This is a genomic window from Paraburkholderia sp. MM5496-R1 (assembly GCF_050436205.1).
Lineage (GTDB): Bacteria > Pseudomonadota > Gammaproteobacteria > Burkholderiales > Burkholderiaceae > Paraburkholderia > Paraburkholderia tuberum.
Genome location: NZ_JBNDLT010000003.1, coordinates 227407 through 342749 on the forward strand (window position 1 = coordinate 227407; position 115343 = coordinate 342749).

The 115343-nt window shown below is 62.6% G+C and carries 93 protein-coding genes and 16 pseudogenes (2 of these 109 only partly in view); 62 read left to right on the forward strand and 47 right to left on the reverse strand.

The genetic code is table 11. From position 1 onward, the window contains the following. The 5 genes from OKW38_RS27230 to OKW38_RS27250 all read right to left on the reverse strand — a co-directional run. Nucleotides 1-756: the 5' portion of a DEAD/DEAH box helicase gene (locus tag OKW38_RS27230; RefSeq protein WP_429364037.1), read on the reverse strand. 1923 nt of this gene lie to the left of the window's left edge; the window shows 756 of its 2679 coding nt (coding positions 1-756); its start codon is at nt 754-756; its stop codon lies off the left edge, out of view. 20 nt (nt 757-776) lie between these two features. Next, complete coding sequence (locus tag OKW38_RS27235) at nt 777-2498, reverse strand: phage integrase family protein (RefSeq protein ID WP_429364039.1); 1722 nt, start codon at nt 2496-2498, stop codon at nt 777-779. Nucleotides 2499-2701: 203 nt separating this feature from the next. Then, nucleotides 2702-3883, reverse strand: a complete 1182-nt coding sequence (locus tag OKW38_RS27240; protein WP_429364041.1) for an isovaleryl-CoA dehydrogenase — start codon at nt 3881-3883, stop codon at nt 2702-2704. Nucleotides 3884-3960: 77 nt separating this feature from the next. Further along, a complete protein-coding gene (locus OKW38_RS27245; protein WP_429364043.1) occupies nt 3961-4806 on the reverse strand; it encodes a DUF6537 domain-containing protein in 846 nt (281 codons plus the stop codon). Continuing rightward, entirely contained in the window at nt 4749-5672 is a 924-nt protein-coding gene (locus OKW38_RS27250; RefSeq protein WP_429364045.1) for a 2-oxoacid:acceptor oxidoreductase family protein, read from the reverse strand. The genes OKW38_RS27245 and OKW38_RS27250 overlap by 58 nt, the downstream gene beginning before the upstream one ends. A gap of 252 nt (nt 5673-5924) precedes the next feature. Here OKW38_RS27250 and OKW38_RS27255 point away from each other — a divergent pair, with 252 nt between their 5' ends. The 9 genes and pseudogenes from OKW38_RS27255 to OKW38_RS27295 all read left to right on the forward strand — a co-directional run. Then, complete coding sequence (locus OKW38_RS27255; RefSeq protein WP_429333625.1) at nt 5925-6728, forward strand: DUF72 domain-containing protein; 804 nt, start codon at nt 5925-5927, stop codon at nt 6726-6728. 1308 nt (nt 6729-8036) lie between these two features. Further along, nucleotides 8037-8915: a sap1 transcriptional regulator SapR gene (gene sapR / locus OKW38_RS27260; protein ID WP_090806728.1), complete on the forward strand. Its 879-nt coding sequence runs from the start codon at nt 8037-8039 to the stop codon at nt 8913-8915. A gap of 34 nt (nt 8916-8949) precedes the next feature. Beyond that, nucleotides 8950-9513, forward strand: coding sequence for a D-alanyl-D-alanine dipeptidase (gene ddpX, locus OKW38_RS27265; protein WP_090806730.1), 564 nt, complete (start codon nt 8950-8952; stop codon nt 9511-9513). A gap of 64 nt (nt 9514-9577) precedes the next feature. Beyond that, the gene (locus OKW38_RS27270) at nt 9578-11185 is read left to right on the forward strand and encodes an ABC transporter substrate-binding protein (RefSeq protein ID WP_429364047.1); all 1608 of its coding nucleotides are present in this window, start codon (nt 9578-9580) and stop codon (nt 11183-11185) included. Nucleotides 11186-11240: 55 nt separating this feature from the next. Beyond that, complete coding sequence (locus tag OKW38_RS27275; RefSeq protein WP_090806734.1) at nt 11241-12311, forward strand: ABC transporter permease; 1071 nt, start codon at nt 11241-11243, stop codon at nt 12309-12311. Between the two features lie 64 nt (nt 12312-12375). Next, nucleotides 12376-13290: a nickel transporter permease gene (gene nikC / locus OKW38_RS27280; RefSeq protein WP_429364049.1), complete on the forward strand. Its 915-nt coding sequence runs from the start codon at nt 12376-12378 to the stop codon at nt 13288-13290. A 1-nt stretch (nt 13291) separates the two neighbouring features. Then, a complete protein-coding gene (locus tag OKW38_RS27285; RefSeq protein ID WP_429364051.1) occupies nt 13292-14170 on the forward strand; it encodes an ABC transporter ATP-binding protein in 879 nt (292 codons plus the stop codon). Continuing rightward, the gene (locus OKW38_RS27290; RefSeq protein ID WP_429333620.1) at nt 14167-14949 is read left to right on the forward strand and encodes an ABC transporter ATP-binding protein; all 783 of its coding nucleotides are present in this window, start codon (nt 14167-14169) and stop codon (nt 14947-14949) included. The genes OKW38_RS27285 and OKW38_RS27290 overlap by 4 nt, the downstream gene beginning before the upstream one ends. 305 nt (nt 14950-15254) lie before the next feature. Beyond that, nucleotides 15255-15876: pseudogene (locus OKW38_RS27295) on the forward strand (IS6 family transposase); the annotation flags it as partial. A gap of 15 nt (nt 15877-15891) precedes the next feature. On the opposite strand, the pseudogene OKW38_RS27300 reads toward OKW38_RS27295, so the two are convergent. The 3 pseudogenes from OKW38_RS27300 to OKW38_RS27310 form a co-directional block, all read right to left on the reverse strand. Further along, nucleotides 15892-16277 (reverse strand): annotated as a pseudogene (locus OKW38_RS27300) (family 1 encapsulin nanocompartment shell protein); the annotation flags it as partial. Further along, a pseudogene (locus tag OKW38_RS27305) lies at nt 16270-17326 on the reverse strand (Dyp-type peroxidase). The pseudogenes OKW38_RS27300 and OKW38_RS27305, both read right to left, overlap by 8 nt. Nucleotides 17327-17763: 437 nt before the next feature. Next, nucleotides 17764-18251: pseudogene (locus OKW38_RS27310) on the reverse strand (transposase); the annotation flags it as partial. Nucleotides 18252-18566: 315 nt separating this feature from the next. On the opposite strand from OKW38_RS27310, the gene OKW38_RS27315 reads away from it, so the two are divergent. Continuing rightward, nucleotides 18567-21890, forward strand: coding sequence for an AAA family ATPase (locus OKW38_RS27315; RefSeq protein ID WP_429364053.1), 3324 nt, complete (start codon nt 18567-18569; stop codon nt 21888-21890). A gap of 79 nt (nt 21891-21969) precedes the next feature. Here the strand turns inward: OKW38_RS27315 and OKW38_RS27320 are convergent, their stop codons facing one another. Then, nucleotides 21970-23220 (reverse strand): ABC transporter substrate-binding protein, encoded by a 1251-nt coding sequence (locus OKW38_RS27320; protein ID WP_429333618.1) that lies wholly within the window; start codon nt 23218-23220, stop codon nt 21970-21972. A 521-nt stretch (nt 23221-23741) separates the two neighbouring features. Beyond that, complete coding sequence (locus OKW38_RS27325) at nt 23742-23960, reverse strand: hypothetical protein (RefSeq protein WP_429364055.1); 219 nt, start codon at nt 23958-23960, stop codon at nt 23742-23744. A gap of 467 nt (nt 23961-24427) precedes the next feature. Here OKW38_RS27325 and OKW38_RS27330 point away from each other — a divergent pair, with 467 nt between their 5' ends. Continuing rightward, nucleotides 24428-25483, forward strand: a complete 1056-nt coding sequence (locus OKW38_RS27330) for a LuxR C-terminal-related transcriptional regulator (protein ID WP_429364057.1) — start codon at nt 24428-24430, stop codon at nt 25481-25483. Here the strand turns inward: OKW38_RS27330 and OKW38_RS27335 are convergent. The 3 genes from OKW38_RS27335 to OKW38_RS27345 form a co-directional block, all read right to left on the reverse strand. Next, nucleotides 25416-25736, reverse strand: coding sequence for a hypothetical protein (locus OKW38_RS27335; protein ID WP_429364059.1), 321 nt, complete (start codon nt 25734-25736; stop codon nt 25416-25418). The two genes, OKW38_RS27330 and OKW38_RS27335, sit on opposite strands and share 68 nt — an antisense overlap. Before the next feature lie 52 nt (nt 25737-25788). After that, the gene (locus OKW38_RS27340) at nt 25789-26058 is read right to left on the reverse strand and encodes a hypothetical protein (RefSeq protein WP_090806748.1); all 270 of its coding nucleotides are present in this window, start codon (nt 26056-26058) and stop codon (nt 25789-25791) included. A 774-nt stretch (nt 26059-26832) separates the two neighbouring features. Then, complete coding sequence (locus tag OKW38_RS27345) at nt 26833-28452, reverse strand: methyl-accepting chemotaxis protein (RefSeq protein ID WP_429364061.1); 1620 nt, start codon at nt 28450-28452, stop codon at nt 26833-26835. A gap of 277 nt (nt 28453-28729) precedes the next feature. Between OKW38_RS27345 and OKW38_RS27350 the strand changes: the two genes are divergently transcribed. From OKW38_RS27350 to OKW38_RS27375, 6 genes and pseudogenes are all read left to right on the forward strand, one after another. Then, on the forward strand, nt 28730-29332 hold the full coding sequence (locus tag OKW38_RS27350) for a GNAT family N-acetyltransferase (RefSeq protein WP_429364062.1): 603 nt from the start codon (nt 28730-28732) through the stop codon (nt 29330-29332). A 100-nt stretch (nt 29333-29432) separates the two neighbouring features. Then, complete coding sequence (locus OKW38_RS27355; protein ID WP_429364064.1) at nt 29433-29942, forward strand: GNAT family N-acetyltransferase; 510 nt, start codon at nt 29433-29435, stop codon at nt 29940-29942. A gap of 240 nt (nt 29943-30182) precedes the next feature. Continuing rightward, nucleotides 30183-30692, forward strand: a complete 510-nt coding sequence (locus tag OKW38_RS27360) for a GNAT family N-acetyltransferase (protein ID WP_187619027.1) — start codon at nt 30183-30185, stop codon at nt 30690-30692. A gap of 128 nt (nt 30693-30820) precedes the next feature. Beyond that, the gene (locus OKW38_RS27365; RefSeq protein ID WP_429364066.1) at nt 30821-31441 is read left to right on the forward strand and encodes a VOC family protein; all 621 of its coding nucleotides are present in this window, start codon (nt 30821-30823) and stop codon (nt 31439-31441) included. 96 nt (nt 31442-31537) lie between these two features. Then, a pseudogene (locus OKW38_RS27370) lies at nt 31538-32209 on the forward strand (DUF72 domain-containing protein); the annotation flags it as partial. A 263-nt stretch (nt 32210-32472) separates the two neighbouring features. Beyond that, entirely contained in the window at nt 32473-33591 is a 1119-nt protein-coding gene (locus OKW38_RS27375) for a 3-deoxy-7-phosphoheptulonate synthase (protein WP_311539229.1), read from the forward strand. Between the two features lie 244 nt (nt 33592-33835). On the opposite strand, the gene OKW38_RS27380 is transcribed toward OKW38_RS27375, so the two are convergent. Next, nucleotides 33836-34114 carry an HU family DNA-binding protein gene (locus OKW38_RS27380; protein ID WP_013092091.1) on the reverse strand — a complete coding sequence of 93 codons (279 nt, stop codon included), beginning with the start codon at nt 34112-34114 and terminating at the stop codon, nt 33836-33838. A gap of 349 nt (nt 34115-34463) precedes the next feature. Between OKW38_RS27380 and OKW38_RS27385 the strand changes: the two genes are divergently transcribed. Both OKW38_RS27385 and OKW38_RS27390 read left to right on the forward strand, forming a co-directional pair. After that, nucleotides 34464-34847, forward strand: a complete 384-nt coding sequence (locus tag OKW38_RS27385; RefSeq protein ID WP_176078989.1) for a hypothetical protein — start codon at nt 34464-34466, stop codon at nt 34845-34847. 241 nt (nt 34848-35088) lie between these two features. Further along, nucleotides 35089-37062 (forward strand): putative bifunctional diguanylate cyclase/phosphodiesterase, encoded by a 1974-nt coding sequence (locus tag OKW38_RS27390; protein WP_429364068.1) that lies wholly within the window; start codon nt 35089-35091, stop codon nt 37060-37062. Between the two features lie 27 nt (nt 37063-37089). Here OKW38_RS27390 and OKW38_RS27395 read toward each other — a convergent pair. Together OKW38_RS27395 and OKW38_RS27400 are read right to left on the reverse strand one after the other, a co-directional pair. Then, nucleotides 37090-37453: pseudogene (locus tag OKW38_RS27395) on the reverse strand (DUF899 family protein); the annotation flags it as partial. Nucleotides 37454-38599: 1146 nt separating this feature from the next. Then, on the reverse strand, nt 38600-38806 hold the full coding sequence (locus OKW38_RS27400; protein ID WP_143037202.1) for a hypothetical protein: 207 nt from the start codon (nt 38804-38806) through the stop codon (nt 38600-38602). Between the two features lie 87 nt (nt 38807-38893). On the opposite strand from OKW38_RS27400, the gene OKW38_RS27405 reads away from it, so the two are divergent. Beyond that, nucleotides 38894-40351, forward strand: coding sequence for an NCS1 family nucleobase:cation symporter-1 (locus tag OKW38_RS27405; protein WP_429364070.1), 1458 nt, complete (start codon nt 38894-38896; stop codon nt 40349-40351). A gap of 504 nt (nt 40352-40855) precedes the next feature. Here the strand turns inward: OKW38_RS27405 and OKW38_RS27410 are convergent. Together OKW38_RS27410 and OKW38_RS27415 are read right to left on the reverse strand one after the other, a co-directional pair. Continuing rightward, nucleotides 40856-41056 carry a DUF2905 domain-containing protein gene (locus tag OKW38_RS27410; RefSeq protein ID WP_090806773.1) on the reverse strand — a complete coding sequence of 67 codons (201 nt, stop codon included), beginning with the start codon at nt 41054-41056 and terminating at the stop codon, nt 40856-40858. Nucleotides 41057-41292: 236 nt separating this feature from the next. Next, a complete protein-coding gene (locus tag OKW38_RS27415; RefSeq protein ID WP_143037203.1) occupies nt 41293-41496 on the reverse strand; it encodes a GNAT family N-acetyltransferase in 204 nt (67 codons plus the stop codon). 444 nt (nt 41497-41940) lie between these two features. Here OKW38_RS27415 and OKW38_RS27420 point away from each other — a divergent pair, with 444 nt between their 5' ends. The 4 genes from OKW38_RS27420 (at nt 41941) to OKW38_RS27435 (ending at nt 45244) form a co-directional block, all read left to right on the forward strand. Further along, nucleotides 41941-42204, forward strand: a complete 264-nt coding sequence (locus tag OKW38_RS27420) for a hypothetical protein (protein ID WP_090806775.1) — start codon at nt 41941-41943, stop codon at nt 42202-42204. Between the two features lie 180 nt (nt 42205-42384). Beyond that, on the forward strand, nt 42385-43512 hold the full coding sequence (locus OKW38_RS27425; protein WP_429364072.1) for a C1 family peptidase: 1128 nt from the start codon (nt 42385-42387) through the stop codon (nt 43510-43512). 84 nt (nt 43513-43596) lie between these two features. Continuing rightward, nucleotides 43597-44019 carry a PRC-barrel domain-containing protein gene (locus tag OKW38_RS27430; protein ID WP_090806779.1) on the forward strand — a complete coding sequence of 141 codons (423 nt, stop codon included), beginning with the start codon at nt 43597-43599 and terminating at the stop codon, nt 44017-44019. Nucleotides 44020-44329: 310 nt separating this feature from the next. Continuing rightward, nucleotides 44330-45244, forward strand: a complete 915-nt coding sequence (locus tag OKW38_RS27435; RefSeq protein WP_429364074.1) for a hypothetical protein — start codon at nt 44330-44332, stop codon at nt 45242-45244. A 524-nt stretch (nt 45245-45768) separates the two neighbouring features. On the opposite strand, the pseudogene OKW38_RS27440 reads toward OKW38_RS27435, so the two are convergent. Continuing rightward, nucleotides 45769-45963 (reverse strand): annotated as a pseudogene (locus OKW38_RS27440) (integrase core domain-containing protein); the annotation flags it as partial. Between the two features lie 89 nt (nt 45964-46052). On the opposite strand from OKW38_RS27440, the pseudogene OKW38_RS27445 reads away from it, so the two are divergent. Continuing rightward, nucleotides 46053-46360 (forward strand): annotated as a pseudogene (locus OKW38_RS27445) (DUF2182 domain-containing protein). 289 nt (nt 46361-46649) lie between these two features. Here the strand turns inward: OKW38_RS27445 and OKW38_RS27450 are convergent. The 5 genes from OKW38_RS27450 to OKW38_RS27470 all read right to left on the reverse strand — a co-directional run bounded on the left by OKW38_RS27450 (nt 46650) and on the right by OKW38_RS27470 (nt 51389). Continuing rightward, nucleotides 46650-47615 carry a branched-chain amino acid ABC transporter permease gene (locus OKW38_RS27450; protein ID WP_090806783.1) on the reverse strand — a complete coding sequence of 322 codons (966 nt, stop codon included), beginning with the start codon at nt 47613-47615 and terminating at the stop codon, nt 46650-46652. Beyond that, a complete protein-coding gene (locus tag OKW38_RS27455; RefSeq protein WP_090806785.1) occupies nt 47612-48505 on the reverse strand; it encodes a branched-chain amino acid ABC transporter permease in 894 nt (297 codons plus the stop codon). The genes OKW38_RS27450 and OKW38_RS27455 overlap by 4 nt, the downstream gene beginning before the upstream one ends. Further along, a complete protein-coding gene (locus OKW38_RS27460; RefSeq protein WP_090806787.1) occupies nt 48502-49236 on the reverse strand; it encodes an ABC transporter ATP-binding protein in 735 nt (244 codons plus the stop codon). Before OKW38_RS27460 ends, OKW38_RS27455 begins: the two co-directional genes overlap by 4 nt. Next, a complete protein-coding gene (locus OKW38_RS27465; RefSeq protein ID WP_429364076.1) occupies nt 49233-49991 on the reverse strand; it encodes an ABC transporter ATP-binding protein in 759 nt (252 codons plus the stop codon). Before OKW38_RS27465 ends, OKW38_RS27460 begins: the two co-directional genes overlap by 4 nt. A gap of 138 nt (nt 49992-50129) precedes the next feature. Then, nucleotides 50130-51389 (reverse strand): ABC transporter substrate-binding protein, encoded by a 1260-nt coding sequence (locus tag OKW38_RS27470; protein ID WP_143037205.1) that lies wholly within the window; start codon nt 51387-51389, stop codon nt 50130-50132. A 519-nt stretch (nt 51390-51908) separates the two neighbouring features. Between OKW38_RS27470 and OKW38_RS27475 the strand changes: the two genes are divergently transcribed. From OKW38_RS27475 to OKW38_RS27490, 4 genes are all read left to right on the forward strand, one after another. Then, complete coding sequence (locus OKW38_RS27475) at nt 51909-52364, forward strand: DDE-type integrase/transposase/recombinase (protein ID WP_090810181.1); 456 nt, start codon at nt 51909-51911, stop codon at nt 52362-52364. Nucleotides 52365-52600: 236 nt separating this feature from the next. Beyond that, a complete protein-coding gene (locus OKW38_RS27480) occupies nt 52601-53239 on the forward strand; it encodes a DUF1614 domain-containing protein (protein WP_429364078.1) in 639 nt (212 codons plus the stop codon). 296 nt (nt 53240-53535) lie between these two features. Further along, nucleotides 53536-55326 carry an ATP-dependent zinc metalloprotease FtsH gene (gene ftsH, locus OKW38_RS27485; protein WP_429364080.1) on the forward strand — a complete coding sequence of 597 codons (1791 nt, stop codon included), beginning with the start codon at nt 53536-53538 and terminating at the stop codon, nt 55324-55326. Nucleotides 55327-55783: 457 nt separating this feature from the next. Then, nucleotides 55784-56164, forward strand: coding sequence for a response regulator transcription factor (locus OKW38_RS27490; protein WP_429364082.1), 381 nt, complete (start codon nt 55784-55786; stop codon nt 56162-56164). Between the two features lie 33 nt (nt 56165-56197). Here the strand turns inward: OKW38_RS27490 and OKW38_RS27495 are convergent, their stop codons facing one another. Further along, nucleotides 56198-56578, reverse strand: coding sequence for a hypothetical protein (locus tag OKW38_RS27495; protein ID WP_429364084.1), 381 nt, complete (start codon nt 56576-56578; stop codon nt 56198-56200). Then, on the reverse strand, nt 56575-58701 hold the full coding sequence (locus OKW38_RS27500; protein WP_429333599.1) for an aconitate hydratase: 2127 nt from the start codon (nt 58699-58701) through the stop codon (nt 56575-56577). The genes OKW38_RS27495 and OKW38_RS27500 overlap by 4 nt, the downstream gene beginning before the upstream one ends. A gap of 359 nt (nt 58702-59060) precedes the next feature. Between OKW38_RS27500 and tcuA the strand changes: the two genes are divergently transcribed. The 4 genes from tcuA (at nt 59061) to OKW38_RS27520 (ending at nt 64512) form a co-directional block, all read left to right on the forward strand. After that, the gene (tcuA, locus tag OKW38_RS27505; RefSeq protein ID WP_429364086.1) at nt 59061-60464 is read left to right on the forward strand and encodes an FAD-dependent tricarballylate dehydrogenase TcuA; all 1404 of its coding nucleotides are present in this window, start codon (nt 59061-59063) and stop codon (nt 60462-60464) included. Next, nucleotides 60451-61620, forward strand: coding sequence for a tricarballylate utilization 4Fe-4S protein TcuB (tcuB, locus tag OKW38_RS27510; RefSeq protein WP_429364088.1), 1170 nt, complete (start codon nt 60451-60453; stop codon nt 61618-61620). The genes tcuA and tcuB overlap by 14 nt, the downstream gene beginning before the upstream one ends. Nucleotides 61621-61751: 131 nt before the next feature. Continuing rightward, a complete protein-coding gene (locus OKW38_RS27515) occupies nt 61752-63065 on the forward strand; it encodes an MFS transporter (protein WP_429364090.1) in 1314 nt (437 codons plus the stop codon). Nucleotides 63066-63084: 19 nt separating this feature from the next. Beyond that, nucleotides 63085-64512: a CoA transferase gene (locus OKW38_RS27520; protein WP_429364092.1), complete on the forward strand. Its 1428-nt coding sequence runs from the start codon at nt 63085-63087 to the stop codon at nt 64510-64512. 292 nt (nt 64513-64804) lie between these two features. On the opposite strand, the pseudogene OKW38_RS27525 reads toward OKW38_RS27520, so the two are convergent. Beyond that, nucleotides 64805-64954, reverse strand: a pseudogene (locus OKW38_RS27525) (DDE-type integrase/transposase/recombinase); the annotation flags it as partial. Between the two features lie 254 nt (nt 64955-65208). Here OKW38_RS27525 and OKW38_RS27530 point away from each other — a divergent pair. The 3 genes and pseudogenes from OKW38_RS27530 to OKW38_RS27540 all read left to right on the forward strand — a co-directional run bounded on the left by OKW38_RS27530 (nt 65209) and on the right by OKW38_RS27540 (nt 69415). Then, nucleotides 65209-67704, forward strand: coding sequence for a filamentous hemagglutinin N-terminal domain-containing protein (locus OKW38_RS27530; protein WP_429364094.1), 2496 nt, complete (start codon nt 65209-65211; stop codon nt 67702-67704). A gap of 154 nt (nt 67705-67858) precedes the next feature. Continuing rightward, nucleotides 67859-68053 (forward strand): annotated as a pseudogene (locus OKW38_RS27535) (transcriptional regulator); the annotation flags it as partial. An 82-nt stretch (nt 68054-68135) separates the two neighbouring features. Next, nucleotides 68136-69415: pseudogene (locus OKW38_RS27540) on the forward strand (MFS transporter). A gap of 42 nt (nt 69416-69457) precedes the next feature. On the opposite strand, the gene OKW38_RS27545 reads toward OKW38_RS27540, so the two are convergent. Next, nucleotides 69458-70063: a peroxidase-related enzyme gene (locus OKW38_RS27545; protein WP_090806810.1), complete on the reverse strand. Its 606-nt coding sequence runs from the start codon at nt 70061-70063 to the stop codon at nt 69458-69460. 177 nt (nt 70064-70240) lie between these two features. Here OKW38_RS27545 and OKW38_RS27550 point away from each other — a divergent pair, with 177 nt between their 5' ends. The 4 genes from OKW38_RS27550 (at nt 70241) to OKW38_RS27565 (ending at nt 74505) form a co-directional block, all read left to right on the forward strand. Beyond that, complete coding sequence (locus tag OKW38_RS27550) at nt 70241-70657, forward strand: cupin domain-containing protein (protein ID WP_429333593.1); 417 nt, start codon at nt 70241-70243, stop codon at nt 70655-70657. 477 nt (nt 70658-71134) lie between these two features. Continuing rightward, a complete protein-coding gene (locus OKW38_RS27555; RefSeq protein WP_026226309.1) occupies nt 71135-71356 on the forward strand; it encodes a hypothetical protein in 222 nt (73 codons plus the stop codon). Between the two features lie 309 nt (nt 71357-71665). Beyond that, nucleotides 71666-73000, forward strand: a complete 1335-nt coding sequence (locus OKW38_RS27560) for a glutamine synthetase family protein (protein ID WP_187610714.1) — start codon at nt 71666-71668, stop codon at nt 72998-73000. A gap of 50 nt (nt 73001-73050) precedes the next feature. After that, a complete protein-coding gene (locus OKW38_RS27565; protein WP_429364096.1) occupies nt 73051-74505 on the forward strand; it encodes an aspartate aminotransferase family protein in 1455 nt (484 codons plus the stop codon). A 456-nt stretch (nt 74506-74961) separates the two neighbouring features. Here OKW38_RS27565 and OKW38_RS27570 read toward each other — a convergent pair. Then, nucleotides 74962-76145 (reverse strand): IS3 family transposase gene (locus tag OKW38_RS27570; protein WP_429361858.1). Its coding sequence is split into 2 segments (ribosomal slippage): nt 74962-75875 and nt 75875-76145, totalling 1185 coding nucleotides; the frame shifts between segments, so codons are not numbered across the junction. Nucleotides 76146-76375: 230 nt separating this feature from the next. On the opposite strand from OKW38_RS27570, the gene OKW38_RS27575 reads away from it, so the two are divergent. After that, nucleotides 76376-77107, forward strand: a complete 732-nt coding sequence (locus tag OKW38_RS27575; protein WP_429364097.1) for a DUF2278 family protein — start codon at nt 76376-76378, stop codon at nt 77105-77107. A gap of 132 nt (nt 77108-77239) precedes the next feature. On the opposite strand, the gene OKW38_RS27580 is transcribed toward OKW38_RS27575, so the two are convergent. The 4 genes and pseudogenes from OKW38_RS27580 to mdlC all read right to left on the reverse strand — a co-directional run bounded on the left by OKW38_RS27580 (nt 77240) and on the right by mdlC (nt 81141). Continuing rightward, complete coding sequence (locus OKW38_RS27580) at nt 77240-78658, reverse strand: MFS transporter (protein WP_429333589.1); 1419 nt, start codon at nt 78656-78658, stop codon at nt 77240-77242. A gap of 130 nt (nt 78659-78788) precedes the next feature. Further along, nucleotides 78789-79145 (reverse strand): annotated as a pseudogene (locus tag OKW38_RS27585) (aldehyde dehydrogenase family protein); the annotation flags it as partial. An 18-nt stretch (nt 79146-79163) separates the two neighbouring features. Then, nucleotides 79164-79460, reverse strand: a pseudogene (locus OKW38_RS27590) (aldehyde dehydrogenase family protein); the annotation flags it as partial. A gap of 37 nt (nt 79461-79497) precedes the next feature. Beyond that, nucleotides 79498-81141: a benzoylformate decarboxylase gene (gene mdlC, locus OKW38_RS27595; protein ID WP_429364099.1), complete on the reverse strand. Its 1644-nt coding sequence runs from the start codon at nt 81139-81141 to the stop codon at nt 79498-79500. A gap of 104 nt (nt 81142-81245) precedes the next feature. Here mdlC and OKW38_RS27600 point away from each other — a divergent pair, with 104 nt between their 5' ends. The 6 genes and pseudogenes from OKW38_RS27600 to OKW38_RS27625 all read left to right on the forward strand — a co-directional run bounded on the left by OKW38_RS27600 (nt 81246) and on the right by OKW38_RS27625 (nt 87141). Next, on the forward strand, nt 81246-82163 hold the full coding sequence (locus OKW38_RS27600) for a LysR family transcriptional regulator (RefSeq protein ID WP_184054335.1): 918 nt from the start codon (nt 81246-81248) through the stop codon (nt 82161-82163). A 129-nt stretch (nt 82164-82292) separates the two neighbouring features. Continuing rightward, nucleotides 82293-82490, forward strand: a complete 198-nt coding sequence (locus OKW38_RS27605) for a 5-oxoproline transporter, DUF969 family subunit (RefSeq protein WP_425199361.1) — start codon at nt 82293-82295, stop codon at nt 82488-82490. Between the two features lie 34 nt (nt 82491-82524). Continuing rightward, a pseudogene (locus OKW38_RS27610) lies at nt 82525-82698 on the forward strand (5-oxoproline transporter, DUF979 family subunit); the annotation flags it as partial. 10 nt (nt 82699-82708) lie between these two features. Next, nucleotides 82709-83719 carry a DUF2891 domain-containing protein gene (locus OKW38_RS27615; RefSeq protein WP_090806833.1) on the forward strand — a complete coding sequence of 337 codons (1011 nt, stop codon included), beginning with the start codon at nt 82709-82711 and terminating at the stop codon, nt 83717-83719. Between the two features lie 155 nt (nt 83720-83874). Beyond that, nucleotides 83875-86277, forward strand: coding sequence for a DNA polymerase II (locus OKW38_RS27620; RefSeq protein ID WP_429364101.1), 2403 nt, complete (start codon nt 83875-83877; stop codon nt 86275-86277). 492 nt (nt 86278-86769) lie between these two features. Further along, entirely contained in the window at nt 86770-87141 is a 372-nt protein-coding gene (locus tag OKW38_RS27625; protein WP_429333584.1) for a BON domain-containing protein, read from the forward strand. Between the two features lie 111 nt (nt 87142-87252). Here OKW38_RS27625 and OKW38_RS27630 read toward each other — a convergent pair whose 3' ends face one another. The 4 genes from OKW38_RS27630 to OKW38_RS27645 all read right to left on the reverse strand — a co-directional run bounded on the left by OKW38_RS27630 (nt 87253) and on the right by OKW38_RS27645 (nt 92702). Continuing rightward, nucleotides 87253-88743, reverse strand: coding sequence for an MFS transporter (locus OKW38_RS27630; RefSeq protein WP_429364103.1), 1491 nt, complete (start codon nt 88741-88743; stop codon nt 87253-87255). Between the two features lie 134 nt (nt 88744-88877). Further along, entirely contained in the window at nt 88878-90833 is a 1956-nt protein-coding gene (locus tag OKW38_RS27635; protein WP_429364105.1) for an aconitase family protein, read from the reverse strand. Between the two features lie 133 nt (nt 90834-90966). Next, nucleotides 90967-91869, reverse strand: coding sequence for a LysR family transcriptional regulator (locus OKW38_RS27640; protein ID WP_090806843.1), 903 nt, complete (start codon nt 91867-91869; stop codon nt 90967-90969). Between the two features lie 104 nt (nt 91870-91973). Then, the gene (locus OKW38_RS27645) at nt 91974-92702 is read right to left on the reverse strand and encodes a 2OG-Fe(II) oxygenase (RefSeq protein ID WP_429364107.1); all 729 of its coding nucleotides are present in this window, start codon (nt 92700-92702) and stop codon (nt 91974-91976) included. Nucleotides 92703-92915: 213 nt separating this feature from the next. On the opposite strand from OKW38_RS27645, the gene OKW38_RS27650 reads away from it, so the two are divergent. Further along, on the forward strand, nt 92916-93563 hold the full coding sequence (locus OKW38_RS27650) for a DsbA family oxidoreductase (protein ID WP_429333581.1): 648 nt from the start codon (nt 92916-92918) through the stop codon (nt 93561-93563). Nucleotides 93564-93751: 188 nt separating this feature from the next. On the opposite strand, the gene OKW38_RS27655 is transcribed toward OKW38_RS27650, so the two are convergent. Next, nucleotides 93752-94072 carry a pyrimidine/purine nucleoside phosphorylase gene (locus OKW38_RS27655; RefSeq protein WP_429364109.1) on the reverse strand — a complete coding sequence of 107 codons (321 nt, stop codon included), beginning with the start codon at nt 94070-94072 and terminating at the stop codon, nt 93752-93754. Nucleotides 94073-94269: 197 nt separating this feature from the next. On the opposite strand from OKW38_RS27655, the gene OKW38_RS27660 reads away from it, so the two are divergent. After that, complete coding sequence (locus OKW38_RS27660) at nt 94270-94845, forward strand: cysteine hydrolase family protein (protein WP_090806850.1); 576 nt, start codon at nt 94270-94272, stop codon at nt 94843-94845. Between the two features lie 55 nt (nt 94846-94900). Next, complete coding sequence (locus tag OKW38_RS27665; protein WP_090806852.1) at nt 94901-95287, forward strand: BON domain-containing protein; 387 nt, start codon at nt 94901-94903, stop codon at nt 95285-95287. Nucleotides 95288-95429: 142 nt separating this feature from the next. On the opposite strand, the gene OKW38_RS27670 is transcribed toward OKW38_RS27665, so the two are convergent. Continuing rightward, the gene (locus OKW38_RS27670; protein ID WP_429333579.1) at nt 95430-96206 is read right to left on the reverse strand and encodes a hypothetical protein; all 777 of its coding nucleotides are present in this window, start codon (nt 96204-96206) and stop codon (nt 95430-95432) included. A 518-nt stretch (nt 96207-96724) separates the two neighbouring features. On the opposite strand from OKW38_RS27670, the gene OKW38_RS27675 reads away from it, so the two are divergent. From OKW38_RS27675 to OKW38_RS27690, 4 genes are all read left to right on the forward strand, one after another. Next, nucleotides 96725-97915 (forward strand): L-dopachrome tautomerase-related protein, encoded by a 1191-nt coding sequence (locus tag OKW38_RS27675; RefSeq protein WP_429364111.1) that lies wholly within the window; start codon nt 96725-96727, stop codon nt 97913-97915. A gap of 214 nt (nt 97916-98129) precedes the next feature. Beyond that, the gene (locus tag OKW38_RS27680; protein WP_429364113.1) at nt 98130-99335 is read left to right on the forward strand and encodes a paraquat-inducible protein A; all 1206 of its coding nucleotides are present in this window, start codon (nt 98130-98132) and stop codon (nt 99333-99335) included. Beyond that, entirely contained in the window at nt 99332-100627 is a 1296-nt protein-coding gene (locus OKW38_RS27685) for an MlaD family protein (protein WP_429364115.1), read from the forward strand. Before OKW38_RS27680 ends, OKW38_RS27685 begins: the two co-directional genes overlap by 4 nt. Continuing rightward, complete coding sequence (locus tag OKW38_RS27690) at nt 100624-101259, forward strand: PqiC family protein (RefSeq protein ID WP_429364117.1); 636 nt, start codon at nt 100624-100626, stop codon at nt 101257-101259. The genes OKW38_RS27685 and OKW38_RS27690 overlap by 4 nt, the downstream gene beginning before the upstream one ends. A gap of 30 nt (nt 101260-101289) precedes the next feature. Here the strand turns inward: OKW38_RS27690 and OKW38_RS27695 are convergent. The 3 genes and pseudogenes from OKW38_RS27695 to OKW38_RS27705 all read right to left on the reverse strand — a co-directional run. Beyond that, a pseudogene (locus tag OKW38_RS27695) lies at nt 101290-101643 on the reverse strand (GNAT family N-acetyltransferase); the annotation flags it as partial. Nucleotides 101644-101804: 161 nt separating this feature from the next. Continuing rightward, nucleotides 101805-102164, reverse strand: a complete 360-nt coding sequence (locus tag OKW38_RS27700; RefSeq protein WP_090806862.1) for a protocatechuate 3,4-dioxygenase — start codon at nt 102162-102164, stop codon at nt 101805-101807. After that, the gene (locus OKW38_RS27705) at nt 102164-103006 is read right to left on the reverse strand and encodes a gallate dioxygenase (RefSeq protein ID WP_429364118.1); all 843 of its coding nucleotides are present in this window, start codon (nt 103004-103006) and stop codon (nt 102164-102166) included. The genes OKW38_RS27700 and OKW38_RS27705 overlap by 1 nt, the downstream gene beginning before the upstream one ends. Before the next feature lie 391 nt (nt 103007-103397). Between OKW38_RS27705 and OKW38_RS27710 the strand changes: the two genes are divergently transcribed. The 3 genes from OKW38_RS27710 to OKW38_RS27720 all read left to right on the forward strand — a co-directional run bounded on the left by OKW38_RS27710 (nt 103398) and on the right by OKW38_RS27720 (nt 106290). Next, nucleotides 103398-104099 (forward strand): GntR family transcriptional regulator, encoded by a 702-nt coding sequence (locus OKW38_RS27710; protein WP_429364120.1) that lies wholly within the window; start codon nt 103398-103400, stop codon nt 104097-104099. After that, the gene (locus tag OKW38_RS27715; protein WP_429364122.1) at nt 104096-105403 is read left to right on the forward strand and encodes a LysR family transcriptional regulator; all 1308 of its coding nucleotides are present in this window, start codon (nt 104096-104098) and stop codon (nt 105401-105403) included. The genes OKW38_RS27710 and OKW38_RS27715 overlap by 4 nt, the downstream gene beginning before the upstream one ends. 290 nt (nt 105404-105693) lie before the next feature. Next, nucleotides 105694-106290, forward strand: a complete 597-nt coding sequence (locus OKW38_RS27720) for a molybdopterin-dependent oxidoreductase (RefSeq protein ID WP_429364124.1) — start codon at nt 105694-105696, stop codon at nt 106288-106290. On the opposite strand, the gene OKW38_RS27725 is transcribed toward OKW38_RS27720, so the two are convergent. After that, nucleotides 106285-106485, reverse strand: coding sequence for a hypothetical protein (locus tag OKW38_RS27725; RefSeq protein WP_184064755.1), 201 nt, complete (start codon nt 106483-106485; stop codon nt 106285-106287). The two genes, OKW38_RS27720 and OKW38_RS27725, sit on opposite strands and share 6 nt — an antisense overlap. A 139-nt stretch (nt 106486-106624) precedes the next feature. Between OKW38_RS27725 and OKW38_RS27730 the strand changes: the two genes are divergently transcribed. The 5 genes from OKW38_RS27730 to OKW38_RS27750 all read left to right on the forward strand — a co-directional run bounded on the left by OKW38_RS27730 (nt 106625) and on the right by OKW38_RS27750 (nt 113108). Next, nucleotides 106625-107035: a DUF2946 domain-containing protein gene (locus OKW38_RS27730; protein WP_429364126.1), complete on the forward strand. Its 411-nt coding sequence runs from the start codon at nt 106625-106627 to the stop codon at nt 107033-107035. 184 nt (nt 107036-107219) lie between these two features. After that, on the forward strand, nt 107220-109499 hold the full coding sequence (locus OKW38_RS27735) for a TonB-dependent receptor (RefSeq protein ID WP_429364127.1): 2280 nt from the start codon (nt 107220-107222) through the stop codon (nt 109497-109499). 70 nt (nt 109500-109569) lie between these two features. Continuing rightward, nucleotides 109570-111072 carry a PepSY-associated TM helix domain-containing protein gene (locus OKW38_RS27740; protein WP_429364129.1) on the forward strand — a complete coding sequence of 501 codons (1503 nt, stop codon included), beginning with the start codon at nt 109570-109572 and terminating at the stop codon, nt 111070-111072. 99 nt (nt 111073-111171) lie between these two features. Further along, nucleotides 111172-111966, forward strand: a complete 795-nt coding sequence (locus tag OKW38_RS27745; protein ID WP_429364131.1) for a DeoR/GlpR family DNA-binding transcription regulator — start codon at nt 111172-111174, stop codon at nt 111964-111966. Then, nucleotides 111963-113108 carry an MFS transporter gene (locus OKW38_RS27750; protein ID WP_429364133.1) on the forward strand — a complete coding sequence of 382 codons (1146 nt, stop codon included), beginning with the start codon at nt 111963-111965 and terminating at the stop codon, nt 113106-113108. Before OKW38_RS27745 ends, OKW38_RS27750 begins: the two co-directional genes overlap by 4 nt. 183 nt (nt 113109-113291) lie before the next feature. On the opposite strand, the pseudogene OKW38_RS27755 reads toward OKW38_RS27750, so the two are convergent. The 4 genes and pseudogenes from OKW38_RS27755 to OKW38_RS27770 form a co-directional block, all read right to left on the reverse strand. Next, nucleotides 113292-114011 (reverse strand): annotated as a pseudogene (locus tag OKW38_RS27755) (sterol desaturase family protein); the annotation flags it as partial. A gap of 618 nt (nt 114012-114629) precedes the next feature. After that, nucleotides 114630-114851, reverse strand: coding sequence for a hypothetical protein (locus OKW38_RS27760; RefSeq protein WP_429364134.1), 222 nt, complete (start codon nt 114849-114851; stop codon nt 114630-114632). A 26-nt stretch (nt 114852-114877) separates the two neighbouring features. Next, complete coding sequence (locus OKW38_RS27765; protein WP_429333565.1) at nt 114878-115105, reverse strand: hypothetical protein; 228 nt, start codon at nt 115103-115105, stop codon at nt 114878-114880. A 97-nt stretch (nt 115106-115202) separates the two neighbouring features. Next, nucleotides 115203-115343 carry the 3' portion of a hypothetical protein gene (locus tag OKW38_RS27770; RefSeq protein WP_167368704.1) on the reverse strand. Its footprint extends 3 nt past the window's final position, so the window shows 141 of its 144 coding nt (coding positions 4-144); its start codon lies beyond the right edge, outside the window; the stop codon is at nt 115203-115205.

The window sequence follows — 115343 nt, forward strand, 5'->3', positions numbered from 1 at the left end:
ATCCTGGAGCAGGTGCCAGGCCTCGGTGGGCGTCCAGCGCAGCGGATGATAGATCTCGCGCGACTCAAGCATGGAGCGCACCCAGTCGCAACACTCGGCCGCCCGCTGAACGGGGAGCAGCAGCGAAAGAAGCTGCGCCTTGTTGCGCGTGCCGGAAAATTCCTCGAGCGAGCGCGACAGGGGCTGATGCTGGGTCTTGCCATGCGCGGAGACGCGCGCCGTATAAGTGGCCAGAAAAGCGAAGGGGGCCTCAGGGTCTTTCCGGTTCTCGGCAAGATTGAAGTGGACCCGGCCCACCAGATTCCAGGTGGGGTGACGCGACCTGAGAAATGCCTGAAGCGAGCCGCCCGTGCTGGCCAGCTCCTGGCGCAGGGCGCTGCCGATCTCGCCCCACAGTGTCGCGAGCACTTGCGGCGTGAGATATTCGACGCCCGTCATGGGTGGGGCATCGTCGATCAGCCTCCCGATGTCCCGGGCGTCCGGTTCGGCGACTGCGATGTCCCCGTCTGTGGCCGTCGTGCACAACGCGGTGACGTAACGCATGGCGAAGTCGCGCCACCAGCCCCAGGCGGGGGGCAGTGCCCGTCCGATTACCGTGCTGCCGAGATAGAGCAGACCGTGGCCTGCGCCGGCCTGAAAAGCGCGGTCGAGCGCGATGTCTTCCGGCACAGGGGAAGCATCGGTTTTCGGCACCGCAAGAAGATGACCCGTCGGCGTGATGTTGGGCGCAAGATGATCCGTATTGATCGAAGGCATGATGGTCGAAGGCGCTGATTTCACTGCAAGTCAGACGGTGTACGCTGTTTCCTGATGCGACGTCCAAAGGCCTCAGCGAACTGCCGGGCACGCTTGAGGTCGTCTCCGCGCAGGTACATTGAGGTCGTTGAGATGGACGAGTGGCGCAGGTTGTCGCGTACGCTCGTCAGTTCCGCGCCGCGCGCGAGTGCATGACTGGCGTGGGAGTGCCGCATCCAGTGCGGGCTCGCGCGGCACAGTTTTTCCGCCAGCAGCGGATGATCACCCTCCAGCACGCCAGCGGCTTCCACGAAGAACCGGCGCATGACGCGCCACAGGTGCGCGCCCGTAATACCCGCGCCCTCATTCTCGCCGAGGCTGGCGAGGATTGGCGTCGCCGGGCTCCAGCGCTCCCGTGAGACCGGCAGCCGTCGTTCAAGCAGATATTGATCAAGCGCATCGGTTGCCAGCGGGGGTAACGCCACCCTGCCGGGTTTGCTGCCTTTGCCAATGAGGTGAAGCCACGACTCGCCGTGCCCGTCAGCACGGATGTCGCGCAGCACGGCGCCCACGAGTTCGCTCGCGCGCAGGCCCGTCGCGTAGCCGAAGTCGAGCAGGAAGCGCAGCCGCTGTGCGGCCGGTCCGGACCAGCCGTACGACCACTCGAGACCGTCCGCAAAGGCCCGCAGCAGCAGCCACTCGCCCTCGGTGAAGCCGCGCGTCGTGTCGAGTTCGGGGCGCAGCGCCGCGCCGCGAACCTTGACGCCGGCAAAGGGGTTGGCCAGCACGTAGCGCTGCTCGATGAGCCATCGATACAGCGCCGAGAGGACCGTCAATGCGTAGGCAGTCGAGCGCGCCGACAGGCCGCCTGTGAAGGGGCGCCATTCGACAGAATCACGCGGTCGCGGGGGACCGACCCAGCGTTCACGGGGCGAGGGACGGCGTACAAACCTCCGGTATGCAATCGCGTCGTCGGTCGTCAGCGACGAGAACGCGCGGCCTCGCTCGACGATGGCCCAGAGGATCAGCCGCTCGGCTTCCTTGCGGTAGGCGCGCTGCGTCGTGACTGTTTCGTGCAGCGCGAGCCACGCCTGCACGGCCTCGTAGTCGTTCGTGGCATTGAGCGTGCAGGTCTCGCGCGGGGCGCGCAACGTACCCTGCGAACCGTCGACTTCATGCGGCAGCCGTAGCTGCTCCCACGGCACGATACCGGCCGGCTGCGTGAGCGTGATCAAGGCACGGGCACGCTCGGTCAAGGCAGGGTGCGCGGCGAAGAACGCTTCGATGGCGTGCGCGCCGGTCGCCCCGAGCCCCTTGATCCGGGTCCACCACTGGCGCCGGCGCGGAATGCGTACCGTCAGATCCGTGAGCGTACGAATGCCGTGCGCATGCAGCGCCCGCACTGTGCGCGGCGCGAACCACAGCGCGACGTCGTCGGTCACCTGCGGTTGTGGTACGGGCAACGATCCAAGCGTCCTGATCGTGCGCTCGACCGTGCCCGCCCGTGCGTGCCGTTGCGTGGGTGTATGTTCGAAGACTGCCGCCAGATCGGGCCGATGCCGGCTATGCGCAAAGGCGATCAGTTGCCTGCGGATGTCTCCGATGAGACCCCGCGAGGAAACGCCTGCCGCCCTGCGCCCGCCCAGGTAGCGGGCCACGGCTGCGCGCGAGGACAGGCCCGCATACCAGCTGCGCAGGGCGGCAAGCGAGTCGGCATTGGGGAAACCCTGCCCGGCGGGCTCCTGGGTCTGACGCGTTTCCATGGTGCCAACTTTTCATGTGCGAAATGAATGACGCGATAATATAAATTATCTCACTGCTTCGAATTTGTAAAATTTTTCTCGAGCGCAAAAGACTGTGACGAGCGCTTCGAGCGCCGCCGCGTTCGCGCGGAAGTCGTCCGAGCGGGGGTTCAGCTTTGATTCGATGAAGGGCATCGTTTTAGTCTCCTTTTTCCCGCGCGCGCTTAAATCGTTTCCGCGAACAGTTCGCGGCCAATCAACATGCGGCGAATCTCGCTCGTGCCCGCGCCAATTTCATAGAGCTTCGCATCGCGCCACAAACGACCGACCGGATACTCGTTGATATAGCCATTGCCGCCGAGAATCTGGATCGCCTCGCCAGCCATCCAGGTCGCCTTTTCGGCCGTGTACAGAATCACGCCCGCGCAGTCCTTGCGGACCTGGCGCACATGGTCGTTGCCGAGCGTGTCGAGTTGGCGGCCCACCGCGTACAGATACGCGCGGCATGCCTGCAGCGTCGTGTACAGATCGGCGACTTTGCCCTGGATCAGCTGGAATTCGCCGATCGACTGGCCGAACTGCTTGCGGTCGTGGATATACGGCACGACCGCGTCCATCACCGCGACCATGATGCCGGTCGGGCCGCCCGCGAGCACCGCGCGTTCGTAGTCGAGACCGCTCATCAGCACCTTCACGCCGCCGTTAAACTCGCCGAGGATGTTTTCCTCCGGCACCTCGACGTCCTGGAACACCAGTTCGCCGGTGTGTGAACCGCGCATGCCGAGCTTGTCGAGTTTCTGCGCGACCGAGAAGCCCTTCATGCCCTTCTCGACGATGAACGCGGTGATACCGCGCGCATTCGCTTCGGGATCGGTCTTCGCGTAGACGACCAGCGTGTCGCAATCGGGGCCGTTGGTGATCCACATCTTGGTGCCGTTGAGCACGTAGCGGTCGCCCTTCTTGTCCGCGCGCAGCTTCATGCTGACGACGTCCGAGCCCGCGTTCGGCTCGCTCATCGCGAGCGCGCCGACGTGCTCGCCCGACACGAGCTTCGGCAGATACTTGCGCTTTTGCGCCTCGCTGCCGTTGCGATGAATCTGGTTCACGCACAGGTTCGAATGCGCGCCATACGAGAGGCCGACCGAGGCCGAGGCGCGCGAGATTTCCTCCATCGCGACCATGTGCGCGGTGTAGCCCATGTTCGCGCCGCCGTACTCTTCGGAGACCGTCATGCCGAGCACGCCGAGATCGCCGAACTTGCGCCACAGGTCCATCGGAAACTGATCGGTGCGATCGATTTCCCCCGCGCGCGGCGCGATTTCCTTGGCGGCGAACGATCCAATGCTGTCGCGCAGCATTTCGATCTCTTCGCCGAGCGGGAATTTGAGTCCAGGAATTTGTACCATTGCATGTCTCCTGTATAGGAAACGTTGATTTCAGTTCGTCGCCGGGCGGCTATGCCATGCGACCGCAAGGTTCGGTGTTACGCCGCTACTTTTGGTGTTGCCTGTCTCGCGGTCTCACCGTTTGCCAACAACGCCGCGGCGGTCTTCGCAGCGGCGGCCGCATTGCGCTCCCTGATATGTCCGAATCCACGAACCGTCTGCGGCAACTTCGCAAGCTCAATCCGTGTCGTCATATGCGCTTCGTCAAGACTTTCGACAAGACGTTTCACGAGCTTCTGGTAGTCTCCGATCGCAGCACGCTCGTCCCGCCGTTCCGCCGTGTAGCCGAACGGATCAAGCACGGTGCCGCGCAGAAATTTCGCTCTCGCGAGCAGGCGAAACGCAGGGACGACCCAGCCGCCGTACTGCTTCTTGATGAGGTGGCCTTTCTCGTCCTTCTTCGCCAGCAGGGGCGGCGCAAGATGGAAGCGAAGCTTGAAATCCCCTTCGAATTGTCCACGGAGCCGTGTGAGGAAGCTTGTCTCCGTAAAAAGGCGAGCGACCTCATACTCGTCCTTGTAGGACATCAGCTTGTACAGACTGATCGCCACCTCGCGAGTAAATCGGTCACCACCCACACGGCTCGATTCAAGCGACGCGATTTGTTGGACGAAATCCTCGTACCGCTTCGCGTAGGCCGCATTCTGATACGCCGTCAATCTACCCACGCGATCTGCGACAATCTGTTGAAGAGACGCTTTGCGCTGAGGCATCGCGATGATGCTTACTTTTTCCAGACCTGCTGCCGCGCGAGCGATGGAAAGGTCCAGCGCGGCCTGTCGCCCCCATGCAAAGGCCGACTTGTTCATCTCCACTGCCGCGCCATTCAGTTCGATCGTCTGTAGCAGGGAGCGCTCCTCGAGAGATTCAAACCCTTCTGCCACGCGTATCCCAACAGAAAAACGTTCGTCGCTACAGCATCGCCCATCAGCGCTGTAGCGATCCGCGACGCCTCCAGCGCCTCGGTCACTTGCGTATTCGCCTTGACCTGGCTCAGCAGTCCTGCAGGCGCTGCCTGCCAGTCGGGGTCCCGCGCAAAAGTCCCGGTCGGGGCAACGTCGAGGTTGACGACCGCAAGCGTGCGCAGCGGGCTACTTAACGTCTTCGCGTCTTTGCTCGCAGCAACCATCATGTCGCAGCCGAGCAGAAGGTCAGCTTTGCCCGACGCCACTCGCGCCGCGTGCAATGCGTCCGGGGTCTGAGCGATGCGGATATGCGACATGACTGCGCCACCCTTTTGCGCCATGCCTGCCATGTCGAGAACCAGAACTCCTTTGCCTTCGATATGTGCAGCCATCCCCATCAGAGCACCGAGCGTGACCACACCAGTTCCTCCAACGCCCGTGACTACGACGTTGTAGGGACGTGACAGCCCCGCGATTTTCGGCGCGGGCAACCCCGTTGGAACCGCAACACGCGCCTTTGCGGCTTTACGCAACTGACCGCCCTCGACGGTAACGAAGCTTGGGCAAAATCCCTTCACGCAGGAGAAATCCTTGTTGCAGGAGCTTTGATCGATAGTCCGCTTTTGGCCGAGATCGGTTTCTAACGGCATCACGGAGACGCAATTCGACTGCACGCCGCAATCGCCACAGCCTTCGCAAACTTCTTCGTTGATGACCACGCGGCGCGCAGGATCAACCAGCTTTTTCTGCTTTCTGCGGCGCCGCTTTTCCGCCGCGCAAGTCTGCGCATAGACAATCGCGGTCACGCCCTCGACGTCCCGCAGTTCCTTCTGCAATGCGTCCATCTGGTCGCGATGCAGCAACCGTGTGCCCGGCGGCAGTGTTGCGCCGTTGAACTGCTGCGGCTCGTCACTGACCAGGTGAACCTGCTTAGGCTGCTACTAGCAGACAGGCGTGGGTGTTGTCCGCTACCATTGGCGAGACAGTTGTAATAACGACCCGCAGGTCATGCCTGCATGGACGCACGGTACAGCTATTGAGTTGGAATCGACACCTGAGCGCCCCGAGGCAACCCGGAGCTACGAGGAAAACCGCATATGGCGACACGCACGAAACCGCGAATCCGGGTTGGCGTTGGAGGCTGGACCTATGGCCCATGGCGCGGGGTGTTTTATCCGCCGGATCTGACGCAAAAACGCGAGCTCGAATACGCGAGCCGCCAGCTGACGACCATCGAAATTAATGGGACATTCTATGGCTTGCAGAAACCCGAGAGCTATATGAAGTGGCGCGACGAGACGCCTGACGATTTTGTATTTGCACTCAAGGCGCCGCGCTACGCGACCAACCGGCGTGTGCTGGCCGAGGCCGGCGACAATATCGAACGCTTCTTCGGCAGTGGCCTCGTGCATCTGAAACAAAAACTCGGTCCGATCAACTGGCAGTTCGCCACAACCAAGCAATTCGACGCAGACGACTTCGAAGCGTTTCTCGCGTTGCTGCCCAGGAAGCTCGACGGACTCACGCTAAGGCATGCCGTCGAAGTTCGACACGAGAGTTTCCGCAACGAAGCCTTTGTCGCGCTGGCGCGCAAATATGGCGTGGCGATCGTACTCGCAGGCGATAGCCATTATCCTCAGATCGCCAGTCTCACCGCACCCTTTGTGTATGCGCGCATCATGGGGACGTCCGAAAAGCAGGCCCAAGGTTATTCGAAGAAGGCGCTCGATGCGTGGGCCGAGCGCGCACGCCAGCTTGCCGCAGGCACCATTCCTGAAGATATCGAACCCGTCGAGGCCAAGGCAGCCGCAAAAAGCGCGCGCGATGTTTACCTTTACGTGATCAGCGGCTTCAAGGAACGCAATCCGGACGCGGCAAAAGCCATCATCGAGCGCCTGTGACAGGCTAAAGTTGAGCGATATGCGTACGCGTTGATCGTATTGCGAGCAGAACCCGAGGCGCACGCAACGAAAAAGTGCGAAGCCCGCAAAGGCTTCGCTCTCAAGCTGGCGCGTCACAGCATTAGCAACTTCGGTCCAGCAGCCAATTTTTCCTCCAATGGCTGCTTCGAGTAAACCCAAACAACGCTTTCGGTTCGGACTTATGTATTCATCCAAGTGGGTAGCGAACTTCCACCGTTGCCTTCGGTGAATGGCCGAACTAAAACAGTGTCCCGTCGTACCCATCCTGGTCGACGAGCGTCCGTCCTGTCCGAACTTCAGTCGTTGTGCGCGCAATTACCACTGCCTGCTACTCTGCCATTGCAGACGCTCAGCTACCGACCCTCACCGGGCGGCTGCACGGTGCTAACCGGCCGTTCGCCCGAGCCGGCTCCGGAGCGACGACTCTCACATCGGCGAACGCGTACTTACGGTAGAGTCATGCCCTGAGTGGGTCTGTCAAGTTTTTTGTTCGACATCTACGTCTTGCTATGACGATCATCCCGCGCCCGCCCGTGGACAACGACGCTGCCCACAGCACGAGGCTGTGGACAGCTGCCTGACGGCGGTTCCCTCGTTGCCCACCGTCTCCCCGCGAGCTTCGCCTTCGGCCTGACGCGCCGCTGCGCGGCTTGCCCCGACCAGATAAAAGAGCAGGACCCGGCCTTGACCGCTTTCAGGCGCAGCTATCGATCGAGGCGTCGCCGCGTCGAAGGGGGCTCGCTCCTCATTAGTTGACGTTCGCGAACAGATCGTGACGGGCCGTTTCTGGCCGATCGCGGACTAACAACAGTATCAGTTCGGCGCCGGCATCCGTGGCGCCCAATAGGAAAGAAGTTTGCGAAGCAGCGTGACCGGACGTCGCGCCGCACACTCCGGCGAAATGTGCAGTTTGCCTCGATACCGGATTTATTGCGACGGCTCCGCGATGGCCCCGGACATAATGAGCAAGCGTACGTGAGGTCGAGCGCCTGGCGGTCCGCTACCAGACATCGGATGCTATGGTCCCTTGCTTGGGTTGACGCAATCCGCCAAATTCAGGGTGCTAGCTGTGCCCCATCAATCAATGAGGCCCTCCATAATTGTCCCACCACCGTAACGGCGAACCGAAGTGAATTTCCTTCAAGTGCGAGACCAGGTCTGACAAAAGCTATGAGACAGTCGCAGCCAATTGAATTTTTAAGCTGGCGCTGAGTTTATTGGTTTTGTTAGATGCATGTCATTGATTGAGAAAACGACAGGCAATTAACCAAACCCACATGCACTGACATGCCGACCGCTTTCGCACAAACCGTCGAAGCCCACTTTACCGAGCTTACCCCCACGGCCAAGCGCATCGCCAGTTACATGCTGGCGAATCTCGAACGACTCGGACTCGAGACCGCTGATCAAATTGCGCAGCAGACGGCCACGAGCGGAATTTCTGTGGGGCGTTTTCTGCGCAGCGTCGGCTATCGCAACCTCGACGACCTCAAGCGCGAGCTGCGCGGCGCACAAGCGCGCCCGTGGATGATTACCGACCGGCTCGACGAATACCGGCGTGTGTCCGGACAGTCCGGCAACACCGCGCATAACGGCGAGAACGGCGCCCTGACCCGCTCGCTAGAACTCGAAATCGACGCGATCCGGCATGTGTACCAGTTGGCGCAATCGCCCATGTTCGCCCGCATCGCGGAGCGCATCTCCAATGCGGATGCCGTGTATATCCTCGGCATCCAGTCGACGCGCGGCATCAGCAACGCGTTCTACAGCTACCTCGAATACATCCGTGCGCGCGTGTTCTACTCCGACGGTATGTCCGGCTCATATGTCGATTCGCTGAACTCGGAGTTTGCCTCACCGTACCTCGTCATTACCGATACGCGCGCCTACTCGATGATCGCGCGCCCCTACTGTGAAGCCGCGACACGTCGTGGCGTGCCGTTCACGCTGGTCACCGACATCTATTGTCCCTGGGCTCGCGAATTCGCCTGCGACCTGTTGCAGGTCAAAACCGACGTCGGCCAGTTCTGGGACTCTCTGGCGCCGCTCACCTGCCTGTTCAACCTGCTGATTACCGCGATCGTCGCGCAACTGGGGGCCGCCATCGACGAACGCGTCGCGCGCAATCGCGAGCTGCAAGGCGAATTTAACCAGTTCGATCTCTGAACCCTCTCATATCCGGCATCGTACCGCGCCCTCCATGACAAGACCGCGACTCATCGAAATTACCGCCGCCACGCATGGCGTGGACATCGACCTCGTCTATGCCACCGAGCGCAACCTGACCGGTAAGCCCATCTACAAGATGGCTCACTGCCTGCTGCTCGAACCCGCCGAAGCCGGTTTGCGCAAGGGAGTTGAAATTGCCCGCGGCGCCGGCCTGACAGTGCGGATTTTCGACGCCTACCGTCCGCCCCAGGCGCAACAGGTGCTGTGGGATTTCCTGCCCGATCCCACCTACATCGCTGAGCTTGGCCGTGGTTCGAACCATAGCCGCGGCACGGCGATCGACCTGACGCTGCTGGATGCCAGCGGCAATGAACTCGACATGGGCACGGCCTTCGACGCCATGACGATCGAGTCCGAACACTTCCATACGGGCCTGCCCGAGCACGTGCAGCGCAACCGCCTGTTACTGCTCGGCATCATGCACGGCGCCGGTTTTGCGCACATCAAGAGCGAATGGTGGCATTACGAGCTGCCAGGCTCCCGTGCGCTGCCGCTGATCGACAACAGCGAAAGCGGTCCGTTGCATCTCATGTAGTGGCGTTCGATCTCTCCATCCGTTGTTCCCTGACAGGCTCTACCCCATTCCTTATGGAGCGGCAATGAAACTGGTATCGCGCAATGCACTGACGGCGGCAGCGATCGCCTCCGCCTTGACCTTGTCGTTCACAGCGGCCAGCCCCGCTGCGGCGGCGACGCCGAAAGACATGTTCGTCATGGCCACGCTCCTCGACGAATTCACCACGCTCGATCCAGGCGAAGTCTACGAGCTGGTGCCGGAAGAATATGTGGCGAATACGTATGACCGGCTGGTGCGGGTCGATCTGAAAGACCCGTCGAAGTTCAACGGCGATGTCGCACAATCATGGACCGTGAGCCCCGACGGCCTGACCTTCACGTTCAAGATCCGTTCGGGTCTAAAGTTCCACTCGGGCAATCCGTTGACCGCCGACGACGTCGCGTGGTCGATCCAGCGCACCGTCCTGCTCGACAAAGGCGCGGCGGCCGTGCTGCAAGGCATCGGCCTGACCAGGGACAATGTGCTTAACAACGTAAAGAAGGTTGACGACACAACCGTCAGTGTGACGACAGACCAGAAATACGCGCCGACGTTTGTCCTGAACGTACTCGGCGCGTGGCCTGCATCGGTGGTGGACAAGCAGTTGCTGCTCACGCACCAGAAAGGCAATGATTTCGGCAACGACTGGCTGCGCACCAACGAGGCCGGCTCCGGCGCCTACAAGCTCGTCAAATGGACCGCCAACGACAGCATCGTACTGCAGCGCTTCGACGGTTATCGCTTACCGCTCGCGATGAAGCGTATCGTGTTGCGTCACGTGCCGGAAGCATCGAGCCAACGCCTGCTGATCGAGAACGGCGACGTCGATGTGGCGCGCAACCTGAGTCCGGACGATCTCGTCGCACTGACCAAGTCCGGCAAGGCGCATGTGACCGCGGTGCCGCAAGCGACGCTTCTGTACCTCGGCCTGAACGTCAAGAATCCGAACCTGGCAAAACCGGCAGTCCAGGAAGCGATGAAGTGGCTGATCGACTATAACGGTATCCAGAGCAACGTCGCTAAAACCACCTACAAAGTGCACGAAACGTTCCTTCCGGAAGGCTTTCTCGGCGCGCTGAACACGAACCCTTACCAGCAGAACGTCACGAAGGCCAAGGCGCTGCTGGCAAAAGCCGGGCTTCCGAATGGCTTTTCCGTGACGATGGACGTGCGTAACGGCTACCCGTACAGCGAAATCGCCGAAGCCGTGCAGGCCAATCTTGCGCAAGGCGGCATCAAGGTTCAGATCATCCCCGGGGACAACAAGCAGACGCTTGCAAAGTACCGCTCGCGCTCGCACGACATCTATATCGGTGAATGGTCCGCTGACTACATCGACCCGCACAGCAACGCCCAGGGCTTCACCTGGAATCCGGACAATTCCGACAAGTCGGCCTACAAGATGCTCGCCTGGCGCAACTCGTGGGACATTCCTGGCCTGACGAAGGAGACCAACGCCGCGCTCGCCGAATCGTCGACAGCGAAGCGCGCCGAGTTGTACCAGACGATGCAGAAGCAGATGCTCGCGAACTCACCCTTCGTGATCATGTTCCAGCAGGTCTCGCAAGTGGCCGCGCGACCGGGCGTGACGGGACTCGAGGTGGGTCCGATCAACGACCTCGTGTCGTATCGTGATCTGAAGAAGCAGTAACGTTTGCGGCGAAGGCGATACTGTCCAGGCTTCGCCTTCGACCGAGGAACTCATCATGTCGACTCCCTTCACGACTTTCGAGCGCATGCGCGCGCTTTCAGCTGAAAGCGCCAGCGTGCGCTGGACCTTGCGCCTCGTGCGCTGGATCATCACGCTCGTGATCACCTTCACCGGGTTGCTGGCGGTCACGTTCGTGATTGGCCGTAAAATTCCGATTGATCCGGTGCTGGCGATTCTCGGCGATCGCGCGTCGGCGACGGCCTACGCGGCGGCGCGTCTCCAGCTCGGGCTGGACAAGCCGCTCGCCGTGCAGTTCCTGATCTATGTGCGCGATGTGCTGCATGGCAACTTCGGCATGTCGCTACTGACCGCGCATCCTGTTATCGAAGACATCCAGCGTGTGTTTCCCGCGACGCTCGAACTCGCGACCCTGTCGACCATCATTGGCGTACTGATCGGTGTGCCGCTCGGGGTGATTGCCGCCGTGCGCCACAACCGCTGGATCGATCACGTCGCGCGCTTTGTCGGCCTCGTCGGCAGTTCGGTACCGGTGTTCTGGCTCGGGCTGATGGGCCTGCTGCTGTTCTACGCGAAGCTGCACTGGGTAGCGGGTCCGGGTCGCGTCGATCCGGTATTCGACGGGATGGTCGATACGCACACAGGCAGCCTGCTCATCGATTCTCTCATGGCGGGCGAATGGGACGTGTTCTTCAATGCGTTCTCGCATATTGCCCTGCCTGCTGCCATTCTCGGCTACTACTCGGTCGCCTATCTGAGCCGCATGACGCGTTCGTTCATGCTCGAGCAACTCAGTCAGGAGTACATCACCACGGCACGCGCGAAAGGCTTGCCCGAGCGCCGGGTGATCTGGCGTCACGCCTTCGGCAATATCGCCGTGCCGCTCCTGACCGTGATCGCACTCACGTACAGCTATCTGCTCGAAGGCTCGGTGCTGACCGAAATCGTCTTCGCCTGGCCCGGTATCGGTTCGTATCTGACGGGTGCCCTGCTGAACGCCGATATGAACGCCGTGCTTGGCAGCACGCTCGTGATCGGCGTCACGTTCATCGCGCTCAACCTGTTGACCGATGCGCTTTATCGCGTGTTCGATCCGCGCGCCCGCTGATGTTCCGGAGATTTCCCTCGTGCTTCCCCCAACCGATCAATCTATGCAAATGCAGGACTGGCCGATGAATGCCGTGCCCCGACGATGGAAAGACTGGCTGCTGAGTGACACGCCCGCGTCACGCAAGCAGGCCGCACTCGGCCTCGCTTACCGGCGCTGGCGACGCTTCGCGGGCAACCCGCTGTCGGTCTTCGGCTTGGTGATTCTGGCCTTGCTGATCATCATCGCGGCAATCGGGCCGCTGATCGCACCGCACGATCCGCTGCAGCAAGTCCTCTCCGACCGCCTGCTGCCGCCGGGTTCGCCATCGCACTGGTTCGGCACCGACCAGCTTGGCCGGGACATCCTCTCGCGTCTTGTCTACGGCTCACGGCTCACGCTTTCGATTGCGATTCTCGTCGTGGTGATCGTGGTTCCTGTGGGCCTTTTGATCGGCACCACTGCTGGCTTCTTTGGCGGCTGGGTGGACAACGTGCTGATGCGGATCACCGACGTGGCGCTCGCGTTTCCGAAGATCGTGCTCGCGCTCGCTTTCGCGGCCGCGCTGGGATCCGGTGTCATCAACGCGGTGATCGCCATTTCGATTACGGCCTGGCCGGCCTATGCACGCCTCGCGCGGGCGGAAACGCTGCGGCTCGTGCAAGCCGATTTCATTCACGTCGCGCGCTTGCAGGGCGCGTCGCGGATGCGCATCCTCCTGCGCTATATCATGCCGCTCTGCTCGTCGTCGGTGATCGTGCGCGCGACGCTCGATATGGCCGGCATCATTCTCACTGTCGCGGGTCTTGGGTTCCTTGGCCTCGGCGCGCAACCGCCGAGCCCCGAGTGGGGTTTCATGGTCGCGTCGGGCCGCAACGTGCTGCTCGATTCGTGGTGGGTGGCCACCATTCCGGGCTTTGCCATTCTGCTGGTGAGCCTCGCCTTCAACCTGCTCGGCGACGGTCTGCGAGACGTCTTCGATCCGCGCCATGGAGGCTGACATGCCAGCCGTTACGACCCAACCCCTGTGTGAAATCGACGACCTGCGAATTGGCTTTCGCGGTCATGGCGGCGAATTGACCGAAGCCGTGCGTGGCCTTTCGCTGACGCTGCAGCGCGGCGAGCGGCTTGGCATCGTCGGCGAATCCGGTTCTGGCAAATCGCTCACCGGGCGTGCGCTACTCGGCCTGCTGCCGCCTGCGGCGCAATGCCATGCGAAGGCGATGAAGTTCGACGGTCAGGATCTGCTGGCAATGTCGGTGCGAAAGCGCCGGCAACTGTGCGGCCAGCAGATGGGCATGATCCTGCAAGATCCGAAATACTCGCTCAACCCGGTGATGACCATCGCGCAACAGATGCGCGAAGCGTTCGAACTGCACGGTTCGAAGTTCAGCCGTCGCGAGATGCGCGAGAAGATCATCGAGGCGCTGGCAGCGGTGCATATCCGCAATCCGGAGCGTGTCGCCGATGCCTACCCGCATGAGTTGTCGGGTGGCATGGGGCAGCGCGTGATGATCGCCATGATGGTGTCGTCCGGACCGCGTCTGCTCATCGCCGACGAGCCGACCAGCGCGCTCGACGTGCTCGTCTCGATGCAGGTGCTCGGGATTCTCGACGCGATGATCGAAAAGCACGACACAGGCCTGATCTTGATCAGCCACGATCTGCCCCTTGTAATGTCGTTCTGCGACCGCGTCGTCGTGATGTTTGCGGGACGTGTGGTGGAAACCTGCGCGGCGCGCGATCTCGTCCACGCCCAGCATCCCTATACGCGCGCCCTGCTCGCGGCGAATCCACCGCTCATCAATCCGCCCGATGAACTGCCCGTGCTGAAGCGGGACGCAGCATGGCTCACGCAATCGGCAGGAGAATCAGCATGATTGATGTTAACGCCCTGACGGTCCGCTTCAGGACCAAAACCGGTAACTTCGACGCAGTGCGCCAGGCCAGCTTTCATGTCGACGAAGGAGAAGTGTTCGGGCTGGTCGGCGAATCGGGTTCCGGCAAGTCGACGATCCTGCGCGCGTTGACGGGCCTCGCGCCCGTCGCTGGCGGCCATATGAAGATCGGCTCGCACGTGCACGGAGAGAAGATCGACCGCTCCTTTCGACGCGACGTACAGATGGTTTTTCAGGATCCGTACGGCTCACTGCATCCGCGTTTCACAGTCGATCAGACCTTGCGCGAGCCCCTGACCATCAACGGCATCGGCCGGCAGGAAGAACGCATTGTCGATGCGCTGCGCGAAGTCGGGTTGGGTCCGGCGTATCGTTTCCGCTATCCGCATCAGTTGTCGGGGGGGCAGCGGCAGCGCGTCGCGATTGCACGGGCGCTGATTGTCGAACCGCGCGTGCTGCTGCTCGATGAGCCGACGTCCGCGCTCGATGTGTCCGTGCAGGCCGAAATCCTCAACCTGCTGCGACGGCTTCATCGCGAACGCAATCTCACAATGATGCTCGTGAGCCACAACCTGGCGGTGGTCGGCTTTCTCTGCTTGCGCGTCGCGGTCATGCGTAATGGCGAGATTGTCGAGCAGCGCGATATCGCTTCCATTCGAGCGCAGCAGGTCGAGCACGAGTACACGCGCAGCCTGCTGCTCGCGACCACGGGCTACCGGCGCAAGTCGGCCCGGGTAACTGGAGCGGACACGCTGTTATAAAAGCCAGTAGCGGCGAGGAGTTGTCACCGATCCTGCCCGTCGTCCTGCCTTGTGATTGGTTCAAGGCAGGCGCGTCCGGCATTTCCACTCGTCTGAACGAAACAGTCCAGAAGCAATCTCAAATGAGGCGACCATTAAGCTCAGCATGTGAGCTTCCAGAGGATCTTGTCCGGTTGAGGAAAGTGTCAGGCGTGTCGGACGCGTGTCGCCTGACAGCGTCCTCATGCTCGCATGGGCCCGGTCTGGTTCTGTCCCAACAAGGCGTTGAGGTAAAATTTGGCGGACGGAAATTGCTGACGACCACGATGGCCAAGACGACGAAGACGCCGCGCAAGACGTTGCTCCCTGGCATCGCCAAGGTGCTGAAGCGACTGCACTATCCACTGGATGTGATGCTGTTGTGCGTGCGGTGGTACGTGGCATACTCGCTGAGCCTGCGAAACCTTGAGGAAATGATGGCAGAACGCGGTGTCGAGGTGGACCATTCGACGGTACACCGCTGTCATCAAGCTCGTGCCGTTATTCGAAAAAGCGTTTCGCCAACATAAGCGACCGGTCGGCAAGAGCTGGAGGATGGATGAGTCCTATATCAAAGTGAGCGGCCAGTGGAAGTATCTGTACCGCGCGGTGGACAAGGCCGGCAATACCGTCGATTTCCTACTTCGAGCCCATTGCGACAAGGCTGCCGCCCATCGCTGTTTCGAGAAGGCCATCGAGCGGAACGGGGAGCCGCAGACCATCACCGCGGATAAGAGCGGTGCCAATCTGCCCGCCCTGCAAGCCATCAACGCCGACCGGCAAACGCCCACCAAAATCCGGCAGAACAAGTATCTCAACAACATTGTCGAGCAGGACCATCGCGCCATCAAACGTATCATCAAGCCCACGATGGGCTTCAAGGATTTTCGCTGCGCCCGCCTCGTCCTGCCATTCTTATCGCGACACAACCCGCCCGCGAGCCGCAGCTTCGAAGACTACGCTGTCCTCGACGAGTGCCGGCTCGCTCGCGGCGGTCTTCGCGGGCTGCCAGTCGCCGTCGTTCGAGCCGCGCTCCACGCTATCGTCGCCTCGCGCTGCAGCGTGAACGGCATGCTCAGCTGCACCAATTGCTTGACGTCGCAGAGCTTCGCCGACACGCCTTTCCTCGGCGCCGCGACGCTCGTCTGGTGCCCCGTTCCGATGGCCGCCGGGGCCCTGCCGCCCGGGCTTTTCACGTCCACGACGCGCCGCCCCGCGACGGAGCGCTTGAAGGTGCGCGCCACTTCGGCTTCCATCTGTTCCCATGCGTCCTCGGAAATCAGCGCAAGCTCGCGATGCAGGTTATTCATATTGTGAAGTTCCTTTAAGTGAGCCGATGTTCAATGTTCCCCTGCGGCTTGTTTCATTTGATGGCGGTGCTGGACGGCTGAGATGACGTCGACGCCGCCGCAGAGCCTCTGCCCGGGAGCGCGTCGAGCAGATCGGCGGACGGCACGAAGAAGAGACCGCCCGTCACTGCGCGGCTGTAGTCGAGCAATCGGTCGTAATTGCCCGGCGGGCGACCGACGAACATGTTTTCCATCATCTGTTCGATCGGCGCGGGCGTGCGCGCATAGCCGATGAAGTATGTCCCAAACTCCTTTGCGCCAGGACGGCCGAAGGCCATGTTGTGCCGCAGGATCTTGATCTCCTGGCCGTTCTCATCGATGGTCGTGAGCGAGCTATGCGAGCACGAGGGCTTCACAGCCGCGTCTAGTTCGACGTCGGACAGCTTCTTGCGCCCGATGATCTTTTCCTGTTGCTCCACCGTCAGGCCATCCCATGCATCCATATTGTGAAAGTACTTCTGCACAATCACATAGCTGCCGCCCGCGAATTCCGAATCCTCCTCGCCGATGATCGTGTGGTTCGGGGCGCTTCTCCCTGAAGGGTTCTCCGTGCCGTCGACGAAGCCCACCATGTCGCGCAGGTCGAAGTAGCGAAAACCTTGCACCTCGTCGACGACCGTGACGGCGTCGCCCAGTTTGATGAGCAACTGTGACGCGAGCTCGAAGCATAGATCCATGTGATCCGCGCGGATATGCAGCAGGATGTCTCCGGGTGTGGCAATGGCGCGGCGCTCGCCCGATCCGACCTCGATGAAAGGATGCAGCGACGCGGGACGCGGCGCGCCGAAAAGAAAATTCCACGCTTCGGAACCGAAGCCGCACACGCAAGAAAGGTTAGCGGTAGGCGCGCGCGTGCCGACCGCGCGGACCAGCGCGGCAATGTCGCCGCACCATTCACGCACGGTGTCGGCTGGGCCTTCGCCGCGCGCTACCGTGAGTGTGAGGAAGATCGCACTTCGGGAAATCGGATCACAGACGGCTTGTGGTTCGGGAGTGTCGTTGTTGGGCATCTGAAATTTATTTGATTACGCCAAGGACTCGCTCACCCGAGGAGTCACGACGGCATTCATGCAACGGCGGACCGCGATGGACTCGAAATAATGCTGGATTTCGTCACCCAAGCAAGCCTCGCCCCGTGCGCACATGGCCGACCTAAAGCAAGAACGTTGGAATATCTCGTTCATTAAAACCGGGACGACCCGAAGCGGCAAAACCGGCGCACGCGCTTCCGACAGATTCTATTGCTTTCACCGCGGCCATGGGTCACCCGGTAGAAAATTAGCAGGCACGACACCATTAGCAGGCTGTTGAAATATCCGTCGTTGATGCACTCAGGTGCATTGCGACGGATGCTGAGTTCGCACTTCTGAAACGCGGAACGCGTTTCCGGGCGTTCGAGGCTGCTAACGGTTTCACCATATCGATGTTATCCACTGCATCCCGGCCCTCAACGGGCAAGTGTACGCATACGCGTCAGGTTGTAGCCGACCTGCGTCAGCACGAAGAGCTGGTCCACGCGTTCAAGTCCTCGATACATCGCCTGTCGAATTCGTCCGACTGTCTTGCCCCATCCGAACACCTGCTCAATCCGCTTACGTTTTTGCTGGCTGACCGCGTAACCCGGCCAACGCGTGGTTCGCTCGTCAATCGCTGAGCCTCCTGGACGCCCACCGTTTTGCGCGACATGAGGCGTGACGCGATTTGCTCGACAGGTGGCAACAAAGCCGGCCGTGTCGTAGTTCTTGTCTGCCCGACCGTAATGCCGCCCGGGGCCACCTTCGCGGCGTCAGCAAGCATTTGCGCGGCGCAGTCGCGCTCGGCGGTGCCCGTCGCCAGCGTCACCTGCGCGTTGACTACCAGGCCGTGCCGATTGTCAGTCAGTACATGGCCCATGTAGCAAAGCATCGCACCGGTTCCTTTGCTCTTGCGAAACAGCTAGATATCGGCCCCTCGCGCTGGGACACGGTCGAGCGCCCACGCGAACGCGAACCTGCGATCCATCCCGGACGTCCCGCGCCCCAGCCGCCGCTTGAAGATCTGACACGCAGGCTTGGGCACGGTCCACGGAAACGATCTTACCGCCGGTTCTGGATTCGTCAGAAGCCGAATAAATCGTGCGTCAATCGCACCGGACGACAAGTTGAATCAATACTGTCTGGTTGCAGCCGGCCGGCCCCCTGATTGTCGACAAGCGCGGAACAAATATTTTTCCTACCCTTGCATGAGGCAGCCGTCTTCAGGAGACAAACGGTGGGAAGCATTGAAGAGTGGCTGGCATCACTCGGCTTGTCCGAGTATGTCCATAGCTTTGCCGAGAATGGTATCGATCCCTCGGTCCTCCGCGATCTGACGGACCAGGATCTCAAGGATCTTGGCGTCTTGCTTGGCCATCGCCGCAAAATGTTGCGTGCAATTAACCAGCTTGGCGACAGCGCCGCTGCAATATCTCCAACCGTGGCCACGCCCTTGCCACGAGATGACGCGGACCGACGCCAACTCACCGTCGTGTTTTGCGATCTCGTCGGCTCGACTGCCCTCTCGAAGCGGCTCGATCCTGAAGACATGCGGAAGATCCTCGCCGCTTATTACCGGGGTTGCGCGGATGTAGTTACCAAGGCCGGTGGCGTCATTGCCCAGTACATGGGTGACGGTGTGCTGGCCTATTTTGGTTATCCTCAAGCGCATGAGGACGATGCCGAGCGGGCTGTACGTGCTGGGCTGGCGCTGGTGCGAACCATCGGCAATCTCGATTTCGGGATCGACGAAAGTTTGCGGGTGCGGATCGGGATTGCCACCGGCGTAGTGGTAGTCGGTGATCTGACGGGTGAGGGCGAAGCCCAGGAGCCTGGCGTCGTCGGTGAGACACCCAATCTCGCTGCCCGGCTGCAGACGTTGGCCGAAGCCGGAACAGTGGTGATTTCTACGAGCACGCAGCGGCTGACGGCTGGGCTGTTTGACTACCGCGACATGGGCCTCGTGACCGTGAAGGGTTTTGACGAATCGGTGCGGGTTTGGCAAGTACTCGGCCCCAGCGGGGTCGAAAGCCGCTTCGAGGCGCTGCACGCGACCACGTTGACGCCGATCGTCGGACGCGACGAAGAAATCGAGTTGTTGCTTCGCCGATGGCAGCGGGCGAAGAATGGTGAGCGGCAGGTTGTGCTGCTTGCAGGCGAGCCGGGTATCGGAAAGTCGCGGCTGACCACCTCTCTTGAAGAGCGGCTTCAATTCGAGCCGCACGACCGCTTGCGGTATTTCTGCTCGCGCCGCCATCAGGAAAGCGCCTTTTACCCGTTTATTTCCCAGCTCGAACGTGCGGCCGGTCTGCGGCGCGACGATACGGCTGAACAACGCCTCGATAAACTGGAGGCGGCGCTCGCGTTCGCAGGCGACAATCTGGGCGAAGCTGTTCCGCTGGTGGCGGCGTTGCTATCGATTCCGACGGAAGATCGATATCCAACACTGAATCTTACGCCGCAGCAGTACAAAGATAGGACCCTTAGCACGATTGTTGCGCAGATCAAGGGCCTGGCAATGCGCCACCCGCTGCTGATTTTGTTCGAAGATGTGCATTGGGCCGATCCCAGCTCGCTCGAAGCGCTGGACCATCTTGTCGATCGTATTGCAACCCTGCCTGTCCTGCTGATTGTCACGTTCCGGCCTGAGTTCGTATCTCGGTGGATCGGCCGCTCAGAGGTGACGCTCCTTACTCTCAATCGTCTGCACCCTCGGCAGCAAGCCGAGATGATCGAGCGGATAACCCTTGGCAAGGCACTGCCGAAAGAGATTACAGACCGGATCATCGAGCATACGGATGGAATACCGCTATTTGTCGAAGAACTGACCAAGACAGTGCTCGAGAGCGGCGTACTGCGCGAGCAGAACGGGCGCTACGTCCTCGATCGTCCGCTGCCGCCACTGGCGATCCCGATGACGCTGCACGCTTCGCTGATGGCGCGGCTCGATCGCCTGGCCCCGGTGCGGGATGTAGCACAAATCGGCGCTGCAATTGGCCGGCAATTTTCCTATGAGCTCATCAGCGCGGTCGCGTCGATGCCCACGGAGCGCCTGGACGACGCATTGGACCATCTCGTCGGTGCCGAACTGGTGTTGCGGCACGGGGCACCACCGGATGCGGAATACACCTTCAAGCACGCCCTGGTGCAAGATGCCGCGTACAGCTCCCTGCTGCGGGACCGGCGACAGCAACTGCATGCCCGCATCGCAATGGAGCTCGAGAATCATTTTTCTGACGTAGCGGAGCAACAACCGGAAATCCTGGCTGAACACTGCGCCCAGGCCGGATTGACTGAAAAGGCAGCCCGGCTGTGGCTGCGTGCCGGTCACAATGCTGCAAAACGCGCCGCACATCGGGAGGCGTCGGTCTTGTTCGAGAAAGCCCTGACTTCCCTTGCGGTCCTGCCGTCCTCGGCCGACGCACTCGGAGAAATCATCGACATCCGATGGGATCTTAGCCACTCCCTGCATGCGCTCGGAGAAGTGACACGGAACCGCGCGAATCTGGAGAACGCGAAAGATCTTGCCGAAGGGCTTGGTGACGAGGTACGCCTATCGCGTGTTCTATCAAGGCTGGCTTTCGCGCTCGGTTCGCTAGGCGATTCGGTCGGCGCCGTCGAGGCAGGGGAACGCGCCCTCGCGTTGACGGAGCGGCGAAGCGACCCCGATGCGAAGGCTTGGGCGACCATGATGCTGGCACGATCACGGTATGGCTGCGGAAACTATGAGCGCGCGATGGTGCATGCTCGGCAGGCGCTGGCACTCCTACATGAAGGCCATGGCCACGGCCTCGGACCCGATGAGACTTACGTGAAATACACGCGCGTCAACGCTCGTATCTGGCTGGTGCTGTGTCTTGCCGAACTTGGCCGGTTCGACGAGGCTGCTGCCCTTGGACAGGAGGCGATGGACATGGCCCGAGGGATAAATGAGCCAGAGCAACTGATCTTTGCTGGCCACGGTGTCGGACGGATGCACCTTGTTCAAGGCAATCTCGACGTTGCTGTCGAGACACTTGAGCCCGCATTGGCCATGTGCAAGGCTGAGTTTCCATACTACGTTCCCCGAATAGCCTCCTGTCTGGGGGCGGCGTATGGCTCGCTGGGCCGGACCAAGGAGGCACTGGTTCTTCTGAAAGAGGCAGTTCGCCAGGCAGCGGCGAGCAATTTAACGTTCGGACATTCGCTCGTGCTCTCGATTTTCGGTCGAGTGTGCCAGCTCGCTGGTCGAGAGGATGAAGCCCTTGCTCATGCACATCATGCCATTGACCTGGCACGAGCCTCCGGCGAACGAGGCAACGAGGCCTGGGCCGGGTGCCTGTTGGGCGATCTTGTCTCGGATGGCAACGCTACCGCACCTCGGATTGAGGAAGCTCACAATCACTATCGCATGGCGTTGATGATCGCCCACGACCTCGGAATGCGTCCTTTGCAAGCACAGTGCCTATATGGCCTGTCTTGGCTGCAAAAGATGGGCGGAGATAAAGCATTGGGCGAGAGAAGTGCAGCAGACGCCGCATCGCTTTGCCGGGAAATGGGCATCAAACGATTGACTGGCTGAACATCGTCTCACCTCGCCCCGGTTTGCCGAGAGCCGCTTGCGCGCCGGTCTGCATCAGATCTCAATTACCCCAGTCGCCTTACTTACCCAGCGACCGGTTTGCCTTTTCGGCTGCCGCATTCAATGCCGCGGCGGGTTGAGCTTTTCCCAGGTAGACGGACTGCATGGCATCCGACACGACTTTCGCGGTGTATTCCCACCCAGTGACAGTCGGTGCGAACCGTGCGTTCGGCAACAGTGCGATGAACGCCTTGGTGTCTGGGCCATTGAGTGCCGGATCGCTTGCTTCGGCCTTCGTCGTGGGCAGGAAGCCTTCCGTCTTCGAGAATTCGACGCGCGGGCTCTTTGTGAAGAGGAAGTCGAGAAACTTCCAGGCGCTCTTCTTGACCTTGGAGTTCTTGAACATCATGATCGAATCTGTCACCGCATAAGTGGCCTGCGTCGTTCCCATCGGAATGGGACCAATGCCGTACTTGAGATTTGGCACCTCCTTCGCGATTTGTTTCGACAGGAAAGGCAAGGAGATAACCATCGCCACACGGCCCTGCTTGAACAGGTTCTGAACGCCTTCACGGTTATAGCCGGTGACTCCCGGTTCGGTCAGACCGTCGTCTATCATCGTTTTGTACAGCGTTGCGGCTTTCACACCAGCCTGCGAATTGAAAGCAGCCTTGCCGTCCTTGCCGATCACATCTCCGCCGTAACTCCAGAGTCCATAGTAGAAGTAGACATCTGTCTCGATCTCTTTGCCTTGAAGACCAAAGCCGGCGATATGCATCGCTTTCAGCTTCTTCGACGCATCGATTACGTCGTTCCAGGTCTTCGGGCCATTCGGATAGCCAGCTTTCGCGAGCAGATCCTTGTTGTAGTACAGCGCGCGTGTTGAAGCAGCGAGCGGCAAGCCATACACCTTGCCTTTGATTTCGCCCGGCGCCAGGATCTGGCCAATGAAGCGATCCCTGAAGCTGGCGTCCATGTAGCCATCAAGGGGCTCAGCGACGTCGTCGTGAACGAAATCCAGCAACCAACGGGTAGCGACAATCGCGAGGTCCGAGTTCGCGCCGCCCATGATGTCGGTCTGGAGCTTCTGTTGCAGCGCATCCCAGTTTACTTCTTCGATCTTGATTGTCGTACCAGGGGTAGCTTTCTCGAACTCGTGAGCCATCTTGTTGAAGTATGGGCCAGTCGCGTCACTGTAGTGCGAGACGGTAATCCGAACCGTGTCGGCGTGCGCCGTTACTGCAATACCTGAAAACGCAAACGCTACGATGATCGTGGGTAGCGCGAAAGACACAAGGACTTGCTTGCGCCGGAGATTCACCCTGCTCATGGATTCGCTCCCGCTCGCGCGCCCTTGCCCGACAGGCGGGAGCGCTCCTTCCATAGAATAGGCCGAGCCAGCACGCGGCGTCCGCCATTTTCCCGCGTGGGACAAAACGGCAAGGAACACCGGCAGACGTGCGACACGTCGCCGCTTTGGTCGCGCGGAGTCGGACGACAGCAAGGGGGCGGGACATGACACGTTCGCCTACGTGTCAAAGCGGCGCCCCTTATATTGAGCGTTTGTTGGTCGTTTACGTATGTCGCCTTTCATTCACTGAGCAGGAAGGCGCTCACGATGCGCAAACCGTTCACAACGCCGCACGCAATGCCTCATCAACGCGAAGGCAAGTCGAGCAGCGATGATCTTGACGAAAAACCGATGAACCCGTTGCGCGGCCGGACCGACCGTCCATCATCGACCGGCAGCATGCTCAACCCGCTGGTCGTGAAATGCCGCGCGAGCATCGCGCGAAAGTCGTAGCCGTGCCCTGTCGCACGCGAGTTCGCCGAGCGCAACTCGTCTTCGACCTACTCCAGACCCACGTCGAGCGAATCGAATTCACGAATCCGGAGCTTAAGTGTCCCGGTTTTCGTGAGCAGGTCGCGTGAACGCGGCGTCAGCGCAGTCGGCACCAGGTCCGCATTCTTCGCTGCGCTTAGCTGACTTAGCTTGACGAAGCTGATCGATATCCACGCGTCCATGCCCTGAGTCGATGCAAAATCGAGCACGATGAAACGGACCGGCACCGAATGACTCGCGGCGAGCCGCTCACGCAGGCTCTGGAGAATCGAATTGGCCCGCGAAGCGCGAACGGAGCGGGATATCGGAGACGGTCTGGCCCGGCTTCACATGAATTCCGCGAAGAAAGCGAGGGAGAGGTGGGACGCGCTGCCCAGTACCCGTCGTGACCCGAAACGCCGTCGAACATCATGCGCCGTGCGAGTTGTACGCCTACACTGGGTATTCATCGGCCCGGTTCAGTGCCAAGCTGGGGCCGATTGCATTGGCGAGCGGTGCGCCCGATTTTCGTCTGACGTTTGCGAATCGCATCGCGTCGCGCCGGAGCCAAACCGGTGCGGCAAGCTCGCGCGTGCCGGCTGGCATCGAATGCAGGCCACGAATATGGACATCGCGCAATGGCTCCAGCGTCTCGGACTCGAGCAGTACGCGCTCGCATTCGCGGCGAACGATATCGACGCAAGAAGTGACGCATATGCATATCATCCTCATCGCACCGACCGGTTTGTTCCGCGAGGGCGTTGCACGCCTAGTCCGCGACTTGGAAGAGTGTATCGAGGTGACATGTGCGGACTATCGGATCACCGCTTTCGAAGACTGGACCCGCGCAGACCTGCTGATACTGGATGGCGACCATCAAAACGAAGCACTCGATGTGCTGAACGCATTGCGGCGCGTCTTCCCGCATTTGCCAGCGCTCGCATTGCTGAGCGAGATCGGTCAGCAGACTATCGACTCCTTCATGGCTGCCGGTGTGGCGCGCTGCCTGAGCAAGTCGCAGTCCGCGCAAGCGTTGTGCGACGCGCTACAGGTGGTGCTGGCTGGCGCGGCATACCTGCCGGCAACGTTCTCTGCAATAGAGCACACGCAAGCTTCGCGTGGCGCAACCACGGATTCGCGCGTGGTTCCCGACCCTGCGATGAACAACCGCATGCTGACGCCACGCCAGATCGAAGTACTGGCCCTCGCGGCGCGCGGCGAGTCGAACAAGTCGATCGCGAGGCAACTCAATATCGCGGAAGGGACAGTAAAAGTGCATCTCTATACGGTGTATAAAGCGCTCAAGGTCGAGAGTCGCAGGCAGGCCAGCATCGCGGCCGCGCGGCTCGATCAGGTCGGCGATGCACAGCTTCATCAGGCGCTCGATGCGCAGCTCGCCATCAAGCGGCTCCTCTCTGACTTGCCTCCCCGTCGCTTCAAACGCGGAGACGTGCTGTTTCGCAAGGATGCGCCAAGCGACGCGCTCTACTATGTGTTGCGCGGGACGGTCAGCCTTCAGGAGATCGGAGTCGATATTGGCGCTGGCACGATCCTCGGAGAGATCGGACTTTTCTCGCCGGACCATCGCCGCACCTGGACGGCCTGTTGCAAGAGTGAATGCGAGTTGCTGACGGTTTCCGCGGCCGATGCAATGCGGATGTATTATCAGGATCCCGAGTTTGCGACTTACCTGATCCATCTAGTCACGCGCAGACTGGAGGCCGACAAACTACGCTCGAAGCAGGACAATGCGCGACGCTCCCTTGATTGATTTTCACGCGGCCGACCCTGTCCGCCAGCCAGCCTGCGACGACGATGAAAACGCCAGAAAAGTGGGCGGTGATGCTGACGGCGATGTCACTGAGGCCGTCGTCGATTTGCAGATCCGCCCACATGGACTGCAGCACGTTCAAGGTCGTCTGGGCGAACAGCCAGAACGTGACGACGGCGAGCACGATGCCGGCAATCAGCTTCTCCCCGCGGTTGTATTCGGAGAGAATCGACGGTTCGTCGAAAGACGCCATTTTGGTTTTCCCTCCTTTCTCCGGAGCCGCAGTTTGCCCGCTCCAGGCAGGCTCACTTGCCACTACCTTTGAAGAGTTCCTGCAACCGCGCTGCCTCGCCGTTCTGCTGCGAGTGCACGAGGTCTTGATAGACTTCGGCGCGGGTCTTTCCGTCACCCACGCTATGTCCGCCGGACATCGAGCTTCCCGAAGGGTCGGGACCTTCCGAATTCATCGCGTCAGGCTGTGCTGCGGTCGTTGGATTTGCAGTGATGTTTTGCGCGCTGGCGTGCCAGGCGCACGCGCACAATAGCCCACCCGCGACGAGTAACACTGTTTTCATAGGAGTCTCCGTCAAAAAAGAATGTGGACGCAACGCGCCGTCGCGACGTGTAGAGGCGAGCGCCGGCGCTGCCCCTTGCAGGGGCTACCGGCCGCACTTGCTTGCAAGCTGGAAAAACATCGGAAACTGTGCAGCGAGCTCGTGTGTGCGGCAGGTCGGAGCCAGTATGATTTCCGAGCCTCGCTGCCGCTATATCACTTTGGTAATAGGCGGCAATGGAGAAACTGGCGCGGTGGTGCGCGAGTGTGTCGCAACTGCTCTCATCAAAGCCAGTCGAACGCCGCTGCCGCCCTACGCGAGCCTTGGCAACTCGACCCGGCAGCTGCTTTGCGGTACGAAATACGCTGTCGGGCGGTCCGGAGGTTCCACCATCGGCCGTGATGTCGGCGATGCATCCATACTCACCCGACGCACGCCCCTAGGCGCCCGCTGAAGGACCGGCGATTGCCGGTGTGAAAGGCTCTCCCGCGATCACCGTTCTGCCGTTGCGATTACCGTCGTGCTCGCGGCCCACGCGATCGGATCGTGTTCTCGCGATATGTGGTCACGTATGCGATGCCTACGGCTGGGTTGATCGGGAAGTCGTCCCACTGTCGGCCGCCGGTGATGTTGCACGCGCAAACCTGGCGATACGGCGGGCAGTTGCACCCCGGAAGCAGTCATTGAAGTTGCGCCAATCCGAACGGCCGCTCCGGGTGGCAAGATGACGGTCCAAAAAAACGCGCAGACGTGCCATGAAACGCGAGGTTCGCCGCGAGATTGCGGTGCGCGTCCTTACGCGAACACTGCGCGGTGCTGCGCCGAAGCCGGCGCGAGCTGTGCACCACCGTTAGCGTCAGCGTCGCCCACCTGAAACGCCGCGGCCGCGCGTTGCAGACTCATCGCCTGCTCCTTCAGCGACTGTGCCGCGGCCGCCGCCTGCTCGACGAGCGCCGCGTTCTGCTGCGTCATGCTGTCCATCTGCGTGACCGCGAGATTCACCTGGTCGATGCCAGCGCTCTGTTCCGCCGCGGCCGCAGCGATTTCCTGCACGACACCGGTCACACGCATGATCGCGTCGCGCGCTTCGTCAATCGTCGAGCCGGTGTTTTCGACCAGCGTTGCACCACTGCCGACGCTGCCCACCGCATGACTGATCAGCTCGCGAATTTCCTTCGCCGCGGTCGCGCTACGCTGCGCGAGGCTGCGCACCTCGCTCGCGACGACTGCGAAGCCGCGGCCTTGCTCGCCCGCGCGTGCTGCCTCAACCGCAGCATTCAGCGCGAGGATGTTGGTCTGGAATGCGATGCCCTCGATCGTCGCGATGATCTCGACCATGCGACCCGATTCGTTCGAGATCCCCTTCATCGCCGCGACGGCCTGCGTGACCATGTCGCCGCCGCGGGTCGCGATTTTCGCGGCGCCGGCCGCAAGCTCGCTGGCAGTGCGCGCGTTGTCTGCAGTCTGGCGGACCATCGCCGTCATCTGCTCCATGCTCGACGCCGTTTCCTGCAACGACGCCGCCTGGCTCTCGGTGCGCGACGACAGGTCCGCGTTGCCGTTCGCGATCTCGTTCGCGCCGCACGCGACGTTGTCGGACGCATGCTTGATCTGGCAGATGGTACCCGTCAGCGCGTCGCGCATCCGCTGCATTACGTGTAGGAGGCTCGACGTGTCGCCGTTGCGCGTGCGGATCGCCACCGTCAGGTCGCCCGATGCGATCGCGTCCGCCACGTTCGCCGCATAGGCCGGATCGCCGCCGACCATGCGCGCGATGCTGCGGTTCGTCACCGCGACGAGCGTCACGAGGACCGCGGACACAACCACGAAGATCGCGCCGATCAGCCACAACGACGCCATGAACGCAGAGTCGATGTCGTCAACATAGGCGCCGGTTGCGATGATCCAATCCCACGGCGCATACCGCACCACGTAGCCGATCTTGCCGACCGCCTGTGTCGAAGCTGCGCCCGGATGCGGGAACACGTAGTCGACGAAGCCGCCGTCCGGCGCCTGTGCGGTCGACGCGAACGTCACGTAATGGTGACGGCCGTCCGCATCGGCGCTGTCCGCGAGATCCCTGCCTTCGAGTGCCGGCTTGATTGGATGCATCACCATCTGCGGCTTCGAATTGATCACGAGGAAGTAGCCGTCTTCGCCGTAGCGGACGCCGCGCAGGCGTTCGAGTGCCTGCTTGCGGGCATCCGCCTCCAGCAACGCGCCGCTTTGCGCCAGCGCCGCATACTCCGCCACGATGCCGAGTCCGACGTGCGCGATGTTCGTGAGGTCGTGCTTACGTTCTTCGATGCGCGTCTCGCGCGACTGCCACGCCGCGGATACGGAGACGGCGAGCAACGCGACGAGGCTGATGATCAACGGCAGCCAAAGCTTCTGCGTAAAACTGAGCTTGTGCATCCTGAGTCCTCGTGCAAATGAATGGAAACCGCGCAGGGCTGCCGTGCGAAGTGGCATGTGTATGGGCGCGTCGTGTGGCGCCGGCGGACTGTCCGGGGGCCATCCAGGTGGTTCCTGCTCGAGTTATCGGCGGATACGAGCGAAAGTTTCATCCCGTGAAACCCTCGGTTACCACCTTGCCAAGGCGTATCGGAGGGCCCTTGTGCGTCGGCTCCCACGGAGCGTCATCAGGCACCAGCCGGCCACTTTGAGACACTCGACGCCGCCGCTTAAACTGTTGTCAATCATTCCTCCTGAGGCGAAGAAAATCACAACTGAGATCGAACTCTTGAGGCCTACGACTGCGTTGCTGGCAAGCTACGTTTCGGCCCTTGAGGCGGGATGGTCACCTGACAATGTTCGTAAGGAGGTCGCTGCGCGCGAACAGTTGAATGCCATCGAGTTGAACGCAGAGGCATTCGTCGACGGGCTGGATGATCCGACAGCATCAGGCGGCCCGATTCCTTTGCCCGATGGCTCGACCGTTGCCCGTCTTCCAAGCATCATCCGATGGATTTGGGACGGCGATGTTAGCGGTGCGATCGGATTTCGTTGGCAGGCTGCATCTGCCGAATTGCCGCCGTATGTGCTCGGACATATCGGCTTCTCAGTCGTGCCGTGGAAGCGAGGCAACGGCTACGCCAAGCAGGCGCTCAATTTGATGCTTGGCGAAGCGAGGCTGCAAGGCTTGCCCTACGTGGAACTAACGGTTGATCCTGAAAATATAGCCTCACAGCGGGTGATCGCAGCATGCAGTGGTGTCCTGACTGACCGGTTCAAAAAGACCGCCGCCTATGGATTCGCGGAAACTCTTCGTTATCGCATTGAGCTAGACGACTGAGAAACGTGTCGGACCCTGTTCGGCCAACTCTGGAGATTGATCCATCTCTGTTGGATCGGCGACAATTCAAGCCCTGCACACGCCTATACGATGGAGCATCATGAGTGGCATTCAGCTAAGCCGAGTGATCCGTGCCGACGCCGCCGATTTGATCGCCGCAAACTCAGCAAGTCAGGACTATCACCTGCCTTGGGTCACATCCTTTACCGATCAAACGGGCTTCGATAACTGGTTTTCAGGTGGTCTCACCGGGTCGAACGTCGGCCTCATTGCGCGTGAAGTGGCATCGATTCAAATTGCCGGTGTGGTGAACATTAACGAAATAGTAATGGGCGCTTTTCGCAGCGCCTATCTCGGGTATTACGGAATGTCGAACTTCGCCCGGGCACGGTTGATGACGGACGCGGTACGGGCAGCTGTGATCTATGCTTTCAGCGAACTTAAATTGCATCGGGTGGAGGCAAATATTCAACCAGGGAATATCGCGTCGATCGCACTTGTGCGGCGGTTGGGTTTTAAACAGGAAGGTTTTTCTCCTCGCTATCTCCACATAAATGGCGAATGGCGCGACCACGAGCGATGGGCGTTGCTGGCCGATATGCCCGGTTAGACACAGCCTCCACTCAAAAAAATAATGTGCCGCGCAGAAGTTGTTTTTGTGCCAATATTGACAGCATGGAACTTCGTAACGTCCCGAGCAAGGCTCACCACCATCATCACGGTCGCTATCCGCTGCGCCGTGGGTCGTTACGTCCATAGCAAGGAATTCGACCTCACAGTCCATTCCATGTGCAAACGACCAAGGCGCTTAAGGCGCCTTTTTTTAATTTCCCACCATCAAGAGCTGAAGATGACCGACTCGATAAGCTATCGCCGCGCAACCGTGGACGACATTTTGAAAATTTGCGAGTTGGGTCAAATCTTGAACGCGATCCACCATCAGGCACGCCCTGACGTCTATGCAAACGCCACTGAAGAGTTCGCTCGAGACAAGCCGCACTGGCTATCTAGCCTTCAGGGAGAAGATCGAGCCATGTTTCTCGCCGAGCATGGCAGCACGGCGGTCGGCTTTATCACCGTTCAAGTGATGCAGCCGACAAGTCCACTGTTGCAACCGTTGACCGTTGGCCGCATTGGCTCAGTCGCTGTTTTGGAACGACTGCGGGGACGCGGCGTCGGGAGCACGCTGATGAAACTTGCTGAAGAGTGGGCACGAAAAAACGGTGCCAACGACATGAGGCTGACCGTTTGGGCGTTTAATGAACAGGCGGTCGATTTGTATCAGGAACTTGGCTACGAGCTTCGTGCGTTCGAGATGGGAAAGCAACTGCCTATTGCTGGGGATATGCCAGTCGCATGAGGCGATGCTCGGCCACGAACGGTCAGTCTATATTCGTGCATAGATCGTGGACAATTAATTGTTTACGTGAAACTTTTGAAACCTCTATTATCTGTTGCGTCTTTCCGAAAACGTTCTTGGAGCATTCAATGCGGATTAGAACCACCTATTTGAAAGTGTCGGACATGGAACGCAGTTCTGCTTTCTGGGAAAACCTGTTGGAACGCGCGCCGAACCGCAGGTCGGATAAGTGGACCGAATTCTCGCTCGGTGAAGTCCGCTTCGGGTTGCTGCTAAATGATTTTGGCGATGAGTTCGTCGGGAGCGGATGCGTTCCTGTGTTCGAATTTGACGTATCCGCCTTGCATATATTTCTGGATCGCGCCAAGGCTTTTGGGGCAACAGTCGCTCTCGACGGGCTAAACAATGAAGCCATGAAGAGCATTGTGTTGGTTAGCCCTGATGGCCACGAGTTCGAACTTTGCTGCCGAAGTCGCAACAGGGACGCGCGAAGGCAGACCTGCAGGCGATCTGGATGGCCGCTACGCGTGCGGACGCGTACGCTGCGTTCGAGCGGCGAGTCATCCTTCTGGAAATACCGCTTGATCACCCACGGACCGCGCGTGTGCAGTTCGCCGAACGCGACGTCCGACCGACGACCGGCGGCATTGGCCGATGACGCGACCTCCGTCCCAGCGATTTCAATCCTCTCCCCTCAATCTTTATCGGCCTCCGGTGCAGTCTGCAGCGACGTACGGTATGGCTGTTGAGACTGGAATCGGCGCTGGAACGCAGCTGGGTAGCCAAGTGGGTAGCCGCACTGCTAGCTCTGCGATACCAGCCTTAACTGGCAAGCCTTACAAGATTCCCCCGAGATCAACGGCACGTTCTACGGTTTGCAGAAACCGGCCAGCTATGAGAAGTGGTATCAGGAGACGCCCGACGACTTCGTGTTCTCGCTAAAGGCGCCGCGTTACGCGACCAACCGCAAGGTGCTCGCCGAAGCCGGCGACACGATCGAGCGATTCTTCGCAAGCGGCGTGCTGCTGCTCAGGCAGAAGCTCGGTCCCATCAACTGGCAGTTCGCGCCGACCAAAAAATTCGACGCCGACGATTTCGAGGCCTTTCTGAAGCTGCTGCCCGCGAGCATCGAAGGACAGAAGCTGCGGCACGCGGTCGAGGTTCGTCACGATTCGTTCAGGACACCGGAACTCATCGCGCTGGCGCGCAAGTACAAGGTCGCGGTCGTGCTCGCGGCCGACAGCGAGTATCCGCAGATCGCCGACATCACCGCGCCGTTCGTCTACGCGCGCATCATGGGCACGAGCGAAAAGCAAGCCAAAGGCTATTCGACGAAAGCGCTCGACGCATGGGCCGAACGCGCGCGCCAGCTCGCCGCGGGCATCACGCCCGACGATCTCGAGACCTGCGCGGAGCCGCCCGCGAAAGCCGCCACGCGCGACGTCTATCTATATGTGATCAGCGGCTTCAAGGAGCGCAATCCGGCCGCCGCGATGGCGTTGCTCAAGAAGCTCTGAATCCGCCGCGCCGCCTGCCCGCCGGTCCGCCTGCCATGAGGCCGGCGCGGGTGTCATAATCGCGCCAGCGCATCCGTGCGCGGTCGCGTCGGCTTCGCGTCAAGCCCGACGCAAGACCTTGCGTCAAACCTCGCCCGAGGCACGCAGTAACCCAACCCGCACGGTCCACGTCAAACCCACGCGGCGCCCGCACGCCCTCATCGCGGCGGCGCTCGCATAATCAGGCGGCAAGGCCGCCTCATCAACCGATTGCGGAGAACATCTTGAGCGCCCTCGACAATCCCCTGCACGATCAGGAAGTCGGCTCGGCCGACGCCACCCAGGACACCACGCGCATCGACGACGTGCGCATCGGCGCGGTTCGTCCGCTGATTTCCCCCGCGCTGCTGCAGGACGAACTGCCGGTGCCGCCCGCGGTGCAGTCGCTGGTCGAGAAGACTCGCGTCGAAATCGCCGACATTCTGCACAGCCGCGACGACCGGCTCGTGCTGATCGTCGGCCCCTGTTCGATTCACGACCACGACCAGGCGATCGAATACGCTCGCAAGCTGAAGGCCGCCGCCGATCACTACCGGGACGATCTGCTGATCGTGATGCGCGTGTACTTCGAGAAACCGCGCACGACGGTGGGCTGGAAAGGCTACATCAACGATCCGCGTCTGGACGGCAGCTTCCGCATCAACGAAGGCCTGCGTCTCGCCCGGCAATTGCTGCTCGACATCAACGGTCTGGGCCTGCCCACGGCGACCGAGTTTCTCGACCTGTTGAGCCCGCAATACATCGCCGATCTGATCGCGTGGGGTGCGATCGGCGCGCGCACGACCGAGAGCCAGAGTCATCGTCAGCTCGCGTCGGGACTGAGCTGCCCGATCGGCTTCAAGAACGGCACCGACGGCGGCGTGCAGATCGCCGCCGACGCGATCGTCGCGGCGCGTGCGAGCCACGCGTTCATGGGCATGACGAAAATGGGCATGGCCGCGATCTTCGAAACGCGCGGCAACGACGACGCGCACGTGATCCTGCGCGGCGGCAAGAAAGGGCCGAACTATGACAGCGCGTCGGTGCAGGCGACCTGTGAAGCGCTGAGTTCAGCGGGTCTGCGCGAGCAGGTGATGATCGACTGCTCGCATGCGAACTCGAACAAATCGCACTTGCGGCAGATCGAGGTCGCGGACGATATCGCGCGGCAACTGTCGGAGCGCGAGCGCCGCATCATCGGTGTGATGCTCGAAAGTCATCTGGAAGAAGGCCGTCAGGACCTGAAGGCCGGCGTGCCGTTGCGTTACGGCGTGTCGATCACGGATGCCTGCGTGAGCTGGGCGCAGACCGAACCGGTGCTCGCCACGCTCGCCGAGGCAACCCGCAAGCGTCGCGCGGGCTGACTGGGCAACGCACGGACCGCCCGATCGCGATGGCCGCGGCGGGTCCGCTTTAGACTCGATCGAAGCCGGTCGAGCCCACGAACGTCTGGCTCAAGGAGCCAGACACACGCGCCGCACCAGTTGCCGGCGAGTCGCCTGGCCGGGCTGGGCAGCGCGTGATCCTCACGCCCGACGCATCACTCACGCGCGCCTCACAGCGGGGCTGCGGCGCGCATCGCGAATGCTCCGGCGTGAAGCGCGTTGCTTACGACGCGTTGACGGCTTCCTTGAACGCCTTGCCTGCGGTGAACTTAACCGTCTTGGCCGCGGCGATCTGGATCTCTTCGCCCGTCGACGGATTGCGGCCCACGCGTGCCGCGCGCGCGCCGGTCGAGAACGAACCGAAACCGACCAGTTGCACCGTATCGCCGCTCACCACGGCCTTGGTCACTGCCTCGACGATCGCGTCGATGGTCTGGCCGGTTGCCGCTTTGCTTTCGCCCGTCGCTGCGGCGACTGCATCAATCAGTTCCTGTTTGTTCATAGCACTTCCCGTATGGTAATCATGGAACCGGCGCCCTCTGAGGCGCCGGGACCGACACACTAACGCATAGGCGCACCTTCGCGCAAACCCTTGGTGTAAGGCTTGTATCAAGGCAAAGCCGCCGGTTTGACGTTTTTGCGCCCCAAACTGCCATAAGAATCGCGAGCTTATGCGCGCGCGCCGCCTCATGAGCGTTCGCCGCGCATCACAATCCGTTGCAATTTCAGTACTTTAGGTCGCGTTACGCGATCCCGCGCCGGCTTCCCGATGACGATAGCCCTTTTCGCGATGCGCGGGCGCGCCATTTGCGAGACATGTCACAAGTTAACTATCGGCAAGACATAAAGAAGTGAGAATTCGCCACTTTGCAACATGCGCGCTGCTCGCCGCGTTGTCGTCGGCGGCGGCCGCGGCCGACGACAACGCGTGCGCGACCCTCGTCGGTGCGACGAACTCCAGCGCCGCGCAGAGCTTTTCGCTACGCGACGGCGAACCGGTCGACTTCGTTGGCGGCGGAAAAACCGTGCACGGCAAGCTGCTCGTGTTCAGCGACGGCGACGTGTTTCGCGCGTACTGGCAGCCGGATGACAGCCCGGAAAAATACGTGCTCGCGAATGCTGGCGCCGACGCCGTCCGGCTCGTCTCGGCCGCGCCGCGTGGCACGCCCGCGCCGGCCGGCCAGCCCGGCACCGCCATGCGGCCGCAGCGGGTGCTGTCGTGCCCCACGCTTTGAGCATGCGCGAAGGCCGCCTTTGGCTCGAGTCTCGCGATCGGCATCCGGCACAAACGTCTGGTTCCAGCGCCGCCAACATGCGCCGCCAGGTAGTACTTACCGCCCGACTATCCGTAAGCGCGCAGCCGGGTTCACGGACCCTTGACTGCGATGCTCCGTTACCCCTTTGAGCGCTCAAGTTAATCAGCCTCGCGCCGATATAAACAGCTGCGTTTAGCGCGCAAACGTTAAAGGGATGGCGATGGCTTGGCTTGCGAGATTGAAGAAGGTACTGTCGGTCGCCGAGGGTGACCGGGAGCTGATGCGTGCGCAGTTGCACGCGTTCCGCCGCCAGGTACCGCTTCTCTACTTCATCCTGCTCGTCAACACGGCGGCGGTGGCGGCGACGCATCTGGACAGCGCGCCGGCCTGGCTGTCGATGTATGTGCCCGGCACGCTCGGCGCGCTGTGTGTGTTTCGCTGCGTGCGCTGGTGGCGCAAACGCAAGCATAAGATGACGGACGCTCAGGCGGTCCGCGAATTGCGCAGCGTGACATGGATCGTCGGCGTGTTCGGCGTCGCGTTCAGCGGCTGGTCGGTGCTGCTGTTTCCGTACGGCACCGCCTACCAGCAGGGGCAGGTCGCGTTCTATATGGCGACGACGCTGGTCGGCAGCATGTTCTGCCTGATCCATCTGCGCAAGCCCGCGCTTCTGCTGCTTTGCATCGTCATCCTGAGTTTCTCCGGCTTCCTCGTGTCGAGCGGCTCGCCGGTGTTCTTCGCGATGGCGGTCGACATGGCGCTAGTCGGCGTCGCGCTCGCGGCGGTCATCCAGCTTTACTGGCGCACGTTTGCAGACGCGGTGCACGCGCAACGCGAACTGCAGGCAAGCCAGCACAACACCCAACGGCTCAGCGACGACAACTACCGGCTCGCCAGCATCGACAGTCTGACCGGCCTGCCGAACCGGCGCAGTTTCTTCGCGGCGCTGAGCGCGATATCGGAGCAGGCGCTCGAAACCGGTGGCGGCTTCAACGTCGGCCTCATCGATCTGGACGGCTTCAAGCAGGTCAACGACATTTACGGTCACGCGAGCGGCGACCTCGTGCTGCAGGAAGTCGGCACGCGGCTCGTGTCGATCGGCGAAACGGGCCTGATGTTCGCGCGTCTGGGCGGCGATGAATTCGGCGTGCTCGTGCGCCACAAGGTGTCGAACGAAGCGCTGGTCGAGTTGGGACAGCGTATCTGCGATGCGCTCAGCCAGCCTTATCAAGTCGCCGACAATGTCGCGGAGCTGTCGGGCACGATCGGCTGGGCCGCGTTTCCAGACGCGGGCTCGACGGTCGCGCAGGTGTTCGAACGCGCCGACGCCGCGCTCTATGTCGGCAAGGAAAACCGCCGCGGCATGCCGGTGATTTTCTCGACCGAACACGAAACGCAGATGCGGCGTCTAAGCCTCGTCACGCAGGAGCTGCGCCATGCGGACCTCGAAGCGGAACTGTTCCTCGAGTTCCAGCCGATCTACGATCTGCTCACGCGCCGGCCGATCGGCCTCGAAGCGCTCGGTCGATGGCACAACGCGCGGCTCGGCATGGTCAGGCCGGAGGAATTCATTCGGATTGCAGAGCGGACCGAGCTGATCCTCGGCATCACCGACGTGCTGCTGCTCCAGGCGCTCGCCGAGGTCGCGCACTGGCCCGCCGATCTGTATCTGTCGTTCAACCTGTCCGCGATCGATATCTCGACGTCGGCGCGCGCGCGCCGCCTGATCGACATTGTCGCGGCAAGCGGCGTGTCGCCGCATCGCGTGACGTTCGAAATGACCGAAACCGCGTTGACGCGCGATTTCGAGCAGGCGCACAGCGCGATGACGATGCTGAAGCAGGCCGGCTGCCGGCTGTCGCTCGACGATTTCGGCACCGGCTATTCGAGCCTCAGCTACGTGCATCGGCTGCCATTCGACGCGATCAAGATCGACCGCAGCTTCGTGAGCGACGTCGATACCAATAGCGCCTCGAAGAAGATCATCAAATCCGTGATCGACCTATGCCGCAACCTCGGGCTCGAATGCGTGGTCGAAGGACTCGAAACACCGTTGCAGGCCCAGGTCGTGAAGGCGCTCGGCGCGCGCGCGGTGCAGGGTTATCTGTTCAGCCTGCCGATGCGGGCGAGCGCGGTCGGCACGTTTCTGTGGACCGCGCTCGCCCAGAGCCACGCGGCGCAGACGCATTCGTAGCGCTCGATCGCTCCATGGCAGCGCCGCTCAATACGCCAGCTTCGGATACCAGTCGGTGCCACGGCCGCCCGGCGTCATGTCGAGGATCGTCCACAACGGCATCAGATCGGGCGCGCCGCGCGAATCCTGTCCGGGGTCCGACGTCGACGGCCCCATCTCCTCGGCCCAGAAGTGCCGCACGACGCCGCCCGTGCGCGTGAATACGTTCAAGCGCGGGAAGGTCGTCGCCGGCGGGATCTTCGGCCGCGTAATCGCGATTGAACGTGTTGCCGCCCGACGAATACAGCCGCAGATGCCGCCAGCCGCGCTCCTGCTTAAACGCGACGAGCCTGTCGATCGGCGAGCGGCCGATCACCGCGAAGGCGACGCGCTGCAGGATATCGGGCATTTGGGGCGCTTTCCTGTCATTCACAGGTCTGTGGTCGCGAATGACTCGTCCCGCGGAAAGCGAACGAGTACTTGCGACCCACTTCTGCCCCTCGACCGACGGTATCTCAACGGGAGCTTTAGCTGCGGAGCAGACAGTCGGAAAAGTCGTTCGGAGGGAGGCACGAGCGATGCGCCGGCGTGGGCGCTACACTCATATCTGTACTCCGACTGCGATGACGATGGAGACGGCGAGGATCCACAGCTCGATGGCGGTGAAGCGGGGGTATCCAATCTTTTTCATCGTCTTCCTCTCCTTATGACCCGCAGCCCGAACTTCATTGGGCATTCCCGGCCGGCAAGTACCTGGCTCTGGCCGTCGTCGATGAGCAACAAATCAACGGCTTGTACCTCAGCCGACGGTGAAACCTCGGCCCGAGGTCGAGGTCGACGCGCCGTACTTGGCCGGGGTCTGCGCCTGGCTACCGGTGGCAGGCGCGTTCCGCCGCTCGCTGACCGCTCGGTAAAAAAAAGCCGGCGGAAGCCGGCTTCGAAGCAGGTTCCGTTTTTCCCAGGGGTGCGGAGGTAGGAACCTGAGGAGACTCATTGTGTCAACGCGTTGGCCGGGTGATGTCCTACAACAGTTCACAAGCGTCCAAATAAGACCTGCCGATTCGATCCTCGCCTCCTAAATGACAATCGCACCGTCCATGGAACCATGGTATGCGGATGCTCCCAAGACGGCCATTCTACGAACGGTTGCCGCAGTCGTACGCGAGCGTCGGGCTCTTATACTCGTGTATATCATCGAGACGATGAAGCGGGCCGGGCGTCGAACAAACATATTGCAGTACAACAAGACGGAGCGTGCCTGCCCGAGCGGCGGGTACTGCGGGGTAGCAGACGTCGGAACGTCCGCGAGAAGGTGCCGACCAACGTCAGTAGCTGGCCGAACCCGGTCCGACAGCAAACTTCGGTGAGGGGGCTGAGCACCGCCGGTTGCGTTCGGCGGCACCCGATCCACTTCTACCATTTGAGATCGCATCTGAACTGACGAACGCCAGCTGTCGCCCGATGCGGGACCATCGGAGGTCAATCAAACACGGCATTTGAATCGGGCTGCCCTCACATCGAACCCTTCGACGAGGGGGGGCCTCCGGCCATCTCCACATCAACGGCCCCATAGATTGCGAGCGGGACGCAGCAACGGTAAGCGTCGCGCAATTTTATTGATTTGCGCGGTCACATGGACAACAACGACGAATTTGCGATTGCGCTCATTGTGCGTGGGATCGGATTGTTGGCTTGCGCCGACATGCCTCTCGATTAGGGTTAACCCATTCAGAGCTGTGCCGCAAAGTACATACAGTTCTTGCATACGAGCTTGCTTCAGACGCGGGGGCATCGCCGCCCAGGGTCGTCTGGCGGTGGTTCCTCATTTCCACGAACTCAAAGGAGACGACAGATGGAAATCCGCAACCCTTCCCCCGGCCTCTACAACGAAGATCTCGCACCCGCCAGGGTGCGCAACTGGGGTGCCTTTAGCATTTTCAACGTCTGGACCTCGGACGTGCACAGCCTCTGGGGCTACTACCTCGCCGCCAGCCTGTTCTTGCTGTGCGGCAGCTTTACCAACTTTGTGCTGGCGATCGGGCTCGGCTCACTCGTGATCTTCGCGCTGATGAATCTGATCGGCTACGCCGGCGAGAAGACCGGCGTGCCATACCCGGTGCTTGCGCGCGCCTCTTTCGGCGTGTGGGGCGCCAACCTCGCGGCGCTGGTGCGCGCCGTGGTGGCCTGCTTCTGGTACGGCGCGCAGACAGCAGCGGCTTCGAGCGCGATAGTCGCGCTGTTGATCCGCAGCACCAGCCTGATGGAGTTCCACAAGGGCACGCACTTTCTCGGCCACTCGGGGCTGGAAGTGATCTGCTACTTCATCGTCTGGGCGCTGCAGCTGCTCATCATTCAGAAGGGCATGGAAACGGTGCGCAAATTCCAGGACCTGGCCGGTCCGGCGGTGTGGATCGCGATGCTGATCCTGGCGATCGGCCTGTGCGTCAAGGCGGGCGGCTTCTCGTTCGAGCATGGCATTCCGATGGACGCGCTGCTCGAGAAGACCAAGGACGCCGGCGTCAGCGGCGAGCCCGGCTCGTTCTGGGCGCTGATGGCCGTAAGCGCGACCTGGATCACCTACTTCGCGGCGCTGTACCTGAACTTTTGCGACTTCTCGCGCTACGCGAAAAACCGCGATGCAGTCAAGAAAGGAAATCTGTGGGGCCTGCCGGTCAACCTGATTGCGTTCTCGCTGGTCGCCGGCGTCACCACCATCGCCGCCTTCAAGGTGTACGGCGAAGTGCTGCTGCACCCCGAGCAGATCTCAGCCAAGTTCGATAGCTGGATACTGGCACTCATCGCGGCGGTGACTTTCGCAGTCGCCACGCTAGGCATCAACGTGGTGGCCAATTTCGTCTCGGCGGCGTTCGACATCTCCAACACGTTCCCCAGGCAGATCAGCTTCAAGAAGGGCGGTTTCATCGCCGCAGCCATCGCGCTGGCGCTCTACCCGTTTGCGCCGTGGGAAGGCAACGCCGCGCACTTCGTCAACGCCATCGGCGCCACGATGGGCCCGCTGCTGGGAATCATCCTGGTGGACTACTATCTGGTGGCCAAGGGCAACGTCAACGTTGCGGCGCTCTACCAGGAGCACGGCGAGTATCGCTACGAAAGCGGCTGGAACGTCAACGCGCTGGCCGCGGCGGCGGTCGGCAGCGTGTTTTCGACCTTCCTGCCCAACTTCACTAACCTGCTGCCGGCCTGGTGGAATACATATGGCTGGTTCTTCGGCGTAGCGATCGGCGGCGGCATGTACCTGGTCATGGCGACGCTGCGGCCGCGTACCGCGATCGCCACTACCCGCGTTTAAGGCTCTTTCCATCCCGATCAGCCAGGGTCAAGCACTGGCACGGCACCGCCGGGTGCCTCCCGGAAGCGGGCGGTCGGTCACGATAGCCGCGTGCGACTCGCGAATCGCAGATTTGGCCGACGATCCGCCTGATGGCATCGTTCAAGGAATGGCACTTTCGGCCACAACTTGCCGTTCAGCGAGCCGGGAAATCTGCCGTTGGAGCGGCCGCATTACTCCGGAACCTGACGGACGAGCTACCCGCACAATTCGGCCATTGCCGTCATTCGAGAATCGGCTTTGGTCAGGCAGCTGAGCGCCAGGGTACAACGGCCATTCAACACGAGTCGCGACTGTCAAACGGTTTGGTTTGGTGGGTCAGTTCGCTTGGCGCAATCTGTCGGCAACGTACCAGGGCAGCAACTCGTCGACACGTGTGAACTTGCGATCGGCTCCTGATCAGGCTTTCCGACCGATTTGCGCCTACAGTTCGTCGCCATTGTATGCTCCGACGCGGAGCCGCGCTCAACGCCGCAAGAACCACAACAGCACGGACGCCACGACCGAAAGCACGATGCACGTGACGATCGGGAAGTGAAAGTTGAATCCGTCGCGGACGATATGGATGTCGCCGGGCAGTCGGCCGAACGGGATGCGCGCGAGCCAATGCCATCCGAGGCCGGCAAGAATGCACAGTGTGCCAATAACGATCAGGAAACGGTTCATGGGGCGTCGTCACTCACGGTAGCCGACGTGGTCATCATAGCCCCACGCAGGCGGAGTATCCGCGCCGATTGAATTTTGAGCCACTGCGGACCAGTCAGCCTCGTATGTTGGCTGATTCCATCGCGTTCGTTTCCCGTGTCTGGTCCGCAGGCAACGGGTCGATCCGATTGTCGACAAATTGGCCGCCAACATTGAACGTCCCAAACTGGCCAATACGCGCCCAGCCCAGCGAGAGGTCAAGCCAGCTTTGAATAGATGCGCGTATTCCGCAAACTACCATCTGGAGCGCGCCGCTCCTGTCGCAACACCCCTTCCAGTTGCATCCCGGTGCGTTCACAGACCCGAACGCCTGGTGCGTTCAGATCGTCGCAGATTGCCTCTACTCGCTTCTCGCCGAAATTGCAAAACGCATGGTTAGCCAAGGCATCTTCCTCTTTCACGGCCAGCAGCCGGCCGGGCCAGCGCAGGCTGCTGAGTATCGGGTCGCTGGGGGTCGCCCATTATCGCCGCTACATGGTCTACGGGAGTTCGGCTGCAACGACACCCCCTGATAGCCGATTTACCGTCCTCCGCGGCGCCGCAACTGCGCCTTCTTTCGCGCCAGGACCGACTCAGCGTCCGCTGAAAACAAAATAACAACATCACAGTTGACGATAGAATCAACTTTGGGTGTAATGTCGCCACTCGTCGTCGCGGGCGAGCGATTGGGCGGCATTAATCTCAGGATCCCGAAATCAACCGAACCGCTCTGTTGATGTTGGCGCTGCTTGCCAGTCAGGGGTAACTGGCGATAGCTGAGAGGTTCGCGCATAACCAGAGCCACTAATGGGGCGTAGTTCCCCGATGCCGCGTCGGCGTCCCATTTAAATGAAGTGAAGGCAAAGATGAAGAAGATTCTGATCGCCGCTGCAGTTGTTTTCAGCACTGGCGTCTTTGCAGGCGAAGTCCACGTACCGCAGGTCTATCACGAAATCGCGTCGCTATTCGATCCGTGCAATGCGGCGCTAGTAAGGGGCGACGCGGACTCCGTTGCCAAGGTGGTGTACGCCCCCGATCCTGAAGGCATCACTATGCGCCCGCATATCCAAGCAACGCTAAACGCGGTGCCGGTATATCCCACGGTACAGGCGTTCCAGACTTTCGTGTGATAGCCCAATTCCGGTGGCGGCTGTAGTGTAAGGCCGTACCCGACGCAGTCGCGCTTTACGCCACAATGGTCCCCGGTCTGACCCGCGCAGGTGGCTTTGAGCCAAATCGGGGTTCGTCAAAACATCGCGTCGTTTGTGTTCGCGGCAGCGCCGTCGCGCCGGCGCCGACAAGAAAATCTCATGAAACTTGCCCGTCTAACTCTGCTCGTCATTCTCTTTTCGCTTCAAGCTTGCGGGGGCGGCGGGGGCGATGGCAGCAGTGGAAACAGTAACAGCTCCTCAGATACCGGCTTCTACGCGCCGAGCTACAGTGACGCGAGAAGCGACACCCGCTATGAGGCCGACCTCTCCAGCGTCACCCGTCAGGTGATCAGCTACCAGGACGTGGGAAAGGACCTTGTTTCCAACGTCGGGGTCTCCGACTCGATGGTCCAACTCTTCGGCAACTACAAGGTGCGGCTGACCCAGGCGAGCAAGAACAGTTGCCCGAGCGGCCTGGAAGGTTGTGACACGGCCGATTCGGACTCCTTGGGGGTGGGCCACAGCGCTCTTATCACGAATCTCGAATCCCTGAAGAGCGATATCAAAGATCAGAGCGAACGGGGCACGTGCGTAGCGTTCTCCCTGAACGCCGCAACGGAATTGCTGCTCTCGAGGCAGCAAAACAGTACGAAACTGTCGGAACAGAACACGTACTTCCAGGGAAAGCGACTGACCAACACCTGGAACAACGCCGGACTCGACCCGTACGACACCATCGCTGCATTCGTCGACAACAAGACCAAGTTCGTTCCGGAGAAATCCTGGCCATACAATGGCGATGACAAGTATTGCACCAACTACAACCGCAACTATCCCAATGCCACCTGCTCGCCTACCGAGGCGCAGGGTGGCGGCAGCGATACCCGGCAGCAGGATTCTACCGCAGCGAGCTCCTCAGGATTTCGGACGACCACGGCGCACAAGCTCTATGCGTCCATTGGCCGGATCAAGCAAGCGCTGTATCGCGGCTACCCTGTGGTCATGGCCATCAACGCGAACCTCGACTTTCAGGTTGCGACGTACAAGGGCGGCGTCGTGTCGTGGGTCATCAAGGCGGACAGCTGCGGGACCAGCCTGTGCGGTCACGAAATTCTAGTCGTCGGCTACCAGGACAGCGATCAGGTCGCGGGCGGCGGATATTTCATCATTAAGAACTCCTGGTCATCGGGCTGGGGCGACGGCGGGCTGGCCTACGTCACTTACGAATGGCTGCAACACAGCTTGCTGGACGCACAAGCGCTGGTTCGGATCGACAGCGCCGATTAGTAGAGCAAAACGGTATTGTCAACTTACACTATTGGGGGCACGAAGAACGTGCCAGAAACCGAATCTAACCATGGAGTGAACGATATGGCTTTGAAGGCAGTATTGGTAGCAGTGGCACTTGCAGCATGTATCGATGCGCACGCACAGGTCGCCGGCACACAGACTCTGAGCGTCACTATTCAGCAGTCGCAGGCGCTTTTGCAGGGATGGAGCGTCAAGAAGAGCGTGCTGGGCAAATCGGTCTACAACGACCAGAACGAAAAAATCGGCGCGGTCAAAGATCTGATCGTGGCCCCGGACGGCTCCGTGTCGGCGGCCATCGTCGCTACAGGCGGCTTCCTCGGCGTCGCCACGCATGACGTAGCGGTGCCCATCGCCGCACTCGACGTGCGCGGCGGCAATCTATATCTGCCGGGCGCCACGAAGGACGCCCTGAAGGCAACGCCTGAGTTCCAGTACGCGAAGGTGCAATCGCCGCCTAAGCCGAAGAAGGTTCAGGCAGAGTGACCTGTTTTCAACAGTCCTAAGCTGAGGTCGTTGCGGCTGGCAAGGTCAGTCGCAACGACCTATCGCCGGACTCGAGCTTCGCGCTCAACCGCTTGCCCCTTCAGTCCCCCTTGCGCTGCGCACTCAACACCTTGCCCCCGCGCTGCTCGGATGGGGGTATTGCAGAGTAGCCTCATCCGAACAAATCCCCTTCAGACCGCCTTCCCATTTTTCCATTTCCAAGCCACTTCTGTAGTCAATATTGGCGACTGCTGATTAGCACGGCCGCACGTCTGGACGGGCCACCGCCTTTCATGGATCACCCAACACCATGCAAAAAACTCTCGGACTTGCCGTTGCCATCCTGCTCGCCGTCGCCGCTATTGCGCTGTGGACCCTGCTCGCCCGGTTCGAACCATCCATCAAGTCCGCCATCGAGACGGAAGGCGCCCTTGCGACCCAGACGCAGGTGCTCGTGGGTAGCGTCGAATTCTCGCCCTTCACCGGCGTAGGCGCGCTTGATGGACTTACCGTGGGCAACCCCACTGGTTTCTCTTCGCCCTACGCCGTAGTGGTGGACCGTATCGCCTTGCAGGTGGAAAGCGGCTCACTTCTCGGCGGCGGCCCTGTCATTGTTGATTCCGCCACAGTCATCGCGCCGCAGATTACTTACAAGGCGCAAAGTCCCACGGCCACCAGCAACCTGGAGACCATCAAGAATAACGCCCAAGCCTATTCCACCACCCCGGCCGCCATCCGGGCCGGCAGCAACGCGCGCAAGGTCATCATCCGCAAGCTCACCGTCATGGGCGGCACACTCTCACTTGACATTCACCTGCCCGGAGGCGCGCTTACGGTACCGCTACCTCCGCTGCATCTCGTCAATATCGGCGCGACCACAAACGGCGCCACGCCGCCCGAGATCATCCGTGCCGTGTGCGAGGCGCTCGCGGACGAGGCGAAAAAGGCGGTCACCGAGGCCATCGCCCAAAAGCTGAAATCCGTTATCGATATGCTGAAGCCGCCCGTAGGTGGGTTGCCAAAGCTGCCGTCCCCTCCGTCCCTGCCGTCCCCTCCGTCCCCTCCGTCCCTGCCGTCCCCTCCGTCCCCTCCGTCCCTGCCGTCCCGTCCGTCCCTGCCGTCCCTGCCGCGCCCTCCGTCCCCTCCGTCCCTGTCGTCCCCGCCATCCCTGCCATCGCTGCCCCCCCCACCCGGCCCACCTTTGCCGCCCCCGCCCGGCTTTTAGGGCCTGACCGGGCCACTGCAATCCAGTCCCGATCAGAACCGTAGAGCGTAATAAACTTGTCAGTGCGCCGGGAGACCGGCAAGGAGTAAAGAGTGGAAGTCTCTAACAACGAAGGTCTAGCTCCTCGATTAGTGGCACTCGCCCCTTTGCTCTGGCTATACTGGCGCCACAAAAAGTACAGACAAGAGGTAAGAAGCCGTATGAAAAACCTGTCCGCGTAGGTGAAATGATGAAAACGAAGCTGAGGGCCGCGAGCGCAGCGGTATTGATCGCAGGCGTGCTCACGGGTTGCGCCGATGTGCGATAAGAACACGCCGGAGGCAGCGACCTACGGCACGTACCCTGACGACCACAAAGCCCTGATCGATTCCAATCGGCAGACAATGCTAAATGAACCTTCGAGCGCCGTGGTGCAATATCTGAATGAACCATCGTCGGGATGGACGCGAGCCGCACTTGGAGCGCCTGCTGTGTTCGGTTATCGCGTTGGACTTACCCCTGCGTGACCGGACACGCGGTCACGCTTAGGTTGGAGAATTTGTTCGCCGGCGAAACTCGCGTGGCGACCGGTATTTCAGGGCGCTGTGCGGATGGGACTCGTTGTAGTGGTCGAACGCAATGGCCAAGTTCTGCAGCGCAGTTCTCGCGTCAGGCTTGGGCATCCACGAAACGTAATTGCGCTTCATCGTTTTGACGAAGCTCTCGGCCATCCCATTGCTCGGGGCCGCCACATCCAGGTGCTCGATCTGCCCGGCGCGCAACCCCGCTGCTTGGGGGCGCTCTCCTGGTCATTGCTGGAGTCTTCCAGCTGACACCTTTAAAGCATGCGTGCCTTAGCAAGTGTGCTTCCCCCCTCGGTTTTCTTCTGACCGAATGGCGCGACGGCAGCCTCGGTGCCTGGATCATGGGGTTCTCCGGCATGGGGCCTATTGCGTCGGCTGTTGCGGGGCGCTCATGGCGTTGCTCTTCGTGTTTGGCGTCATGAACGTGCTTTGGGTTGCCGCTCTGTCGATCTACGTGATGCTCGAAAAAATGCTGCCGCAAGCGCGATGGCTTCCTTTTGCGCAGGGGTTGCTGCTGGTTGGCTGCGGTGTCGCAGTTGCAACAACGGGGTGAGGTCGCGACACGAACAGCCGAGTGACTACCCCATCCGAAGATGTCCGCTACGCATCAGAACCCGCCGCCGAAGCGACCGCGCTTCGAATGGCCGCTGACACAGGAACTCGTTTGGTGCGCCGGCTCGTTGCTCGAATGCTCGACTTGTTGTCACTTACGATCGGCCGATACCTCCCTTTGAGTATCGATGACCCTCCATGAAGACCTGCGGTCCAGCGGGTTCAATCGTGCGACTCCTGAAGCGCGGCTACCTCGTTTCCGTCATCGGCTTTCGCGCTGCGAATACGCGCTACTCCGGTTTGCGCGGGAGCACGTGCGCCTCTCGAGATACCGTCGCTTCCTCTCCGACCAGGCCGCGCGGCCTGAAGATGAGTGTCAGCATGAGCACGAGCCCGATCAGCATGACCTGCGCGGCCCCGCCCTTGACCTGCAGGTGGACCGGCAGTGCGGCCTGAGCCGCGCTGCCGCTCAGTGTCCAGACGGCCCACATCAGTACGGCGCCCAGGATTGCCCCTTTGTTATTGCCGCTACCGCCGACGATCAGCATGGTCCATATCTGGAACGTGAAGACGGGCAAGAAGTCTTCCGGACTGATGAAGCCAATGAAGCTGGCGTAAAGAGCACCGCCCAAACCCATGAGGGCGGAGCCAATCACGAAAGACTGTAGTCGAAAGAGGAAGGGATTCTTGCCGAGCGACGAAGCGGCGGTGTCGTCTTCCCGGATGGCCTTGAGAACCCGGCCCCAGGGGGAGCGCACCATGGCTTCGAGAGCCCGGTAGATGATCAGGACCAGTACGGCCATGAACCCGAGCATTAGCAGGTTGACACCCAACACGGACTGGAACAATCCGGGCAGCAGTCTTGGAATACTGCTGGCTCCCCGGCTCCCGCCCGTCAAGGAGGAAGCGTTCAACGAAATCAGTTGCAGGATGGAGCCGATGCCGATCGTCACGATCGCCAGATAGTCTTCACGCAGCCGCAGGGTGGGAATCCCGACGATGAAGCCGACCACGGCAGCGGCGCACAGGGCGCCGGCCAGACCGACGACATACGGCAGGCCGAAGCCGCCGAGATGTGTGTCGTAGGGCGGTCCGCACAAGATGGCGAAAGCATACGCTCCCATCAGAAAGAATCCGGATATGCCGATGTTGAAGAGTCCGGTGTAACCCCATTGCAGATTCAGTCCCAGGCAGACCACGGCAAAAATCGATGCCTGGATGAGGAAGAAAACCAGATAGGAGATCATCCCGCTCATGAACGCTCTCCCAGAATCCCCTTGGGATAGACGAGGAGGATCAGAAACATCAGGAAGAACCCGACCGCCGGCTCGTATGCCGACCCGAGGATCGGCACCGACATGGATTCGGCAAGGCCGATTATCAGCCCCCCCAGCACCGCGCCGTAAATGCTGCCCACGCCGCCGAGGATGGCGGCGGCAAACATCGGCAGGATGAGATTGAAGCCCATCTCCGGGGAGATTTGCACGGTCAGGCCGTACAGCACGCCGGCGATCGCCGCCAGGCTGCCACCTACCACCCAGGTCCAGCGAATGATGCCCTGCACGTCGATGCCGGTGACGCTCGCCAATGCGGGGTTATCCGACACGGCGCGCATGGCCTTGCCCAGCCGGGTGCGCGTCAGGAAGAGATGTAGCGCGATCATCAGGGCGAGCGTCAGCGCAACGACGAAGACCTCGTCGGCGGTCAGTCGCACGCCGGGAAGAATTTCCCTGGCGATGGCGATGCTGCGCGAGTAGTACTCGGGCTGGGGGCCCCAGATGAAGACCACAAGGTTGCGTAACATCAGCGATGCACCAAACGATGCAATCACCAGCGTGACCGCCACTTCGCTTTTTCGTAGCAGCCGGTAGAGCAGCCAGTCGAGTACTAGCGCCACTCCGGAGGTCAAGATGCCGGCGACCACGATCGCCAGCAGGAAGGGTCCGCCGAAGGTTACCGGACCCAGCGCGGTTCCGGTCCCAAAGAGCGCAGTCAGCAACAGCGCGAAGTAGGCGCCGAAGGTGAGGAATTCGCCGTGGGCGAAGTTGGCGAAACGCAGAATGTTGTAGGTCAGCGTGAGGCCAATGGCTCCCAAGGCCAGAGTCGATCCAAGAATGACCCCGTCGGCGACGTATTGCGCGATCATGACAGACCTCGCCGAACGCCCAGATACAGCTGACCCACTTCGGGGTTCGCGAGCAGTTCACTGGCGGGGCCCGTCATCTGATCTCGACCCTCGGCCAGCACGTAACCCCGGTCGGAGATCGCCAGGGCGGCCTTGGCGTTTTGCTCGACCACCAGAATGGTAACCCCCAGGTCGCGCACCTCCCGCACCTTGCCGAATACGACGCCCACCAGTTTCGGCGACAGTCCCGCCGAGGGTTCGTCCAGCATCAGCACCTTGGGATTTGCCATCAACGCACGCGCGACCGCCACCATCTGCCGTTCGCCGCCTGAGAGCATGCCGGCAGCTTGCCTGCGTCTTTCCCGAAGCCGCGGAAACAGCTCGAACATCTGTTCGATGCCGCGCCGGATGTCGGCTCGGTTGCCTTGAATGTATGCGCCCATTTCGAGGTTTTCCTCGATGCTGAGCCGGCTGAAGATGTTGTTGGTTTGCGGCACGTAGGCCAGGCCCCGCTCCACCATATGGTGCGCGGCCACGCCCCCGATGTCATCCCCGAACAGTTGCACTGTGCCCGAGCGCACCGCCACCAAGCCGGCAATCGCCTTGATCAGCGTGGACTTGCCCGCGCCGTTGGGACCGAGCACCGTGACGATTTCACCGCGTCCGACCATGAGCTCCACGCCGCGCAGAATGTCCACGCCTGGCACATAGCCGGCCACCAGCTCATGCGCGTAGAGCGCCGGGGCGTTCATTCCGGAACCCCGCCGAGGTAGGCATCGAGGACGCCCGGGTCGCTTCGCACCGTCGTCGGCGACCCTTCCAGGATCAGCTTGCCTTGTGCCATCACGAGGATCGGATCACACAACGTCATGATCAGGTCCATGTTGTGCTCGATGATAAGGAACGTAATGCCCCGGGCATTGAGTTCATGCAGCTTGTCCATGATGGTAACGAGCAAAGTCGGATTGACCCCGGCCCCAGGTTCATCGAGCAGGACGAGCTTGGGGTCCGCCATCAGCACGCGGGCCAGTTCGAGAAGCTTCTGCTGGCCGCCGGAGAGATTTTTGGCGTATTCGCCCGCTAGCGGTGAGAGGCCGACGAAGACCAATACTTCCTGAGCGCGGTCGCGGCAGGCACGTTCTTCGGCGCGCACCTGCGGGCGGCTGAACCAGTTGTTCCAGAAGCGCTCGCCGGCCTGGCGGGGCGGCACGAGCATACAATTCTCGAGCACGGTCATTTCGGCAAACGGGCGGGGAATCTGAAACGTCCGTACCAGTCCTTCGTGGAAGATCCTGTGGGGCGCCAGGCCGTCGATGCGCCGGCCGAGGAACGAAATGTCGCCCGACGTCGGCCGATGCACGCCGGCAATGGTGTTGAAAAGCGTGGTCTTGCCAGCGCCGTTCGGCCCGATCAAGCCGGTGATGGTGTTAGCGCGCAAGGTGAAGGACACGCCGTCGACCGCACGCAATCCTCCAAACTCCTTGACGAGCTGTTTGACTTCCAGCATTCGCGCAGTGTCCTTCCCGAAACGCCGCCGCCCAGCCGCGAATGCCTCCAGGGGTACGGTGCGTTACCGCCTTGAGGAATCGCGGTTTGATCGGCGTCAAGCCTTGCAGCAGGCTCTTTTGTTCAAAGCCTGGTGCCGCTACTGGATCTTGCTGCGTAGCTCCTTGATCTGATTCACCGTGACCATGCCCGTCGGCTTGACTTTTCCGCCGCTGTCCACGGACCAGACCACCATGGGGGCGTTGATGTCTCCGTACCGGTCAAACTGCAGCGGCCCCGATGCGCCCACATACTGGATCACCTCGTGTTGCGCGAGCATCTTTTCCGCCTTCTTGAGCTCGGCCGCACCGGCATAGACTTTCTTGCCGTGAGGATCGGTCACCTTGGGGATGGCGTCGCGGATGGCCATGCCGTCGGCACGCTTCGCGTAGTCGATGGCGAGGCCGATGATGACCGTCGCGTCATAAGCGTTGGGGATATAGGCTTGCGTAGGTAATTCGCCGAACTTGGTCTGGAACTCCTGCTTGAAGGTCGCAAGCGAAGGTGTCGTCTCCGAGCCGGCCGCCGTGCCGTGTACATGCTTCATGTACTGCGTGCCCACGTCATTGACGAAATCCTGGGATTCCAGCCCGTCGGGCAGAAGGAAGTTCTGCGGACCTCCGGCTGAAATCCATTCGCGCGCGATGGTCGTGCCGTCGCCCGGATAGCCGATCAGGAACAGCGCATCAGGTGCTGGATCCATTGCCTTGCTGACTTCCGCGCGATAGGAGGCCTGGCTCGGGTTGTAGACGACGTTTTGCGTGACCGCGCCCCCGAGCTTCGTGAACGCGTTGGCGAACTCGGAGCTGAGCCCCTGCCCGTAGGCATTGTTCAGATAAAGCACAGCAACCTTCTTTATCCCGGCATCGAGTGCAACCTTAGCTATCGCTACGCCTTGCAGCGCATCCGAGGGTGCCGTCCGGAACCAGTAGCCGTCTGTCTTGCCGTCCTTCGCGAGCTGGGTGAAGGTCGGCGAGGTGGAGGCGGGAGAAATCAGCACGACCTTGCCCGGCACAGCCACGGCGGTCAGGATGGCTCCGCTGACACCGCTCGAAAGCGCGCCGACGATGGCCGGCACATGCTGCACGTCGACCAGCTTCTTGGCTGCATCCACTCCAACGGAGGGTGCGGTCTGGTCATCCAGCAGAGCCAGATCCACAGTGCAGCCGTTGGCACCGCCGGCCGCGTTGAGATCCGACACAGCCAGCTGCACGCCTTTGGCAATCTGCTGGCCGAGCACGCCCAGCGATCCGGTCAACGCCATCACACTGCCGATTGTGGTGGTGCAGGCTGCATGAGCCTGGCCGCAGGTCAAGATGCAAACGCACGCAGCACTGACAAACAAAAGTTGCTTTGACACGGCGAATTCCTCCGTTCTTTAACCTTCGGTTACCGAGAAAGTCAGCCATCGCATAGTTAACTGCCAAGGATGAAACCGGACGAGGCGCATTGACGTATGGTTGTACGGCGCGATGCGCGCCCGACGCAGTTGTGGAATTGCTTATCTCATGCGCGACGGTGGGCCCCGATCAAGGGAAATGGATTGCGCACAGTTTGTCCGCCTGCTTCGTCTGGTTTGTCATGGACGTGCGTACGTGGCTTGGGATCGTGAACAGGTCGGGAAGCCGCGACCTTACGTTCCCTTTGTATTTGAGTTGTCCATCACGAATAAATTCCCGATCGTTGGGATTTGACCATTTTTTCTGCCCGTCCACCGAAAGCAGAAAATATTCCCCCAAACCCCCACCAGACTTGGCTTTCAGGGGGAAAGCTTCAGCATATAATCGCCGGCAGATTACCCTCTGCGTCAGGCTCTTTTTTGTGGTGCTGCTTCGAACGGCTTTGTCACGTTGGCGCTGCGGTCAGTTAAGAAGAAGTGGTGAAGAAAACGAAATCGCTGTATCACGGTCACCGGTTCCCGGCGTCAGTCATCAGCCACGCGGTACACTGGTATTTCAGGTTCCAGCTCAGCCTGCGCTGTCCCGAGGTGCCGAAGAAGATCGTCACTGACCAGTTGCCCAGTTACCCCGCAGCAAAGACCGAAATCCCGGAGCTGGCGAACGTGAAGCATGTGTTCGTCAAGGCGGCCGCCCGCGTCAACAACGGTGCAGAGAACAGCCATCAGCCCACGCGTGAACGCGAGCGACGTATGCGTGGTTTCCGCCTGCCCGGGCGCACGCAGGCGTTCCTGTCGTGCTTCGGTCCGATCCGACAACACTTCGCGCTCAAGCGTCATCTGCTGCGCGCTTCGCTTTATCGAAAGCAGCTCGCGACCCGGTTTGAAGCCTGGCGTCTTTTCACCGGTCTCACCCAGAATCCGTCTGCTGTTTTCTGAGCGACTGTTTCGCCTGAACACGATTCGTCCGGTGATCGGCAACGTGACAAAGCCCAAAGTTCGAAGTAGGTAGAAACGCGAACTAACCGGCCGCTGCAGACGTCCTCTATGCTGTAAAAGAGGAGAATCGCCCATGCAGTTAAGCCATCTCCACTATTTCCCTCTTCCGCTTCCATTCTTTTCGATGCTGGTGGGGATATTTCTCCTCCTCGTGGGCCTTCTTCGGATCGGGGGCGTTGCACTACGTATCCATGCGCCTCGGTATAAGCTTAGGCGCCGCCCTGCTTCTGCTCCTCGGAATGCTGGCAGGCAGCTATTTCAACATCCCGCTAGCCGAGTTGCCGGCGCAGGAAGTACGGTCCGGGCAAGAGATCGTTTTCTTCGGGATGCACTACGTAGTGCCAGTGGTCGTCGAATGGCCCGGGACGGTCATAGCGGTAAATGTCGGCGGAGCGCTCATTCCGGGTTTGATGTCGCTCTATTTGCTTTTCAGACATCACCTGTGGCTCCGGGGTCCCGTCGCGATTGCCCTCGTCGCTGCAGTGTGCCACCCGTTGGCCCATCCCATCCCTGGACTCGGTATCGCATTGCCAGTCTTCGTTCCCGTGATGACTGCTGCCGTGGTCGCGCTTCTGCTCTCGCCCAACCTCGCTGCTCCGCTCGCCTATATCAGCGGAAGCCTGGGCACACTCATTGGTGCGGATCTGCTCAATCTGGGACGCATTCAGGGTCTTGCTGCGCCAATAGCCTCGATCGGCGGAGCGGGGACGTTCGACGGAATATTTCTGACCGGTATCCTTGCGGTGCTTTTCGCCAGCCTTACGCGGCCGCTGCGTCGCGTGGGACATGGCTCCGAAGGCAAGAAAGCTCCGTGATGGCGCCGCCCAGTTGCGAGACAGCAAGTCCAGAGCCGATTTTTTTTCGAAAGGCCTGACCGCACGGGCGGATATCCGATCCCTCGACGTCCTGAGTATGGGCGAAGCCAGCGACGCGAGCGAGGCTTGTCTTCGATATCTTGACGTGCTGGGAGGGCCGGTAGCCAGTATAAGGTGGTCTGCACAGGTAGCGCCGACCGCTAGGGCGTAAAGTGGCCCCGAATGCGCGTCCTGTCGCGCTGCAGAGGTGCCCCTCAAAAACAACGCAAACGGCAGTTGTTGATACGGAGGCGACGGTGGACAAGCAGACGCACTTCAATATCGGTTACACAATTGCCGCAGTCATCGCCATTCTGCTGTTCCAGAGTTGGTGGGTCGCCCGACAGCAAGTCGAGACGATCCCTTTTAGCCAGTTCGAGCAGCTTCTGAAGGACGGAAAAATAGAAGCCGTCAACGTGCGTGGCAATCTCCTTGACGGCAAGCTGTCAAAACCGCTGGCCGATGGGCGCCAGTTATATTCGACCGTGCTGGTCCGGCCTGACGTCTACGCCCTGCTGGACAAGTACAACGTGAAGGTGACCGGTGTGGTGGATAACCACCTGGTTAGTGATATTTTGTCGTGGGTGCTGCCTGCGGTATTTTTTGTCGGCATATGGATGTTCGCGGCCCGGCGTCTTGCCGAACAAGGCGGTATGAGCGGGCTCATGACAATCGGCAAGAGTAAAGCCAGGATCTTTGTCGAAAAGGACACCAAGGTTACGTTCGAGGATGTAGCGGGAGTCGACGAAGCAAAAGACGAATTGATCGAGATCGTCAATTTCCTGAAGAGGCCGCAGCATCATGGCCGTCTCGGTGCCCGCATCCCGAAAGGTGTGCTGCTGGTCGGCCCGCCGGGAACAGGAAAAACATTGCTCGCCCGCGCAGTTGCTGGTGAAGCGGGCGTCCCATTTTTTTCGATCAGCGGATCGGAATTTGTTGAAATGTTTGTAGGAGTTGGAGCAGCACGCGTCCGCGATTTGTTCGAGCAAGCCCGCAAAGTCGCGCCATGCATCATCTTCATCGACGAACTCGACGCACTGGGGCGAGCGCGCGGCATCGGATCCTTGGGAGGGCACGACGAGAAGGAGCAGACACTCAATCAACTCTTGATGGAGTTGGATGGCTTCGACCCTCAAACAGGCATCGTGCTGCTGGCCGCGACAAACCGGCCGGAAGTTCTCGACCCTGCCCTTCTACGCGCGGGACGGTTTGATCGCCAGGTTCTTGTAGATCGACCAGACAAGGCCGGGCGTATTGCTATTCTCAAGATATACCTGAAGGGAATACGAGCAGGAAAGGATATCGAACCTGAGCAGATCGCGGCGCTCACGCCAGGATTCTCCGGTGCCGATTTGGCAAATCTGGTGAATGAAGCGGCTCTCCAGGCGACAAAGCGTGATGCTCAATCCGTTGACATCACGGATTTCACCGTTGCGATCGAGCGGATCGTCGCAGGGTTGGAGCGGAAGAGCCGCTTACTTATTCCAAAGGAGCGGGAGATCGTCGCGTTCCATGAGATGGGGCACGCTCTGGTGGCGTTGGTCACGCCCGGCGCAGATCCGGTTCAGAAGATATCAATCGTGCCGCACGGCATCGGCGCTCTGGGCTATACAATGCAACGCCCGACCGACGATCGCTTCCTGATGAGCCGTACCGAGCTCAGGGGGAAGATGGCCGTGCTTCTTGGCGGCCGCTCAGCCGAGGCGCTTGTCTTCGATGAGATATCCTCCGGAGCGGCGGATGATCTGGCAAAAGCGACGCATATCGCCCGGACGATGGTCACGCGCTTCGGCATGTCCGAAGATTTGGGACAAATGGCCTATGAATCGCAACCCAACGCCTTCCTTGGCGATCCGGCTTCGGTCACCCGCGAGTATAGCGAGGAGACCGCACGGGAAATCGACTGCGCCGTGCGCGCCCTGGTGCGGGATGCAGCGAACGCCGCAATGGAAATCCTGAGAACGCACCGAAAGCAGTTAGACGAAGGGGCAAAACTTCTTCTCGAAAAGGAGACTTTGCTGCCGGACGAGTTACCTCGCATTGGTTAGTATCATCCACATCTGCGCCGATCTTGTTTACCGCTGATATTGCCTACGCCGCAGACTTGGCGACGGCTTTGATAATCATATAGCCGGCCTCGCGCCGTTCCGGTAGGACGGCTATATGATTATCAAAGCCTCCATCGGGCTCGAAAAGACTGGTTATGGTTTCGTCCGGTCGTGATCACCAAACCTGCTCGGGTCAACATTCCCCACGCTTCCCGATACTGGTTATAGACCCTACAGCGATCTACCAGTATTCCGACTTATCGGCGATTGCGGCGGGTTATTCGGCGGCAGCCCACGTCCGGATCCGATGGAGCGGAAGTCGTTTGCCATCGCGCCGCTCGCGATTGGCGAACGGCGGGCTAGAGCGAACTCCGCTTGATGGCGACGGGCGGCATGCTGGAATGAAAAATGCTCGCGGTTTCAGCAATTTGAAAGTCTCATTATCGGTAATGCTGCGGTGTCCACCATCCTTGTTGTCGATGACGATCCCAACATCCTGACCGCCCTCCGGTTCCTGCTTGAGCCGGAGGGTTATCATGTTTTGACCGCACAGAACGGGGAGGCGGCACTAACCGCGGCTGGTATCGAATCACCGGCGCTGGTGGTGACGGACTGGAAAATGCCCCGGCTCGATGGTGTGGAACTGTGCTGGCGCCTGCGGCGCAGTCGCGCAACAGCGGGAATTCTATTGGTTATGGCCGCCGGCATGCTTGCGCCGCCCTCGGCAGGGCGACCGTGGGACGTGTTTCTTCTGAAGCCGGTGCAGGCAGTCTGCCTGCTCAACGCCATCCGCGGGCTCCTGTTGCAGGTCTCGTCTGACACGAACGGAAGCCGATAGGTCACACACCGCTTTTGCATATGCGCGTACAGATCAGGCGGTCGCGTCGTTGTCGGAATAGAAATAGGCGTCGAGCGTCCAGGGCAGCGCGATCTGCCGTCTCACCAACCGGACGAGCGCTCCGGACGAAATGTCGCCGAACGTGAAGGTGATCTCCTCGAAGCCGTGACGGTTGTCAATACCGATCTGGACGTGCTCAACATCAGCGGCGTATTGCCCGAGCGCTTTCCATGCAGCTACGACCTGCAGCGTACCCCGGATTGCGCGCACGGTCAGCCGGTAACGGGGACCGTCGACAGGACTGTTGCGTGAGGAGACGATGCGGATGGCGAAATCATTCGGCAGCACGAGGATCTGCGCACAGTCCGGCGACGCCGGCGGCGTCGAGCGGGAGCGGGAGCGGGAGCGGATCATGTTGCACTGGTGGTTCCCGCGTGGCCCGCAAGACGCTCCTTCATCCAGTTGATGAGGCTCCCGCTCAGTACATACTGGACCTGCCGGGGCGACATCGCGTGGTGAACTTCGAAGGTGCCGCCCCGCGTTGTGTTCTTGACGGTCAGTCCGTGGCTCCTGGTCAGCGCATCGTGGACGCCATCAAGCCGCAGCACGTCGCCGACCGCAATGCCGTCATAGTCGGCGGGATCGTCAAATGCCAGCGCGAGCACGCCAAAATTAACGAGATTCTGCGCGTGGATGCGTGCGAAACTTTTCGCCAGTACAACGCGCAGTCCGAGAAAGCGTGGCGCCAGCGCCGCGTGTTCGCGACTCGAACCCTGTCCGTAGTTGGATCCGCCAATAACAAGATGATCACCGGTTTCCTTCGCACGCCGCGCATAGGCAGGGTCAATTCGCTCGAACGCAAAATTCGCAATTTCCGGGATGTTGCTGCGAAGCGGCAGCACCCGCGCGCCGGCCGGCATGATTTCATCTGTGGAGACGTTATCTCCCGCCTTCAGCATCACCGGCATTTCGATCATGTCGGGCAGCGATTCGAACGCCGGCAGTGGGGCGATATTCGGGCCTTTGAGCAGCGTCACCCGCAACGCTTTTTCAGCGGAAAGCGGAGGGTCGAACATCTCGCGATGGACGATCGGATGATCGGGATCGGCAACGCGCGGATACGGCATGCCGAGCGTGCGCGGATCCGTGATCTCACCCGTGAGGGCCGACGCAGTGGCGGTTTCGGGGCTGACGAGACACACCCTGTCTTCGGGTGTGCCCGAGCGGCCGGGGAAATTGCGCGGCACGGTGCGCAGCGACAACCCGTTGGTTGCGGGTGCCTGACCCATGCCGATGCAGCCGTTGCAGCCGGCCTGATGCAGGCGCGCGCCGGCATGAAGCAGGTTCACGATATGGCCGTCGCTCACGAGCATTTCGAGCTGTGCCCGCGAGGTGGGATTCACGTCGAACGACACACGGTCATGGACGGCGCGTCCACGCACCATGGTTGCCGCTATCGCGAAGTCGCGGTAACCGGGATTGGCGGATGAACCGATGTAAGCCTGATGGATCGGCTCGCCCGCGACCTCGCGCACGGGAACCACGTTGTCCGGGCTCGACGGCATGGCGATCAGCGGCTCGAGGCGCCCGAGATCGATTTCGTCACGAACATCATAGGTCGCACCAGGGTCAGCTATCAGTTCGGTCCAGTCGGCTTCCCGTCCCCACGCACGCAGGAAACGCCGGACCTCCTGATCGGAGGGGAAAACGGTGGTGGTCGCACCGAGTTCGGCACCCATGTTTGCAATGACATGCCGGTCCATGGCGCTGAGTCCATCAAGCCCTGGACCGTAGTATTCGATGATCCTGCCGACGCCGCCATCGACCCCATGACGGCGCAGCATCTCGAGGATCACATCCTTCGCACTTACCCAGTCGGGCAACCGGCCCGTCAGTTTCACGCCCCAGATCTCGGGCATGCGCGTGAAGAACGGCTCACCTGCGATCGCCAGCGCGACCTCGAGTCCGCCCGCACCGATGGCCAGCATGCCGATTGCGCCAGCGGCGGGCGTGTGACTATCAGAGCCGAGCAGCGTCCTGCCCGGTTTGCCGAAGTTCTCCTGATGACACGGATGGCTGACCCCGTTGCCGGGCCGTGAGTACCACAGTCCGAAGCGTTGCGCGGCGCTCTTCAGAAAGAGGTGATCGTCGGCATTGCGGTAGTCCTCCTGGATCAGGTTATGGTCCACATACTGCACGCTGACTTCGGTCCTCGCCCGGTCCAGTCCCATGGCTTCGAGCTCCAGCATCACGAGCGTGCCGGTCGCGTCCTGCGTCAGCGTCTGGTCAATCGAGATGCCGATCTCCGCGCCAGGCGTCATGTCGCCCTCGATCAGGTGAGACCGGATCAGCTTGCGTGCAAGGTTCATGCGCATGGCCCCATCCTCCGAAGCCGGTTCACGGCAGGACCGTACCGGCGATGGTTGACTCCGGTTCGCCAGAGAGCGGAGATGTCTGCGCTCATGTGCGTGGCAGCAGCCGTGACCGCTGGATCGATCCTGGCCACAGCCGATAATCCACGCGACGAGTTCACCCACTGTCGCGTAAGTATAAGTGTAGGGCGAGCACGAAGGAAATCACCACCGGTACGACCGGCTTCTTGTGAGCACTATCGCACTACCGGTTCATGACGCGCCGTCGAGACGCACTGCATTTGTAACGGCAGGCGAACCACCTGGAAAAGGCATTCATGTCGATGGCGATGGCACCGCAGACGTCGGGTGCGGTTGCGATAGATGCACCGTGTTGGTTGCCTTCCGGAAACTGCCAAGGTCCATTAGCGCGCATAATGCGACGAGATCGTTCAGATCGAAATGCTCATCGGACAGCGCGGGCGTGATTGGTGCTTATTTCCAATCGATCGATACCCTGGTTGGATATTCTGGTTGCAATTGACATGGTCGATGTCCTTGTAATCGGCGGCGGCAATGCCGGCCTCTGCGCGGCGCTGATGGCGCGCGAAGCGGGCGCTTCGGTGCTGCTCGTCGAAACGTCGCCGCGCGAATGGCGCGGCGGCAATTCACAGCACACGCGCAATCTGCGCTGCATGCACGATACCCCTCAGGACGTGCTCGTCGGCGAGTATCCCGAAGAGGAGTTCTGGCAGGACCTGTTGAAGGTCACGGGCGGGCAGACGAACGAAGCGCTCGCCCGCCTCGTGATCCGGGCCTCGTCGAGCTGCCGTCCGTGGATGCACCGTCACGGCGTGCGTTTCCAGCCGTCGCTGTCGGGTGCGCTCCATACGGCGCGCACCAATGCGTTTTTCATGGGCGGCGGTAAGGCGCTCGTCAACGCGTACTACCGCAGCGCCGGGCAGCTCGGCGTACAGATACGCTACGATGCGCCCGTCGACCGGCTCGAGCTCGACGGCCCGCGCTTCGTCGCGGCTTATGTGGCCGACGAACGCATCGCGGCGCGCAGCTGCGTGCTTGCAGCCGGCGGCTTCGAATCGAACCGCGAGTGGCTGCGCGCCGCGTGGGGACAGAACGAGCGCGGCGAGTACCCGGCCGACAACTTCCTGATCCGCGGCTCGCGCTTCAACAACGGCACGCTGCTGCGCTTCATGCTCGACGCCGGCGCGGACCGCATCGGCGACCCGATGCAGGCTCACATGGTTGCGATCGACGCGCGAGCGCCGCTCTACGATGGGGGAATCTGCACGCGCATCGATTGCGTATCGCTCGGCATCGTCGTCAACCGGGAGGCCGTGCGCTTTTACGACGAAGGCGAGGACTTCTGGCCAAAGCGCTATGCGATCTGGGGCCGGCTCGTCGCGCAGCAACCGGGCCAGATTGCCTATTCGATAATCGATGCAAAAGCCGTCGGCCGTTTCATGCCGCCCGTGTTTCCCGGCGCGCGGGCGAACAGCCAGCGGGAACTCGCCCGCGCGCTCGACCTTGACGATGCGCGCTTCATGCAGACGCTCGACACCTACAACGCGGCGTGCCGGCCCGGCACGTTCGACCACACGCAGCTCGACGACTGCCACACCGAAAGCCTCACGCCGGCCAAGACACACTGGGCGCGTCCGATCGACACCGCGCCCTTCTTCGGCTATGCGCTGCGGCCGGGCGTCACCTTCACCTATCTCGGCCTGAAGACCGATCAGACAGCCGCCGTCCACTTCGGCGGCGTCCCCAGCCCGAACCTGTTCGTGGCCGGCGAAATGATGGCGGGCAACGTGCTCGGCCAAGGTTACACGGCGGGCGTCGGCATGAGCATCGGAACGGCCTTCGGCCGCATCGCGGGGAGCAACGCGGCCGCCGCAGCACGCCAGGAACACGCAGATGCAGCCGCTTGAGATCCTGATCCGCGATGCCCGGGCCGCGGCGGATGGTTCGTCGTTCGTCCCACCCGCCGCCACCGCGGAGAACGAAGTCGCGCGCATCCTGCAGATCTGCAATGCATGCCGCTATTGCGAAGGCTTTTGCGCGGTATTTCCAGCAATGACACGGCGTCTGGAGTTCGGCAACGCCGACGTGCATTACCTCGCGAACCTGTGCCACAACTGCGGCGCCTGCCTGCACGCGTGCCAGTACGCGCCGCCGCATGAGTTCGCGGTGAACGTGCCTCAGGCGATGGCTCGCGTGCGCCTGCGCACGTACCGCCTTTACGCGTGGCCAAGCGCTTTCGGCAGACTTTACGAGCGCAACGGGCTCGTGGTCTCGCTGGCACTCGCCGCCGGCTTCGCGCTGTTCCTGATTCTCGCGCTCGCGCTGCGCGGCACCCTATGGCGCGCCGCGCCCGGAGGCAGCTTCTACGATGTATTCCCGCACCGGCTGATGGTCGGCGTGTTCGCGCCGGTGTTCCTGTTCGCGGTCGTTGCGCTTGGCGTCGGCGTGCGGCGCTTCTGGCGCGAGATGGGGCCCGGCGTGGCGAGTGCCGCGGAAACGGCCGAGGCCGGCGCGGCGGTGGCCACGCTCAAGTATCTCGGTGGCGGCCACGGCGACGGCTGCAACAACGACGACGACCGCTTCTCGCTCGCCCGCCGACACTTCCATCAGACCACCTTCTACGGCTTTCTGCTGTGCTTCCTGTCAACGAGCGTCGCCACGCTCTATCACTACCTGCTCGGTCTCGAAGCGCCGTATGCGTACATGAGCCTGCCGGCGCTGCTGGGCATCGCGGGCGGCATCGGCATCACGGCCGGCACGCTCGGCCTCGGATGGCTGAATCTGCGCCGACACCCGCTGCAGGGCGATGCGCAACAAAAACCGATGGATCTCGGCTTCATTGCGATGCTGCTGTTCATCGCCGTGAGCGGACTCGCGCTCGCCGCGTGGCGCGCGAGCGCGGCGATGCCTACGCTGCTCGCGCTTCATCTGGGCGCAGTGATCGCCTTGTTCCTGACGATGCCTTACGGAAAATTCGCGCATGGGCCGCTGCGCGCGGCAGCATTGCTCAAGTGGGCGATCGAGCGCCGCCAGCCGAATTGCCTGAGCCTTGCCGACGATTAACGCAGTAGACTGCAGACAGAGAATAGCTTTAATTAATAAAAGCACGCAGAAACGCGGATGATTCGGACCACACTCCGACGGGGCGCACATCACGCTCCAGGATACGGTTAACGAGCGCAAGGAGACAAAAAATGGCAACAATCGAAAAAGGTGTAGCAGCGCCCTCGCAGCAGCAGATTTTCAAGGTTGCGCTGGCCAGCATCATCGGGTCGGTCATCGAGCAGTACGACTTCCTCGTCACGGGGATTATCGCCGCCACCGTCTGGGGCGAGATCTTCTTCAAGCTGCCCAATCTCGCCGCCATCGCGGCCGCGATCGGCGTGTACGGATTGGGCATCGTGATCCGCCCCGTAGGCGCGTTCATCTTCGGGAACATCGCCGATCGCAAAGGCCGCAGGGACGCGATGGTCTATGCGCTGTTGCTGATGGGCGTGAGCACGCTTTTAATCGGACTGACGCCGACTTACGACAGCATCGGCGCCGCCGCCCCCATCCTCCTGATCCTGTTCCGCCTGGTGCAGGGCATCAGCTTCGGCGCCGAATTCGGCACCGCTGCGACGTGGGTCGTCGAGCAGGCGGCGAAGTCCAAGCGTCGCGCGTTCTGGGGAGCCTGGGTCGGATTCGCGATCCCGCTTGGCCTCCTCCTCGGCTTCGGCTCGGTCATCCTGGTCAAGTCGCTGATGTCGCCCGAGCAGTTCACCGCCTGGGGCTGGCGGATCTTCTTTTATGTCGGCTTCGCGGTGGCGATCGTCGGCATCGTGATCCGGACCCGCACCATGGACAGCTTCGTGTTCGAGCGCTTCAAGCATGGCGCCGAAACGCTCAAAAGTCCGGCCGCTCGCGTGTGGAAGGAAATGCCGCTACGCATCTTGCGCACGTCGCTCGTGAACGCGATGTTCGGCGGCGCGTTCTTCCTGAGCTTCGTGTTCGGCACGAGCTACATGAAAGCGGTCGGCTTCGCCGGAACACTCGCGGAAACGATCGGCCTCATCGCTGCCGCTTCGATGCTAGTGTTCATGATCATCGGCTCGCTGCTCGCGGACGTCATCAACCGACGCACGATCCTGCTGATCTCGGCCGTGGTCTTCCTCGTGTGGGCGATCCCCTATTTCTACCTGATCAACACCGGCAACTTCTGGCTCGCGGTGCTCGCCGAGGTGATCGGCTTCGGCTTCGTGTTCGGCTTCGGATATGGCGCGATCCCGACCTTCTATACCGAGAACTTCCCGACGCGCTTCCGCGCGTCGGGCGCGAGCGCCGCCTATCAGGTGTCGCAGGTCTACGGCGGGGGGCTCATTCCGATCATCGCCGGCCTGATCCTGCATGCGTACGGGATCCATCGAGCCTATATTTATATCGGTCTCTTCGTGATGGTCTACGCCGTGGCGGCAATCCTGGCGATCCTCGCGACGCCGGAAACCAAGGGCGTCGATCTCGAATTCTGATTCGGCAAGGAGCAACGCGATGTCGTCTGCCTCGCTCGCCCTGACCCGCACCCTGTGGAATGCGCTCGGCGGCCAGGCCGACGATGTCGACCGACTCGCCTTTCGCGGCACCGGCAGTCTGCCGTCGGCGTTCGCAGTCACCGACTTCGCCGCCGCGTCGGTCGCCGCCGCGGCGCTCGCAGTCGACGAACTGCTCGCGCATGCGCATCCGCACGCCGCGCGCTCGCTCTCGGACGAGCCCACTTCATCCCCCTTTCAGACCCGCCAACCCGCGGCTGTCGAAGTCGACCGGCGGCTTGCCTCGTTCTGGTTTGCGACGTCGCTGCGCCCGGACGGTTGGCAGGTTCCCCCGTTGCGCGATCCATTGACGGGCGACTACCCGACCCGCGATGGCTGGATCCGCCTGCATGCTAACGCGGCTCATCACCGGGCGGCCGTGCGTCGCACGCTCGGCGCGGTCGCCGACCGCCACGCGGCCGCCGCAGCCGTCGCGACATGGGAAGGCGCCGACCTCGAACAGGCGATCATCGATGCAGGCGGTTGTGCCGCGCAGATGCGCGACGCCGACGCGTGGCGTACGCATCCACAAGGCAGCGCGGTAGCGGCCGAACCGGTCGTCGCGTACGACAAGGGGCCAACTGGCACCGTGCCCGGCTGGCCCATCGAGCTCAAGCGACCGCTTGACGGCGTGCGCGTGCTCGACGTGACGCGCGTGCTCGCCGGGCCGACGGCTACGCGCTTTCTTGCGGGCCTGGGCGCGACGGTCTTGCGCATCGATCCCCCGGACTGGGACGAGCCCGGCGCCGTGCCGGACGTCACGCTCGGCAAGCGCTGCGCCCGGCTCGACTTGAAAACGTTATCCGGACATACGACGTTTGCTGGGCTACTGGCGGACGCCGATGTGCTCGTGCACGGCCTGCGCCCGGGCGCGCTCGACCGGCTCGGCTTTGACGCGGCCACGCGCGAGCGCCTCGCGCGCGGGCTCGTAGACGTCAGCCTCGATGCTTACGGCTGGAGCGGACCTTGGGGGATGCGTCGCGGCTTCGATAGCCTGGTGCAGATGAGCAGCGGCATCGCCGACGCGGGAATGCGCTGGCGCGCATCCGCCTCGCCCGTCCCGCTACCGGTGCAGGCGCTGGACCACGCCACCGGCTATCTGGTGGCGGCCGCGGTGCTGCGCGGCCTGAAGCGCCGGCTCGAGCACGGCATCGCGACGCGCGCGCGACTCTCGCTCGCCCAGACCGCAAGACTGCTCATCGACTTCAACGCACCGTGGGACGACACCTCGCTCGCCTCGGAATCCGCAGCCGACGCGAGCGCGGCGATCGAATCGACTCCATGGGGGCCGGCTCGCCGCATTGCGGCGCCGTGGCGGATCGCCGGCGTCGACGTGCACTGGGATTTGCCGGCTAGCGCACTAGGCAGCGCGCCCCCATGCTGGCCCTGAAGTCTTGCGCATGCGCTGCCGATGAACTGTCGTAGGGATCCATTCGTTAAGCCTCGCGGCTCCCATCCTTATCGACGAGGCGGCGGCGCACGAGCTCCGGATGGCCGGCGCAATACAACCCGGCTGCGGCGGACAGCCTGGCTAAGTGGCACAGGGCCGCCGATTGCCGGCGTTTGCGCTTAAACTTCCTGCGTGGCGCAGATAATTGATAAGACAGGACCGCATTCCATACGGTGGGCACATTCCATACGGTGGGTACAGTGGCATCTTTGAGGCCGAGCTTTGCGAGATTGAATTGGCCTTCGCTAATGCCATGCATCAACTCAATGCCGGCCAGAGTGATCGCGGCGTTCCTGAAACGCTTGAAGCCGAGCATGGCATTGGTCCGGGACTTGATGTGGCGATGGTCCTGTTCGATCAGATTGTTGAGATACCTTGAGACCGACACAGTAGAAGACGCAGTCGCTGCTCTTGTTGCCCTGACGCAATTTGGCGTCGGATCTTATCGACGCGCATCATAAGTCTCGCCACGCGTCAGATGGCACAAAAGCCCCCATAAGAAGGCGCCAGACGCTGAGATATCGGCATGCATGCGCGACGCCAACTGCTATTCTTCAGACACGGCGACTCACGCGTCTCCGGTCGGCTCCGCGGGTCGTTGGCGGCCATTCCGCATGCATGCGGAAAGGGGGCTGTATGTCACGTCCGGAACGACCTCGGTCCGCGGGACGCGCACGGAATCGACAGCACTCGCGCGGACACCTCTGGCTCGCTATCGGCATTTCGCTGACGGGACTCTGCCTGACACCCGTGGCGTTCGCGGCGGGCAGCCTGCCGCAGGGCGGCCATTACGTCGCTGGCACTGGCACGATAGCGGGCGCGGGCAACAGCCTCGTGATCACGCAACCCGGTTCGACACGCGGTGTGATCGACTGGAACAGCTTCTCGATCGGCAGGCACAACAGCGTCACGTTCGCCAACGGCACGGGCGCAACCCTGAACCGGGTGACGGGTGGCTCGCTCTCAGCGATCCTCGGCATGCTCAGTGCCACGGGCAGTGTCTACGTGATCAATCCGCAAGGCATCGTCGTGGGTCGATCCGGCGTGGTGGCGACGGGCGGACGCTTCGTTGCATCCACGCTGGACACATGCGACTGCGCGTTCATGAACGGCGGCGCGCTTACCCTGTCGGGCAACTCGGCCGCAGTAGTCGTGAATCTCGGGAAGATCAGCTCCAGTGGCGGCGACGTGTTCCTGCTCGCCCGGACCGTGATCAACGCGGGAACTGTCAATGCGCCTGAGGGCACGGCGGAATTCGCGGCCGGATCGAAGGTGCTGCTGCAGGACTCGTCGAGCGGCCAACAGGTATTCGTCCAGGCGGGCAGCGCGGGCAATGTGATTGATTCGGGTATCACGCGCGCCGCGCAGATCAGCCTGCAAGCCGCGGACGGCAACGTGTACGCGCTCGCGGGCGGCGGCGCGCGCATCCGTGCGACGGGCACGGCGACCCGCGACGGCCACGTGTGGCTCGTGGCGGACGACGGCATGGTGTCGCAACAAGGCGCGATCGTGGCGAAGAACGCTGACGGCAGCGGAGGCACGGTTGATACCGAGGCAGCGCAACTGTCGTTCCAGCGGGGCGCCGCCGTGTACGCCGGTCGATGGAACATCGCGACGCCAGCGCTCACCGTGGACGCCTCAGTCGCGCGTGCGCTCGAGCGCAGCCTGAATGCGGGCAGCACGGTCGACCTGACGACCATCGGCGCCAATGGTGCGGCCGGAGACCTGCTGATCGCATCCGATATCGACTGGCACGGTGCGTCGGCGCTGACGCTCGCGGCTTACCATAACGTCGCGCTTTCGTCGGGCACGAAGATCCGCGACACGGGTTCTGGTGACCTCACGCTGCGCGCGGACGCGACGGGCATCGATAACGGCGGCAGCGTGACGAACGGCGGCACGATCGACTGGTCGAAAAGCACCGGGACGGTCAGCGCGCTGTACGACATGAACGGCACCTACGCACCGGGGACGCTGCTTGCCAACACGGCCTGGACGGCACCGTCCGACAGCGGACTGATCACTCAGATTACCGGCTACCGGCTCGTCAATTCGCTCGCGGATCTGGAAAATATATCGCTCGATCTTGCCGGCGACTATGCGCTCGGCAAGGACATCGACATCAGCACGCCAAGCTACGGCGCAGGTCTTTATGTACCGATCGGAACAGGCGCCGCGCCGTTCGCTGGACAGTTCGACGGCATGGGCCAAACGATCTCGAATCTGAATGCGAGGCAGAGTGTTCCCGCCACAAGCGATCCGGCGAATCCCGCGGCAGCGAGTGGTCTGTTCGGTGTGATCGGCGCGACGGCCGTCGTTCGCAACGTCAGCGTAAATGGCTTCGTAAGCATCAGCGGCTATGGCTCCTTTGGCGTCCTGGCCGGCGTCAACGACGGCCTGATCGTGCATGCCCAGACGAGTGGCAGCCTTTCGCTGTCTAACCCTTTCGTCTCGATCGATTCGATGAGCGGCGGCCTGGTGGGCTCGAATTACGGCACGATCACACGCTCGTCCAGCGACGCGTCGATGGTGAGCGAGGGCGTGTTGGGCGGCCTCGTCGGATACAACTTCAGCACCGGCGTGATCCGGCAGTCGTACGAAGCGCAAAGCCCGGACATCCCGCCACCGTTTGGGCCGGGCACCGTGAATGCCTTTGCTCACACTCAAGGCGCCGGCGGTCTGGTAGGCACGAACGACGGTCTGATTACGCAGTCATATGCGACCGGGACCGTTACGTTCACGCCCGACTACTGCGGTGGCGGCGGCGGCGAGCCCTGCTTTGGCTCGGGGAGCGCCGCGCTCGTTCAAAGCAACACCGGCACGATCGAGCAATCCTTCGCGACGGGCAACGTCGTCCAGGAAATTATCCCAGGCTTGGGGCCGCCCGCGCTCGGTGTTGCGACCAGCAATACCGGCACGATCGCCAACGACGTGTTCTGGGACACGCAGACAACCGGAGCCACGGTCGGCGTGGGCACGGGTACCCCCGTGCCGATCGCGAATGGACTCACCACCGCGCAGATGAGCGTGCCATCGAGCTTCGGCCCGACGTTCGACTTCAGTTCAACCGGCGTCTGGGCATTGCCGGCCGGCGCGACCCATCCCGTACTGCGTTGGCAACTCGATCCTTGAGGGGGCCGATTACTCCGACGCGGCTCTCGGTTGCCGTGGTATCGCCAGTGCGCGGAACCGGTTTCCTGAATGGCCAGATCCCGCTTGGCAACGGACGACTGCAAATCCAAGGTCGGATGTCTCGTTGGGGTCGGGAGTGCGAGTTCGCTGATGCGGGAAGCTGACGTCCGGCTGCGCGCCCACCGTCGCATCGACTACCGCCTACTGGCTGGTCAGCGCGGAGAATGCGGACGGCGCGATCCGGCGGCCCGAGCTCGCCGATTTCAAACGTTGGCTCGTCGACGAGGCGGCGGCCTTCGACGCGCATGCGGACGCGGCGGCGGACGACGACGTAGCAGCGCATAGGTGAGCCACACTCACCTGTCGTCGACATCTTTTCCTTTGCCGGCTGCGCGGCGGGCTGCGACGATGGTGGCCAAAGAGGAGCCGCCATGTCGACGACCCATAGCAAGCAACCCGCCCTCGCTCCCGCGACGACCGTCACCACGACGCTCGTGATCGTCGCCGGTGCGCTGATCCTGAGCGCCGCGATGGGCAGCCGCCAGACCTTCGGCCTGTTCATCGGCCCGTTCTCGTTCGACCGTGGTCTGCCGGTCCCGCTGATCGCTTTCGCGATCGCGCTGCACAACCTCGTGTGGGGCTTCGCGCAGCCGCTCGCGGGCGCGGCCGCGGATCGCTATGGCTCGGCGCCGGTCGTCGCGTTCGGCGCTTCGATATTCGCGGCCGGCCTCGCGCTGTCGGCGGTCGCCCCGAGCGGTGCGCTGCTGGTGACCTGACCGGCATGGGATTGCTGGTCGGCATCGGCGTGAGCTGCACGACCTTCGGCGTGGTGTTGCCAGGGGTCGGCCGCGTTGCGTCGCCGGAGAAGCGCAGCGTCGCGATGGGGCTCGTCAGCGCGGGCGGCTCTGCCGGACAGGTGCTGATGGTGCCGCTCGTACAAGGCATCCGGCTGCATTCGGGCATCGCGACATCGCTATTCGTGCTCGCTTTCGCCATGCTGCTGATCGCGCCGCTCGGCATCGTGCTCGACTGGCGTGCGCCGATCCACGCGACGGCTCAGGCGCGGTTCGAGGACGCGCCCGCGGCGCCGCTGCGCGAGGTTCTGTCACAAGCGATGCGCCATCGCGGCTACCGCTTGCTGACGCTCGGCTTCTTCACCTGCGGCTTTCAGCTCGCGTTCATCGCGACGCATCTGCCCGAGTATCTGACGCTGTGTCATATGCCGATCGGACTGGGCGCCACCGCGCTTGCGCTGATCGGCCTGTTCAACATGGCGGGCAGTTGGGCATGTGGTTGGCTCGGCGGCCGGTTCCGCCAACATCATGTGCTCGGCTGGCTTTATCTGATTCGCAGCGCGACGATCGCCGCGTTCTTCGCGCTGCCGAAAAGCGCTGTGTCCGTGGTGATTTTCGCGGCGGTGATGGGCCTCACGTGGCTCGGCACCGTACCGCTGACGAGCGGGCTAGTCGCCAAGGTGTTCGGCACGCGTCACCTCGGCAGCCTGTTCGGCGTGTGCTTTCTGAGCCATCAGATCGGCTCGTTTCTCGGCGCGTGGCTCGGTGGTCTTATGTTCGATCTGACGGGCTCGTACTCACTGCTATGGGTAGCGACGGTCGCGGCGGGATTGATCGCGGCACTGCTGCATTTCCCGATCGACGACACCGTGGTGATGACGCCCGCGCGGCGTTCATCTCGCCCCGCGCAGGCGTGATGCGAATTGCCGATAGAGATGCTGAAGCGATTCCAGTCGAGGCTACTTTTTCGGTGCATCCGCCGCGGCTTTCGGCACACGCCCCATCAGATAGAACTCGTCGTTCGGACGCATCGAGATCACGTTGGCCATCCGGTTCGACAGCCCGAAAAACGCGGTGATTGCCGCGATGTCCCAGATGTCTTCATCGGTGAAGCCGTGGCCGCGCAGTGTCTGGAAGTCTTCTTCGTCGACCGTGCCCGACGCGCGGCACACCTTCAGCGCGAAATCGAGCATCGCCTTCTGGCGGTCCGTGATGTCGGCCTTGCGGTGATTGACCGCGACCTGATCGGCGAGCAGCGGCGCTTTTTCGTAGATGCGCAGAATCGCGCCGTGGGCGACCACGCAGTAAAGACAATCGTTGACCGCGCTCGTCGCGACCACGATCATCTCCCGCTCGCCTTTCGTTAGACCGCCCTCTTTCAGCATCAACGCATCGTGATAAGCGAAGAACGCGCGGAATTCGTCGGGCCGATGCGCGAGCGTCAGAAACACGTTCGGCACGAAACCCGCTTTCTCCTGCACTTCGAGAATGCGGGCACTGATGTCTTCGGGCCACTCGCTCGGCTCGGGCACCGGGTAGCGGCTGATGGGCTGAAGCGTGGCCATGCGCTGTCTCCGTGATCTCTGTCGGGGTATGCCGACCATTGTAGCAACGCGATTTCGCGCTCGCCCGCGCTTCACCAGGTCCGCTCGATCACGTCCCACATTGCCGCCCGTATCGTCTAGACTTTCAGCTCGGCATGCGTGAAGCCGCCCGGCACGGCGGCGACGAAAGGAGCGACCATGTCAAACGTTACACACGACGCGCGGGCCCCGGTGGTCAAGCTGCGGCCCGAACGGGAAATCGCGACGATGCAGCGGCTGCCCTATTTCGTCGGCATTTCGGCGGGCACCGCGGGCAGCACCGGGCTGTCGATGTACATGGTCGTGGTCCCGCCGGGCGGCCATGCGGAGCCGCACTTTCACGCCGACTACGAGACGGCGATCTATATGCTCGAAGGCAAGATCGAGACGCGCTACGGCCCGGGCTTGCGCGAGTCGGTCATCACCGAGCCGGGCGACTTCCTGTTCATTCCGCCGGGCGTGCCGCATCAGCCGTTCAATCTCGACGCGAACGCCCCGGCGCGCGCGATCGTCGCGCGCAATCACGCGGACGAGCATGAGCGCGTGGTGCCCTATGATCCGTCCGAGGATGCGTGAGGCAACGGGCCTCTTCCCGGACCGCCTCGCCTGAAGCGAGGCAAATCATGCTTCTCAAACCGGTTTGATCCACTTGCCGCGCGGCGCATGCATGCCGCGCCGCGTCGTGCGCCGCGCCCATTCGTCGGTCGCGCGCGATTTCGTCGGCGTTCTTTCACATCGCCGACTCGCCACCTGTGCTAAAGCCGACCAGAACCGCCGCGAAGATCGCCGTACGTCTTGCGGAGTGAATGAACAGTAGACGAAACACGCGGCATCACGCTCGATGCCGCTTTGCCAAAATCTAAAAATAAATTGACGGCATTTTTAGCTCGTATATCCTAGCTAGTGGGAGATCTTGTGGGCGGCGCGGCGAATTAAGCTACTACCGTCCAGTACCGTTTCTTCTCGATCAACCCGTGTCCTGTTTCTTCAATATCCGCTGTGGATTCGAAACAGGCCGTTCAATGCCCTCAACTACGCCAGTCGAGTGTCATCGTGAGAGTCCGAGGCCCTTTGGTGAATTGGAATCGCAGTCAGGCGCGTTGTACTTGCGCTGACGGCGCCAGCGCCGACGGCAGCAACGGCAGCCTTGCGTTTCGCCGCTTTCTGTCCGTCATCACAGTCCTGTCGCGTCGTTCCGTTCGACGCCGCAACGTCCTCTCCGCGCGCGCGTTCATCGCGGTGCGCACAGACGAAGTCGCTTCGCTGCTGCCGTAGCGCCTCTCCTCTTTCATCTCTTTTCGCTGCTCGATTCGTCCGTTTGCTCGCGTTTTCGCGAGCTGGCTGCTTGCGTCCGCGCGGCACTGACTGATCACCGCGCATCGCGACGGATTCAATCGAGCCGCTTCTAATCGGGTAAGCGCTGCGCGTTATTGCGCGGATTCGCTTTGGCGTCGACTCGCCTTCGCGTTTTCCCACCTCGCCGCGCGATATTTCGCGCCTTCGGCGACGCGTGTCGCCCGCGCATGAATACACGAAACCCTGCACACATGACCCAGATCGCGGACCAAAACAGAGAGAACAATCATGCATGACATCGACGAATTTCTGAAAAAGCATCATGTCACCGAAATCGAAGCAATTATTCCGGACATGGCCGGCATCGCGCGCGGCAAGATCATTCCGCGCAGCAAGTTCGAATCGGGCGAATCGATGCGTCTGCCGCAGGCGGTGATGATCCAGACCGTCACCGGCGACTATCCGCAAAGCGATTCGCTGACCGGCGTCACCGATCCCGACATGGTGTGCGTACCCGACGCGAGCACGATCCGGATGATTCCGTGGGCAGTCGACCCGACCGCGCAGGTGATTCACGATTGCGTGCATTTCGACGGCACGCCGGTCGAAATCTCGCCGCGCTGCGTGCTGCGGCGCGTGCTCGATCTATATAAGGCGCGCGGCTGGAAACCGGTGATCGCGCCGGAGCTCGAGTTCTATCTGGTCGACATGAACCGCGATCCCGATCTGCCGTTGCAACCGCCCGTCGGACGTACGGGTCGCGCGGAAACCGGACGCCAGGCGTATTCGATCGAAGCGGTCAACGAATTCGACCCGTTGTTCGAAGACATCTACGAGTACTGCGACGTGCAGGAACTCGAAGTCGATACGCTGATACACGAAGTCGGCGCCGCGCAGATGGAAATCAACTTCATGCACGGCGATCCGCTCAAGCTCGCGGACAGTGTGTTTCTCTTCAAGCGCACCGTGCGCGAAGCGGCGTTGCGTCACAAGATGTACGCGACTTTCATGGCGAAGCCGATGGAAGGTGAGCCGGGCTCGGCGATGCACATGCATCAAAGCCTCGTCGATATGGAAACCGGCCGCAACCTCTTCACCGCCGCCGACGGCGAGCCGACCTCGCTGTTCACCGGCTATATCGCCGGCTTGCAGAAATACACGCCGGCGCTGATGCCGATCTTCGCGCCGTACATCAATTCGTACCGGCGTCTGTCGCGTTTCATGGCCGCGCCGATCAATGTCGCGTGGGGTTATGACAATCGCACGGTCGGCTTCCGGGTTCCGCATTCCGCGCCAGTCGCGCGCCGCATCGAGAACCGGATTCCGGGTGTCGATTGCAATCCGTATCTGGCGATTGCCGCGACCTTGGCGGCGGGTTATCTGGGCATTACGCAGCGGCTCGCCGCGACCGAACCGCTGGCGAGCGACGGCTATGCCCTGCCCTATCAATTACCGCGCAATCTCGAAGAAGGCTTGACGTCGATGAGCGCGTGCGAACCGATTGCCGAAGTACTCGGCGAGCAGTTCGTCCGCGCGTATCTCGCGTTGAAAGAGACCGAATACGAAGCGTTTTTCCGCGTGATCAGTTCGTGGGAACGCCGGCATTTGCTGCTGCACGTTTGAGTGCTGCGGGCCAATCGGTCAATGAGAACCTTGAAAAGACGGAGGGCAGTATGAGCTATAAGAATGAAGACGTAATGTATGCGCAAAAGGAAACGTCGCAGCATGGCGGCACGAAAGACGCGCCGACCTCGCAAGCCACATCTCGCAGCACCGCCGAATACCGCGCGCTCGATGCCGCGCATCACATCCACCCATTCTCGGATATGGGCTCGCTCAATCGCGCGGGTTCTCGCGTGATCGTCAAGGCGCAAGGCGTGTACCTGTGGGACTCGGAGGGCAACAAGATCATCGACGGCATGGCGGGACTGTGGTGCGTGAACGTCGGCTACGGCCGCCAGGAACTGGCCGACGCCGCATTCCGGCAGATGCGGGAACTGCCGTACTACAACACGTTCTTCAAGACGACGCATCCGCCCGTGATTGAACTGTCTGCCCTGCTCGCCGAACTGACGCCCGCGCCATTCAATCACTTCTTCTACTGCAACAGCGGCTCGGAAGGCAACGACACCGTGCTGCGCATCGTCCATCAATACTGGGCGACGCAACGACAGCCCGCGAGGAAGTTCGTCATCGCGCGCAAAAACGCTTATCACGGGTCGACGATCGCGGGCGGCACGCTCGGCGGCATGGCTTATATGCATGAGCAGATGCCATCGAAAGTCGAGAACATCGTACATATCGATCAGCCCTATTTCTTCGGCGAAGCGGCAAGCGATCAGACGGCGGAAGAATTCGCACTGGCTCGCGCGCGGCAGCTCGAAGCGAAGATTCTCGAACTCGGTGCGGACAATGTCGCCGCATTTATCGGTGAGCCTTTCCAGGGAGCGGGCGGCGTGATTTTTCCGGCTGAGACGTATTGGCCGGAAATCGAGCGCATTTGCCGCAAGTACGACGTGCTGCTCGTCGCGGACGAAGTGATCGGCGGCTTCGGCCGAACCGGCGAATGGTTCGCGCATCAGCACTTCGGCTTCGAGCCGGACCTGATCACGCTCGCGAAGGGACTGACGAGCGGTTACGTGCCGATGGGGGCTGTCGGTCTACATGATCGCGTCGCCCGCGCACTGATCGACAACGGTGACTTCAATCATGGCCTCACCTACTCCGGGCATCCGGTCGCGGCGGCCGTCGCGCTTGCGAATCTGAAACTGCTGCGCGACGAGAGGATCGTGGAGCGCGTCAAAGTAGATACGGGTCCGTACTTTCAGAAGAAGCTGCGTGAGACGTTCGCCGGTCATCCTATCGTTGGCGAGATCAGCGGCGCGGGCCTCGTGGCGGGCGTGCAACTCGCCGAGAAGCCGCTCGAGCGCAAGCGCTTCGCGAATGGCGGCGATGTCGGTACGATCTGCCGCGACTTCTGCTTCAACGGCAATCTGATCATGCGCGCGAGCGGCGACCGGATGCTGCTGTCGCCGCCGCTCGTGGTCAGCCGGCCGGAAATCGACGAAATCGTCTCGAAGGCAGAAGCGGCGATCGATGCGACCGCGCGGCAGGTGGGCATCCGATAGCACTGCATGGTTGCGATTCAGTTTCCCTCAGCCCTCGAGTGCCCGCACAGCCTTCAAATCGCCGGTCAGCCGCAGGATCGCACCAATCATCTGCCCCCCGTGACCGCCGCCGGAACGCGCTGCGGTCCTACTTTACGTTGTACCGGTCGCGCGAGCGTTCCAGGTTATGGTCAGAGAGGCCACCAGCCCTTACCGCCGTTGCCTGCATCATGGTCCGGGTGCGACCCGTCATGATGCCCGTGCGTGTCGGCGTCCCGGTCGAAGTCGAAAAGATCGAACAGGTCGCCGATCGCGGGCGCATTGACCGGGCGACTTCGTTCCGTCGAGCACCCCTCGTTGATCTGTTCGACGGCCGCCTGGCCGTCAGCCGTCGTCCGACGCGAGGAAATGCCACGCCTTCTCCTTGCGCGTCTCCATGACCTTGCCCCTGTTTGGCGAATCCCTTAACCGAGGAAATTACGCAGCCTCGCCTTGCTGGGCTGCGAACCAGTTTTTCTCGAATGTCATGGGACTGACGTAGTCGAGTGTCGAGTGTAACCGGCGTGCATTGTAAAAGCCCAGCCAGTCAATCACCTCATCCATTGCGGCACGCCGCGTGGCGAAGTGCCGGCCATGCATGCGTGCTACCTTCAGCGAACCCCACAGACTTTCGGTCGGCGCGTTATCCCAGCAATCGCCGCGTCGGCTCATCGACGAACTCATGCCATAGGCCTTCAACGTGTCCTGGAACAGGCCGCTGCAATACTGGCTACCCCGGTCGCTGTGCACGATTACGCCGGCTTCCGGGTGGCGCCGGAACCACGCCATACGCAGTGCGTCCGTGACCAGCTCAGCCTTCATGTGCGGCTGCATCGACCAGCCCACCACCTGCCGGCTGAACAGGTCGATGATGACCGCGAGGTACACCCACCCCTCGGCTGTCGCCAGATAGGTGATATCGCTCGTCCAGACCTGGTTCGGTGCAGTGGCGGTGAAATTGCGCTCCAGCAGATTCGGCGCCACCGGCAAATCGTGGTTCGAGTTCGTCGTTGCGATGTACTTGCGCTTGTGGCGAGCGCGAATGCCATGCTGCGCCATCAGCTTGCGAACCCGCTCCTTGCCCACGCGCACGCCACGCGCGAGCAGTTCCTTCCACATGCGCGGCCAGCCGTACTCGCCCTTGACCTGCGCGTGAATCGCCTTGATGTTTGCGAGCAGTGCATCGTCGCTCACGCGGCTTCGGTGCGGCCTGCCCTGCGCGGCGAGTTGCCGGCGCTGATGATATCCGCTGGGGCTGACCTCCAGCACTTCGCACAGCACCGAGACCGGCCAGTGGCGTCGATTGCGCTCAATGAATGCGTACTTCACATCGATTCCCTGGCGAAGTACGCAGCGGCTTTTTTTAAAATATCTCGCTCCATCTTCAGGCGAGCTACCTCCGCACGCAGCCGGGCCAGCTCCATCTGTTCCGGGCTTACTGGCCTTGTCCCAGCTCCCGCCAGCTTGCCTTCCCGCTCAGCCTTCACCCAGTTGTACAGCGTCTGTTCAACCACACCCAGTGTCGCCGCCACTGCTGCCATGCTTTGCCCGGCCTTGACCAGTCGCACCGCTTCCAGCTTGAATTCGAGCGTGTACTGTGCCCGCTTTGCCTTGCCTGTCATCGTTCTTCTCCTTGCGTGAGTTTACCTGCTCAGCAAGGGATTCGTTTTTCGGGGGCAAGCTCACCAACCCGTAGCGCCACGCGTGATGACCATTGCTCGCACACCGCAATAGCGTCGGGATAAAAACATTGCAAGCGTATGACAGCGGGCGCGGTTGTTTATCGACGTGTAGCACCGTATGCTTGGATACGTCGCTTTCCGATCGTCAACTTCGAGAAGGTCATTCAGTCATGAACGAATACTGCATGTTCAAGGGAAAACTGCTGCGCGCGGCGCCTTTCAAAGATTCGTATATAGGCAGTCCGCACTATGTGATCACGGTGACTGGCAACGACAACACGCCATTCAACATCGTCGTCAATTCGGCGTCGACGCAACCGGGCGCAAGCGGTACCGACGACGTGTACTTCTATGCCGATCTGAACTTCGCCGATCCACTCACCGCGAAACTGCAGCCCCTGAACCTCGGCCTCTACACGAGCGGCTTTCCACGGCTCGATTACTTCCAGGACAGCAGCCTGCTCGACATTCACCGCATGCGGCCGGTCCCCTACGAGGATCAAAACGGCAACCGCGCCGACGTCAACGACATCATCGACGAAATCCTCACCATCGACGAAAGCAAGCCGTCGCAAAGTCTGCCCTACGACAAGGGCAGCGGCCAGTTGCACAACCGCGATTTCTGGACACCGACCACCGCGGGCATCGTGGTCTACGGGTTCGGCTTTCTGTTTCTGCCGAAGAAGGACGGTCTTCACGAGACTCACATGAATCAGGGCAATCCGCGCGGCCCGCATTACAACGAAAACGGCGCGTTCCAGGACGGCGCGGTGATCGTGCAGCGCGCCGATGGGTTTGCCGCGATGTTTACCGCGTTTCAGACACAGTATTTGCCGACCAATGCGGCCGGCGATCCGGCGGCGAATGCAGTGGCGTTGCCCGTTTATATTCAGCGAGGTTGATAGCGTCGCTCGTGCATTGGGCAAGTGGAAACCGCCGCGATGCGCGAGAAACAGGTTCTTGCAAAGGGGAAAATCAGATCGCGCGCAAAAGTCCCTCGCGATACGAACGCACCGCGAGAGACGTCGCGTCGATCAGCGCGCGCTCGCGGCGCCGCGACGCGGAATATGCCGCTGCACCACCGCCAGCGCGATCAGCACGATGACCATTGCGATACCGAGCATCAGCAGATAGCCCGAAGCGCCACCGGCCGTGATCACCGCGGCACCGGCGAATGCGCTCAGAATCGCGCCGACGCGGCCGAACGCGAGTGCCGACGCGGTGCCCGTCGCCCGCACGCTGGTCGGATAGACGTATGCGCACAGCGCGTACATCGTCGATTGCACCGCATTGACGAACAGACCGTGCAAGCCGAGACCGACGATCATCAACGCCGTATGCTGCGTCGCGCTGACGCCGAGCAGCATCCATGCACTCGCGACGCCGCCCGCGCAGCACAGCAGCAGCGGCCAGCGCGAGCCGTAGCGCCCGATCGCCAGCGCGCACAGCACCGCGCCGATTACGCCGCCGAGGTTGTACGCGCTCAGGCCATAGCCCGCGAGCGACACGCTCAAGCCCTCACTCGTCAGCATCGACGGCAGCCAGCTGAACGCCGCATACACCGCGAGCAGGCACATGAAGAACGCGCCCCAGATCGCGACGGCGTCGCGCGAACGGCCATCGCGGAACAGCGCGGCAAAGCCGACGTGTTTCTCAGCGCTTTGTTCGCGCACATCGGTGAAGCTCGCATCGGCCGACACGTCGCGCGCCATGCGCCGCAGCAGCTTCACGAGTTCGGGCCAGCGATGCGGACGGCGTGCCAGAAAACGCGGCGATTCCGGCAGCGCCGCGAGCAGGACGAGGGCGAGCATGAGCGGCAGCACACCACCCGCTACGAACAGACCGCGCCAGCCATAAACCGGCAGCATCCGGCCGGCGAACAATCCGGCGACCATACCGCCCAGCGGCACGCACAGAATGGTCGCCGTCACCGCGAAGGTACGAAAACGCGCGGGCGTGCACTCGGCGGTCAGCGTCGTCGATGTCGGCAGCGCGCCGCCGATGCCGAGCCCCGCGATAAAGCGCAGCGCCGCAATGGCCGCGACGTTCGGCGCGAGACTGATCGCGCAGGTCGCCAGGCCGAACACGAACACGCTGCCGATCACGGCCCAGCGGCGGCCGAAGCGATCGGCGAACAGCCCCGCGAACGCGCTGCCGATACCCATGCCGACCAGCCCCGACGCAACCACCGGCGCAAATGCGTTGCGCGTGATGCCCCACTCCTTGGCCAGCATCGGAATCGCGAAGCCGATCAGCTGGCTGTCGAAGCCGTCGACGACGATCGACAGCGCCGCGAGCACCACCGCGATTTTCTGCAGCAACGTGTAGGGGCCGTCGTCGAGTGCATGACCGATGTCGACCGTGTTGCCGCCGCGCGCGATGCCGGCGAGCGCCGCGTCGTCGCGCGCGGTCGCGGTCGAGGCCGCGGCCGAAGCGGGAGGAACGAAACTCATGAACCTGTCTCCGTTGTTTGCGCTGCACGCGCGTTGTTCGATTTTTTTTGCTGTCGGCAGGACGGTGCGACGCGATGGCCCGCTTCGGCGAGTTGGCCGCCGAACAGCGAGCCCATCGCGTCGCGCCTCATCAGAACGGATAGTGACGCGGCATCGTTTGCAGCGTGACCCAGCGCAGATCGGTGAATTCCGCGATCCCCGCCTTGCCGCCGAAGCGGCCGAAGCCACTCGCCTTCACGCCGCCGAACGGCATCTGCGCTTCGTCGTGCACGGTCGGGCCGTTCACGTGACAAATGCCCGACTCGATGCGTTTAGCGACGTTCAGCGCGCGCGCCGTGTCGCGGCTGAACACTGCCGCCGACAGGCCGTATTCGTTGTCGTTCGCACACGCGATTGCGGCTTCCTCGCCACGCACGCGCACGATCGGCTTGACCGGCCCGAACGATTCGTCGTGATAGATGCGCATGTCCGGCGTCACGCGATCGAGCGAGAGATGCACGTTGAAGCCGGCCCAGATGCCCGACGCGCCGGTCTCGGCGGCCATCGCGGCCGCGAAGGCGTCGGCCTTCGCTTCGAGCGCGTGCGCGGCCTTCGTCAGCAGCGCGCGGCGCTCGCTCGGTCCGAGCGCGGACCACACCGGAAAGGCGGCCGCGGCGGCATCGACGGCGGCCACGGCATCTTCGACGATCGCGGCTGGCGCGCGCGTCGCGACTTCGCCGTCGAGCGGACTGCGGCGCTCGAAGCTCGCGCCGTTGCGCGCCTGTGTCTGCTCGCCGCCGATCAGCATCGATACGTTTTTCATCGTAGGTCTCTCTCCTGTTCGTGAATGGGAAGCGCCGTTACGCGACGATCGCTTCGACGAGCGTGGGACCGCTTTTCACGTCACCTTCGGTCAGCGCGCGACGCAACACGTCGGCAAGTTCAGCCGCCTCGCTGACGCGCGCGCCAGGGCAACCCATGCCCGCCGCGATCGTCACGAAGTCGAGGCCCGGCAGGTCCGTGCCCTGCACGGTCTCGCCAGGCGCGAAACCGAACACCGGAGCGAAATCCTGCAGCGCCGCGTAGCGCGTGTTGTTCAGGATCACGAATGTGATCGGTAGCTGCATCTGCACCGCGCTCCAGATCGCCTGAATCGAGTACATGCTCGAACCGTCGCCGATCAGCGCGATCACGCGCTCGCCCGGCCTCGCAAGCGCAACGCCGAGCGCCGCCGGCATGCCGTAGCCGAGGCCGCCGCTGTCCATCGTCAGGAACGTGCCGGCGCGCGCGATCGGCAGATAGGTCTGCATGATGGGCCGCGAGCTCGGCGCTTCCTCGACGACGATGCCATCGGGATCGCGCACTTCGGCGAGCGTCTGCAACGTGAACGCGACCGACATCCGCTCGCCCCGCGCGGGCGGCAGCGCTCGCGGCGCCACCGCGCGCGGCGCGGGCAACTCCCGCGCTTTGGGCGCGGCGCGCGCGAGCAGATCCTGCACGCCGAGCCGCACGTTGCCGACCGCGGCGATGCCCTGCGGCGTCCATGCGGCAATGCCCGGATCGTCGATCAACTGACACAGCCGCGAACCCGGCGGCACATGCGGACCATTGCCTTCGACGTGATACGTGAACGCTGGCGCGCCGATCACGAAGATCGCGTCGTGCGCGCCGAGCAACTCGACGATGCGCTCACGCAGCGCCGGCAAAAAGCCCGCGAACAGGCGGTGCGTTTCGGGGAAGCTGCAACGTCCTGTCATCGGCGCGACGTAGACGCGCGCGGAATGCCGCTCCGCGAGGCGCACGACTTCAGCCGCCGCGTCCGCGCGATCGACCGCGCCACCGACCACGAACGCGGGCCGCTCGCACGCGTCGAGCACCGTGCCGATGCGTTCGAGCATCGTCGGATCGGGTCGCATGATGTGCGCGACCTCGCGGTCGGCCACGCGCTCGGCCGGCTGATCCCAGTCGTCGGCGGGAATCGACACGAACACCGGGCCGCGCGGCTCCTGCATCGCGATCGCGTACGCACGCGCGATCGCGAGCGGCACATCCTGCGCGCGAGCCGGCTCGATGCTCCACTTCACGTAGGGCTTCGGCAATTCGGTGGCCTGGGTCGCGGCGAGGAACGGTTCGAACGGCAGGATCGAGCGGGCCTGCTGACCCGCGGTGACGACGAGCGGCGTGCGGTTGCGAAACGCCGTGAAGATATTGCCCATCGCATTGCCGACGCCCGCCGCCGAATGCAGGTTCACGAACGCCGCGTTGCCGGTGGTCTGCGCGTAGCCGTCGGCCATGCCGACCACGACCGCTTCCTGAAGACCGAGCACGTAGCGGAAATCCGCGGGGAAATCGCGGAACATCGGCAGCTCGGTCGAGCCCGGGTTCGCGAAGATCGACGTCATGCCGACGCGGCGCGCGAAGTCGATGACCGCGTCGCGTACGGTCCACCGCGTGCTCTGTTCTTTTGCGTGTGCCTGATTCTGCTGCGGCGCGCTGCTTGTCATGCGAAGTCTCCTGTCTGGTGAGCGCGAAAAATCGAATGGCCATTATCACGACCGCCGGGGTAGCCGAAAATTGCCCAATTCGCAAAAAGGCATTACCTTTCGGCATGACTTACAACCTGCAACAACTGCAGGCGTTCGCGGTGATCGTCGAGAGCGGCAGCCTCGGACGCGCCGCCGAAGCGCTGCACATCACGCAGCCGGCCTTGAGCCGGACCATCCGACGTCTCGAGGAACAGGTCGGCGCGCCGCTGTTCGAGCGGCATTCGCGCGGCATGCATTTGACCGCGGTCGGCGAGGCACTGCTGCCGCACGCGATCCTGCTGCAACGCGAAGCCGAACAGGCGCGCGAGGAAATCGACGCGATGCGCGGCCTCGCGCGCGGCACGATCCGCGTCGGCGCGGTCGGCAGCATCGCGAGCCTCGTGCTGCCGCTCGCGGTGAGCGGCGTGTTGACGAAGTGGCCGAACCTGCGCGTGGAGATCATCGAGGGCGTGTGGGACCGGCTCGCCGATGCGCTCGTCAAACGTCAGATCGATCTCGCGCTCAGCATGGCCGTGCCCGATACCGACGAGATCACCGCGATCGCCGATTGCCGCTGGGAAGACGCGAGCTACGTGGTCGCCGCGCTCGATCATCCGCTGCGGCGCAAGCCCGACCTCACGCTCGCCGACACGCTGGGCGAACGCTGGGCGATTCCGCCACGCGGCACCGGCCCGTTCGAGCACATGCAGAGCGTGTTTGCCGAGCGCGGGCTGGGACTGCCGAACGTCGTCGTCGAAACGCGCTCGGTCACGGCGCTGAAGAGCCTGGTCGCGCGTTCGGGCTTTCTGAGCTGGATGGCGTCGACGATGTACGTGACAGAAAGCAAGGCCGGCGTGTTCGATACGCTCGGCGTGCCGGGCGTGGTCGGGCGGCGCACGTTGACCGCGTTCCGGCGGCGCCAGGGGATTCTGCCGAGCCCGGCGGTCAAGCTGCTGGAGCAGTTGCGGCAGTTGACGGCGGAGGGTATGACCGCGGGTTGATCGTTTCCCGCACACGCTGCCACTTTCTCGGCGTTTACCCGATGAGTAGATTTTATCGACTATTTATCAATAAAGTCTCGCGTAAGATTCCGTCGCCATGCGTCGAGGAAACGAAGCAAAGAGAGCCGGATGGGGGTTTTGATTGGCGTGCCGATCGTGGCACTCGGCTTCGCATTGCGCTTCAACGCGCTGCTGGTGATGACGATCGCCGGCGTCGCGACCGGGATGGCCGGCGGCTTGCAGACGGTGGAGATCGTCAGCGCGTTTGGGCGCCTGCATGCGGCCACCACCGGCCGCGTGCTCTCATCACGCTGGTCGGTACGCTGACGCTCAAGTACGCGCCTTTCGTCGAAACGAAGAATCCGGTTTCTGCGGCACGCTGATGACGCCGATGGCGGCGAACTTCAACATCGTCCCCGCCGCGCTGCTCGAACTGAAGGACCAGAACGGCGTGATCAAGGCGCAATGGCCGACCGCTTTACTATTGCCGATCGTCAACACCATACTGTCGTACGTGTTCGTATTCCGCTTCTGAGGAACCGCCGATGACCACCCAGCTCACCCGCGAATTCGCGTCCAGATTCGCCAATGTCGCGCTCGCCCACCTCACGCGCGAATACCCGAACAAGCTCACGCACTCGCTTGAAGGACCGCAGGACGTGCAGGGTCCGCGCGCCTTGCATCCGATCTTCTACGGCAGCTACGACTGGCATTCGTGCGTGCACGGTTACTGGCTGATCCTGCATCTGCTCGAACGCTTCCCCGATCTGCCCGAGGCCGCGCGCATCGTCGCCGTGGTCGACGAGCATTTCACCGCGGCGAACGTCGCCGGCGAACTCGCGTATCTGGAGCTGCCGCACAACCGCGGCTTCGAGCGGCCGTATGGCTGGGCGTGGCTGCTCGCGCTCGGCGCGCAGTTGCAGTCGATGAAAATCTCGGAAGCCGCGCGCTGTGCGAAGACGTTCGCGCCGCTCACTCAGGCGTTCGTCGAGCGCTTCGAGGAGTTCCTGCCGAAAGCAACCTATCCGCTGCGCGTCGGCACGCACTTCAACATGGCGTTCGCGCTCGCGCTGACGCTCGATTTCGCGCGGCAAACCTCGCGCGAATCGCTCGAGGCGCTGATCGTCAGCACCGCGGAGCGCTGGTATCTGGACGACGTCGCGTGTCAGGCATGGGAGCCGGCCGGCGACGAATTCCTGTCGCCGTCGCTGATGGAAGCGGAGTTGATGCGGCGTGTGTTGCCGTCGGCGCAGTTCACCGACTGGTTCGGACGCTTCCTGCCGGACCTCGGCGCGAAAAAACCGGCGACGCTGTTCGAGCCCGTCACCGTGACCGATCGCAGCGACGGCAAGATCGCGCATCTGGACGGCCTCAATCTGAGCCGCGCGTGGTGCCAGCGTGCGCTCGCGCGTGCGCTGCCCGCGGGCGACGTGCGTCGCACCGTGCTGTTCGATGCGGCCGAGCGTCATCTGCACAGCGCGCTGCCGCATGTGACCGGCGACTACATGGGCGAGCATTGGCTCGCCACGTTCGCGACGCTGGCGCTCGAAGCTTGAGCGAACCGGGAACGAACTGAACCGGCTTTGAAGAGATGAAGCCGTGCTGGTTGGGGCGCTTCAGTACGAAGCGCCCTTTTCATTGCCCGTTCAACAGTCCCTGCCTGCGGCGGTAAAATCGCGCAAGGCGATTGCGCCGCTTTAAAGGTGGAAGTTTGACTGAGTTCGAGCAGGGTTTCATTTTGACCCGACATTGGCGGGACACGCCCGCCGGCACGGAAATCGAGTTCTGGCTGGCCACGGACAGCGGGCCGCGCCACATCCGTCTGCGCCCTCAGCCGTCCGTCGCCTTCATTCCGGCCGAACATCGCGAACGCGCCGAAACGATCCTGCGCCGCGACGCGCCGCTCGATCTGCGTTCGCTCGAATTGCGCGACTTCCAGCATCGGCCGGTCAGCGGGCTTTACTGTGCGCAATACCGGCAATTGAAGGGCTTCGAGAAGCGCCTCAGAGAAAGCGGTGTCGATGTCTACGAAGCCGATATCCAGCCGCCCGAGCGCTACATGATGGAGCGCTTCATCACCGCGCCGGTGTGGTTCAGCGGCGTGCCGCAGCAGAATGGTCCGGGGCTCGATGGCCCCTGGCTCGACAGCGAACTCAAACCGTCCAACGACTATCGTCCGCCGTTGAAGCTCGTGTCGCTCGACATCGAAACGAGCGCGCATGCCGAGCTATATTCGATCGCGCTCGAAGGCTGCGGCGAGCGGCAGGTGTATATGCTTGGGCCGCCGAATGGCAACCTCGGCAACATCGGCAACGTCACCGACGCCATCGACTTCAAGCTCGAATACTGCGAAACCCGCGCACAACTGCTCGAAAAACTGATCGAGTGGATGGAGCGGCACGATCCCGATGCGATCATCGGCTGGAACCTCGTGCAGTTCGATCTGAAGGTACTGCAACAACATGCCGGGCAGTATCGCGTGCCGCTGCGCATCGGACGAGGCGGCGCGGTGATGGAGTGGCGCGAACACGGCGTCACGCGCAATCACTTTTTCGCGGGCGTGGCGGGTCGTTGGGTCATCGACGGCATCGAGGCATTGCGTTCGGCGACGTGGAGCTTCCCGTCGTTCAGCCTCGAATACGTATCGCGCTCGGTGCTGGGCGAAGGCAAAGCGATCGACAATCCGTATCAGCGCATGGACGAAATCCAGCGCCGCTTCGACCAAGACAAGCCCGCGCTCGCGCGTTACAACCTGAAGGACTGCGAGCTCGTCACGCGTATCTTCGCGAAGACCGAGTTGCTGCCGTTCCTGCTCGAACGCGCGACCGTGACCGGCCTGCCCGCCGATCGCAGCGGCGGCTCGGTCGCGGCGTTCACGCACCTGTACATGCCGCGCATGCATCGGCAGGGCTATGTCGCGCCGAATCTCGGCGACGTGGCCGGCGCCGCGAGCCCCGGCGGCTTCGTGATGGATTCGCGGCCCGGGCTCTATGACTCGGTGCTCGTGCTCGACTACAAGAGCCTGTATCCGTCGATCATCCGCACGTTTCTGATCGACCCGCTCGGTCTGGTCGAAGGCATGCTGCATCCCGACGACGCGAGCTCGGTGCCGGGCTTTCTCGGCGCGCGCTTTTCACGCACGCGTCACTGCTTACCGTCGATCGTCGCGCAGGTGTGGCAGGCACGCGAAGCGGCCAAGCGCGAGCACAACAAGCCGCTGTCGCAGGCGCTGAAGATCATCATGAACGCGTTTTATGGCGTGCTAGGCTCGACCGGCTGCCGCTTCTTCGATCCGCGGCTTGCGTCGTCGATCACGATGCGCGGCCACGAGATCATGCACACGACACGCGAGCTGATCGAGGCGCAAGGCTACGAAGTGATTTACGGCGACACCGATTCGACCTTCGTCTGGCTCAGGCACGCGCATGACGAGGAAGACGCCGCGCGCATCGGCCGCGCGCTCGTCGAACATATCAACGCGGCGTGGCGGCAGAAGCTGCAGGCGCGCTTCGGTATCGACAGTGCGTTGGAACTGCAATTCGAGCGGCACTATCGGCGCTTTTTCATGCCGACGGTGCGCGGTGCCGAGGAAGGCAGCAAGAAACGCTACGCAGGACTTATGGTATTGCCGGACGGCCGCGAGGACGTGGTCTACAAAGGGCTCGAAACCGTGCGCACCGATTGGACGCCGCTTGCGCAGCAGTTTCAGCAGGAACTGTATCGGCGCATCTTCAAGCAGCAGCCGTATCAGGATTACGTGCGCGACTATGTGCGCGATACGCTCGCCGGCCGGCTCGACGATCAGCTCGTCTATCGTAAGCAGTTGCGCAGACCGATCGACGCTTACGAGCGCAACGTGCCACCGCATGTGCGCGCGGCACGCGTCGCCGATGAGTTCAATCGCCAGCAGGGACGTCCACTGCAATATCAGAACGGCGGCTGGATCAGCTACGTGATGACGGTGGCCGGCCCCGAGCCGCTCGAAACGCTGCGCTCGGCGATCGACTACGAGCACTATCTGACGCGGCAATTGCAGCCGGTTGCCGACGCGATTCTGCCGTTGCTACGCGACGATTTCACGACGCTGATGTCGGGGCAGAAGCAGTTGTTCTGATCGGGGCGGCGAACGCGCGGCTGCGAGCATGGACGAATTGCCTACTTCACCATGGACGGCGGCTCGGCCTCTTCATCGGAGTGCGTGTTATGCACAGCAAAGGTGCGGCAGGGCGAGTTGCCGCGGGTCGCGTATCGCATGCTCCGCGCTCTCGAGGCCGGCGTAAATCGACGGCGCAATGTAACTGTGCCGCTACATCGGGGATGGCTAAAAATGTCAATCAGACACCGGTAATCCGTGATTAAAGGCGGAAAAAAACTAATCCCTGGTTTTGATTTGCAACCCTATCAACAGAGTTAGAGCGCCATCATAATTTGAAGTATTCTAATTTCTTCGGTTGTTCGCGCAATTGGCGGGATTTGCATTGTTGCTTGACCTAACCCTTTATTGTCCTATAGTGCCATTTGATCCGCCTCAGAAATATTGTGGGGGCGTGTGTGTGATATCCCTGAATCTGTAGCCCCAACGATCTGCAACGACAGGAGAAGATGCATGAAAGCAATCCACGCCGTCAAACTGGTCGGTACCGCCCTTCTGATTTCGGGTTCGATTCACGCCTATGCGCAGGCGAGCAACGCTAACGCCCCTGCGTCTGCCCCGACCACGACGCCCGAAGCCCGATCGCATTACAAGTCAATGAAAGCAGCGAACCGGGCGCTACAGCGTCAGGTTCGAAATGCGCTGGTGAAAGACAGGAACATCTCCACGGCCAATATCACAGTTCGCGCCCGCGATGGTGCTGTCACGCTGCAGGGCAGCGTACCACTTCAGGCAGAAAGCGACCGGGCAACCGAGGTGGCGAAAGGGGTACCTGGCGTAACTTCGGTCAAGAACGCGCTGTCGATCCGTCCTGTGGGCACCTGAAGCAGTCCTGGACCCCGCTTTGCAGGAAGGCCGGCGCTCTGACCGTGCATTCCATTGAGGGCATAGCCAATGCAGCACATGGCGGCGGGCCGGCTCGACAGCCGGCCTTCGCTAGGTGGATATCTTCTCGAGTTCGAGCCCTTTCGTCTTCGGCCCCATCAAGCCAATCGCCAGCATCACGATCAGCATCGCGCCCGCGATGAACACGAAGACGCCGGTCGTGCCAAAGTAGCGCAACACGGCCGCGATCAGAAAGGCCGTGAAAATCGCGGAAAAGCGGCTCCACGAGTAGACGAAGCCGACCGCGCGCGCCCGGATGCTGGTCGGAAACAGTTCGGTCTGGTACGCGTGATAACTGTACGAAATGATGTTGCCGGCCAGCGTCAGGCACACTCCGAGGCTCACGAGGAGCACCGCACCCGATACCTGACTGAACCACAACCCGCACACGATATTGACGCCGGCCATCACGACGATCACCGTCTTGCGCTCGAAGCGGTCGCCGATAAACAGCCCGATGATCGGACCGAGCGGCGCGGCCAATGCGATCACGCTCGAATACATCAGGCTCGTCGTGATCGTGATGCCCTGCTTGATCAGCAGCGTCGGCACCCAGTTCGCGAAGCCATAGAAGCCGACCGTCTGGAAGATGTTGAAGATCGTCATCATCAGCGTGCGGCTGCGGTACGGCGGCACCCACATGTCGCGGAAGCTGCCGCGCGGTGGGATCGGCACCGGCGGCGCCGGCAGCGGCAACTCGCGGCCATATTCGTGACGTACCTTCGCCTCGAGCGCGTTCATCACGCGGTCGGCTTCGGCGAGACGTCCTTGCTGCGCGAGCCAGCGCGGGCTTTCCGGCAACGCGCGGCGAATCCACCAGACGAATAGCGCGCCATGCGCGCCGATCAGCACGACCCAGCGCCAGCCGTCCAGACCGAACAGCGTGCGCGGCACCAGCAGAAACGATAGAAACGCGACCACCGGCACGGCCGTGAAGCCGACCGCCTGCTCGCACGCGAACGCGCGGCCGCGGATCTGCTTCGGCACCAGCTCGGAGATGTACGTGCCGATCGTCACCAGTTCGACGCCGATGCCGACACCGGCGACGAAGCGCCAGAAATTAAGGCCCGTCGCGGTCTCCTGAAACGCCATCACGAGGTTCGCCGCGGTGTACCACAGCAGCGACCAGGTGAACACCGCGCGCCGCCCGAAGCGATCCGCGAGGAAACCGCACGCGATCGTGCCGATAAACAGGCCGCCAAACAGCGCGGCGATGAAACTCGCGACGCCGGTCGAGCCGAACAGGCCATGCGTGGTCGCGGTCAACATGCCGCTTTTCACGAGGCCCGGCGCGATATAGCCGGAGTACAGCAGGTCGTAGAGTTCGAAGAAGAAGCCGAGGCTCAGCAGCACCACCAGCTTCCAGACGGAGCGCGTGGCGGGCAAGCGGTCGAGGCGCGCCGAAATGCTGCCGGCGTCGAGCGATGCGTGGCCCGTCACCTGCGCGGGCGCGCCGCGCTCGGCGCTGCCGGCCGCGTCAGTGGAATGCGCCACGGTACCGCCGCTGCGCGCGACGGACCCCGCGGGATCGGGGAATACCATGTTGTCTGTCTCCTTCTGTTGCGACTGCTTTTACGGCAGGGCTGATCGCTTACCGCGGCCGGTTCGATGCCGGCCTTGCGTCTTGTCGCGCGTCGCACGCGCCACGATGGGTCGGCCGGAGTCCGGCCAGCATTCTAGCCGTGCCCGCGTTGCAATTGTTCGAACGTGGTGATTTTCCCGGCCAGCGCGCTCGCCGCGACCGTGTACGGGCTCGCGAGCCAGACGTCGCCTGGTCCCGAACGGCCGGGGAAATTGCGGTTGATCGCGCTGATCGTCACGTCGTTCGGGTTGGCCGATTGTCCCGGTCCGCAGTTTGCGCACGAGCCGCAGCCAGGCATCACGAGCGTCACGCCCGCGCGCTCGAACACCGGCAGATAGCCCTGCTCCTCGCAATACGCGCGCACCGCCATCGTCCCGAATTGCAGATACAAACGCGTGCGCTCGGGCACCCGTAGGCCGTGCTCGACGCCCCAACGCAGCACCTCGTGATAGAAATCGAAGTCCTCGCGCTTGCCCGCGGTGCACGAGCCGCCGTACGCGATATCGATCGCGACGTCCTGTTCGAGCCGCGTCGCCGGCACGCCATTGCCGGGGTCGCCCGGACGCGCGAGCATCGGTTCGATCGCGTTCGCATCGATATGGATCGTGTCGCGATAGGTCGCGTCCGCGTCGCTTTTCATCCAGCCTTCCAGCACGAAATCGACGCCGCGCCGCTCCTTCAGGAACGCGACCGTGCGCTCGTCCGGTTCGACGATGCCGGTAAAGCCGCCGAGTTCCGCGACCATGTTGGTCAGCGTCGCACGTTCGTCGATCGACATCGCGCGCACCGCCGCGCCGCCGTATTCGAACACGAGGCCGATCGCGCCGCCCGAGCGAATCGCCTCCATCCGCAGCAGATGCAGCACGACGTCCTTTGCGGTCACGCCGTCGCGCAACTGGCCGTCGATCTCGATGCGCAGCGTCTCCGGCACTTTGCAGCGCACGTAGCCCGTGACCCAGCTATTGGCGATTTCGGTCGCGCCCGCGCCAAATGCGAGGCAGCCGAGCGCGCCCGAATGCGGCGTGTGCGAATCGGTACCGCATGCTACCTGGCCCGGCAGCGCGTATTGCTCGGCCATCAACGCATGACAGATGCCCTCGGAGCCGGGCACACCATCGAGCGCGCCGTGCGAGCGCACCGGGTAGCCGCGCGAAAACGACGTGTGGCCTTCCATCAGATTCGCGACGCCCGGCAACAGACCGTCGCGCACGTGAGGGATGCTCTGCGGCGCGAGCACCAGATGATCCTGGAACGCGATGATGTGATCCGGCGCATGCAGCGGCGCGGGCTTGCCGAACGCCCGATGCATCAGATGCGCGCACATGCCGGTGAAATAGTCGTGGCTGAAGCGCCAGTCGGCGGCGATGAACACGCCGTCGCCGCGCTGCGCGCTCGCGGTGCCCGGATGCAGATGACGGTCGATGATCTTCTCGACCAGCGTTTTCGGCTCGGCGCCCGGCGCCTCGTTCGGGGCATCGCTCGCGCGCTCGCCCGGCGCAGGCCACTCCGCAAACCGGCTATACGCGAGCAGCCCGCCGCTGCGGATGATCTGCTGCGTGAGCGAGTCGCGGCCTTTGAGGAATTCGTCGATCGGCACCGCTTCGCCTGCGAGCAAGCGATCGAGCACGGAAAAATCGGTCGTGGTCAGAATGCCGATGTTGTCGCAGTTCTGCTGATAGATACGCTCGAAGCTCTCGGCAACGATCAGGCGAATACCTGCGGACAACTCCGCGAGCGGGCTCGATTCGCGCGAGGAGCCCTTGCCGTAGCGCTTGCCGGCCACCGTCAGGCGAAAGCCGCCGTCCTTCACCGCATTGCGGCCGATCGGCAGACGCTCGCCGGCCTTGAAGCCGACGTACGGGTACTGGCCGAGGCGCTCGTCGTAGGTGAGCATTACGGTGACGGGCGTGATCTCGTCCGTCGACACGTTGTCGCGCAACGGCCCCGCCGTGTCGCGAGTGAAGTTTTCGCCGGCCAGTTGCGCCTCGATCACGGCCGGGTCTTGCGACAGGTACAGCACGCGGCCGTCCAAACGAATCGTATCGCTCATCACTGCGTTCTCCTTGCGCTCACTATACGGTGCGCAAGGCGGATGCCGAAGTGCCGGTGCGGCAACGCTGCCGTCTCGTTTCGCGAATGCTCGATGGCGGAGCGGTGGCGCGCAGTGCGGGTGGTGGAATCGTCTAAGGCGGATTGCCGAGGAACGACACCAGCGCGGCCGCGCTCGCGCTCAACTGCTCGCGCGCCTTGAAGATGATGATCAGATGACGCTCCGCCCACGCATCGGCAAGCGGCAGCAGCCGCACGTCGAGCGTGTTCACGTAGAGCAGGCCGACCGGCTCGGGCACGATCGCGATACCGAGCCCCGCATGCACCATCCGGCACAGCGCATCGAGACTGCTCACGCGCATGCGCACCTCGAGCTGCCGCCCCGCGCTCGCCGCCTGCTGCGCGAGCAAACGTGTGAGCGCGCTTTCGCTGCGCAAGCCAACGAAGCTGTCGTGCAACAGATCGTCGAAGTTCACCCGCGCCGCGCTGGCGAGCCGATGCCCACCCGGCACGAGCACCGCGAGCCGGTCCTGGCGGTACGGCACCTGCTCGAACGCCTCGCTGCCAGCAACCGGATTGCAGATGCCGAAGTCCGCGCCGTGTTCGTCGACGATACGCAGCACGTCCGCGCTGTTTTCTTCTTCGAGTTCGATCGCTACATCCGGGAACGCGCGGCCGAACGCGGCCACGTCTTCAGGCAGAAACTGCACGATCGACGACAGATTCGCGACCACCCTCACGCGCCCTTTGACGCCCGTCGAAAAGCGCGACAACTCCGCGCTCATCTGCTCGATATTGCCAATGATCGCGAGCGCGTAGCGCAGCACGGTCTCGCCGACCGGCGTCACGGTAATGCCGCGCGACTGCCGCTGAATCACCGGCAGGCCGATCAGCGCCTCGATCTCGGCGATGCGCCGGCTCACCGCCGACGACGCGATGAACTCGCGCTGCGCCGCGCGCGCGATATTGCGCTCCTGGCAAACGGCGACGAACAGACGCAGCGAAGTCAGATCGAGTTTCTTGAGCAGGTTTTCCATGGGACGAGGCGACGGATCTTACGACAATGGCGGCAGATCGCTGGAATCGTGGCCGTTATCGTCTCACGGCACGCGGTGTTGCGCCATTGCGCCGACAGCGGCCCTCACAGCGCATCATGAAAGATGATGCCGACCGTATGCCGATGTCCCGAGCGCAGGCGGCTCACGCCGTGCCGCAGATTCACGCGATACGGCCCGCGCGTACCCTGCACGGGCCGGCTGTTCACGGTGAACACGACCGCGTCGCCCTTCGCGAGCGGCACGACTTCGGCACGCGACTGCATGCGCGGACGCTGCTCGGTCATCACGAACTCGCCGCCTGTGAAGTCGCGCCCCGGCTCCGACAGCAGTACCGCAACCTGCAGCGGGAACACGTGTTCGCCGTACAGATCCTGATGCAGGCAATTGAAATCGCCCTCGCCGTATTGCAGGATCAGCGGCGTCGGACGCACCTGGCCGGCGTCCTGGCAGCGTCGAATGAAATCCGCATGTTTCGGCGGATAGCGCACGTCGATGCCCATCGCCATGTTCCAGCGGTTCGCGACCGGCAAGAGGTGCCGATAAAGGGCACCGCGCAAGCCGCCGACGAGCGACGGCAGCGGATACGCAAAGTACTTGTATTCGCCACGACCGAAGCCGTGGCGCGCCATGACGACCCGGCTGCGATAAAGCGCGTCGCGTGTATAGAGCGCGCTCAGCGCGTCGCATTCGCGCGGCGTCAACAGTTGCGGCACGGCGGCGCAGCCGTACTGATCGAGATCGTGTTCGATCCGCGGCCAGTCGAGTGCGTCGGCGCGTTGGTCGATCGTTTGGGTGGGAGCGATTGCGTTCATCGTCGATGAGTGGGCGGCGCGGGCTCGTCGCCCGCGCCATCAAGGTAGGTAGCTCGATGAACTTAGTGTACGAGTGTGGTGGCGGGAAAACACTCCGAGTCTTGCGGTCAAATTCAGCCGCACTGCACGGACGCACGATTCACGCTACGCTGTCGGTATCGTTGCGGCCGCACTTGCCGCCGCCGCATCGCAGTTCATTCCGCCAGGACAACCATGAAACAGCAGCTCACCATCGATTTTGTTTCCGACATCGCCTGCCCGTGGTGCGCGATCGGCCTGTCGTCGCTGCAGCTCGCGCTCGCGCGGCTTCAGGACAAAATCGACGCGCGTATCGTCGTGCATCCATTCGAACTGAATCCGCAGATGGCACCGGACGGCGAAGACATCGTCGAGTATCTCGGCAAGAAATACGGCCGCACGGCCGCGCAGATCGCCGAAACGCAGGCGATGATCCGCGAACGCGGCGCGAGCGTCGGCTTCGATTTCGGTCCGCGCATCCGCACCTACAACACGTTCGACGCGCACCGCCTGCTGCATTGGGCCGGCCTGAAGGGCCACCAGTTACCGCTGAAGCTCGCGCTATTGCGCGCGTATCATGCCGACGGCAAGAATCCGGGCAACCATGACGTGCTGGTCGAAGCGGCCCAGTCGGTAGGACTCGACGCCAACGAAGCGCGCGACGTGCTGACGAGCGGAGCGTATGCCGATGAAGTGCGCGAAGCGGAAAAGAACAATCAGGAAATGGGCATTCAATCGGTGCCGTCGATCATTTTCAACCGCCGCTATCTGGTGACCGGCGGCCAGCCGGTCGAGCAATTCGTGCAGGTGATCGAGGAGATCGTGGCGAAAGAGACAGCGTAAGGTTCATCGTCGAAGCGAAGCGCAATGGACGGCCCATTCTGAGCACCTGGCTCAAGCACGCACTCGCGAATGCTTGCGTGTTGTCTCTTCAACACATCTGAGCAAAGATAGCCTGGGTCCATTGTCCAAGCCGTCCCGGCTGCTTGCAACAGGTCTTTCTTATCCCACTGCACGCGCCTTAAAGCCGCTTACAGATAGCTGCAAACGTAGTCCAGCGTTTCAACCACATCGATATCGAAGCGGCTCTTGCCAGGCACCGAGAACGATTCGCCCGCGCCATAGGTCTTCCACTCATTGCTGCCGTCGAGACGGATGCGGCATTTGCCCGCCTGCACTTCCATCAGCTCCGGCGCGTCGGTACCGAAGTTCAGCGTGCCGGGCAGGATCACGCCGAGCGTCTTGCGCGTGCCGTCGGCGAACAGCACGGTGTGCGACACGCACTTGCCGTCGAAGTACACGTTGGCTCGTTTGACAACAGAAACCTGGTCGAATTGCGTTGCAGCCGTCATGGCGGTCTTCCTCTGGATCATCGTGAAGGGATGCGTTGCGGCCCGGTGGGCGCGGCAGACGGCGCGCGATCCGCGCAAGCCGCCCGCGCAGGGCGCCCTGCCGGGCGCGAGCCCGCCATCATACATGGCTATTGATGGCGCCAATACGGTAAAGTCTGCCAGAACGATATCGACACCTACACAGACTCATTCGACCCATGCGTTCTCCCGCTCCTTCCGCCGGCGCCGTATTGTTGTTGATCGATCTGCAACGCGCGATCGATCATCCGAGTTGGGGCGAGCGCAACAATCCCGCAGCCGAGACGCAGGTGAGCCGCTTGCTCGCGCATTGGCGTAGCCGAGGCTGGCCGGTGTGGCATGTGCGGCACGACTCGACGGAGCCTGGGTCGCACTATCGGCCGGGTCAGGCGGGACACGAATTCAAGGCGTCCAACGTGCCGTTGCCCGACGAACCGGTGATTGCGAAACGCACGAATAACGCGTTCATCGGCACGGGACTCGAAGACCGCCTGCGCGCCGCCGGCCACACGACGCTGGTCGTGGCGGGTGTCATCACCAACAACTCGGTCGAGGCCACGGTGCGGATGGCCGGCAACCTCGGTTTCGATACCTATCTAGTGGCCGACGGCTGTTTCACTTTTGCACGGACCGACTGGAACGGAACGCCGCGCAGCGCCGACGACATTCACGCGATGTCACTGGCCAACCTCGATCAAGAGTACTGCACGGTCGTCACGACGGACGCGCTATTGGGCAACGGGCAAGCGCAATAGCCGCAACGTCGATCTGCTGCGCGGCGAGCGACAATCAGGTGGTACAGGAGGACTTGTGAGAAAAGACAGCGCGAGCACCCTAATTGGCGCCATTGCCGCGGCAGCAATTGCGATCGGCACTGCGACCTGTGCGAATGCGCAAACCAGTGGCGGCATGCCGAACGATGCTTCCGCGCAAAGCCAATCCATCGCGGCATCGCCGGCTCGCAACAGACCCGATAGCGAGCTTGCGCGCGACGTGCGGCGCGCGCTCGCACGCACACCGAACCTGCATTCAACGTCGATTCACGTGCAGGCGCGCCGCGGTATCGTGACGCTGACCGGTTGGGTACCGCAGCGCGCTCAGGTGCAACGCGCGGGCAGTGTCGCGAGATCGGTGCGCGGAGTCAGACAGGTGAATAACCATCTGAATGTGCGCACGAGAGGTGCCAGCGGCCACTAGCGCAAAACGAATAAAAGAAAGTACTCAGCCCGCCACGAATGCGGCGGGCTGAGTACTTTCTATCGGCCAATCAATCGATGCGTGCGAGTATTCGCCGCGGCGTTCCATTGCTGCGCAACGCCGCCACGACTCGCGCAATACCTCAACGCCACATACGATAGCTGTAGACCGGCGCGCGATACGCATACACGCGCGGCTGCGCCCAATAGACCGGCGGACGATAAACCTGATAAGCGACAGGCGCGACCGGTTGAACCACCGTTTCCACGACCTGCGGCATTTCATCGTATTGCGCCTGCGGATAAACCGGCACGTACTGCACGGGCGGCTGAGGATAGTCCTGCCGCACGTATACCGGCTGGTTGTCGTAGACCGGCTGCATCTGCGCGTAGGCCGGCGCCTGCTGGTATTGCATTGGCGGCGGCGCGTACTGCGGCTGCTGGTACACCTGCTGATATTGCTGTTGCGGCGGCGGTTGCGGCACCTGACGCTGCGCGTATTGGACCGGCCGCGGCTTCTGAGGCTGCGGCGGAATACTCGTGTACTTCGAGTTATCGTCTTCGGGAACGCCCGGTGGCAGCGGCGGCACGTCGACCCGCGCGACGTCGGTCCTGGCGGGTTGCCGCTGACCGTGATTGTGCGAGTCGATCATTGCCTGGTAATCGGCCTGATCCTGCTTGCCGCGATTGATATAGCCATTGCGATACGCGCGGGCCACGTCCGACATCTTCGCATTCGGATCTTCTTTCATGCCGTCCGCATTGACCTTGTACTCGTTCGGACTGAGCGAGCCGGCCGGCACCTCGTCGTCGGACGCATACGCCGCTTCGGGTCCGTCGGCCCACGCTGGATAACATTGCAGCGTTAGCACCGAAGCGACCGTCGTCACCCCGAGCCCCCAAAGCGTCCTTGTTCTCACGATCCACCTCGCGGCCGATTAAGAGTATTGAAAGCCGAAATTTTTACTTGCAGGCGTGGCTATTTGTCTGCGCGTGCAATTGTTATTTTCTAGCACATTCCTTAGACGTCGGCATTATTTTTTCTTTGCAAATGAGCGGTGTAGCGCACGAGTGACACGGCGGGTCCAAAGGCGAGTCAGGAGAAACCCTGAGAGTCAGAGTTGCCGAAATGGACCGTTTGGTACGGCGGCTCCGCACGCCGCCGCGGAGCGATTCTTTTCGCCCTGAATGACGTAGTAGCAACGCAGCCTTTTAGCGCGCCATGTCGTATCAAGCGCCACGCGACAACTCGGCTTTCCCTATTGCGCGCAGTACCGTTCTCTGCTCGCGCGAAAGTCAAACGATTCGCATAAAGGGCGGTCAGCAATTCACGTTGAATACCTTCCGAAAGATTCGCGGATTACGATTTACTTTATCTTTGCACGCGGCATTCGGTTTGCTGAATACTGACATTTCTGTCCTGTCCCGGAGACAGCTCATGAAAGACACCGCCACGCCAACCGCCGCGGATCGGGTTCCACTGACCGCCGCGCCTGCATCGAGCGCCGGTGACGACGGCTCGCTGCCGCATCTGCGCGAGATTGCGTCGTTCGGGCACCAGGTGACCGGCGTCGCCGTCGCCGCGGACGGACGCATCTTCGTCAACTTCCCGCGCTGGACAGAAGACGCGCCGATCTCCGTCGGCGTACTCACGCCCGATGGCGACGTCCGTCCTTATCCCGACGATCGATGGAACGGCTGGCGCAATGCCAGGCGTGACGAGTTGAACCCGCAGGATCGCTGGGTCTGCGTGCAGGCGATGCTGTGCGATTCCCAAAACAACCTGTGGGTACTCGACCCCGGCGCGCCGGCCCAGGCGTTCGTCGTGCCGGGTGCCCCTAAACTGGTCCGCATCGATCTTGCGACGGATAGCGTCGTCGGCTGCATTGCGTTCACGCTCGAAATCGCGCCTCAGGGCAGCTATCTGAACGACGTGCGCATCAATCCCGACGGCCGTTTCGCCTACATCACGGACTCTGGAACACGCGGCGCGATCGTGGTGGTCGATCTCGGCACCGGTCAAGCGCGCCGCGTGCTCGACGGGCATCCGTCGACGCAAACGGATCCGGGCGTCACGGTCCATGCAGGCGGCGCACCATTGCGGCGTCCCGATGGACGCGGCGTCGAATTTGCGGCCGACGGCATCGCGCTCACTCGCGATGGACTGTATGTGTACTGGCAGGCGGTGAAGGGCAAAACGCTTTACCGCGTGCCCACCGAAGCGCTTCGCGATACCACGCTCGCGACCGATGAAGTCGGCAACCGCGTCGAGAAAGTGCTCGAGCATCGCCCCGCCGACGGGCTGCACATCGACCGGACGGGACGCCTGCTGATTACCGCGGTCGAAGAACACGCGGTGAAGGTATGGGACGGCGCGACATTGACGACGTTGCTGCACGAGCCCGGCCTGCGATGGCCGGATACGTTCGCGGAAGGGCCGGACGGCACGATCTACCTGACCGATTCACGCATTCCCGAGATGAACTGGTTCAAGCCGGGCCATCCCGACGCGCTGTCTTCGAGGTTGCTGATCATTGCCGACGCCGCTCCGTCAGCGGCGCCGGACACCAAACCGGGCACGCCGCCCGGCTCGCAAAGCGAAGCGGATCGGAACCGCTCACCCGACTGACGCCACACCGCAGCCGCCGTTCGTCCGCGCTGCCCGGCGCGCCGAGGCCGGGCCGGGAACGCGCCATGCTAGTGGAGGACAAGAGCTGGCGCGCGCCAGCGCGTCTGCCGTACATGCACGCGCCAAACGGCGCCAAGGGTCGAGGGATGATCGGCGAAACCTCATTCGCAACGCGCTGCCCGCCTGAAAACGGACAGCCGATGGAGAACGTCGCATGACGATCGGCTGCCCCGAATGCGGCGCGCTCGAAGACATCCCGCCGCTCACCGCCCATACCTACGCGCGTTGCCGCGCCTGTCACTTTCCGCTCGAGCGGCGTAGCGGCCGAAGCCAGACCGCGGCGCTCGCCTGCGCGAGCGCGACCTTCGTATTGCTGTTTCCGGCCAACCTCGCGCCCCTGATGTATGTCCATATGCTCGGCGTCGAACGCTCATCACTGCTGTCGTCGGGCATCGTGCAGATGTGGAACGATGGCTGGTTCATTCTCGCGGTACTGCTCGGCACCTTCGGTATCGTGCTGCCATTCATCCGCTTTGGCGGCCTCGTGATCGTCCTCGCCGCGCTGCGGCTCGGCCGGCGTACCAGAGGAATCGGCGCGCTGTTTCGCTGGACCACCTCGCTCGATATCTGGACCATGCCCGATGTCTATCTGGTCGGCTGCTTCGTCGGTTACGCGCGCGTGACGCAGAATCTGACCGGCACGATCGCCCCCGGCGGCTACTGCTTCATCGCCGCGGCGCTGCTGTCGATGCTCACGCGCGCGTCGCTCGACCGGAGAACCGTGTGGCGCGCGATCGCCGCGGAAAACGAGTTGCCGGAACATGAAGCGCCGCTGTCCTGCACGGTTTGCGATCTGGTCGTGCCGATGTCGCAGGAGGGGCGTCCGTGCCCTCGCTGCGCACTGACGTTGCGCGCTCGCAAAACCGACGCCGTCGTGCGCGCGGCTGCGCTGTCGCTCGCCGCGCTCGTTCTGACGATCCCGGCCAACCTCTTTCCGATGACCACTTCGATGCAACTCGGGCGGACCCACTCAACCCGGATCATCGACGGCGTCTACCAGCTGTTTCACGCTGGCCTGTGGCCGCTCGGCATTCTGATCATCTGTACGAGCATCGTCATTCCGGTGGCGAAGATTCTCGGCATGGCATGGTTCGTCGTCTCCGTTCGGCGCCGTTCGCGCCGGCATCTGCGGGTCAAGGCGCATCTGTACCGCCTGATCGACGAACTCGGCCGATGGTCGTACGTCGACGTGTTCACGATCGCGGCGTTCGTGCCGCTGGTCCGGTTCGACGGCATCGCCGCGGCGAGACCCGCCATTGGCGCCACCGCGTTCGCGCTGGTCGTGTTTCTGACGATGGCCGCTTCGCGCGCCTTCGACCCGCGCCTGATGTGGGACGTCCACCCGCGGAGCAAGCGATGAGCGGCACGCGTCCCCGTCGTTCGCAAGCTCAGGTGCGGCGCAGCTCTTGGCCCGGCTGGATCTGGGCGGTGCCGGTCGCAGCCTTCGCGATGGCCGGATGGCTCGGCGTTCGCGCGTTGATGCATCATGGCGAGACGGTCACGGTAACCTTCGACAACGCGTACGGCATGAAGCCCGACGACACGATCGTCACGCTGCGCGGCGTGAAGGTCGGCGCCGTTTCGGAGATTACGCTCGCGCCCGATGGCCAACACGTGAAAGCCGAGCTCAAGATAGATCGCGCCGAAAAAAAGTATCTGCGCAGCGAGACCAGGTTTTATCTGCGCGGCGCACACGTGGATCTCAACGATCCAGCGTCGATCAAGGGAGTGCTGACCGGCCCCGAGATCGTGATGGAGCCCGGGCCCGGCGAACCGGCATCGCATTTCGACGGTGTCGATCGCCGCCCCGCGCTCGCGCCGGGGCACGGCCCGGTCGTCACCTATCTGGTGCGCTTCGAGGGCGCCGTCGGCGACCTGAAGAGTGGTGCCGATGTGCAATTGCGCGGTTTCGACGTGGGCACCGTCACCAGCGTGCGCCTGAACTACGACGCACGCACGGGCGCGCTGAGCACCCCGGTGCAGATCGCGCTGAACCCGTCGCAGCTTGGCATCGTCGGCGCGCCGCCACCGGCCAACGGGGACTGGCGCCCGCTCGTCGACGGCATGCTCACCCGCCTCGTCGCCACAGGCTTGCGCGCGCGGTTATCGCAAGATCCGCCGCTCGTCGGCGCGGACAAGATCAACCTCGACTTCGTGCAAGGCGCGCCGGTGGCGACGCTCGCCAGCGAGGACGGCCTGCCCGTCATTCCGAGTGTCGCCGCCGCGAATCTCGACACGACGATGGCCAAGGCCAACGAGGTGATCCAGAAAATCGACGATCTTCCGATCCGGCAAACCGGCGAACAGGTCCGCAGTATCGCCGCGCATATCAACGCGCTCAGTTCCTCGCCTCAGATCAAGGACAGCCTGACGCACATCGACCACTCGGTCGCGCAGATCGATCACACATTGCAGCAGGTCTCGCCACAGATCGGTCCGCTCGTCGCGCAATTGCGCGAGACGGCGAACGCGGCCGATCGCACCGTTGCCGCGGCGAACCGGACGCTAGGCGGCGACGCGTCGAGCCAGAACGACCTGCCTGCCACCATGCAGGAGCTGACCAACACCGCACGCTCGATTCGGGCACTGGCCGACTATCTCGACCGCCATCCGGAGGCGCTGATCCATGGCAGGCAGCAGGAGGCTCAATGATGACGAGGTCCACGTTCCCCGTCGGACGCGCCGTCGCCGCATCGCTCGCGACGAGCGTCAGGACGGCGGCGTTTGTCGTAACCGTCGCGGCGATGACGCTCGCCGGATGCGGACACAGCATACCGACACGCTATGTGACGTTGAACCCGATGCCCGCCGACGCGCCGCCCGCCACGGCGCCGATCCCACCGATTCAACTGACCGCCGTGCATATTCCCGCGGTGCTCGATCGGCTCGAAGTCGTCACGCTGGCTTCGCAGAACCGCCTGACGATCGACAATAGCGACCTGTGGGGCGCACCGCTCGCTCTGATGATGCGCAAAACGCTTGCCCAGGACTTGCTCACGCGGCTGCCCGCCGGATCGTTCGTCGTTCCGGATGCACCCGCGCCGCCCGGCACGCGCAGGCTGGTCGTCACCGTGCTGAATGCCACGGCCGACCCGAGCGGCACGCTGACGCTGCAAGCGGAGTGGACGCTGCTGGCCGGGCACTCGGATCAGACGCCGCTGCGGCAGCAGGTGACGCTCGACTCCGCGATCAATGGACACGATGCGCTCGCGCAGGCGGCCGCGTTGAGCCGCGTTCTCGGCGATTTGGCCGACCGGATCGCGGCGGCGGTCCTCGCGCACTGACCGACGGCGTCGAGTTCGCTGCCGCGCCGATCACGCAGTACCGTTATCGCCTTTCCTTGCGCAAAGCCGGTTGAAACGCTGCTCGACCACGCGTGTTCCCCATTGCGTGCCTTCCGATTCTTCACTTGGCCGAAAACCGAATGACTCGTACAGATGACGCGCCGCGTCGAGCCCCTTGAACGTCCATAGATAGGTTTCGTCGAACCGCTCGTCGACGAAACGCATGGCATGCGACAGCAATTGCCGTCCAATCCCGGAGCCGCGCAAAGAATCGTCGACGATGAACCAGCGCAAATGAGCGACACCCGTGTCGTTATCCCCGTCGATCACGACAGACGCGAGCGTGCGGCCGTTTTCGAGGGATAGCCAAAGCCCTTTACCTTTCAACCGCTTGACGGTCAACACCAACGGCACAGCAAAGAAGATATGCGACATGAACCCGCCGATAATCACGGCCGGGTCGAAGTAAGCCGGGTGGCTTGAACTACACATCGGAACTTCAAATCGGATTACCCAGCGGACAGCGCTGCCTTGATGCGCGGCCTTTAAACGGCGTCGGGTACCTGACGAGTCTTCAGAAACGCTTCGAGCGTTTCGCCGCGCATGCTCGCGTACACGCCGAGATTGGTGATCTTCACCACACGCGCGAACTTCTCGAGCACGAAGAAAGACACCCCATAACGGATCAGACCGATCCAGTCGGTGTTGTCGACCAGCGTGCGTTCTTCCGGCGTCAGGCCGGCCGCATCGTATGAGGCGGTGCGGTTTTCGAGCCACAGCGCGCGCGCCGACGCTTCGCGCATCTGCCAGAAAAAGCGGTTCAGGCGCATCGCCTTCATGCTCTGGCGGATATCGAACGGATACGTGCCGGTCAGTTCTTCGACGCCAACCAGTTGCGGATTCATTACGCCACCTCTTTTTCGTAGATCGTCACGGCCATCGCGGTGCTGGTCGCCAGGTAGTAGCTGCGATGCAGTTCGCGGACCTTCTGACCCAGCGCGCCGCGCATCGCGAGCCACATGATCGTCTCGACGCTTTCCGCGCCGCCGAGGCGCACGTAATCGACGTGCTTCATCGCGGCAAGACGCTCCGGATCGCTGACGATCAGGTCGAGGAATTCCATGTCCCATTCGGTGTTGTTGAAGCCGCTGCGTTCGCCATGCACCTGGTGCGACAGCCCGCCCGTGCCGACCACCACGACCTTCTGATCCTGCTCGAACGATTCGATCGCGCGACGCAGCGCCTGGCCGAGCCGGTAGCAGCGATTCGCGGTGGGCAGCGGATACTGCAGCACGTTCACTTCGAGCGGCACCAGCGACAGCGGCCAGCCGCCCTGATGCGGCAGCATCAGCGACAGCGGCGAATTGACGCCGTGATCGAGCGGGCGGTCCTGGAAGACGGTCAGATCGAATTCGTCGGCGACCAGTTGCTCGACGATATGGATCGCGAGATCCGAATGACCGGCGATGTCGGGCAGCGGACGCTTGCCGGCGCCTTCATCGGCGAACTCGTGGTTGGGCGACACCCCGAGCGCGAACGTGGGATAGCAGTCGAAGAAGAAGCTGTTCGCGTGGTCGTTGTAGAACATCACCATCACGTCGGGCTTGTGCTCGGCCAGCCACTGCGCCACCGGTTCATAACCCTTGAACATCGGCGCCCATGCCGGTTCGTTCTGCTTGCCCTTGTCGTACGCCAACCCGATCGTGGGTACATGGGACGTGCCGATACCGCCAATGATTCTTGCCATATTCGTTCTCTTCCGTCACTTCGTGCTGCTGCCAATCGGATAGGTCGCCAGGTTTACCGCGCTAGTCACCACGACCGTCTTGGGATACAAAGATAGAAATTGTGCCGCGATACGGGAAGCACGGGTATACCTCAGGCAGCGCCGGGTTGATGAGTAAAAACCCGGCATTTGCGCGGCCGGAGCGCGGATGAAGCGCACCCCGACCCACGCCGCGCAGGGCTCCCTCGGTATCCCAAGCCAGTGAGGCAAGCCTTCCCCGACGCCTTGGCATCTCGTCACGCGATAAATAAAACAGATGGCCCGGAAAACAACTCGCAACGCACATTTCCAAGGCTTGGAGCGATGCTGCACGCGTGGCTATACTGCGCTGCTTCCGACGAGCGACGAAACGATGAACGAGACCACCCAGCAAGCGATCGTGCAGACCTTACGCGAGAAGATCCTGTCGGGCGAACTGTCGCCCGGGCAGCGGCTCGTCGAAGCGCAGCTTGCGCAATGGCTCGGCGTGTCGCGCACGCCGCTGCGTTATGCGTTGAGCGTGCTGTCGTCGGAAGGCCTGCTCGATCGTTCGGGCTCGCGCGGTTACGTCGTGCGCCGCTTCAGCGTGCGCGACGTGCTCGACGCGATCGACGTGCGCGGCGTGCTCGAGGGACTCGCCGCGCGCTCGGTCGCCGAAAACGGCGTGAGCCCCGCGCTCGCCGCCGCGCTCGACGACTGCCTGCGTGAAGGCGACGCGATCTTCGAGCAAAAGCATCTGCAGCCAGGCGACGACGTGCGCTACGCGCAGATGAACGGCCGCTTTCATGCACTGATCGTCGAAGCGGCGCAGAACCAGGCGGTCACGGCCGCGCTCAGTCTGAACGGCAAGGTGCCGTTCGTGTCGCCGTTCACGATCGCGTTCGACGAATCCGCGCGCGAGCGTCAATTCATGATGCTGACGTACGCGCATCGCCAGCATCACGCGATCGTCGACGCGCTGAAAAAAGGCGAAGGCGCGCGCGTCGATGCGTTGATGAAGGAGCACACGCATATCTCGAAGGAAAGTCTGAATCTGTCGCTGCCGTCGTTGCATCTGATCGCGGGCGCGGCATGAGCAACGACACGCTTTCCGCCGCCACCAGCCAGGCGAGCGCCAAAGCGCCGCTGTCGGTCAGCAGCAAGGACCTGCTCAATCTCGCGCAACTGCGCGCATTCCGGCTCGTCGCCGAGATGGGCAGCGCGACGCGCGCGGCGGCCGCGTTGTTTCGCGCGCAGTCGGCGGTCACGCGCTCCGTGCAGGAGCTCGAGTCGGCGCTCGGCGAACCGCTGTTCGATCGCGGTCCTTCGGGCATGCTGCCCACTCCGGTCGGCCGCGCGGTGCTGCATCGCTGCGAGCGGATCTTCGCTGAACTCGAAGAACTCGCCCGATGGTGCGCCGCGCGACAGACGCGCCGCCGGCCCGTCGCGGAAGGCGCATTGCCCGCGTATCTGCTCAACACGCGGCGGTTGCAACTATTCGCGGCGCTCGCGCGGCATCGGCATATGCCGAGCGCGGCAAAAACCTTCGGCATCAGCCAGCCCGCGGTGAGCACCGCGATCCGGGTACTCGAAAGCGGCTCGGGACTGAGTCTGTTTCACCGCAGCCCGCGCGGCATTCTGCTGACGGCCGAGGGCGAGACGTTCCTGCTTCACGTGCGCCGCGCGCTGAACGAACTGCGCCACGTCCCCGACGATATCGCCGCATTGCACGGCAAGATTCAGGGCTCGGTGACAGTCGGCGCGTTGCCGCTCGGGCGCACGCTGATCCTGCCGAAGGCGATCGCGCGAATGACCTCGGAGAATCCGGGTGTGCGCGTGGTCACCGACGAAAGCGCCTACGAGACGCTCGTGGCCGGTCTGCGAGCGGGCGACATCGATTTCATTCTCGGCGCGCTGCGCGACAACGACGCGACGAGCGGCCTGAAAAACGAGCGGCTGATGTCGGAAGACATGGTGGTGCTGGTGCGCCGCGGTCATCCGCTGACTCACGCGCACGATCTGACCATCATGGGTCTGCGCGACGCGCAGTGGATTCTGCCGCGCAGCAACGCGCCGGCGCGTGCGCTGTTCGAAACGCAATTCAAGCGGATGAAGGTGAAGCCGCCTCTGCCGACCGTCGAGACCGCCGACCTCGCGGTGATTCGCGGCCTGCTGCTCGGTACCGACATGGCGGCGGCCTTGTCGGCGCAGCAGTTGCATCACGAGATTCAGTCCGGGCAACTGGTGGTGCTCGATGTACCGCTGCACAACACGCGGCGCGAGATCGGCCTGACGATGCGCGCGGCGGGCACGCCGTCACCGGCCGCGCGCGCATTGATCGACGCGATCCGGCTGTCGGTCGTCGATGTGACGCGCACCGTCAGTATCGGCGCGAACTGAGCACTTCCATTGATCAGGGCGACAAAGAGTGGAGGCTTCTTGCGTTGCGCCTGGTTCGTGCGTCCCTGGGCATTGGAAAAGGACTTCGTCATAAACCTGCGAAGACGCGCACCGCATTGGACCGCCGCGCAAGGAACCGTGCCGGCTCCGGCGCGAACCGCAAGCGGAAATAGCATAGCGAATGACGCGTTAATGAAGCATCGCCGTATCACGTGCGGCGACAATTCTCCGACAATAGAAGAGCGCGCACCTCACCACGCGGCGCCTCGACGACACCCGGAGAAAACGTAATGAACAAACGCCAGTTCCTGACCAGCGCCGCGGCACTGGGCGCGGCGGTCGCGCCCGCATTCGGCGCGAAGCGTGAGCACGCCGAATGCGGGTCGTCTCCGGTCGTCCTGACGATCTCCGGCGCGATCAAGCACAGCAATCGCGGCGCGCTCAATCCGGATTTCGATCAACTGCTGGCGAAGCACCAGGTGAAGTTTTCGCAAGCGTACGGCGTCGATCTGCCGTGGCTCGCCAGCATGAAGACCGTGACGATCCATCCGACGATCGAATACGATGCGCACATGCATACGTTTAGCGGCCCGCTGCTCACCGACGTGCTCGCAAACGTCGGCGCGCCCGACGCGGGCAGCACGCAAATCGTCATGCACGCGGTCGATGGCTACGCGGTGTTGACGACGCTCGACAAGGTGCGCGAGTATCACTTCATCGTCGCGACACAAATGGACGGCAAGCCGCTGGCGCTCGGCGGCGTGGGGCCGTTATGGGCGATCTACGACGCCGATCAGATTCCCGAACTCGCGGCCAAGCCACTGAAGGACCGCTTCGAATTGTCGCCGTGGGGCCTGTATCACATGCAGCTCACAGAGGCGTCATAGCGCGCCGCCGAATCGCTCGACGCACGCCTGCCGCACGCGCTCGACCGAGCTCGCCCACTGACCCAGCGCGAACGAACACGCACCGGCAATATTGAACGCTTCGGCCCGCTGATCGTTCGGCAAGGCGGAGTCTTCGAGCTGCGGCGCGACGAGGGGCAACGCGTCGACGAACTGCCCGGCCGAACATAGCGCCACGGCTCGCTGGTTGTCGCCTCGGCCTCAGCGCCCCGAAATGAGCGCTGTTTCATCGTCTAATCCGCCGTTATGCCCGTCATTACGAATGAAAGAATCGCGCGGTGATGCTAGAATCGCGCCCGTCTTTTCTTCGACGATCATGACTCGACACTCGCGCAACCACCTGACCGCATGGCTTGGCCTCGTCGCCATGTGGCTCGTCGCGTTCGCGCCGCTCATGAGTCAGTTGCTCGAATCGGGCCGCGCCCACGAGCCGATTGCCGCGCTATGTTCGGCGCTTCACCCGGCTGGTGCAAGCAATGTGAGCGATGCGAGCGTCGTCGCTCAAACCAGCCCCGCGCCCGTGCATCTGAGCCACGACGATGCCTTCGGCGCCTGCGGCTACTGTCATCTGCTCGAACATCACGTCGCGATGCCGACGCTCGCCGCCGTCGAGCCGCCGGCCGCGCTGCCGCTGGCCGGCACCGCGCCGCCCACGCTGTCCACCCGCTTCACCCCGCTTGGCGCCTTCCCGTCGGGACGTCCGCGCGCCCCACCTGCCGTTTCCTGATCGCTACCGGTTCTGATCGCGCCTTCGTCGCCCACATCGACGAGGCCTGCGATCGCCTGTTCAATGCATCGAGGAAACGCTCATGTTCAACTTCGCGCTGCGAAGGCTCTCTTATTGCGTCCGCCGTGACGCTGTCTTTTCCGCTCATCGCGCGGTTCGTCGTTCCGTTCTTTGGCCCGCGCTCATGCCTGCCTTCGTGCCGGCTTTCGTTGCAACACCCACGCATGCCGCCGACGCAAACTCCGACGCGACGCTGCCCGCCGTCAGCGTCAGTGCGAGCGCAAGCGCAAGCGCGAGCGCCGCACCGCGCGCCGTCGACCCGAACCTGCCGGCCTCCGTCGAAACCGTGACGCGCGATCAGTTCGCGAACTGGAACGTCGTCAACACCGAGGACGTGCTCAAGTACATGCCGAACCTGGCGGTACGCAAGCGCTTTATCGGCGATCTGAATTCGATCATCGCGGTGCGCGGCACCAGCAATACGCAGAGCGCGCGCGGCCTCGTCTATGCGGACGGCTTGCTGCTGAGCAACCTGCTCGGCAATAGCTATTCGTTTCCGCCGCGCTGGTCGATGGTGTATCCCGACGAAATCCAGCAGGTCGACGTAATCTACGGGCCGTTTTCCGCGCTGTATCCGGGCAATTCGCTCGGCGCGACCGTGCTGATCAGCACGCGCATGCCAAAGCAGTTCGAGGCCAACGCCGACGTGAAGGCATTCACGCAGCACTTCAGCCTGTTCGGCGTGAACCAGAGCTTCAACGGCAGCGAAGCGAGCGCGTCGATCGGCGATAGCATCGGCAAGTTCTCGTACCGGCTCGGCGTCAATCATCTCGAGAACACGAGTCAGCCGCTGCAATTCGCAACCCTCGCTAAATCGACCACGCCCGCCAAGGCCGGCGACACGCCCGTCACCGGCGCCTATTTCTACAACAACCAGACCAATGCGCCGACGGCCGTGCTCGGTGTGAACGGCGAAGGCATCGAGCACACGGTGCAGGACCAGTTCAAGCTGAAGATGCAGTACGACTTCACGCCGACGCTGCAGGGCGGCTTCACCCTCGGCTACTGGCACCAGACGTACAACAGCGAAACATCGACGTTCCTGCGCGACGCGGCCGGCAACCCTGTGTACAGCGGCAACGTATCGATCAACGGTTACCACTACACGATTCCGGTGGCCGCGTTTGCGCCGGGTGTCGGGCACAGCGAGAACTGGCTCTACGGCGTGTCGCTGAAAACGCGCAACGCGACCGGCTGGAACGGCGAGGCGATCGCCTCGTATTACGACATCGGCAATGGCGTCGCACGCACCGCGAGTGCCGGCGGTCCGGGCAATGGCCCCGGCACCGTGCTGTTCAACGACGGCACCGGCTGGAAGACGCTGGACCTGCGCGGCACCTATACGCCCGCGACGAACCAGCCAGGACTGGCCAATCACGCACTGAGCGTCGGCTACCACTACGACAACTACTTCGTCGACAACCAGACCTACAACACGCTGAACTGGCGCGACGGCGACGCGACCTCGTTCGCCAACGCGTTCACCGGCAAGACGCAGACGCAAGCTCTTTATGCGCAGGACGCGTGGCGCTTTCTGCCGCGCTGGAAGCTCGTCTACGGCGCGCGCTATGAAGACTGGCAAGCCTACGATGGCGCACAGTCGCTGCCCGGCACGACGATCGCGTACAGCGATGCCAGCCAGCGCCACCTTTCGCCGAAGGCGTCGCTATCGTTCGATGTCAGCGACGAGCTGACTTTGCGCGCATCGATCGCTCGCGCGTATCGCTTTCCGACCGCGAGCGAACTGTTCCAGGGGCAAATCAACGGCTCCGCGATCGTCAACAACAATCCATATTTGCAGCCCGAAGACGATCTGTCGAAAGAGCTGAGCGCCGAATGGGCGCATTGGAATGGCGTGTTCCGCTTCTCCCTCTTTCAGGACGACGTGAAGAACACGATCTTCAGTCAGACCGACACCACCGTGATTCCGAGCGTGACGAACTTCCAGAACATCGGCAAGGTTCGCTCGCGCGGCGTCGAAGCAAGCTATTCGGGCGAGGACGTGTTCGTGCGCGGGCTCGATCTGCTCGCGAGCGTCGCGTACACGCAGTCGAAGATCCTCGAGAACGCACGGAATCCGGCCTCGGTCGGCAAGTACTTCTACCGCATTCCGCTGTGGCGCGCGAATCTTGCCGCGACGTATCACTTCGACGCGCGCGCGGCGCTGACGCTCGCTGCGCGTTACTCGGGTCGTCAGTACAACACGCTGACGAATACCGACACGAACCCCAACGTGTTCGGCGGCACCAGCACCTACACGGTTGTCGACGCGAAGTTCACGTTCAAGCCGACGAAGCTCAGCGAACTCGGCATCGGCGTCGACAACCTGTTCGACGCGCGCTACTTCGTCTACCACCCGTATCCGGGCCGCACGTTTTATGTCGAAGCGAAGCTGCATATCTAAGCCTGATGCAAGACGCGGCAAACCGCTTGTCGCAGACGAACCATCGACCCATTTGCCCGACGAGGATTTCATGTCCACGACTCGAACCGCCGAACGCGTGCGCGCGCAGAACGGTACAACCGCCGCCACGAGCGGCCCGACACATCCAGGCTATCGAACACTGTGGCGCTGGCACTTTTACGCGGGCCTCTTCGTGATGCCTTTTCTACTCGTGCTCGCCATCACCGGCACGCTGTATTGCTTCCAGCCGCAGATTGAGCCGCTGCTTTATCGACAGCAACTGGTCGTCGCACCGCAGGCCGTGCCGAGGCTGGCCGACAACGCGCTGCTCGCGAAAGCGCGCGCGGCGATGCCGCCCGGCTCGATCGCGACGACCGCCGTGATCACGCGCGATCCGCAACGCAGCGCCGAATTCGTATTTCGTCTCGCGCACGGCTCGCAGCAGAGCATCTATCTGAATCCGTATAGCGGCGAGGTGCTGGGCACGCTGAGCGTCGAGCATCGCTTGATGCAGGTGGATCGCATGCTTCATCGCAAGCTGCTGCTCGGCAAGCCCGGCGAACTGCTGATGGAACTGGCCGCATGCTGGACGCTCGTGATGATCGGCACCGGCGTCGCACTATGGTGGCCGCGCGGCAAAACGACCGCGCGCGCGGTGCTGCTGCCGCGCCTGGCGCTGAAAGGACGTCCGCTATGGAAAAGTCTTCACGCGGTGATCGGCATCTGGCTCGCCCTTGGCGCACTTGCGTTCGTATTGACGGGGCTGCCGTGGACCGGCTCGTGGGGCAAACAGTTCAAGGCGTTCGCGACCGCGACGAAGCTTGGCGCTCCGCCGGGCGCGTGGGGCGGTTTGCCGTTGCGCTCCATCGTGCCGGGAACGCCCTCGGACCACCCGGGCCACGCGAGCGCCACGGTCGCGCATGCGACGCGCGCCGACATGGACTCGATGCCCGGCATGGTCATGGACGACCTGCCGTTGCCGCTGACGCCGTGGGCCGTGGGCAACGCGAGCGTGCCCTCTTCCGCGGCCACCGACGCGGCGCAGCCTCTGTCGCTCGGGCATATCGTCGCGCTCGCCGCGTCGCTCGGTATCGCGGACGGCTACCGCATCGTGCTGCCGAACTCCGCAGCCGGCGTCTACACGCTCTCCTATTTCCCCGCGAATCCCAAAGACGAACGCACGCTGTACGTCGACCAATACAGCGGCGCGATCCTGAAGGACATTCGCTACGGCGATTACGGCGCGATCGCGAAGGCCGTGTCGTACGGTACGTCGCTGCATATGGGTCGCTACTTCGGCGTCGCGAATCAGATACTGTGCGCAGCCATTTCGCTCGGCCTTGGCGCGCTCGCTGTGACCGGCTTCGTGATGTGGTGGAAACGTCGGCCACAACGCTCGCTCGGCGCGCCGTCGCGCGAGCGCGCCGCACCGCCGATGCGTGGCTGGACAACCGGCCTCGCGCTTCTCGGCGTCGTTTTCCCGCTGATGGGCGCAACGCTCGTCGCGGTGTGGCTGCTCGACCGGCTGGTTTTCGGCCGTGACTCACGACCGGAACCGAACGGCGTCGCGTGAGATCAAGACGAGCCGGGGCGCACCGCTTGCGCCCCACGAGCGTTTACGATACATTTTGCTCGATTATGATCGATTCACACCGGAACGGAGACGAGACCCATGCAGCGAACCCGGGAAGATGCAATCAACGGGCTACTGCCCGAGCAGCGCGAAGCATTGATTCTGGAGCGATTGCGCGCGCATGGTCGCGTGCTCGCGGCCGAGCTGGCCGCCGAGTTGCAGATCTCCGAGCACACCGTGCGCCGTCATCTGCGCGATCTCGCGGATCAGGGCCTCTGCAAGCGCGTGTACGGCGGTGCGCTACTGATGTCGCCCGCCGACAAACCCGCGGCGCTGCGCATGCATGAGGCCGTCGATCGCAAGGCACGCCTTGCCGCGGCGGCCGTATCGATCGTTCGTCCGAAGCAGATCGTGCTGCTCGACGCGGGCACGACGAACGTCGCGATCGCGTCGGCGCTGCCCGACAACGCCGGCCTGAGCGTCGTCACGAATTCGCCCGAGGCCTGCGCGCGGCTGCTGAACCGCCCGGGTATCGACGTGATCCTGATCGGCGGCCGCATCGCCGGCGGCGCGGCGGGCTCGCTCGGCGCGACCGCGCTGCTGCAGATCCAGCAGATCCGCGCGGACCTCTGTTTTCTCGGCGCCTGCGCCTTCGACCCCGACGAAGGCGTCGCCGTATTCGACGCAGAGGACGCCGAACTGAAACGCGCGATGGTCAAAGCGAGTAGCCAGATCGCCATCGCACTGACCTCGGAAAAGCTCATGACAGCGGCGCCGTTCACGGTAGCGCCTGTTTCGACCGTCGATTATCTGTTCGTCGAAGCGGACGTGCCGGACGCGCGTGTCGCGAGCCTGCGGGCCGTCTGCGATAACGTGATGGCGGCACGCCCATGAACTCACTCGTCAGGGAACGCATCGCAACGCTCGCCGTCTTTCTGGCCAACGGTTTCGGCATCGGCGCATGGGCGGTCGAGGTGCCGCGCATCAAGGAAAGCCTGGCGCTCAGCGACACCTCGCTCGGCATCGCGCTGTTCTGCTTCGCGCTCGGCGCCATCGTTGCGATGCCGCTCGCGGGACAGCTCGCGCCGCGCGTCGGCAGCGGCCGCGCGACCGCGCTGCTCGGCGCGGCATTCGCGATCGCGTTGCCGTTGCCCGCGCTCGCGCCGGGCATGCTGACGTTGTGCCTGGTGCTGTTTGCGCTTGGCGCGTCGAACGGCGCGCTCGACGTGTCGATGAACGGACATGCGAGCGCGATCGAAACACGCTGGCGCGCGCCGATCATGTCGTCGTTTCATGCCGCGTGGAGCGCGGGCGGCCTGCTTGGCGCGGCGAGCGGCGCGATGTTGCAGAAAGGCAGCGTCGGCGTCGTGGGCGGGCTGCTCGCGCCCGATCTGTTGATCGCGGCCCTGATCATTTTCGCCGCGTCGTTTGCGTTGCGCGATATCGGTCCGCGCGCGGCCGCCGCGTCGAGCGGCTTCGCATGGCCCGACAGCAGCGTGATGAAACTGGCGCTGCTCGCGTTCATGTGCATGCTCGTCGAAGGCGCGGTGGCCGACTGGAGCGCGGTGTACCTGCGCTCCACGTTGAACCAGGAAGCGAGCGTCGCCGCGATCGGCTACTCCGCGTTCGCGTTTTCGATGGCGGCCTGCCGGATCGCCGGCGATGCATCGGTGCGGCGCTTCGGTTCGAGCAAGGTCGTCGCGCTCGGCGGTCTGATCGCGCTCGCCGGACTCGCGCTCGTGCTGAGCCTGCCGACGGTGCTGACCGCGTGCGTCGGCTTCGCGATGGTCGGCATCGGTCTCGCGAATATCGTTCCGGTGATTTTCAGCGCGGCGGGTCGCTCGTGCGCAACGCCGGCGATCGGCGTGTCGATGGCGGCCACGTTCGGCTATGCGGGCTTTCTGGTCGGGCCGCCGCTGATTGGTTTCGGTGCCGGCGTGCTCGGCCTGCGCGCGGCGCTGGGCGTGCTCGTGATGGCCACGCTGATCGTGTCGCTGCTGGGCGGCAAGGCGGTGCGCGCCGCGCAACCCGCGTAGCCAGCGTTATTTCGCTTTCTTATCGAGCACGGCAAGCGGCTTGCGAACGGGTAACGCATCGCGTGCCGCATGCTGACCCAATGGCCAGCTGAACGCGCCGAGCAGCGAGCTCGGCTGCGTACCATCGTCGAGACCGGTGGCGGGCCACTCGTGTTTCGCGGGCACCCAACGCGTGCCGAACACGTGATCCCACATCGGAAATAGCTGCGTGAAGTTGTGATTGAAATGCTCGGCGCGAATCGAGTGATGCAGCCGGTGATACTGCGGATTGTTGACCCACGTGACGTAGCGGCCAAGGTCCATGCGCAGATTCAGATGCGCGAAATAGTTGCCGAACATGAACACGATCGAGGTCGCACCGACGATCCACGGCTCGACCTTGAACAGTACGCCGACGAGCGGATAAAGCAGGCAGCCCTTGAGCAGCACTTCTATCCAATGATGCCGCAACGTGATCGTCACGTTGAAATCCGCCGCGCTATGGTGCAGCGAATGCAGCTTCCACAGGATGGGCCATGTGTGCTGCAAGCGATGAAACGCGTATTCGAGGAAATCGATCGTCAGCAGCACGATCACGAACGAAGCGAGCGCGCCCCACCCGCGCGACACCAGCACCACCATCCCGCCGCCGAGTGCATTGACGATCGCGACGCTCGCGGCCGCCGTCAGCGGCTTCGTGGCTTCCGCCAAGGCCAGATACAGACCCGCATACGCCATGTTCAGACGCTGCCCCGCGCGCGATTGCAGCAATGCGGCCGGCCAGCGACGCTCGAGCAACGCACCGACGCCCATCATGACCAGCACGAGCGCGTAGGCTTGCAGCCACAGGCTCGCGTGGTGCAGCAATGCGGGAAATGGGCTCGACGCTAACATGGAATTCCCTGATGCGGCGGTCGTTAGCATGATCTTCGCAGCCCGCCGGCCCGCGCGCAAGCGCCCTTTAGCGGGGGCCCGCCGCGAATTCGGCTTCACCCGCAAGCACGGAAAAAAAATGGCGGGGTCATCGCTTCACGCCGTCACGATCGCGAGCGGACGTTAGATGCAGCCGTATCGTCCGCTCGCGTCGTCGTTGTTTGTCGACATCCGTTTGCTATTGGCCCCGCCGCACCTCGCAAGTTGCGCCAAGCTCCCCGGGCGCGAATCGCGAAGATTTTTGCTGCCGTCGGCATTTGTTCACTGCGTGAAATCCCGGCTGCAACATGTGTAGTTCTTGTGCATTCGTCATTGCAATGGCTATGCCATGCTGGAATGAAGGCTTGCTACGTATGGAGAAATGCCTGCCGGGGCACTTCGAAGCGGGCCTGATCGCACGCAATGCATCGGATATGAGACGCCGCGGGGATGCCGCGACGCCTTCGTGCTGGCTCGCACACGTCGTTCGACGCGCGCGGGAATACCCGAACGCGCATTGACGGACCAAGGTTTGCGACCCTTACCAGTCAACATGCCGACACGTCATGCGACGAAAGCGCGCCTGAATCATGCGGACCGGCGTGTCGCAAAGTTGAGACGGCAAGCGGCTTACAGCAGCGCGGTCAATTGCGCGACACGCGACTCGAACTGCCGTAATTCATCGCCGGCAAGCGACCTCTTCTGCGGCAGGTCGACCTTGAGCGGATCCTGCGGCACACCGTTCACGGTGTACGCGGGAGCTTGCGCAGCGGGCGCGACCGGTGCGGGTGCCGACGCCGGTATCGGCACGCGGGCAACGGCCTGCGTCGAGTCCTTGCTCAGGAGCGACACGTCGGGGTCGCCGTTGCGCGACCGGGTTACGACAACGAAGCAAGCATGTTCGACAGCCGTCGGACATGGGCCTTGAACGCGTCGCTCGTTTCGCGGTTCGTGGTGGGATTCAGATGCGAGCTTTCGGCGAGTTGCGCCTGCTCGTGAAAGTCGTTGGCGATCCTGCGCTTGATATCGTCGGGCAGCGACCGCACGATGGAGATCAGCAAAGCCTCTTCGGCATGCAGCATGCCGAGAATCGAATGTGTGTCCATACGGGAACCTCCGTGGGGAACATCGTCGGTGCCGGCCGGCAGTGGCGCCGGCGCTCCTCATGTTACCCCGTTGGTTCCGCGTCGTTGGTCGTGCGCGTTACTCGGCGATCGAATAGCGCGACGGACGAGCACGCGGCTGCTCCGCCTCACGCTCGACGCGCGGACTCGCGCCGCGGATGAACAGGACCGCGCAAAACGCGACCATGGCCCAGATGCAAAGAATGACGGTCAAAGCGCT

Bases quoted from the DNA above. Each gene is read 5' to 3' on its own strand.
- OKW38_RS27235 (WP_429364039.1), bottom strand. From the start codon at position 2,498: ATGGAAACGCGTCAGACCCAGGAGCCCGCCGGGCAGGGTTTCCCCAAT.
- OKW38_RS27240 (WP_429364041.1), bottom strand. From the start codon at position 3,883: ATGGTACAAATTCCTGGACTCAAATTCCCGCTCGGCGAAGAGATCGAA.
- OKW38_RS27250 (WP_429364045.1), bottom strand. From the start codon at position 5,672: ATGGACGCATTGCAGAAGGAACTGCGGGACGTCGAGGGCGTGACCGCG.
- OKW38_RS27255 (WP_429333625.1), top strand. From the start codon at position 5,925: ATGGCGACACGCACGAAACCGCGAATCCGGGTTGGCGTTGGAGGCTGG.
- sapR (WP_090806728.1), top strand. From the start codon at position 8,037: ATGCCGACCGCTTTCGCACAAACCGTCGAAGCCCACTTTACCGAGCTT.
- ddpX (WP_090806730.1), top strand. From the start codon at position 8,950: ATGACAAGACCGCGACTCATCGAAATTACCGCCGCCACGCATGGCGTG.
- OKW38_RS27270 (WP_429364047.1), top strand. From the start codon at position 9,578: ATGAAACTGGTATCGCGCAATGCACTGACGGCGGCAGCGATCGCCTCC.
- OKW38_RS27275 (WP_090806734.1), top strand. From the start codon at position 11,241: ATGTCGACTCCCTTCACGACTTTCGAGCGCATGCGCGCGCTTTCAGCT.
- nikC (WP_429364049.1), top strand. From the start codon at position 12,376: ATGAATGCCGTGCCCCGACGATGGAAAGACTGGCTGCTGAGTGACACG.
- OKW38_RS27285 (WP_429364051.1), top strand. From the start codon at position 13,292: ATGCCAGCCGTTACGACCCAACCCCTGTGTGAAATCGACGACCTGCGA.
- OKW38_RS27290 (WP_429333620.1), top strand. From the start codon at position 14,167: ATGATTGATGTTAACGCCCTGACGGTCCGCTTCAGGACCAAAACCGGT.
- OKW38_RS27320 (WP_429333618.1), bottom strand. From the start codon at position 23,220: ATGAGCAGGGTGAATCTCCGGCGCAAGCAAGTCCTTGTGTCTTTCGCG.
- OKW38_RS27330 (WP_429364057.1), top strand. From the start codon at position 24,428: ATGCATATCATCCTCATCGCACCGACCGGTTTGTTCCGCGAGGGCGTT.
- OKW38_RS27335 (WP_429364059.1), bottom strand. From the start codon at position 25,736: ATGGCGTCTTTCGACGAACCGTCGATTCTCTCCGAATACAACCGCGGG.
- OKW38_RS27340 (WP_090806748.1), bottom strand. From the start codon at position 26,058: ATGAAAACAGTGTTACTCGTCGCGGGTGGGCTATTGTGCGCGTGCGCC.
- OKW38_RS27345 (WP_429364061.1), bottom strand. From the start codon at position 28,452: ATGCACAAGCTCAGTTTTACGCAGAAGCTTTGGCTGCCGTTGATCATC.
- OKW38_RS27355 (WP_429364064.1), top strand. From the start codon at position 29,433: ATGAGTGGCATTCAGCTAAGCCGAGTGATCCGTGCCGACGCCGCCGAT.
- OKW38_RS27360 (WP_187619027.1), top strand. From the start codon at position 30,183: ATGACCGACTCGATAAGCTATCGCCGCGCAACCGTGGACGACATTTTG.
- OKW38_RS27365 (WP_429364066.1), top strand. From the start codon at position 30,821: ATGCGGATTAGAACCACCTATTTGAAAGTGTCGGACATGGAACGCAGT.
- OKW38_RS27380 (WP_013092091.1), bottom strand. From the start codon at position 34,114: ATGAACAAACAGGAACTGATTGATGCAGTCGCCGCAGCGACGGGCGAA.
- OKW38_RS27390 (WP_429364068.1), top strand. From the start codon at position 35,089: ATGGCTTGGCTTGCGAGATTGAAGAAGGTACTGTCGGTCGCCGAGGGT.
- OKW38_RS27400 (WP_143037202.1), bottom strand. From the start codon at position 38,806: ATGCAAGAACTGTATGTACTTTGCGGCACAGCTCTGAATGGGTTAACC.
- OKW38_RS27405 (WP_429364070.1), top strand. From the start codon at position 38,894: ATGGAAATCCGCAACCCTTCCCCCGGCCTCTACAACGAAGATCTCGCA.
- OKW38_RS27410 (WP_090806773.1), bottom strand. From the start codon at position 41,056: ATGAACCGTTTCCTGATCGTTATTGGCACACTGTGCATTCTTGCCGGC.
- OKW38_RS27420 (WP_090806775.1), top strand. From the start codon at position 41,941: ATGAAGAAGATTCTGATCGCCGCTGCAGTTGTTTTCAGCACTGGCGTC.
- OKW38_RS27425 (WP_429364072.1), top strand. From the start codon at position 42,385: ATGAAACTTGCCCGTCTAACTCTGCTCGTCATTCTCTTTTCGCTTCAA.
- OKW38_RS27430 (WP_090806779.1), top strand. From the start codon at position 43,597: ATGGCTTTGAAGGCAGTATTGGTAGCAGTGGCACTTGCAGCATGTATC.
- OKW38_RS27435 (WP_429364074.1), top strand. From the start codon at position 44,330: ATGCAAAAAACTCTCGGACTTGCCGTTGCCATCCTGCTCGCCGTCGCC.
- OKW38_RS27450 (WP_090806783.1), bottom strand. From the start codon at position 47,615: ATGAGCGGGATGATCTCCTATCTGGTTTTCTTCCTCATCCAGGCATCG.
- OKW38_RS27455 (WP_090806785.1), bottom strand. From the start codon at position 48,505: ATGATCGCGCAATACGTCGCCGACGGGGTCATTCTTGGATCGACTCTG.
- OKW38_RS27460 (WP_090806787.1), bottom strand. From the start codon at position 49,236: ATGAACGCCCCGGCGCTCTACGCGCATGAGCTGGTGGCCGGCTATGTG.
- OKW38_RS27465 (WP_429364076.1), bottom strand. From the start codon at position 49,991: ATGCTGGAAGTCAAACAGCTCGTCAAGGAGTTTGGAGGATTGCGTGCG.
- OKW38_RS27495 (WP_429364084.1), bottom strand. From the start codon at position 56,578: ATGATCCGCTCCCGCTCCCGCTCCCGCTCGACGCCGCCGGCGTCGCCG.
- tcuA (WP_429364086.1), top strand. From the start codon at position 59,061: ATGGTCGATGTCCTTGTAATCGGCGGCGGCAATGCCGGCCTCTGCGCG.
- tcuB (WP_429364088.1), top strand. From the start codon at position 60,451: ATGCAGCCGCTTGAGATCCTGATCCGCGATGCCCGGGCCGCGGCGGAT.
- OKW38_RS27515 (WP_429364090.1), top strand. From the start codon at position 61,752: ATGGCAACAATCGAAAAAGGTGTAGCAGCGCCCTCGCAGCAGCAGATT.
- OKW38_RS27520 (WP_429364092.1), top strand. From the start codon at position 63,085: ATGTCGTCTGCCTCGCTCGCCCTGACCCGCACCCTGTGGAATGCGCTC.
- OKW38_RS27530 (WP_429364094.1), top strand. From the start codon at position 65,209: ATGTCACGTCCGGAACGACCTCGGTCCGCGGGACGCGCACGGAATCGA.
- OKW38_RS27545 (WP_090806810.1), bottom strand. From the start codon at position 70,063: ATGGCCACGCTTCAGCCCATCAGCCGCTACCCGGTGCCCGAGCCGAGC.
- OKW38_RS27550 (WP_429333593.1), top strand. From the start codon at position 70,241: ATGTCAAACGTTACACACGACGCGCGGGCCCCGGTGGTCAAGCTGCGG.
- OKW38_RS27560 (WP_187610714.1), top strand. From the start codon at position 71,666: ATGCATGACATCGACGAATTTCTGAAAAAGCATCATGTCACCGAAATC.
- OKW38_RS27565 (WP_429364096.1), top strand. From the start codon at position 73,051: ATGAGCTATAAGAATGAAGACGTAATGTATGCGCAAAAGGAAACGTCG.
- OKW38_RS27575 (WP_429364097.1), top strand. From the start codon at position 76,376: ATGAACGAATACTGCATGTTCAAGGGAAAACTGCTGCGCGCGGCGCCT.
- OKW38_RS27580 (WP_429333589.1), bottom strand. From the start codon at position 78,658: ATGAGTTTCGTTCCTCCCGCTTCGGCCGCGGCCTCGACCGCGACCGCG.
- mdlC (WP_429364099.1), bottom strand. From the start codon at position 81,141: ATGACAAGCAGCGCGCCGCAGCAGAATCAGGCACACGCAAAAGAACAG.
- OKW38_RS27600 (WP_184054335.1), top strand. From the start codon at position 81,246: ATGACTTACAACCTGCAACAACTGCAGGCGTTCGCGGTGATCGTCGAG.
- OKW38_RS27605 (WP_425199361.1), top strand. From the start codon at position 82,293: ATGGGGGTTTTGATTGGCGTGCCGATCGTGGCACTCGGCTTCGCATTG.
- OKW38_RS27615 (WP_090806833.1), top strand. From the start codon at position 82,709: ATGACCACCCAGCTCACCCGCGAATTCGCGTCCAGATTCGCCAATGTC.
- OKW38_RS27625 (WP_429333584.1), top strand. From the start codon at position 86,770: ATGAAAGCAATCCACGCCGTCAAACTGGTCGGTACCGCCCTTCTGATT.
- OKW38_RS27630 (WP_429364103.1), bottom strand. From the start codon at position 88,743: ATGGTATTCCCCGATCCCGCGGGGTCCGTCGCGCGCAGCGGCGGTACC.
- OKW38_RS27635 (WP_429364105.1), bottom strand. From the start codon at position 90,833: ATGAGCGATACGATTCGTTTGGACGGCCGCGTGCTGTACCTGTCGCAA.
- OKW38_RS27640 (WP_090806843.1), bottom strand. From the start codon at position 91,869: ATGGAAAACCTGCTCAAGAAACTCGATCTGACTTCGCTGCGTCTGTTC.
- OKW38_RS27645 (WP_429364107.1), bottom strand. From the start codon at position 92,702: ATGAACGCAATCGCTCCCACCCAAACGATCGACCAACGCGCCGACGCA.
- OKW38_RS27650 (WP_429333581.1), top strand. From the start codon at position 92,916: ATGAAACAGCAGCTCACCATCGATTTTGTTTCCGACATCGCCTGCCCG.
- OKW38_RS27655 (WP_429364109.1), bottom strand. From the start codon at position 94,072: ATGACGGCTGCAACGCAATTCGACCAGGTTTCTGTTGTCAAACGAGCC.
- OKW38_RS27660 (WP_090806850.1), top strand. From the start codon at position 94,270: ATGCGTTCTCCCGCTCCTTCCGCCGGCGCCGTATTGTTGTTGATCGAT.
- OKW38_RS27675 (WP_429364111.1), top strand. From the start codon at position 96,725: ATGAAAGACACCGCCACGCCAACCGCCGCGGATCGGGTTCCACTGACC.
- OKW38_RS27680 (WP_429364113.1), top strand. From the start codon at position 98,130: ATGACGATCGGCTGCCCCGAATGCGGCGCGCTCGAAGACATCCCGCCG.
- OKW38_RS27685 (WP_429364115.1), top strand. From the start codon at position 99,332: ATGAGCGGCACGCGTCCCCGTCGTTCGCAAGCTCAGGTGCGGCGCAGC.
- OKW38_RS27690 (WP_429364117.1), top strand. From the start codon at position 100,624: ATGATGACGAGGTCCACGTTCCCCGTCGGACGCGCCGTCGCCGCATCG.
- OKW38_RS27700 (WP_090806862.1), bottom strand. From the start codon at position 102,164: ATGAATCCGCAACTGGTTGGCGTCGAAGAACTGACCGGCACGTATCCG.
- OKW38_RS27705 (WP_429364118.1), bottom strand. From the start codon at position 103,006: ATGGCAAGAATCATTGGCGGTATCGGCACGTCCCATGTACCCACGATC.
- OKW38_RS27710 (WP_429364120.1), top strand. From the start codon at position 103,398: ATGAACGAGACCACCCAGCAAGCGATCGTGCAGACCTTACGCGAGAAG.
- OKW38_RS27715 (WP_429364122.1), top strand. From the start codon at position 104,096: ATGAGCAACGACACGCTTTCCGCCGCCACCAGCCAGGCGAGCGCCAAA.
- OKW38_RS27720 (WP_429364124.1), top strand. From the start codon at position 105,694: ATGAACAAACGCCAGTTCCTGACCAGCGCCGCGGCACTGGGCGCGGCG.
- OKW38_RS27730 (WP_429364126.1), top strand. From the start codon at position 106,625: ATGACTCGACACTCGCGCAACCACCTGACCGCATGGCTTGGCCTCGTC.
- OKW38_RS27735 (WP_429364127.1), top strand. From the start codon at position 107,220: ATGCCTGCCTTCGTGCCGGCTTTCGTTGCAACACCCACGCATGCCGCC.
- OKW38_RS27740 (WP_429364129.1), top strand. From the start codon at position 109,570: ATGTCCACGACTCGAACCGCCGAACGCGTGCGCGCGCAGAACGGTACA.
- OKW38_RS27745 (WP_429364131.1), top strand. From the start codon at position 111,172: ATGCAGCGAACCCGGGAAGATGCAATCAACGGGCTACTGCCCGAGCAG.
- OKW38_RS27750 (WP_429364133.1), top strand. From the start codon at position 111,963: ATGAACTCACTCGTCAGGGAACGCATCGCAACGCTCGCCGTCTTTCTG.
- OKW38_RS27765 (WP_429333565.1), bottom strand. From the start codon at position 115,105: ATGGACACACATTCGATTCTCGGCATGCTGCATGCCGAAGAGGCTTTG.